Source organism: Streptosporangium sp. NPDC087985, assembly GCF_044741965.1.
GTDB lineage: Bacteria > Actinomycetota > Actinomycetes > Streptosporangiales > Streptosporangiaceae > Streptosporangium.
Genome location: NZ_JBIUTQ010000002.1, coordinates 661280 through 772589 on the forward strand (window position 1 = coordinate 661280; position 111310 = coordinate 772589).

Annotated in this window: 100 protein-coding genes, 7 tRNA genes and 1 pseudogene (1 of these 108 only partly in view); 72 read left to right on the forward strand and 36 right to left on the reverse strand. The window is 69.3% G+C overall.

Annotated elements, in window-relative coordinates; translation table 11 throughout:
- The 3 genes from ACIN94_RS08360 to ACIN94_RS08370 form a co-directional block, all read left to right on the forward strand.
- On the forward strand, nt 1-1170 hold the 3' portion of the coding sequence (locus ACIN94_RS08360) for an alpha/beta hydrolase (RefSeq protein WP_400701360.1). The gene continues 735 nt to the left of window position 1, outside the view; 1170 of the gene's 1905 nt are visible here — the last part of the coding sequence; its start codon lies off the left edge, out of view; its stop codon occupies nt 1168-1170.
- Nucleotides 1171-1677, forward strand: a complete 507-nt coding sequence (locus tag ACIN94_RS08365) for a hypothetical protein (protein WP_400701363.1) — start codon at nt 1171-1173, stop codon at nt 1675-1677.
- 289 nt (nt 1678-1966) lie between these two features.
- Complete coding sequence (locus tag ACIN94_RS08370; RefSeq protein WP_400701366.1) at nt 1967-2104, forward strand: hypothetical protein; 138 nt, start codon at nt 1967-1969, stop codon at nt 2102-2104.
- Nucleotides 2105-2182: 78 nt separating this feature from the next.
- Here ACIN94_RS08370 and ACIN94_RS08375 read toward each other — a convergent pair whose 3' ends face one another.
- From ACIN94_RS08375 to ACIN94_RS08400, 6 genes are all read right to left on the reverse strand, one after another.
- Nucleotides 2183-3427, reverse strand: a complete 1245-nt coding sequence (locus ACIN94_RS08375; RefSeq protein ID WP_400701369.1) for a four-carbon acid sugar kinase family protein — start codon at nt 3425-3427, stop codon at nt 2183-2185.
- Nucleotides 3428-3440: 13 nt separating this feature from the next.
- Nucleotides 3441-4436 carry a transketolase family protein gene (locus ACIN94_RS08380; RefSeq protein WP_400701372.1) on the reverse strand — a complete coding sequence of 332 codons (996 nt, stop codon included), beginning with the start codon at nt 4434-4436 and terminating at the stop codon, nt 3441-3443.
- A complete protein-coding gene (locus tag ACIN94_RS08385; protein WP_400701375.1) occupies nt 4433-5323 on the reverse strand; it encodes a transketolase in 891 nt (296 codons plus the stop codon). Before ACIN94_RS08385 ends, ACIN94_RS08380 begins: the two co-directional genes overlap by 4 nt.
- A 19-nt stretch (nt 5324-5342) precedes the next feature.
- Nucleotides 5343-6662: an MFS transporter gene (locus ACIN94_RS08390; protein ID WP_400701378.1), complete on the reverse strand. Its 1320-nt coding sequence runs from the start codon at nt 6660-6662 to the stop codon at nt 5343-5345.
- 40 nt (nt 6663-6702) lie between these two features.
- Nucleotides 6703-7569, reverse strand: coding sequence for an NAD(P)-dependent oxidoreductase (locus ACIN94_RS08395; protein WP_400701381.1), 867 nt, complete (start codon nt 7567-7569; stop codon nt 6703-6705).
- A 98-nt stretch (nt 7570-7667) separates the two neighbouring features.
- Nucleotides 7668-8360: a FadR/GntR family transcriptional regulator gene (locus tag ACIN94_RS08400; RefSeq protein WP_400701384.1), complete on the reverse strand. Its 693-nt coding sequence runs from the start codon at nt 8358-8360 to the stop codon at nt 7668-7670.
- A gap of 327 nt (nt 8361-8687) precedes the next feature.
- On the opposite strand from ACIN94_RS08400, the gene ACIN94_RS08405 reads away from it, so the two are divergent.
- From ACIN94_RS08405 to araA, 8 genes are all read left to right on the forward strand, one after another.
- Nucleotides 8688-9677 carry a LacI family DNA-binding transcriptional regulator gene (locus ACIN94_RS08405; protein ID WP_400701699.1) on the forward strand — a complete coding sequence of 330 codons (990 nt, stop codon included), beginning with the start codon at nt 8688-8690 and terminating at the stop codon, nt 9675-9677.
- 208 nt (nt 9678-9885) lie between these two features.
- Nucleotides 9886-10863: an ABC transporter substrate-binding protein gene (locus ACIN94_RS08410; protein WP_400701387.1), complete on the forward strand. Its 978-nt coding sequence runs from the start codon at nt 9886-9888 to the stop codon at nt 10861-10863.
- A gap of 57 nt (nt 10864-10920) precedes the next feature.
- The gene (locus ACIN94_RS08415; RefSeq protein ID WP_400701390.1) at nt 10921-12432 is read left to right on the forward strand and encodes a sugar ABC transporter ATP-binding protein; all 1512 of its coding nucleotides are present in this window, start codon (nt 10921-10923) and stop codon (nt 12430-12432) included.
- A complete protein-coding gene (locus ACIN94_RS08420; protein WP_400701393.1) occupies nt 12429-13475 on the forward strand; it encodes an ABC transporter permease in 1047 nt (348 codons plus the stop codon). Before ACIN94_RS08415 ends, ACIN94_RS08420 begins: the two co-directional genes overlap by 4 nt.
- Complete coding sequence (gene yjfF / locus ACIN94_RS08425) at nt 13472-14587, forward strand: galactofuranose ABC transporter, permease protein YjfF (RefSeq protein WP_400701396.1); 1116 nt, start codon at nt 13472-13474, stop codon at nt 14585-14587. The genes ACIN94_RS08420 and yjfF overlap by 4 nt, the downstream gene beginning before the upstream one ends.
- 13 nt (nt 14588-14600) lie before the next feature.
- On the forward strand, nt 14601-16232 hold the full coding sequence (gene araB, locus ACIN94_RS08430; protein WP_400701702.1) for a ribulokinase: 1632 nt from the start codon (nt 14601-14603) through the stop codon (nt 16230-16232).
- A 44-nt stretch (nt 16233-16276) separates the two neighbouring features.
- A complete protein-coding gene (locus ACIN94_RS08435) occupies nt 16277-16924 on the forward strand; it encodes an L-ribulose-5-phosphate 4-epimerase (protein WP_400701399.1) in 648 nt (215 codons plus the stop codon).
- On the forward strand, nt 16921-18402 hold the full coding sequence (gene araA, locus ACIN94_RS08440; protein WP_400701402.1) for an L-arabinose isomerase: 1482 nt from the start codon (nt 16921-16923) through the stop codon (nt 18400-18402). The genes ACIN94_RS08435 and araA overlap by 4 nt, the downstream gene beginning before the upstream one ends.
- 91 nt (nt 18403-18493) lie before the next feature.
- On the opposite strand, the gene ACIN94_RS08445 is transcribed toward araA, so the two are convergent.
- From ACIN94_RS08445 to ACIN94_RS08455, 3 genes are all read right to left on the reverse strand, one after another.
- A tRNA-Val gene (locus ACIN94_RS08445) sits at nt 18494-18568 on the reverse strand.
- Nucleotides 18569-18582: 14 nt separating this feature from the next.
- A tRNA-Cys gene (locus ACIN94_RS08450) sits at nt 18583-18653 on the reverse strand.
- Nucleotides 18654-18678: 25 nt separating this feature from the next.
- Nucleotides 18679-18750 (reverse strand) — tRNA-Gly (locus ACIN94_RS08455).
- Between the two features lie 144 nt (nt 18751-18894).
- Here ACIN94_RS08455 and dusB point away from each other — a divergent pair.
- Nucleotides 18895-20016, forward strand: coding sequence for a tRNA dihydrouridine synthase DusB (gene dusB, locus ACIN94_RS08460; RefSeq protein WP_400701405.1), 1122 nt, complete (start codon nt 18895-18897; stop codon nt 20014-20016).
- Between the two features lie 51 nt (nt 20017-20067).
- Here dusB and ACIN94_RS08465 read toward each other — a convergent pair whose 3' ends face one another.
- Nucleotides 20068-20583 carry a DUF2087 domain-containing protein gene (locus tag ACIN94_RS08465; protein ID WP_400701408.1) on the reverse strand — a complete coding sequence of 172 codons (516 nt, stop codon included), beginning with the start codon at nt 20581-20583 and terminating at the stop codon, nt 20068-20070.
- Between the two features lie 38 nt (nt 20584-20621).
- Between ACIN94_RS08465 and ACIN94_RS08470 the strand changes: the two genes are divergently transcribed.
- Together ACIN94_RS08470 and ACIN94_RS08475 are read left to right on the forward strand one after the other, a co-directional pair.
- Nucleotides 20622-20984, forward strand: coding sequence for an MmcQ/YjbR family DNA-binding protein (locus ACIN94_RS08470; protein WP_400701411.1), 363 nt, complete (start codon nt 20622-20624; stop codon nt 20982-20984).
- Nucleotides 20985-21015: 31 nt separating this feature from the next.
- Entirely contained in the window at nt 21016-21711 is a 696-nt protein-coding gene (locus ACIN94_RS08475; protein WP_400701414.1) for a hypothetical protein, read from the forward strand.
- Between the two features lie 125 nt (nt 21712-21836).
- Here ACIN94_RS08475 and ACIN94_RS08480 read toward each other — a convergent pair whose 3' ends face one another.
- The gene (locus tag ACIN94_RS08480; protein WP_400701417.1) at nt 21837-24329 is read right to left on the reverse strand and encodes a DEAD/DEAH box helicase; all 2493 of its coding nucleotides are present in this window, start codon (nt 24327-24329) and stop codon (nt 21837-21839) included.
- Nucleotides 24330-24574: 245 nt separating this feature from the next.
- Here ACIN94_RS08480 and ACIN94_RS08485 point away from each other — a divergent pair, with 245 nt between their 5' ends.
- Both ACIN94_RS08485 and ACIN94_RS08490 read left to right on the forward strand, forming a co-directional pair.
- Entirely contained in the window at nt 24575-25822 is a 1248-nt protein-coding gene (locus tag ACIN94_RS08485) for a sensor histidine kinase (protein ID WP_400701420.1), read from the forward strand.
- Nucleotides 25813-26460, forward strand: coding sequence for a response regulator (locus ACIN94_RS08490; protein WP_400701423.1), 648 nt, complete (start codon nt 25813-25815; stop codon nt 26458-26460). The genes ACIN94_RS08485 and ACIN94_RS08490 overlap by 10 nt, the downstream gene beginning before the upstream one ends.
- 43 nt (nt 26461-26503) lie before the next feature.
- Here the strand turns inward: ACIN94_RS08490 and ACIN94_RS08495 are convergent, their stop codons facing one another.
- On the reverse strand, nt 26504-27268 hold the full coding sequence (locus ACIN94_RS08495) for a glycohydrolase toxin TNT-related protein (protein WP_400701426.1): 765 nt from the start codon (nt 27266-27268) through the stop codon (nt 26504-26506).
- 360 nt (nt 27269-27628) lie between these two features.
- A complete protein-coding gene (locus tag ACIN94_RS08500; RefSeq protein ID WP_400701429.1) occupies nt 27629-28030 on the reverse strand; it encodes a heme-binding protein in 402 nt (133 codons plus the stop codon).
- Between the two features lie 119 nt (nt 28031-28149).
- Here ACIN94_RS08500 and ACIN94_RS08505 point away from each other — a divergent pair, with 119 nt between their 5' ends.
- Nucleotides 28150-29151 (forward strand): phosphotransferase enzyme family protein, encoded by a 1002-nt coding sequence (locus ACIN94_RS08505; protein WP_400701432.1) that lies wholly within the window; start codon nt 28150-28152, stop codon nt 29149-29151.
- A 57-nt stretch (nt 29152-29208) separates the two neighbouring features.
- Here ACIN94_RS08505 and ACIN94_RS08510 read toward each other — a convergent pair whose 3' ends face one another.
- The 9 genes from ACIN94_RS08510 to ACIN94_RS08550 form a co-directional block, all read right to left on the reverse strand.
- On the reverse strand, nt 29209-30990 hold the full coding sequence (locus ACIN94_RS08510; RefSeq protein WP_400701435.1) for a tetratricopeptide repeat protein: 1782 nt from the start codon (nt 30988-30990) through the stop codon (nt 29209-29211).
- 375 nt (nt 30991-31365) lie between these two features.
- A complete protein-coding gene (locus ACIN94_RS08515) occupies nt 31366-32352 on the reverse strand; it encodes an agmatine/peptidylarginine deiminase (protein ID WP_400701705.1) in 987 nt (328 codons plus the stop codon).
- Between the two features lie 42 nt (nt 32353-32394).
- On the reverse strand, nt 32395-34044 hold the full coding sequence (locus ACIN94_RS08520) for an urease subunit alpha (RefSeq protein ID WP_400701438.1): 1650 nt from the start codon (nt 34042-34044) through the stop codon (nt 32395-32397).
- Nucleotides 34041-34841 (reverse strand): urease subunit gamma, encoded by an 801-nt coding sequence (gene ureA, locus ACIN94_RS08525; RefSeq protein ID WP_400701441.1) that lies wholly within the window; start codon nt 34839-34841, stop codon nt 34041-34043. The genes ACIN94_RS08520 and ureA overlap by 4 nt, the downstream gene beginning before the upstream one ends.
- A 102-nt stretch (nt 34842-34943) precedes the next feature.
- Complete coding sequence (locus ACIN94_RS08530) at nt 34944-35621, reverse strand: pyridoxamine 5'-phosphate oxidase family protein (protein WP_400701444.1); 678 nt, start codon at nt 35619-35621, stop codon at nt 34944-34946.
- A 287-nt stretch (nt 35622-35908) separates the two neighbouring features.
- Nucleotides 35909-35980 (reverse strand) — tRNA-Val (locus ACIN94_RS08535).
- Between the two features lie 14 nt (nt 35981-35994).
- Nucleotides 35995-36065: transfer RNA gene (locus ACIN94_RS08540), tRNA-Cys, on the reverse strand.
- A gap of 25 nt (nt 36066-36090) precedes the next feature.
- Nucleotides 36091-36162, reverse strand: a tRNA-Gly gene (locus ACIN94_RS08545).
- Nucleotides 36163-36201: 39 nt separating this feature from the next.
- Nucleotides 36202-36324, reverse strand: coding sequence for a hypothetical protein (locus ACIN94_RS08550; RefSeq protein WP_400701447.1), 123 nt, complete (start codon nt 36322-36324; stop codon nt 36202-36204).
- 42 nt (nt 36325-36366) lie between these two features.
- On the opposite strand from ACIN94_RS08550, the gene ACIN94_RS08555 reads away from it, so the two are divergent.
- Complete coding sequence (locus ACIN94_RS08555) at nt 36367-37089, forward strand: ArsR/SmtB family transcription factor (RefSeq protein WP_400701450.1); 723 nt, start codon at nt 36367-36369, stop codon at nt 37087-37089.
- A gap of 17 nt (nt 37090-37106) precedes the next feature.
- Nucleotides 37107-38654 (forward strand): histidine ammonia-lyase, encoded by a 1548-nt coding sequence (gene hutH / locus ACIN94_RS08560; RefSeq protein ID WP_400701453.1) that lies wholly within the window; start codon nt 37107-37109, stop codon nt 38652-38654.
- Here the strand turns inward: hutH and ACIN94_RS08565 are convergent.
- Complete coding sequence (locus ACIN94_RS08565) at nt 38635-39570, reverse strand: NAD(P)-binding domain-containing protein (RefSeq protein ID WP_400701456.1); 936 nt, start codon at nt 39568-39570, stop codon at nt 38635-38637. The genes hutH and ACIN94_RS08565 overlap by 20 nt on opposite strands.
- A gap of 73 nt (nt 39571-39643) precedes the next feature.
- Here ACIN94_RS08565 and ACIN94_RS08570 point away from each other — a divergent pair, with 73 nt between their 5' ends.
- Genes ACIN94_RS08570 through ACIN94_RS08580 form a run of 3 tightly spaced genes read left to right on the forward strand, consistent with a single transcriptional unit; the run spans nt 39644 to nt 42385 of the window.
- On the forward strand, nt 39644-40531 hold the full coding sequence (locus ACIN94_RS08570) for a LysR family transcriptional regulator (RefSeq protein ID WP_400701459.1): 888 nt from the start codon (nt 39644-39646) through the stop codon (nt 40529-40531).
- 4 nt (nt 40532-40535) lie between these two features.
- On the forward strand, nt 40536-41558 hold the full coding sequence (locus ACIN94_RS08575; RefSeq protein WP_400701462.1) for a chorismate-binding protein: 1023 nt from the start codon (nt 40536-40538) through the stop codon (nt 41556-41558).
- Nucleotides 41555-42385 carry an aminotransferase class IV gene (locus ACIN94_RS08580; protein WP_400701465.1) on the forward strand — a complete coding sequence of 277 codons (831 nt, stop codon included), beginning with the start codon at nt 41555-41557 and terminating at the stop codon, nt 42383-42385. Before ACIN94_RS08575 ends, ACIN94_RS08580 begins: the two co-directional genes overlap by 4 nt.
- A gap of 22 nt (nt 42386-42407) precedes the next feature.
- On the opposite strand, the pseudogene ACIN94_RS08585 reads toward ACIN94_RS08580, so the two are convergent.
- Together ACIN94_RS08585 and ACIN94_RS08590 are read right to left on the reverse strand one after the other, a co-directional pair.
- Nucleotides 42408-42695 (reverse strand): annotated as a pseudogene (locus ACIN94_RS08585) (hypothetical protein); the annotation flags it as partial.
- 96 nt (nt 42696-42791) lie between these two features.
- Nucleotides 42792-43208, reverse strand: coding sequence for an SsgA family sporulation/cell division regulator (locus ACIN94_RS08590; protein ID WP_089210725.1), 417 nt, complete (start codon nt 43206-43208; stop codon nt 42792-42794).
- 457 nt (nt 43209-43665) lie between these two features.
- Here ACIN94_RS08590 and ACIN94_RS08595 point away from each other — a divergent pair.
- Both ACIN94_RS08595 and ACIN94_RS08600 read left to right on the forward strand, forming a co-directional pair.
- Nucleotides 43666-43737 (forward strand) — tRNA-Val (locus ACIN94_RS08595).
- Between the two features lie 1060 nt (nt 43738-44797).
- Nucleotides 44798-45460: a potassium channel family protein gene (locus ACIN94_RS08600; RefSeq protein ID WP_400701469.1), complete on the forward strand. Its 663-nt coding sequence runs from the start codon at nt 44798-44800 to the stop codon at nt 45458-45460.
- Nucleotides 45461-45483: 23 nt separating this feature from the next.
- Here ACIN94_RS08600 and ACIN94_RS08605 read toward each other — a convergent pair whose 3' ends face one another.
- The gene (locus tag ACIN94_RS08605; RefSeq protein ID WP_400701471.1) at nt 45484-46098 is read right to left on the reverse strand and encodes a hypothetical protein; all 615 of its coding nucleotides are present in this window, start codon (nt 46096-46098) and stop codon (nt 45484-45486) included.
- Nucleotides 46099-46227: 129 nt separating this feature from the next.
- A complete protein-coding gene (dapD, locus tag ACIN94_RS08610; RefSeq protein WP_400701473.1) occupies nt 46228-47205 on the reverse strand; it encodes a 2,3,4,5-tetrahydropyridine-2,6-dicarboxylate N-succinyltransferase in 978 nt (325 codons plus the stop codon).
- A 94-nt stretch (nt 47206-47299) separates the two neighbouring features.
- On the opposite strand from dapD, the gene ACIN94_RS08615 reads away from it, so the two are divergent.
- A complete protein-coding gene (locus ACIN94_RS08615) occupies nt 47300-47905 on the forward strand; it encodes a glycoside hydrolase family 25 protein (RefSeq protein ID WP_400701475.1) in 606 nt (201 codons plus the stop codon).
- 16 nt (nt 47906-47921) lie between these two features.
- Here the strand turns inward: ACIN94_RS08615 and ACIN94_RS08620 are convergent, their stop codons facing one another.
- Nucleotides 47922-48071 carry a hypothetical protein gene (locus ACIN94_RS08620; protein WP_400701477.1) on the reverse strand — a complete coding sequence of 50 codons (150 nt, stop codon included), beginning with the start codon at nt 48069-48071 and terminating at the stop codon, nt 47922-47924.
- A gap of 215 nt (nt 48072-48286) precedes the next feature.
- On the opposite strand from ACIN94_RS08620, the gene thrS reads away from it, so the two are divergent.
- Nucleotides 48287-50254 carry a threonine--tRNA ligase gene (gene thrS / locus ACIN94_RS08625; RefSeq protein WP_400701479.1) on the forward strand — a complete coding sequence of 656 codons (1968 nt, stop codon included), beginning with the start codon at nt 48287-48289 and terminating at the stop codon, nt 50252-50254.
- Between the two features lie 97 nt (nt 50255-50351).
- Here the strand turns inward: thrS and ACIN94_RS08630 are convergent, their stop codons facing one another.
- On the reverse strand, nt 50352-50885 hold the full coding sequence (locus ACIN94_RS08630) for an Asp23/Gls24 family envelope stress response protein (protein WP_400701482.1): 534 nt from the start codon (nt 50883-50885) through the stop codon (nt 50352-50354).
- A gap of 226 nt (nt 50886-51111) precedes the next feature.
- On the opposite strand from ACIN94_RS08630, the gene ACIN94_RS08635 reads away from it, so the two are divergent.
- The gene (locus ACIN94_RS08635; RefSeq protein ID WP_400701485.1) at nt 51112-51663 is read left to right on the forward strand and encodes an HIT family protein; all 552 of its coding nucleotides are present in this window, start codon (nt 51112-51114) and stop codon (nt 51661-51663) included.
- Here the strand turns inward: ACIN94_RS08635 and ACIN94_RS08640 are convergent.
- The 3 genes from ACIN94_RS08640 to ACIN94_RS08650 form a co-directional block, all read right to left on the reverse strand.
- On the reverse strand, nt 51606-53726 hold the full coding sequence (locus ACIN94_RS08640) for a hypothetical protein (RefSeq protein ID WP_400701488.1): 2121 nt from the start codon (nt 53724-53726) through the stop codon (nt 51606-51608). The genes ACIN94_RS08635 and ACIN94_RS08640 overlap by 58 nt on opposite strands.
- Before the next feature lie 198 nt (nt 53727-53924).
- Nucleotides 53925-55505, reverse strand: coding sequence for a glycoside hydrolase family 10 protein (locus ACIN94_RS08645; protein WP_400701491.1), 1581 nt, complete (start codon nt 55503-55505; stop codon nt 53925-53927).
- A 162-nt stretch (nt 55506-55667) separates the two neighbouring features.
- On the reverse strand, nt 55668-57800 hold the full coding sequence (locus ACIN94_RS08650) for an elongation factor G-like protein EF-G2 (RefSeq protein WP_400701494.1): 2133 nt from the start codon (nt 57798-57800) through the stop codon (nt 55668-55670).
- A 201-nt stretch (nt 57801-58001) separates the two neighbouring features.
- Here ACIN94_RS08650 and pgsA point away from each other — a divergent pair, with 201 nt between their 5' ends.
- The 16 genes from pgsA (at nt 58002) to ACIN94_RS08730 (ending at nt 74195) form a co-directional block, all read left to right on the forward strand.
- Entirely contained in the window at nt 58002-58619 is a 618-nt protein-coding gene (gene pgsA / locus ACIN94_RS08655) for a phosphatidylinositol phosphate synthase (protein ID WP_400701497.1), read from the forward strand.
- An 11-nt stretch (nt 58620-58630) separates the two neighbouring features.
- Entirely contained in the window at nt 58631-59545 is a 915-nt protein-coding gene (locus ACIN94_RS08660) for a phosphatidylinositol mannoside acyltransferase (RefSeq protein WP_400701500.1), read from the forward strand.
- A gap of 88 nt (nt 59546-59633) precedes the next feature.
- Nucleotides 59634-60761, forward strand: coding sequence for a glycosyltransferase family 4 protein (locus ACIN94_RS08665; protein ID WP_400701503.1), 1128 nt, complete (start codon nt 59634-59636; stop codon nt 60759-60761).
- Nucleotides 60758-61297 (forward strand): hypothetical protein, encoded by a 540-nt coding sequence (locus tag ACIN94_RS08670; RefSeq protein WP_400701506.1) that lies wholly within the window; start codon nt 60758-60760, stop codon nt 61295-61297. The genes ACIN94_RS08665 and ACIN94_RS08670 overlap by 4 nt, the downstream gene beginning before the upstream one ends.
- Before the next feature lie 117 nt (nt 61298-61414).
- On the forward strand, nt 61415-62425 hold the full coding sequence (locus ACIN94_RS08675) for a DUF3048 domain-containing protein (RefSeq protein WP_400701509.1): 1011 nt from the start codon (nt 61415-61417) through the stop codon (nt 62423-62425).
- A gap of 151 nt (nt 62426-62576) precedes the next feature.
- A complete protein-coding gene (gene pdxS / locus ACIN94_RS08680; RefSeq protein WP_400701512.1) occupies nt 62577-63491 on the forward strand; it encodes a pyridoxal 5'-phosphate synthase lyase subunit PdxS in 915 nt (304 codons plus the stop codon).
- 223 nt (nt 63492-63714) lie between these two features.
- Nucleotides 63715-64305 carry a pyridoxal 5'-phosphate synthase glutaminase subunit PdxT gene (gene pdxT / locus ACIN94_RS08685; protein ID WP_400701515.1) on the forward strand — a complete coding sequence of 197 codons (591 nt, stop codon included), beginning with the start codon at nt 63715-63717 and terminating at the stop codon, nt 64303-64305.
- Nucleotides 64306-64308: 3 nt separating this feature from the next.
- Nucleotides 64309-65061: a YebC/PmpR family DNA-binding transcriptional regulator gene (locus tag ACIN94_RS08690; protein WP_400701518.1), complete on the forward strand. Its 753-nt coding sequence runs from the start codon at nt 64309-64311 to the stop codon at nt 65059-65061.
- 236 nt (nt 65062-65297) lie between these two features.
- On the forward strand, nt 65298-65876 hold the full coding sequence (ruvC, locus tag ACIN94_RS08695; protein WP_400701708.1) for a crossover junction endodeoxyribonuclease RuvC: 579 nt from the start codon (nt 65298-65300) through the stop codon (nt 65874-65876).
- Nucleotides 65873-66493, forward strand: a complete 621-nt coding sequence (gene ruvA, locus ACIN94_RS08700) for a Holliday junction branch migration protein RuvA (protein WP_400701521.1) — start codon at nt 65873-65875, stop codon at nt 66491-66493. Before ruvC ends, ruvA begins: the two co-directional genes overlap by 4 nt.
- A gap of 123 nt (nt 66494-66616) precedes the next feature.
- Nucleotides 66617-67675: a Holliday junction branch migration DNA helicase RuvB gene (gene ruvB, locus ACIN94_RS08705; protein WP_400701524.1), complete on the forward strand. Its 1059-nt coding sequence runs from the start codon at nt 66617-66619 to the stop codon at nt 67673-67675.
- Between the two features lie 226 nt (nt 67676-67901).
- Entirely contained in the window at nt 67902-68279 is a 378-nt protein-coding gene (yajC, locus tag ACIN94_RS08710) for a preprotein translocase subunit YajC (protein ID WP_400701527.1), read from the forward strand.
- An 87-nt stretch (nt 68280-68366) separates the two neighbouring features.
- Nucleotides 68367-70133, forward strand: a complete 1767-nt coding sequence (secD, locus tag ACIN94_RS08715) for a protein translocase subunit SecD (protein WP_400701530.1) — start codon at nt 68367-68369, stop codon at nt 70131-70133.
- Nucleotides 70133-71176 carry a protein translocase subunit SecF gene (secF, locus tag ACIN94_RS08720; RefSeq protein ID WP_400701533.1) on the forward strand — a complete coding sequence of 348 codons (1044 nt, stop codon included), beginning with the start codon at nt 70133-70135 and terminating at the stop codon, nt 71174-71176. Before secD ends, secF begins: the two co-directional genes overlap by 1 nt.
- A gap of 65 nt (nt 71177-71241) precedes the next feature.
- The gene (locus tag ACIN94_RS08725; protein ID WP_400701536.1) at nt 71242-71760 is read left to right on the forward strand and encodes an adenine phosphoribosyltransferase; all 519 of its coding nucleotides are present in this window, start codon (nt 71242-71244) and stop codon (nt 71758-71760) included.
- 239 nt (nt 71761-71999) lie between these two features.
- Nucleotides 72000-74195 carry a RelA/SpoT family protein gene (locus tag ACIN94_RS08730; RefSeq protein WP_400701711.1) on the forward strand — a complete coding sequence of 732 codons (2196 nt, stop codon included), beginning with the start codon at nt 72000-72002 and terminating at the stop codon, nt 74193-74195.
- A 57-nt stretch (nt 74196-74252) separates the two neighbouring features.
- Here ACIN94_RS08730 and ACIN94_RS08735 read toward each other — a convergent pair whose 3' ends face one another.
- On the reverse strand, nt 74253-75503 hold the full coding sequence (locus ACIN94_RS08735; RefSeq protein ID WP_400701539.1) for a DUF349 domain-containing protein: 1251 nt from the start codon (nt 75501-75503) through the stop codon (nt 74253-74255).
- A gap of 38 nt (nt 75504-75541) precedes the next feature.
- Nucleotides 75542-76405 (reverse strand): peptidylprolyl isomerase, encoded by an 864-nt coding sequence (locus tag ACIN94_RS08740; RefSeq protein WP_400701542.1) that lies wholly within the window; start codon nt 76403-76405, stop codon nt 75542-75544.
- Nucleotides 76406-76553: 148 nt separating this feature from the next.
- Between ACIN94_RS08740 and ACIN94_RS08745 the strand changes: the two genes are divergently transcribed.
- The 3 genes from ACIN94_RS08745 to aspS are packed head-to-tail and all read left to right on the forward strand — an operon-like array spanning nt 76554 to nt 80251.
- Nucleotides 76554-77249: an MBL fold metallo-hydrolase gene (locus ACIN94_RS08745; protein WP_400701545.1), complete on the forward strand. Its 696-nt coding sequence runs from the start codon at nt 76554-76556 to the stop codon at nt 77247-77249.
- Nucleotides 77250-77252: 3 nt separating this feature from the next.
- Entirely contained in the window at nt 77253-78518 is a 1266-nt protein-coding gene (hisS, locus tag ACIN94_RS08750) for a histidine--tRNA ligase (RefSeq protein ID WP_400701548.1), read from the forward strand.
- Nucleotides 78515-80251: an aspartate--tRNA ligase gene (gene aspS, locus ACIN94_RS08755; protein WP_400701551.1), complete on the forward strand. Its 1737-nt coding sequence runs from the start codon at nt 78515-78517 to the stop codon at nt 80249-80251. The genes hisS and aspS overlap by 4 nt, the downstream gene beginning before the upstream one ends.
- 203 nt (nt 80252-80454) lie before the next feature.
- Here the strand turns inward: aspS and ACIN94_RS08760 are convergent, their stop codons facing one another.
- On the reverse strand, nt 80455-81351 hold the full coding sequence (locus ACIN94_RS08760) for a peptidylprolyl isomerase (RefSeq protein ID WP_400701554.1): 897 nt from the start codon (nt 81349-81351) through the stop codon (nt 80455-80457).
- Nucleotides 81352-81553: 202 nt separating this feature from the next.
- Between ACIN94_RS08760 and ACIN94_RS08765 the strand changes: the two genes are divergently transcribed.
- The 16 genes from ACIN94_RS08765 to pheT all read left to right on the forward strand — a co-directional run bounded on the left by ACIN94_RS08765 (nt 81554) and on the right by pheT (nt 98100).
- Nucleotides 81554-82015, forward strand: coding sequence for a hypothetical protein (locus tag ACIN94_RS08765; protein ID WP_400701557.1), 462 nt, complete (start codon nt 81554-81556; stop codon nt 82013-82015).
- A 120-nt stretch (nt 82016-82135) separates the two neighbouring features.
- Nucleotides 82136-83446, forward strand: coding sequence for a replication-associated recombination protein A (locus tag ACIN94_RS08770; protein WP_400701560.1), 1311 nt, complete (start codon nt 82136-82138; stop codon nt 83444-83446).
- 136 nt (nt 83447-83582) lie between these two features.
- On the forward strand, nt 83583-83969 hold the full coding sequence (locus tag ACIN94_RS08775; protein WP_400701563.1) for a DUF948 domain-containing protein: 387 nt from the start codon (nt 83583-83585) through the stop codon (nt 83967-83969).
- Nucleotides 83966-84220: a hypothetical protein gene (locus ACIN94_RS08780; protein ID WP_400701566.1), complete on the forward strand. Its 255-nt coding sequence runs from the start codon at nt 83966-83968 to the stop codon at nt 84218-84220. Before ACIN94_RS08775 ends, ACIN94_RS08780 begins: the two co-directional genes overlap by 4 nt.
- 1 nt (nt 84221) lies before the next feature.
- Entirely contained in the window at nt 84222-86894 is a 2673-nt protein-coding gene (gene alaS / locus ACIN94_RS08785; RefSeq protein WP_400701714.1) for an alanine--tRNA ligase, read from the forward strand.
- Between the two features lie 51 nt (nt 86895-86945).
- Nucleotides 86946-87443: a Holliday junction resolvase RuvX gene (ruvX, locus tag ACIN94_RS08790; protein WP_400701569.1), complete on the forward strand. Its 498-nt coding sequence runs from the start codon at nt 86946-86948 to the stop codon at nt 87441-87443.
- Nucleotides 87440-88477, forward strand: coding sequence for an endolytic transglycosylase MltG (gene mltG, locus ACIN94_RS08795; protein WP_400701572.1), 1038 nt, complete (start codon nt 87440-87442; stop codon nt 88475-88477). The genes ruvX and mltG (ACIN94_RS08795) overlap by 4 nt, the downstream gene beginning before the upstream one ends.
- Before the next feature lie 163 nt (nt 88478-88640).
- Nucleotides 88641-89807, forward strand: a complete 1167-nt coding sequence (gene mltG / locus ACIN94_RS08800) for an endolytic transglycosylase MltG (protein WP_400701575.1) — start codon at nt 88641-88643, stop codon at nt 89805-89807.
- Complete coding sequence (locus ACIN94_RS08805; RefSeq protein ID WP_400701578.1) at nt 89807-90631, forward strand: shikimate dehydrogenase; 825 nt, start codon at nt 89807-89809, stop codon at nt 90629-90631. The genes mltG (ACIN94_RS08800) and ACIN94_RS08805 overlap by 1 nt, the downstream gene beginning before the upstream one ends.
- Before the next feature lie 344 nt (nt 90632-90975).
- Complete coding sequence (gene infC / locus ACIN94_RS08810; RefSeq protein ID WP_400701581.1) at nt 90976-91644, forward strand: translation initiation factor IF-3; 669 nt, start codon at nt 90976-90978, stop codon at nt 91642-91644.
- A gap of 130 nt (nt 91645-91774) precedes the next feature.
- Nucleotides 91775-91969 carry a 50S ribosomal protein L35 gene (gene rpmI / locus ACIN94_RS08815; RefSeq protein WP_012892553.1) on the forward strand — a complete coding sequence of 65 codons (195 nt, stop codon included), beginning with the start codon at nt 91775-91777 and terminating at the stop codon, nt 91967-91969.
- A 24-nt stretch (nt 91970-91993) separates the two neighbouring features.
- Nucleotides 91994-92377 (forward strand): 50S ribosomal protein L20, encoded by a 384-nt coding sequence (gene rplT / locus ACIN94_RS08820; protein WP_012892552.1) that lies wholly within the window; start codon nt 91994-91996, stop codon nt 92375-92377.
- A 73-nt stretch (nt 92378-92450) separates the two neighbouring features.
- Nucleotides 92451-93281, forward strand: coding sequence for a TrmH family RNA methyltransferase (locus ACIN94_RS08825; RefSeq protein ID WP_400701587.1), 831 nt, complete (start codon nt 92451-92453; stop codon nt 93279-93281).
- A gap of 51 nt (nt 93282-93332) precedes the next feature.
- Nucleotides 93333-94415 carry an ATP-binding protein gene (locus ACIN94_RS08830; protein WP_400701590.1) on the forward strand — a complete coding sequence of 361 codons (1083 nt, stop codon included), beginning with the start codon at nt 93333-93335 and terminating at the stop codon, nt 94413-94415.
- 119 nt (nt 94416-94534) lie between these two features.
- Nucleotides 94535-95584, forward strand: coding sequence for a phenylalanine--tRNA ligase subunit alpha (pheS, locus tag ACIN94_RS08835; RefSeq protein WP_400701717.1), 1050 nt, complete (start codon nt 94535-94537; stop codon nt 95582-95584).
- Entirely contained in the window at nt 95584-98100 is a 2517-nt protein-coding gene (gene pheT, locus ACIN94_RS08840) for a phenylalanine--tRNA ligase subunit beta (protein ID WP_400701593.1), read from the forward strand. Before pheS ends, pheT begins: the two co-directional genes overlap by 1 nt.
- A gap of 73 nt (nt 98101-98173) precedes the next feature.
- Here pheT and ACIN94_RS08845 read toward each other — a convergent pair whose 3' ends face one another.
- Entirely contained in the window at nt 98174-99835 is a 1662-nt protein-coding gene (locus ACIN94_RS08845) for a class I adenylate-forming enzyme family protein (RefSeq protein WP_400701596.1), read from the reverse strand.
- A 267-nt stretch (nt 99836-100102) separates the two neighbouring features.
- Between ACIN94_RS08845 and argC the strand changes: the two genes are divergently transcribed.
- The 10 genes from argC (at nt 100103) to tyrS (ending at nt 110724) form a co-directional block, all read left to right on the forward strand.
- Nucleotides 100103-101125: an N-acetyl-gamma-glutamyl-phosphate reductase gene (argC, locus tag ACIN94_RS08850; RefSeq protein ID WP_400701599.1), complete on the forward strand. Its 1023-nt coding sequence runs from the start codon at nt 100103-100105 to the stop codon at nt 101123-101125.
- Nucleotides 101122-102276, forward strand: coding sequence for a bifunctional glutamate N-acetyltransferase/amino-acid acetyltransferase ArgJ (gene argJ / locus ACIN94_RS08855; RefSeq protein ID WP_400701602.1), 1155 nt, complete (start codon nt 101122-101124; stop codon nt 102274-102276). Before argC ends, argJ begins: the two co-directional genes overlap by 4 nt.
- Nucleotides 102273-103241, forward strand: coding sequence for an acetylglutamate kinase (gene argB, locus ACIN94_RS08860; protein ID WP_400701605.1), 969 nt, complete (start codon nt 102273-102275; stop codon nt 103239-103241). The genes argJ and argB overlap by 4 nt, the downstream gene beginning before the upstream one ends.
- Before the next feature lie 56 nt (nt 103242-103297).
- Nucleotides 103298-104446: an acetylornithine transaminase gene (locus ACIN94_RS08865; protein ID WP_400701720.1), complete on the forward strand. Its 1149-nt coding sequence runs from the start codon at nt 103298-103300 to the stop codon at nt 104444-104446.
- On the forward strand, nt 104439-105449 hold the full coding sequence (gene argF, locus ACIN94_RS08870; protein WP_400701608.1) for an ornithine carbamoyltransferase: 1011 nt from the start codon (nt 104439-104441) through the stop codon (nt 105447-105449). Before ACIN94_RS08865 ends, argF begins: the two co-directional genes overlap by 8 nt.
- A complete protein-coding gene (locus tag ACIN94_RS08875; protein WP_400701610.1) occupies nt 105446-105949 on the forward strand; it encodes an arginine repressor in 504 nt (167 codons plus the stop codon). Before argF ends, ACIN94_RS08875 begins: the two co-directional genes overlap by 4 nt.
- A 64-nt stretch (nt 105950-106013) precedes the next feature.
- Nucleotides 106014-107213, forward strand: a complete 1200-nt coding sequence (locus tag ACIN94_RS08880) for an argininosuccinate synthase (RefSeq protein WP_400701613.1) — start codon at nt 106014-106016, stop codon at nt 107211-107213.
- Between the two features lie 40 nt (nt 107214-107253).
- Nucleotides 107254-108672 (forward strand): argininosuccinate lyase, encoded by a 1419-nt coding sequence (argH, locus tag ACIN94_RS08885; RefSeq protein ID WP_400701616.1) that lies wholly within the window; start codon nt 107254-107256, stop codon nt 108670-108672.
- Nucleotides 108672-109322 carry a DNA-3-methyladenine glycosylase gene (locus tag ACIN94_RS08890; RefSeq protein WP_400701619.1) on the forward strand — a complete coding sequence of 217 codons (651 nt, stop codon included), beginning with the start codon at nt 108672-108674 and terminating at the stop codon, nt 109320-109322. The genes argH and ACIN94_RS08890 overlap by 1 nt, the downstream gene beginning before the upstream one ends.
- 133 nt (nt 109323-109455) lie before the next feature.
- Complete coding sequence (gene tyrS, locus ACIN94_RS08895; RefSeq protein ID WP_400701623.1) at nt 109456-110724, forward strand: tyrosine--tRNA ligase; 1269 nt, start codon at nt 109456-109458, stop codon at nt 110722-110724.
- Nucleotides 110725-111310: the final 586 nt, after the last annotated feature.

Below are 111310 nucleotides of genomic sequence, written 5' to 3' on the forward strand. Positions count from 1 at the left end.
CTTCCGGAGCTGGAACGGCTGCGTAAGTCCTGGGCGGAGACGCAGGAGAAGCTCAAGCAGATGCGGCAGAACCTGATTGTCAACCCGAATGTCCGGAGAGCTGTGGTTCCTGGAGACCCGACAGAGCTGTACAGGTCCTTGGGGAAGATGAATGAGAAGATCAAGGAACTGGAGTTGAAGGCGCGGCAGATCGCGGCCGTGGAAAAGGGGTTGGCTCTCGCCGGGCAGAACGGCCGTCCACCGGCGTTCCTGCTCCAACTGGAGCTGGGCGGTCCGGGCAAGACCGCCATCTCGTTTGGAAACCCCGATGAGGCCGACAACCTGGTCGCCTACGTTCCCGGCACCGGCACCACGCTGGAAGGCTTCGTCGGTGATGCCAAGCGCGCTGCCGTCACGTGGGACCAGGCAAACAAGTTCCAAGCAGACAAGAAGATCGCTTCCATCGCCTGGCTCGGCTACGAGGCCCCGCTGTGGGGTTCGACCCTGAGCCTGACCCGGACGGTTGTCAACATGAACGCCGCTCTGGAGGGAGCTCCGTTGCTGGCCAGCTTCGCCGACGGCCTGCGTGCCGCGCACAAGGCGGCCTCCGACGTCCGGTTCACCGTGCTGGGACACAGCTATGGGTCGACGGTGGTCGGCGTGGCCGCTCAGCAGCGCCCGCACGCCTTCGCCGATCAGTTGATCGCCGTGGGAAGTCCTGGCATGGGCGCGGTGAAGGCGAAGGACCTGGGAGTCGGCTCGGTGTGGGTGGGGGAGGCGCCCAACGATCCGGTGGGCGATGTGGGCTCCATCCCGCTCCAGTTCACCGGGACCCTCAACGACGACGCGCTGCACCTTCCGGCAGTGAGCGGCCCGCTCGGCATCGACCCCAGCGCAACCGAGTTCGGCGCCCAGCAGTTCTACGTCAAGGACTCCGGAGACCCCGCCTACACCTTCGAGGCCCACTCGAAGTACTGGGACGACGACTCTTCGTCACTCAAGAACATCGGATATCTGGTCAACGGCCAGTATGACTATCTCGTCCCGTTTCCCGAACCGTCTGCGACTCCCACGGTGACCCCGCCGCCTCCCCTTGCCCCGCCTCCTCCGCCGCCACGGTTGCCACGTGCGATGCCGACGGAGAGGCCGTCACCCCACCCACAGCCCTCGCCCACACCGGCCGGAGAATAGATGTCACGCCTCACCGCGATGATCGTTGCCATTGTCATCCTCACCGCTGGCTGCACTGGAGGAGAAGCAGTGAACCGACCCACCATGACCGAGGCCCAGGCGCTGGCGCGGGTCGAGCAGCTCATCAAGGAGACGGCCGCCGTGATCAGGCCAAAGCCCCGCCTGGATCTCTACCGTCCCAGTCTCAACCCCAACAGCTGCCTTGACCCGACCGACGGAGGTTCCGAGGATCGGGTCGTGATGAACCGCTCCTACTACCTGCGGGATATTCCCCAGGACCAGGTTGCGGAAGTAGCCAGGCAGGTCAAGCAGTACTGGGAGCAGCAGGGCCACTACATCGAGGGCATCTCCACGAACGGCCTCAACATCTCGGGGCGCTCCCGGCCCGACGACTTCCTGCTCTCTCTTGCGCCCACCGATGCCGGTGATGATGTTGTGCTGAATCTGGCGTCTACCTCGCCCTGCGTTTGGCCGAATGGGACGCCGGAGCCTTCCTCCAGTGGTTGACGCGCCGGCGGTGGGACGCTCTCCCCGTGGCCGGGGTACCAAGCACCTAACCGGTCATTTTGCCTTAGCTTGACATCTCTCCCGTCTATGTCTTTCCGTGCGGGTGATGTCTTGACCTCGGGTAAAACATCGCGAGAACCGTGTCGCCTGGTCCTTACTTCAGGTAGACAGTAAGGAGAGTTTCTCGTCCGGCCCAGGTCGTCGGCCGGTTTCCGCCCGATAGGCGCCGGAGTGTTGATGCCTGAAGTCTGGCCGGGGCATCGAATGATCAATCGGAAGTCGATCCGCCATGAGTACACACGTTCACGTCCGTATCGCCCACGGCCTGGCCATGACCGAAGAGGGCGACCTGGTCGAGCTGAAGCGCTGCCGGTGCGGCGCCGAATGGACCACGACCTACTGGACCGAGGACGGCGACCTGGAGTGACCGCCAGACGGCGGTGACCGGGAGACCGTCTCCTCTCCCCCTTTCTCCCGGATCGCGGTTCTACCTCAAGCCGGGCGTCTAGATCGCCTCGACGATGTCCGCCAGGGTGTCCGGGCCGCCGACGTTGCCCGGCACGATGACGCAGGTCGCCGCGGCCGCGTCGGTGTCCAGATCCCAGACGGACACACCGGGGAGAACCTGGCCCCGTACGGTGGCGGAGGCGGCCCGTAGCCCGGTGGCCGCCACCTCGGCCGAGGTGATGCCTCCCTTGGAGACCACCACGCGGGCCGTGTCCGACAGCTCTCGGACCGCCGTCATGAGGGCGGCCATCACCGCTTCGCCGTGCGCGAGGGTGTTGTGGCTGTCGTGGCGTACCCGCTCCGAGCTGATCACCACGATGCCCTCCCGGGCCAGTGCCTTCTCCGCGTCCGCGACGACGGCGTGGCCGGCCGCCGCGCTGTCCCGCAGCGCCGCTCCGGTGCTGACGGCCAGCGAGGTGACGCCACGGCGCCTCTCGAGTTCCGCGAGCTGCGCGGTCGCCCCTGACGTGTGCGAACCGCACACGACCAGGACGGGGCCGCGGCCGCCGTTCAGCGGTCGCGGCAGCAGCTCCCGGCTGACCGCACCGGCGCACCGGGCGGCCAGCGGCGCCGCGGAACGGACGACCACGGGCCTGCCCCGCTCCCGGGCCGCCAGCAGGCCCCGGTGGACCAGGCCGACGTCCTCGTCGGTCTCGGCGTCCGGCGCCACCACGGTACGGCCCGGCGCGGTGAGCAGGGCGGTGGCCACGGCCTCGCCCCGTGAGGAGCGGACGTCCTCGATCGGCACCGGGAACGCCTCCCTGCCGCCGATCTCCCGCACGTACCCGACCATGTCGCTGTGGTGGAAGGGGAAGACGGGGTCGTCGGCGTACTCCGTCAGGTGGGCGGGTGTCGGCACCCCTCCCACCTGGACATAGTGCACCCCGCCGACGGTGGTGCGCCCCCCGTCGGGGAAGGCCGGCAGGAAGAGGATCGGGCTGGTGTCCGTGGTGAACACGTCCGTCTCGGCGAAGACGTGTCCGCGCAGCGTCGAGTCCCCGCGCAGCACGACCTGGATCTCTGTCCCCAGTTCGGCCGAGGCCGCGTCGACCTCACCGCGGATCCGCCGGCACAGCGCCACCGCCGCGGCCTCGTCGATTGCCCGCGAGTTGGTCTGCAGGTAGACCGAGTCCACCGTGCGCAGCGTCTCGGTGAGCAGGGCGGCGTCCCAGCGCAGGAGCACCCTGACCCCACTGGCCGACTGGGTGCCGGTCGGGTCGTCGTCGAGTACGACGGTCTTCATCACGGCCGGCCGCTCATGCCAGCTCGCCGAGCACCTTGGCGACGACGGTGCTGGTGGCCAGGCCGTACCGCTCGTGCAGGGTGGGCAGGGCGCCGGCGTCCAGGAACTCGTCCGGGAGGGCGATGGGGACGACCCGCTTGCCGATTCCGGCCCGCACGACCGCCGAGGCGACCGTCTCGAAGAGGCCGCCCACCACGGTGTGGTTCTCGAGCGTGACCACGAGCCGGTCGCTGTCGACCTCGGCGAGGACGGTCTCGGCGTCGAAGGGCTTGATCGTCGGGGTGTGGACCACCGCGACGTCGACGTTGTGCCTGGCCAGCTCCTCCGCCGCCTGCAGCGCGCGCATCGTCATCAGGCCGCTCGACACGAACACGACGTCGTTGCCGCCGCGGAGCACCGCCGCCTTACCCAGCCGGAAGGTGTAGTCGTACTCGTCGAGGACCGTGGGCACCTTGCCGCGGAGCAGGCGCAGGTAGGTCGGGCCGTCGGATGCGGCCAGCTGGGGCACCGCCTGCTCGATGTCGACGGAGTCGCACGGGTCGACGATCGTCAGGTTCGGCATGCCGCGGAAGATGGCGATGTCCTCTGTGGCCTGGTGGCTCGGGCCGTACCCCGTGGTCAGGCCCGGCAGGCCGCCCACGACGTTCACGTTCAGGTTCGGCTCGGCGATGTCCAGGCACAGGAAGTCGTACGCGCGGCGTGCCGCGAACACCGAGTACGTCGACGCGAACGGCACGAGGCCGACCTCGGCCATGCCCGCCGCCGCTCCGAGCAGCAGCTGCTCCGCCATGCCCATCTGGAAGAACCGCTCCGGGTGGGCCTTGGCGAAGATGTGCATGTCCGTGTACTTGCCCAGGTCCGCGGTGAGTCCCACGATGCGCTGGTCCTGCTCCGCCAGGGCGGCCAGGGCGTGGCCGAAGGGCGCGTCCGCGGTCTTCTGCCCGGGGTCGGCGAATGAGGCGATCATCGCCGAGGTCGTCAGGCGTCTGGTGCCCGTCGCGGTGCTCATCGTGCTTCCACTCCTTCGTACCCAGCCGTCAGCTGCTGACGGCACAGCTCCCACTCGTCCTCGTCGATCCGCATGAAGTGGGCCTTCTCGCGGGCCTCCAGCAACGGGACGCCCCGGCCGATCAGGGTGTCGCACAGGATCACCGAGGGCCGGCCCTCCGGGCGGGCCTGCTCCGCGGCGGCGTCGAAGGCCGCCAGCAGCGCCTCCACGTCGTTGCCGTCGACGCGCTGGGTGAACCACCCCGCGGCGGCCCACTTCTCCTCCGCCGGCTCGATGTGCATGACCGTCTCGGTCTTCCCGTCGGCCTGCAGGGCGTTCATGTCGACCATCGCGGTCAGGTGACCGAGCTTGTGGTGGGAGGCGCCCATGGCGGCCTCCCAGGTCGAGCCCTCGTCCAGCTCTCCGTCGGACAGGAAGTTGAAGATCCGCGCGCTCGACCCCTGGTGCCGCAGCCCCAGGGCCATGCCGACCGCGACGGTCAGCCCGTGCCCGAGGGAGCCTCCCGAGATCTCCATGCCGGGGGTGTAGGACGCCATGCCGGACATCGGGAGCCTCGACCCGTCGGAGCCGTAGGTCTCCAGCTCGTCGAGGGGCACAATGCCCGCTTCGGCCAGTGCCGCGTAGAGGGCGATGGCGTAGTGGCCGGTGGACAGCAGGAACCTGTCGCGCTCCGCCCAGTGTTCGTCGTCGGCCCGGTAGCGGAGCTGGTCGACGTAGGTGACCGCCAGCATGTCGGCGACACCGAGTGCCTGGCCGACGTAGCCCTGGCCCTGCACCTCGCCCATGTTCAGGGTGTGGTGGCGCATGCGGTAGGCCGCACCGCGCACCTTCTCCGCCCGTGATGCCAGGTCGAGACGGTCGGCCTGCGGCTCACTGAGTGTGGTCATGAATCTTCTCGCTCTCTCTTCAGACAGTCGCCGGCTTGGTCTCGGACGGTGCCGTGGTGCCGACCTTGACCGGGGCGGTCTCCGGGGTGAAGACGGCGGCGATCGTCGAGACCACGCCGAGCAGCATGAACAGCACTGCGGGACCGATCCACCCGATGGATCCGTACAGGGCTGTCGCCAGGAAGGGCAGCAGGCCGGCGATCAGCGAGGCACCGTTGTAGCCAAGGGAGATGCCCGAGGAGCGGACGTCGCGGGGGAACTGCTCGGAGAACCAGGAGGACTCCACGGCGAAGATCGGGTCGTGGCTCAGCAGCAGCCCCAGGGCGACCGCGACGACGACCATGATGACCGCGCCGGTGTTGACCATGAGGAACATCGGGATGCCGAACGCGATCGTGAACAGCGAGCCGATCAGGAACACGGGCTTGCGGCCGATCCGGTCGGACAGCGCGCCGTACAGCAGGTGGCTGCCCAGGCCGAGCGCGGATCCGACCATGGTGCCGATCAGCACGTTCTCCTTGGTGGTCAGTTCGGCGAGGACCACGTAGGAGAGGACGAAGCTGGTGGTCACGTAGTATCCGCCGGTCTCCGCGAGCCGCAGGGTGATGATCTTGAGGATCACCCGCCAGTCACGCTTGAGGACGTCCAGCGCCGGGGCCTTGCGGATCTCGTTGTTCTTCTTCATCTCGGTGAAGTCGGGGGACTCGGTGATCTTCATCCGGATGAAGAGGCCGACGCCGACCATCACGACGGACAGGAGGAAGGGCATCCGCCACACCCAGGAGCCCTCGAACAGTGCCGCGCTGAGCAGGAACGCGCCGTTGGCGAGCAGGAGTCCGGCGGGGATGCCGATCTGCGGGACCGCGCCGAAGAAGCCGCGGCGGCGTGGGGGAGCGTGTTCGACGGCCATCAGGACGGCTCCGCCCCACTCGGCGCCGAAGCCGATGCCCTGGACGATCCGCAGCAGGATCAGCAGGATCGGGGCGAGAGGGCCCGCCTGTTCGTAGGTCGGCAGCACGCCCACCAGGACGGTCGCGACGCCCATGACCACCAGCGACCACATGAGGATCGTCTTGCGGCCGAGCCGGTCGCCGTAGTGTCCGGCGAGGTAACCGCCGAGCGGGCGGAACAGGAAGCCGACGGCGAGCGTGGCGAACGACGCCAGGACGCCGACGAGCTTGTCCTCGGCTTGGAAGAACACCGTGCCGAAGTAGGCGGCCGAGGCGGTGCCGTAGATGAAGAAGTCGTAGCTCTCCACCGCGGTGCCGATCATCGAGGCGAAGGACACCTTTGCGGGGCTGTCCTGGCGGGCGCCGGCGACGTTGGATGCAGCGGTCATCTGCCGCTCCTTGCTATCTTAATGATCTTAATGATCTGGATCACTGGGGGAGTCCGTACGTTTCGATGACACGCGAGTCGTCGCGTGTCGAAAGGCCCGCATCGGCGGCCTGCAGGTAGCGGGCCTGGGCGACGTCGAGGAGGGGGGTCTGAGCCCCGGCCGCCCGCGCGGCCTCGGACACGAGGCCGCTGTCCTTGACGAAGATGTTGATCGTGCTGGTGACGTCGACGTCGGTGCCCTGCAACATGCGCGGCCCGCGGTCGGAGAGCATCCATGACCCGGCGGCCCCCCGCTCCACGAGGGAGAGGACCTTCTCCCGGTCCAGTCCGAGCGCGGAGGCGAGGGCGAGGGCCTCGGCCGCGGCCACGATGTGGACCGAGCACAGGTGCTGGTTGACCACCTTGATGGCCTGGCCGTCGCCGAGCGCGGCTCCGACCTTGTGGACCGTTCCAAACCGTTCGAGGATGGGACGGGCGGCCTCGATGTCGGCCGCCGGGCCCGAGGCGAACAGGGTGAGCTCGCCGGTCCGGGCCCGGGCCACTCCGCCGGTGACCGGTACGTCGATGACGGCCGCACCGGCCGACTCCAGCCGGGCGGCCTGCTCGCGCACCGACTCCGGGCCCACCGTGCTCATCACGATCCAGCGCTGACCGGTCACATCGGCCGCCAGCGCCTCCGTCACGAGGTCGTCGAGCTGCGCCGGAGTGGCGACCATGACGACCACGGACTCGGCCTTGGGGGCTTCGGAGAACCGGGTGACCGCCCGTACACCGGCGGCGCCGGCCCGTCCGTGCGCGGCCGGCAGCGGGTCCACTCCCGTGACCGTGTAGCCGGCGGACACCAGCTGGGTCGCCATCGGCAGGCCGATGGCGCCGATACCGACGAAGACGACGCTTGGGTCGCTCATGGATGTCCTTCTGTTCTGGGCGCTCTGGCCCTGTTTCCGGGTGAGGCGTGGCCGGCCCCGGCCGGGGCCGGCCATGTCGCTGTTGCGGGAGCCGGGACCTACGGCGAGTGCGTGAGGGAGGACCACGCCTCGAAGTGCCTGCGCATCGCGATCCGGGCGCCTTCACCGTCACGTTCGCTGATGGCCTCGACGATCCCGTAGTGGACGGTGTCGATGACCCGGGTCTTCCCCGGGGCCAGCGGTTCGCGCTCCACCGCCAACCGGCGGCGCTCGACGACTTCGCTGCGGAGCACGTGGCTGAGGCCGTCGTGGACCATGTTGAAGACGGGGTTGTCGACGACCAGGGAGAGGCGGCGATGGAACTCCAGGTCCGCCTCGAGGGCGCGCTCGTCGTCGCCCTCGCCGCTGGCCTTGACCATCTCGTCGACGAGAGCACGTAGGTCGTCGACGTCGTCGGCGGTGGCCAGCCTCGCCGCCGCCTCGGCGATGGACACCTCGAGCATCTTCCGTGCCGACGTGAACTGCTCCTGGCTCAGGTGGCCGAGCTGGATGCACAGGTCGAAGTAGAGCTGGATGAAGCCGGCGTCCGGGGTGCTCAGGTACGAACCCCGGCCCTGCGTGCGGTCCAGGAAGCCCAGCATCTCCAGCATCGACAACTGCTCACGCAGGGATCCCCGGCTGACTTCCATGGAGGTCACCAGCTCGCGCTCCGTGGGCAGGCGCAGGCGGCCGGTGGCGGGCTCGGGGCTCGCCTTCTCGGCAAGGCTCCGAACCAGGAACGCCAGATCCATGCCCGCCTCCTCTCGCAATCCTTTGGTCAAACCAATTGCAACGAGGTTAAGGCTGTACTGCTCCCAGGTCAACAGATTGGTTAGACCTATTTCCGGTCAAGGTGGGCACCGCGGACGGAGATGCGGGATCGTCGCGGTGGTGCCCGTCGGCCAGACCGGGGGCCGGGGCCGGGTGTCGCACATCGGCAGCATGGTGACGGGGCGGTGCCGCGTGACCGGACCGTGATCCGGCGGGTCCTTGACGGGGGCGTTGTTAGCGTTCACAGTCGTGCCCAGGTTGAGAGGAGCAAGGCTGTGGGACCGACCTCGGAGCACCGTCCACCCGTGATGGCCGACGTGGCCAGAGTGGCCGGCGTGTCGCACCAGACGGTCTCCCGGGTGCTCAACGACCATCCCAACGTCCGCGCCGAGACCCGGACGAGGGTCCTGGAAGCGATCGACCGGCTGGGCTACCGCCGGAACTTGGCCGCTCGCGCACTGGTCACCAAGCACTCGCGGAGGCTGGGCGTGGTCAGCTTCGACACCACCCTCTACGGCCCGGCCAGCACGGTCTACAGCATCGAGCGGGCGGCCAGGGCGGCGGACTACTTCGTGAGCGTCGTCAGCCTGCGCACCATCGACAGGGCGGGGGTGCGTGACGCGCTCGACTACCTCGCCGACCAGGGCGTCGACGGCGTCGTCGTGGTCGCGCCGCAGCGGTCGGCGGCCCTCGCGCTCGGCGACCTACCCCCGGGCATGCCCGCCGTGGCCGTCGAGGGTGACCACGTGGGGGACGTGTCCGTGGTCAGCGTCGACCAGATCGCGGGCGCCAGGATGGTCACCGAACACCTTCTGGCCCTGGGCCACGAGACGGTCTGGCACGTCAGTGGCCCTTCGGACTGGCTGGAGGCGGAGGGGCGGATCGAGGGCTGGCGCGGCGTGCTGGCCGCCGCCGGGCGTCCGGTCCCCGAACCGCTGGGCGGTGACTGGAGCCCGCGCTCCGGCTACGCGGCCGGCCGGCACCTGGTCGCGAGGGCGGCCGACGTCACCGCGGTCTTCGTGGCCAACGACCAGATGGCCCTCGGCGTCCTGCGGGCGTTCACCGAGGAAGGGGTGAGGGTTCCCGAGCAGATCAGCATCGTGGGCTTCGACGACATCCCGGAGTCGGAGTTCTTCTCCCCTCCGCTCACCACCGTCAGGCAGGACTTCGAAGCCGTGGGCAGGCACAGCATCGAGGTGCTCCTGCGGCAGGTCGAGGCGCGTGAGCCGGGGACGCGTGAACGTCTCGTCGTGCCACCCGAGTTCGTCATCAGGGCCAGTACCGCGGCCCCGGGCTGAGCAGCCGTACGGGGAAAACCTCCGCCGACCGTACCGAGAACCGACCGTACCGAGAACCGACCGTACCGAGAACCGACCGTACAGAGGCCGCAGGCCTTACAGCGAGCCGGGCCGTACGGAGACCGTACAGAGAGAGGCCGTACAGAGAGAAGGAGGGCGCTGGGTCGCCGTGCGATGTTAGCGCTCACATCAGAGAGGACCCCCCACCATGTTGAAGAGGATCTCGGCGCTGTTCCTGGCCGGCGCCGTGGCGATGACGATGGCCGGCTGCGGGAGTGGCGGGCCGGGCGGCTCCGCCCCCGGCGACGGCAAGATCACGATGGGCTTCTCCCAGGTCGGAGCGGAGAGCGGCTGGCGCACCGCCAACACCAAATCCGTACAGGAGGCGGCGGAGAACGCCGGGGTCACGCTGAAGTTCTCCGACGCCCAGCAGAAGCAGGAGAACCAGATCAAGGCCATCCGCTCCTACATCCAGCAGAAGGTGGACGTCATCGCCTTCTCGCCGGTCGTCGAGTCCGGCTGGGACACCGTGCTCAAGGAGGCCGGGACCGCCGGCATCCCGGTGATCCTCACCGACCGGGCCGTGGACTCCGCCGACACCACCCTCTACAGGACCTTCCTCGGCTCAGACTTCATCGAGGAGGGCCGCAAGGCCGGTAAATGGCTGGTTGAGGAGTTCAAGGACTCCAAGGACTCGGTGAACATCGTCGAACTGCAGGGCACCACCGGCTCGGCGCCGGCCAACGACCGCAAGGCGGGCTTCGCCGAGGTCATCGGGGCCGACCCCAGGTTCAAGGTGATCGCCTCGCAGACCGGCGACTTCACGCGGGCCAAGGGCAAGGAGGTCATGGAGGCCTTCCTGAAGTCCAACCCGGACATCGACGTGCTCTACGCGCACAACGACGACATGGGTCTCGGCGCCATCGAGGCGATCGAGGGCGCCGGCAAGGTGCCCGGCAAGGACATCAAGATCATTACGATCGACGCGGTCAAGGACGGCATGCAGGCCCTCGCCGACGGAAAGATCAACTACATCGTCGAGTGCAGCCCGCTGCTCGGCCCGCAGCTGATGGACCTGGCCGCGAAGGTCGTCAAGGGCGAGAGCGTTCCGGCCCGTGTCGTGACGGAGGAGACCACGTTCACGCAGGAGCAGGCCAAGGAAGCCCTGCCGAGCCGCCAGTACTGATCGACGACGGGCCGCTTCCCGGAGCGGCCCCTCCCCATCGAGGAAGGTGGACGCCGCATGGCCGCACCCGCCCCGATCCTGCGCATGAACGGGATCAGTAAGGAGTTCCCCGGCGTCAGAGCGCTCTCCGGCGTCGACTTCCGGCTGCTGCCGGGAGAGGTGCACGCGCTCATGGGGGAGAACGGCGCCGGGAAGTCGACCCTCATCAAGGTTCTCACCGGGGTCTACGACATCGACGCCGGCGAGATCGAGCTGGACGGGCGGAAGGTCGCCTTCGCCGGCCCGACGGCCGCCCAGCAGGCCGGGATCAGCACCGTCTACCAGGAGGTCAACCTCTGCGCGAACCTCTCGGTCGCGGAGAACATCTTCATCGGCCGCGAGCCGCGCCGCCTGGGCCGGATCCAGTGGAGCCGGACGCGCAGCCGGGCCGCCGAGCTGCTCGCCCGGCTGGAGCTCGGCATCGATGTGTCGGCGCCGCTGTCGTCCTGCTCGCCGGCCGTGCAGCAGATGGTTGCGATCGCCAGGGCCGTGGACGTCTCGGCCCGGGTGCTGATCCTGGACGAGCCCACCTCCAGCCTGGACGCCGGGGAGGTCGCCCAGCTCTTCCGGGTGATGCGCCGGCTCAAGGAGGAGGGCATCGCGATCCTGTTCGTCTCGCACTTCCTCGACCAGGTCTACGAGATCGCCGACCGCATGACGATCCTGCGCAACGGCCGGCTCGTGGGTGAGCACCTCACCGGCGAGCTCGGCCAGGTCGAGCTGGTCGGCAAGATGATCGGTCGCGAGCTCGCCGACCTGGAGAAGCTGGAGGGCAGGCCTCTCGCGCGGGAGACGGTGTCGCTGGTGGAGGCGGAGGGCCTGGGCCGGGCCGGGGCCATCGAGCCGTTCACTCTGACCATCCACGAGGGCGAGGTCGTCGGGTTGGCGGGGCTGCTCGGTTCCGGGCGCACCGAGATCGCCCGGCTGCTGTTCGGCGCCGACCACGCGGGCACCGGCTCCGTCAAGATCGGCGGCAGGCCGGTCGGCCTGCGCACCCCGCGGACGGCCATGAACCACGGGATCGCGTTCTGCTCGGAGAACCGCCGGGCCGAGGGCCTCATCCCCGACCTCACCGTGCGGGAGAACCTCATCCTCGCCCTGCAGGCGGTACGCGGCTGGACCAGGCCGATCCCGCGCCGCAGGCAGGACGAGCTGGCCGGAAGATACATCTCCGCACTGAAGATCAACCCCGCCAACCCCGAGCAGCTGGTCAAGAACCTCAGCGGAGGCAACCAGCAGAAGGTGCTCCTGGCCCGCTGGCTCATCCTCGAACCCCGCCTGCTCATCCTCGACGAGCCCACCCGGGGCATCGACGTCGGCGCCAAGGCGGAGATCCAGCGGCTGGTCGTCTCCCTCTCCGACGGCGGCATGGCCGTGCTGTTCATCTCCGCCGAGCTGGAGGAGGTGCTGCGGCTCAGCCACAGGGTCGGCGTGCTGCGCGACCGCCGGCTGGTCGCACAGCTGGACAACGACGACACCCTCACGACCGAGGTCCTCACGGAGACGATCGCGAGCGGGGCCCGCACATGAACACCGTCCTGAGACACCGGCACTTCTGGCCCGCCGTCGTCCTGGCCGCCCTGCTGCTGGCCAACCTGCTGTTCACCGACCACTTCTTCGCCGTCCAGATGCGCGACGGCCACCTCTACGGCAGCCTGATCGACATCGTCAGGTTCGGCGCGCCGCTGATCCTCGTCGCGCTCGGCATGACCCTGGTCATCGCCACCGGCGGCATCGACCTGTCGGTCGGCTCGGTCGTGGCGATCTCCGGAGCCCTGGCCTGCCTGCGGATCAGCGGCCTGGACGACCAGAGCTCCGTTCCGGGCGTGGTCGCCGCCGCCGCCCTCGCCCTCGGGCTCTCCCTGTGCCTGGGGATGTGGAACGGCCTCCTGGTCGCGATGATCGGCATCCAGCCGATCATCGCGACGCTGATCCTCATGGTCGCGGGGCGTGGCCTGGCCCAGCTCATCACCGACGGCCAGATCATCACCGTCAACAGCGGCCCGTACAAGCTCATCGGCGGCGGCTACTGGCTCACGCTGCCGTTCGGCATCATCGTCGTGCTGGCGGTCTCCGCGCTGACCGCGGTGCTCACCAGGCGTCTCGCCCTCGGGCTGCTCATCGAGTCGGTCGGCGGCAACGCCGAGGCGAGCCGCCTGGCGGGCATCCGCTCGCGCGGCGTGATCATCACGGTCTACACCTTCGCCGCGCTGTGCGCGGGCATCGCCGGACTCATGATCAGCTCGAACGTCTCCAGCGCCGACGGCAACAACGCCGGCCTCTGGATCGAGCTGGATGCCATCCTCGCCGTCGTCATCGGCGGCACCTCGCTCGCCGGTGGCCGGTTCTCGCTCGGCGGCACCGTGATGGGCGCGCTCATCATCCAGACGCTGACCACCACGATCTACTCGATCGGGGTGCCGCCGGAGACGACGCTGCTGTTCAAGGCGCTCGTGGTCACCGCGGTCTGCCTGCTGCAGTCCCCGGCCTTCCGGCAGAAGGTGTTCCACCGCCGCAGGCGCCGGCAGCAGGCACCCTCGACGGCCGAAGAGAAGGCGCAGGTCCCGGCATGAACGCGGAGCGGACCCGGACGGGGGAGCGGGCGGCGGGCAAGGAGCGGCCCGGGAGCGGTGGGCGGCCGGTGGGCGCCGCTCTCCTCGCCGGCCGCCGCGCGATCCCGCGGAAATACGTCCCGGTCCTCGCGACCGCCGGTCTGTCCGTCGCGATGTTCGTCGCCGGAGGCATCCGCTATGAGAGCTTCGCCACCGGCCAGGTCGTGCTCAACGTCTTCATCGACAACGCCTTCCTACTCGTCGTCGCCGTCGGCATGACGTTCGTGATCCTCACCGGCGGTATCGACCTGTCGGTCGGCGCGGTGGTCGCGCTGTCCACGATGATCTCGGCGAGCCTCGTCACGGACCAGGGCTGGCCACCGCAGGTGGTGATCCCCCTGGTGCTGGCCATCGGTGCGGCGCTCGGCCTCGCGATGGGCTGCATCGTCCACTACTTCGAGATCCAGCCGTTCATCGTGACGCTGGCCGGGATGTTCCTGGCCCGTGGCCTCTGCTACACCATCGGCACCGACTCCATCTCGATCACCGACGGGACCTACACGGCCCTCGCCCAGACCCGCGTCGAGCTGCCCGGCGGCACGTCCGTCTCACCGAGCGTGGTCATCGCCCTCGCGGTGGTCCTCGTCGCGGCCTACGTGCTGCATTACACCCGCCTGGGCCGCAACGTCTACGCGACCGGCGGAAGTGAGCAGTCGGCACTGCTCATGGGCCTGCCGGTGGCCAGGACGAAGATCACGGTCTACGCGGTCAGCGGCTTCTGCTCGGCGCTCGGCGGCGTGCTGCTCTCCTTCTACATGCTGTCGGGGTACGGCCTGCACGCGGTCGGCATGGAGCTGGACGCGATCGCGGCCGTCGTCATCGGCGGCACGCTGCTGACCGGCGGCTCGGGCTACCTGCTCGGCACCGTGCTCGGCGTGCTCGTTCTCGGCCTGATCCAGACGATCATCAGCTTCGAGGGCACGCTCAGCTCCTGGTGGACCAAGATCTTCATCGGCCTGCTCCTGCTGGCCTTCATCCTGCTGCAGCGCCTCATCTCGGTGCGCCGCCCTACCTGGATCGTTCAGCGGTACGGCGGAGCCGTACCCGAGCACGGGAGATTGCGTGAGCATTAGCAAGGACCGTTACGTGGTCGGCGTCGACTTCGGCACGCTGTCGGGCCGCGCCGTCGTGGTACGGGTCAGCGACGGCGCCGAGGTGGGCGGCGCCGTACACGAGTACGCCCACCGCGTGATCGAGGAACGGCTGCCCGGCACCGATGTCCGCCTCGGGGCCGACTGGGCACTGCAGTCGCCCGAGGACTGGCGCGAGGTGCTGCGTCACGCGGTGCCGGAGGCGCTGGCCGCCTCGGGGGTCCCCGCTTCACAGGTCATCGGCATCGGCACCGACTTCACCGCCTGCACCGTGCTGCCGGCCACCGCCGACGGCCTGCCGCTGTGCGAGCTGCCCGAGCTGAGGGACCGGCCGCACGCCTGGCCGAAGCTGTGGAAGCACCACGCGGCGCAGCCGCACGCCGACCGGATCAACGCCCTGGCCGAGCGGCGGAAGGAGACCTGGCTGCCCCGCTACGGCGGCAGGATCTCCGCCGAGTGGGAGTTCGCCAAGGGCCTGCAGCTCCTGGAGGAGGATCCGGAGGTGTACGGCCACGCCGACCGCTGGATCGAGGCCGCCGACTGGATCGTCTGGGAACTGACCGGCGTGGAGACCCGCAACGTCTGCACCGCCGGCTACAAGGGCGTCTACCAGGACGGCGGCTACCCCGGCGAGGACTTCCTGGCCGAGCTCAACCCCGCCTTCGCCGGCTTCACCGGCAAGCTCGGCCGGGAACCGGTACCCCTCGGCGGCCTGGCCGGTCGCCTGACCGCTCGGGCCGCCCGGTGGACCGGGCTGCCCGAGGGTATCGCGGTCGCGGTCGGCAACGTCGACGCGCACGTCACGGCCGCCGCCGCGGACGCGGTGCGGCCCGGCCAGATGGTCGCCATCATGGGCACCTCGACCTGCCACGTCATGCCATCCGACCGGCTCGCCGAGGTTCCGGGCATGTGCGGTGTGGTGCGCGACGGGATCGTGCCGGGGCTGTGGGGCTACGAGGCGGGCCAGTCGGGGGTCGGGGACATCTTCGCCTGGTTCGTCGAGACGTCGGTGCCCGAGCCCTACGCCCGGGAGGCCGCGAGCCGCGGCCTCACCGTGCACGAGCACCTGACCGAGCTGGCCGCCGCCCAGAAGGTCGGCCGGCACGGGATGGTCGCGCTCGACTGGCACAACGGCAACCGCTCCGTGCTGGTCGACCACAACCTCTCCGCGGTGATCGTCGGCCAGACGCTCGCGACCAGGCCCGAGGACACCTACCGGGCGCTCGTCGAGGCCACCGCCTTCGGCGCCCGTGTGATCGTCGAGGCGTTCGAGGCCGCGGGGGTGGCGGTGGAGGAGTTCGTCGTCGCCGGCGGGCTGCTGAAGAACCGCTTCCTCATGCAGGTCTACGCCGATGTGCTGCGCCGTCCGCTCTCGGTGATCGGATCCGGACAGGGCCCGGCGCTCGGCTCGGCGATCCACGCGGCGGTCGCCGCGGGCGCCTACGCCGACATCACCTCGGCCGCCGCGGTCATGGGCAGACGGGAGCGGGCGGCCTACCTGCCCGACGCCGGGCGGGCCGACGCCTACGACCGGCTGTACGCCGAATACCGCGTCCTTCACGACCACTTCGCGGACGGTGAGCTGCTGCACCGGCTCCGCGCCATCCGAAACGAGGTGACCGATTGACCTCCCCCCAGAGCTGGCACCAGGTCTTCTCCGGAAGGATCTCAATGAGAGAGAACGTCTGCGCCCTCCACCGGGAACTCGTCCGCAACAACCTGGTCGCCTGGACCGCAGGGAACGTCTCGGGGCGGGTGCCGGGGGAGGACCTGTTCGTCATCAAGCCGAGCGGCGTCTCCTACGACGACCTGACCCCCGAGTCGATGGTCGTGTGCGACCTCGACGGCGACCTCGTCGAGGGGTCGCTGGCCCCGTCCAGCGACACGGCCGCGCACGCCTACATCTACCGGCACATGCCCGAGGTGAACGGCGTGGTGCACACCCACTCCACCTACGCCTCGGCCTGGGCGGCACGGGGCGAGCCGATCCCGTGCGTGCTGACCGCGATGGCCGACGAGTTCGGCGGCGAGATCCCGGTCGGGCCCTTCGCGCTGATCGGCGGCGACGACATCGGCAAGGGGGTCGTCGCCACGCTGCGGGGCGGGCGCTCCCCGGCGGTCCTGATGCGCAACCACGGGGTCTTCGCCATCGGCGACTCCCCGAAGGCGGCGGTGAAGGCCGCCGTCATGTGCGAGGACGTCGCCCGCACCGTGCACGTCTCGCGGCAGCTCGGTGAGCCGCTGCCGATCCCGCAGGACGACGTCGACCGCCTGTACGACCGTTACCAGAACGTCTACGGACAGAGGAGCAACCGTTGAAAGTCTGGTTTCTCACCGGCAGCCAGGGGCTCTACGGCGAGGACACGCTGCGTCAGGTGGCCGAGCAGTCCCGGCAGATCGCCACGGCCCTGGGAGGGGCGCTCCCCTTCGAGGTGGAGTGGGAGCCGGTGCTCACCGACGCCGCGGCGATCCGCAGGATCTGCCTGGAGGCCAACGCCTCGGACGAGTGCGTCGGGCTGGTCGCGTGGATGCACACGTTCTCCCCGGCCAAGATGTGGATCGCCGGGCTGGACGCGCTGCGCAAGCCGCTGCTGCACCTGCACACCCAGGCCAACCTGGACCTGCCGTGGAGCTCCATCGACATGGACTTCATGAACCTGAACCAGGCGGCGCACGGCGACCGCGAGTTCGGCTATATCCAGGCCAGGCTCGGCGTGCCCAGGAAGACCGTGGCCGGGCACGTGAGCGACCCGTCCGTGGTGGCGCGGATCGGGGCATGGGCCAGGGCGGCGGCCGGCCGCGCCGAGGTGGGGTCGCTGAAGCTGGCCAGGTTCGGCGACAACATGCGCGACGTGGCCGTCACCGAGGGAGACAAGGTCGGAGCCCAGCTCCGTTTCGGGGTGTCGGTCAACACCTACGGCGTCAACGACCTGGTGGCCGTGGTGGACGCGGCCTCCGACGCCGAGGTCACCGCACTGGTCAAGGAGTACGAGGACCTGTTCGCGGTCGCACCCGAGCTGCGCGCCGGCGGCGGGCGGCACGACTCCCTGCGCTACGCGGCCCGGATCGAGCTGGGCCTGCGCTACTTCCTCGAAGACGGCGGCTTCCGGGCGTTCACCACCAACTTCGAGGACCTCGGCGGGCTGCGGCAGCTGCCCGGCCTGGCCGTACAGCGCCTGATGGCCGACGGCTACGGCTTCGGCGGCGAGGGCGACTGGAAGACCTCGGTGCTGCTGCGCACGCTGAAGGTGATGTCGGCCGGGCTGCCGGGCGGCACCTCGTTCATGGAGGACTACACCTACCACCTGCGCCCGGGACAGGAGGCCATCCTCGGCGCGCACATGCTGGAGGTCTGCCCGACGATCGCCTCCGGCGTGCCGTCGTGCGAGATCCACCCCCTCGGCATCGGCGGCCGCGAGGACCCGGTCCGGCTGGTGTTCGACGCCGAACCCGGCCCCGCCGTCGTGGTGGGCCTCGCCGACATGGGAGAGCGGTTCCGGCTGGTCGCCAACGAGATCGACGTGGTCGCCCCGGCCGAGCCGCTGCCGAACCTGCCCGTGGCCAGGGCGGTCTGGAAGCCCCGGCCCGATCTGCGCACCTCGGCCGAGGCCTGGCTCACCGCCGGAGCCCCCCACCACACCGTTCTTTCGGCCGCGATCGGCACCGAGGAGCTCACCGACTTCGCCGACATGCTCGGCGTCGAACTGCTCGTCATCGACGCCGGCACCACGCCCCGGCAGTTCGCCAAGGAGCTCCGCTGGAATCAGGCGTACTACCGCCTCGCCCAGGGATTCTGACGGAACGGCGAGGGGGAGAGCCGGCTTTCCCGCTCGCGTGATCGGAAAACGAGAAGCGGGTCAGAGACATGCTCTGACCCGCGAAGTGATCTGGTGGACGATACAGGGATTGAACCTGTGACCTCTTCCGTGTCAGGGAAGCGCTCTCCCGCTGAGCTAATCGTCCTTGCCGAACATGAGAGGTGGAGACGGGATTTGAACCCGTGTACACGGCTTTGCAGGCCGTTGCCTCGCCTCTCGGCCACTCCACCGGAGTGAGGACCCGGAGGTCCTTCGAGCGGAAGACGGGATTCGAACCCGCGACCCTCACCTTGGCAAGGTGATGCTCTACCACTGAGCCACTTCCGCGTGTTTTCGCCGGGTGTTTCCCCTGCGGCAACGAGAGAACTGTAGCGGGTTTTCCGGGTGGTTGCGTAACCGTCGGTCAACAGGGCTGGCGGGGCCGGGCTGAGACGATTCGTCCCGCCGGGCCCGGTGAGGTAGAAACACGAGGTGGAGTCGTTGAAACTGGGATCGCTCGAAGTCTGGCCGCCCGTCGTGCTGGCGCCGATGGCCGGGATCACCAACGCGCCCTTCCGGACGCTCTGCCGCGAGCAGGGCGGCGGGCTGTTCGTCTGCGAGATGATCACGACGCGGGCGCTGGTGGAACGGAACCCCAAGACATTCAGGATGATCCGGTTCGAGCCGGCTGAGAAGCCCCGCAGCATCCAGCTCTACGGCGTCGACCCGGTGACCGTCGGCAGGGCCGTCCGCATGATCGCCGACGAGGACCTGGCCGATCACGTCGACCTCAACTTCGGCTGCCCGGTCCCCAAGGTGACCCGGCGCGGCGGCGGTTCCGCCCTGCCGTACAAGCGGAACCTCCTGCGGGCCATCCTGCGCGAGGCCGTACGCAACGCCGGGACGCTGCCGGTGACCATGAAGATGCGCAAGGGCATCGACGACGACCACCTGACCTACCTGGACGCGGGGCGGATCGCCGTGGAGGAGGGCGTCTCGGCGATCGCGCTGCACGGCCGTACCGCCCTCCAGCACTACGGCGGGACCGCCGACTGGGAGGCGATCGCGCGGCTCAAGGAGGCGGTGACCGAGATCCCGGTCCTCGGCAACGGCGACATCTGGAGCGCGGACGACGCGATGCGGATGATGGCCGAGACCGGATGCGACGGCGTCGTCGTGGGCCGGGGCTGCCTGGGGCGCCCGTGGCTGTTCCGGGACCTGGCGGCCGTGTGCGAGGGGAGTGGAGAGCGTGTCCGGCCCCGGCTGGGGGAGGTCGCCGCGACCATGGACCGGCACGCCACGCTGCTGACCGAGTGCTTCGACAGCGAGCACCACGCCGTCGCCGACTTCCGCAAGCACGTCGGCTGGTACCTCAAGGGCTTCACCGTCGGAGCCGACCTCCGCCGCCGTCTGGCCACCGCGGGCACCCTCGCGGGACTGCGGGAGGGGCTCGCCGAGCTCGATCCCGACCAGCCCTGGCCCGCGGGCGTGGACGCGCCCCGAGGCAAGACCAACCCGCGCGACCGGGTCCACCTGCCCGCCGGCTGGCTGGACGACCCCTACGACCTCGCCGTACCCGGTGCGGACGCCGAACTCGACACCTCCGGCGGTTGAGGCGCCGAGGTCGTCGCGCTCCGCCTGCCGAAGGCGGCCGGCGGGTCGCCCTCAGGAGTCGACCGGGCCGCCGCTGCGCCAGTAGACGTTGTTCTCCCGGCTCAGCAGGCCGTCGTCGACCAGGTAGCGGCGGAGCGCCGCGTAGTCGTCATGGAAGGCGCGCAGCGCGATGTCGACCTCCTTCTCCGGATAGCGGATCCCCGGCTCGAAGACCTGGGCGATGTAGTTCAGCACGACGAGCTGCTTCTCCCGCTTGCTGGGGATCGCCCGGAGCCGTCCCTCGACGAGGAAGGACTGCAGCACCTTCTCCTCGGGGGAGACCGGGACGGCGGGTCTGGCCGTGGCGTGCAGCAGTTCGCGGAAACGCTCGCGCCGCGCCTGCCAGCGGCCGTCGTCGTCCCGTACGGCCAGCCCGCCGCGTTCCAGCCGGTCCAGCGCCCGTCTCGTCGCGTCTCCGCCCAGTCCGGCCTCCTCGGGCGTGCCGCTCGACACCAGCGCCGCCAGCACCCGTAACGTGTCCTCCTGATAGAGCAGGCCCAGCACCTGCCTGATCGCGTCGTCGCTCATATCCCTATTCTGTCGGTCCGCTCTGATACCTCTGCGCCATGACGAATTACGGTGTGAGTCCCGAGGAGTTCCTGAGGATCGCGTCGGCCCTGCCCGAGGTCGAGCTGCACCAGCACAGCGAGGAGTGGGTCGGGATCAGGGTCCGGGGCAAGGGTTTCGGATACCTGTCGGAGGCCAAGGGCACCGCGCAGATCAAGGCCACCATGCAGGAGCAGGAGGCCATGGTGGCGGAGAACCCGGAGGTCTACGCCCCCTCCTGGGGCGGCGGCAGGTTCGCGTGGGTGGAGGTCCGGCTGGCGAAGGTCGACCCCGCCGAGCTGACCGAGCTGATCACCGAGGCGTGGTGCCTGACGGCTCCCCGCGCTCTGGTCACCTCCTACGAAACGGCTGATCGGTCCTGATCGTCCTGGCATGACTGGCATCATGTAGATCATGTTGAGAAAGATCATTTTTACTGCGACCCTCCTCACCGGTACGGCTCTAGCCGGTCTGTCCCCCGGCTCCGCCTCCGCGGCCCCCGCTCCCACCCCCGCGATCCCCAAGGGGTTCCTGCTGCATGACAGGGAGGTGGCGAGGGAGCAGGCCGCCAAGCACACGCCCGCGGACGGCGAGAACGTCTGGCGGGCCAGCGCCAAGGTGGGGGAGAGGTTCGTGGCCGACCCCTGCGCCAACAGCGCGGTGGCCGCCTCCCAGAGGAAGGATCCGAAGATCGGCCAGGCGGACCGGGCGGTGGCCCGGACGATCTACTTCAGCACCAGGGAGGAGGTCGAGACCGCCGAGCAGGTGATCCTCTACCGCTCGGAGCGGGCGGCGCAGTCGGCCCTGCGTCAGTTCCAGGCGGCCGTCCAGAAGTGCAGGCAGTCCGAAGGCTGGAAGAACGGCTCCTTCAGCCGGAGCCTGGCCAGGGTCGCCCTCGGTGACGAGGCGTGGAAGAGCAGCGCGCGGGACTATGAGGACGGCAGGCCCGTCGCCGGGGACGACACCGTGATTGTGCGCCGGGCCAACGCGGTCATCGTCTATCTCGCCTCCGGTACCTCCCAGCCGGCCGCGCAGAGCCACACCCGCCAGCTCGCGCACGCCAGGCAGATGCTGGCGAAGGTCTGCCAGATCGCCGCCTGCGCCCCGTAGCGAGGGCCGGCGACGCCGGCGTCGGCCTGGGCCGCCCCGGGCCGACCGTGGTGCCGCGGATCGGCGACAGTCCGGGGCGGCGCGGGGGCGGCCGGCGGGGGGACGCCAGGCCCGTGGTGCCGGGGTCAGAGACGGTTGAGGCCGATGACGTGGACCACGGCGCGGCCCTCCTCATCGGAGGCGGCCAGGTCGACCTGGGCGTCGATGCCCCAGTCGCCGTCGCCCGCGGGGTCGGCGATGACCTGGCGGACCCGCCAGAACTCCTTCTCCTCCTCGATCCGGAGCAGGCCGGGGCCGCGGGCGTCCGGGCCGGTACCGATCTCCTCGTGGTCGTCGTAGTAGGCGTCCAGGGCGGCACCCCAGTCCACGTCCGGCGCCAGCTCGGCCAGCTCCTGTTCCCTCTCCAGGGAGGCCAGCTCGACCAGGCGGAACATCGCGTTGCGGACCAGCACGCGGAACGCGCGGGTGTTGGCGGTGACCGGCTTGGTCTTCTCCTCCAGGGAGGGTGCCTCCAGCTCACCGCTCGGGTTCTGCAGCTGCTCCCACTCGTCGAGGAGGCTGGAGTCGACCTGGCGGACCAGCTCGCCGAGCCACTCGATGAGATCGATGAGATCCTCGGTCTTGAGATGCTCGGGGATGGTCCGCGACAGGGTGCGGTAGGCGTCGGCGAGGTAGCGCAGGACGGTGCCCTCGGACCGGGCCAGCTCGTAGAACTGGACGTAGTCGGCGAAGGTCATCGCCCGTTCGTACATGTCCCGGACGACGGTCTTGGGACTGACGGTGTAGTCGCCGACCCAGGGGTGGCCCCGCCGGTAGGTCTCGTAGGCCCCCAGCAGCAGGTCGGCCAGCGGCATCGGATAGGTGACCTCGTTGAGGAGCTCCATCCGCTCCTCGTATTCGATGCCGTCGGCCTTCATCTGCGCCACGGCCTCGCCGCGCGCCTTGTTGAGCTGCGCGGACAGGATCTGGCGGGGGTCGTCGAGGATGGACTCGATGATCGAGACCATGTCCAGGGCGTAGTTCGGCGACTCCATGTCCAGCAGTTCGAGGGAGGCCAGTGCGAAGGTGGACAGCGCCTGGTTGAGCGCGAAGTCCTCCTGGAGATCGACGGTCAGGCGGGCCATCCGGCCCTGCTCGTCGGGCTCGGAGAGCTTCTCCACCACGCCGCCGGCCAGCAGCGAGCGATAGATCGCGATGGCCTGGCTGATGTGCCGTCGCTGTCCCTTGCGGTCCTCGTGGTTGTCGGTGAGCAGGTGCTTCATCGCCGCGTAGCAGTCGCCGGGCCGGTTGATCACCGCGAGCAGCATCGCGTTGCTGACCTTGAACCGGGAGTTGAGCGGCTCGGGCTCGGCGGTCTGCAGCTTCTCGAAGGTCTCCTCGCTCCAGCCGACGAAGCCCTCCGGCGGCTTCTTGCGCGCGTAGCCGCGCCGCCGCTTGGGGTCATCGCCGATCTTGGCCAGCGCCTTCTCGTTCTCGACGACGTGGTCGGGGGCCTGGCAGACGACGTAGCCGATGGTGTCGAAACCCGCCCGGCCGGCCCGCCCGGCGATCTGGTGGAACTCGCGGGCGCGCAGCCGCCGGACCTTGTTGCCGTCGTACTTCGACAGCGCGGTGAACAGCACGGTCCTGATCGGTACGTTGACGCCGACGCCGAGCGTGTCGGTGCCGCAGATGACCTTCAGCAGGCCGGCCTGGGCGAGCCGTTCCACCAGGCGGCGGTATTTCGGGAGCATCCCGGCGTGGTGCACGCCGATGCCGTGCCGTACGAGACGTGACAGCGCCCGGCCGAACCGGGTGGTGAACCGGAAGTTGCCGATGAGGGCGGCGATGGCCTCCTTCTCGGCCTTGGTGGACATGTTGATGCTCATCAGTGCCTGCGCCCGCTCCATGGCCGCGGCCTGGGTGAAGTGGACGACGTAGACGGGTGACTGGTTGGTGGTGAGCATCTCCTCCAGGGTCTCGTGGAGGGGGGTGAGCCGGTAGGAGTAGACCAGCGGGACCGGGCGTTCGGCGTTCTTGACCACGGCGGTGGGCCGGCCGGTGCGCCGGGTCAGGTCCTCTTCGAACCGGCTCACGTCGCCGAGCGTCGCCGACATCAGGATGAACTGCACGTTCGGCAGCTCCAGCAGCGGCACCTGCCAGGCCCAGCCCCGGTCGGGTTCGGCGTAGAAGTGGAACTCGTCCATCACGACCTGGCCGATGTCGGCCTTGGCGCCGTCGCGCAGCGCGACGTTGGCGAGGATCTCGGCGGTGCAGCAGATGATCGGCGCACCGGGGTTCACGCTCGCGTCGCCGGTCATCATGCCGACGTTCTCGGTGCCGAACAGGGCGCACAGGTCGAAGAACTTCTCCGACACCAGCGCCTTGATCGGCGCGGTGTAGAAGGTGCGCACGTCCCGGGTCAGTGCGGTGAAGTGCGCTCCGGCCGCGACCAGGCTCTTGCCCGACCCGGTCGGGGTGGCCAGGATCAGGTTGTTCCCGGAGACGACCTCGATGAGCGCCTCCTCCTGCGCCGGGTAGAGGGTGAGCCCCCGCTCGGCGTTCCATTCGACGAACGCGTCGAAGATGGTGTCGGGATCGGCGTCGATCTCTTCTGGCAGGCGATCTACAAGGCTCACAGTTCAATACTGCCGAAGAACTGACGGTGGTCGGACCGGGTCGGGTAACAGATGCGATCGCATCGTGCGCGGGTTTGGTGACATAGCGTGAGCTCATCTCCTCAAATTATGATTAAAGGGACTTAATGGACGGCCCTGTCGCCGGCCGCGGCTGACCAGGTGCCCGTGGAGGTAGTGCTGGCCTCACCCCCTGAGACCGGTGTGCAGGATCGATCCTCGGTCCCGGTACTCGTAGCGTTGACGCCATGAGAACCCTCCTGCGCCGCATCGGCGTCGACAGCGGCTACCTGATCGTCGGCTTCCCTCTCTCCATCGTCTTCTTCGTCCTGATGGTGACGGGCTTCTCCGCCGGGATCGGCACGGTGGTCGTGTGGGTGGGCGTGCCCATCCTGGCGGTGACGCTGCTGGTGGCGCGGGGACTGGCCGACGTGGAACGGCGGATGCTGCCCGAGGTGCTCGGCCGCGCGCTGCCCCGGCCCCGTTACCGGTCCGCGCCGGAGGGAGCCGGATGGTTCCGCCGCATGGTCAACCCGCTGACCAACGGGCAGTCGTGGCTCGACCTGCTCTACGGGATCGTGGTCTTCCCGGTCTCCATCGTGACCTTCGTGCTGACGGTGACGTGGTGGGCGGGGACCGTCCTGGGCCTGACCTACCCGATCTACGGGTGGATCATCGCCGGCATCCCCGGCAACCGCGGGCTCCCCGAGCTGCTCGGCTTCGGCGACAGCGTCGGTGTCGAGATCGTGTTCAACACCGTCATCGGCGTGCTGTTCGCGCTCACCCTGCCGGTGGTCGTGCGTGGCGCCGCGCTGATCCAGGCGGGTATCGGCCGGGCCATGCTGACCGGTGTCGCCGAACTGCAGGAGCGCATCGACGACCTGTCCGAAGGCCGGGCCGCCGCGGTGTCGGCCGAGGCCAACGCGCTGCGGCGGCTGGAGCGCGACATCCACGACGGGCCGCAGCAGCGCCTGGTCTCCCTGGCCATGGACCTGTCACGCGCCCAGCGTCAGCTCAAGCGTGATCCGCAGGCCGTAGAGGAGATGCTCAGCCGGGCCATCAGCTCGACCAGGGAGACCCTGGACGAGCTGCGCGCCCTCTCGCGTGGCATCGCGCCGCCGATCCTGACCGACCGCGGCCTGGCCCCGGCGCTCGCGGCGCTGGCCAGCCGCTGCACCGTCCCCGTCGAGCTGGATGTGCAGGTCACCGGCCGTTTCGCGGCGGCGGTGGAGAACACCGTCTACTTCGTGGTCGCCGAGAGCCTGACCAATGTCGCCAAGCACAGCCACGCCACCGTCTGCACGGTGTCGCTGAGCAAGACCGGCGGCGTCCTGATGCTGACGATCGGGGATGATGGGGTTGGCGGCGCACACGCCGCCAAGGGACATGGCCTGTCCGGTCTCGCCGACCGCCTCCGGGCGGTGGACGGGGAGCTGGCGGTGGACTCACCGACGGGCGGGCCGACGGTGATCGTGGCGGAGGTGCCATGCGGGTAGTCGTGGCCGATGACGCAGTGCTGATCAGAGAGGGCCTGATCCGGCTGCTCGAGGAGTTCGGCTGCGAGGTGGTCGCGGCGGTGGGGGACGGCGACGGCCTGGTGGAGGCCGTCGCCGAGCACCGGCCGGACGTCTCGGTGGTCGACGTCCGGATGCCGCCGAGCTTCACCGACGAGGGGCTGCGGGCGGCGGTGGAGGCGCGCCGGCGGGTGCCGGGGGCGCCGGTGCTGATCCTGTCGCAGTACGTGGAGGTGTCCTACGCCGACGACCTGCTCGCCGACGCCAGGGGCGCGGTGGGATACCTGCTCAAGGACCGGGTCGTGGACGTGGAAGACTTCATGGGGGGCCTGCGCACCGTCGCGGCCGGCGGAACGGTCTTCGATCCGCAGGTGGTGGCCCAGCTGATGGTACGGCGCCGCCGCGACGATCCGCTCGCCCTGCTCACGCCGCGGGAGCGCGAGGTGCTCGGCCTGATGGCGGAGGGCAGGTCCAACCCGGCCATCGGCCGCCAGCTCGTGATCAGCGACGGCGCGGTGGAGAAGCACATCCGCAGTATCTTCGCCAAGCTCGGCCTGTACGCCGAGGACGGCGACCAGCACCGCCGCGTCCTGGCCGTCCTCGCCTACCTGCGTTCCTGACCCGGTACGGCATGCCGTACCGGGCAGATGCCGGGGACGGACGTCAGTTCGACCGTGCCAGATACCCGTTGGCGATCAGCCATTCCACCGACACTTCCGGGGACGTCTGAGGCGCGTCGGGAATGTACTTGCTGACCAGGTGGTACTGCGGTGCCTTTCCTGCGAGCTGGAACGCCGCGACGGCCGGACCGCCATCGACTTTAAACTCTTTTATCACCCTATATGTGTGGTAATTGCATATATATTGTGGAGCACCTTGGAAGGTGTTGAGATTGTTCGGGGGAAGGGCGCGCCCGATGTAGGAGCCGCCGAGTGGCGCGACGAATGATCCTCTCTCACCGCCGAAGCGGTCGAGAGACGTGCCGACCGGCAGTGTCACGGTCTTTATCAGTGGCTTACCGTTGGAATAGCCGCCGGAGTGGGCGAATCCATAATCCGGCGGGTAACGCCACCCATTGACGCTCTCATCCCAGTAGCGGTCGAGGAACGCCTGCGGCGAGAGCCCGTTCAGCGGCCGGTAACCACGCAGGATCTCGCCGATCGGCCCGGTGCGCGGGAGGTATTCCGGCCCGAGGTTCGGGTTGTTGTCGAGGTACGGCGGGCCGCAGACCTGCACCGGGGGGTGCTGGCCCCCCTCGGGGGCGGTCAGGCCGGCGGCCGCCGGCCGGGCGGCCGGATTCTCGGCCGTGGCCGACGGCTCGGGGACGGGAGGGGGGCCGGTGTCGGCCTGAGCCGCGGCGCCGGTAAGAACGGCGGTGACGATGCCGATGGCGGCGGCCAGCGGTGCGCGCCGTCGAAAATGCCGCACGGAACCTCCTGATGAGCTCACGTGGAGCTGAATCGGATATATGTGCTCAATGGGTGAACTAATGGATAAAAATGAGAGTGAATGTCGTCGTTTTCACCCTCGGCCATACTTTTTTGAGCGGTTCACCCAGAATCGGAGAGCTTGATATCCGTCGTCGCCCGTTCTGAATGAAGCAGCCGGTCCGTGCCTACCCGGCCGTTCATTAAAAGCACCGTCGGCGCGTTAATCGAATGACAAAAACAAAAGAATAAAAAGCGCATTGATGTACATTGCTAACTGCGCGGAGAAGGGGATCGGAAAAGTCGCCGGGACCCTCGGCGGAGCGGCGTCCCCGGGCGGTCCCGGGCCGGGTGATCTCGCCTACGCCCCGTCCCAGAGTGCGGCGGCCGCCTCGGCGCAGGCCACATCCTGGGCGATGGTGCCGCCGCTGACGCCGACCGCGCCCGCCACCCGCCGGCCCTCGCCGGAGTCCCAGAGCGGGATGCCGCCGCCGAAGCACACGTACCGGTCCCCGGCGAGGCCGTAGAGGTCTCCGCCCGGAAGGATCAGGGGTGCGAGGTCGGCGGTGGACATCCGATGGGCCACGGCGGTGTAGGCCTTGCCGGGGGCCAGCGCCGGACCGGCGATCTCCGAACCGTCCATCCGCTGGAACGCGACCAGGTGGCCGCCCGCGTCGACCACCGCCACCGAGACGAGGGCGCCTTCACGCCAGGCCTGTTTCACCGAGGCCTCACACATGCGCAGCGCGAGTTCGAGGTTCACCCGGACTCCTTCACCCTCTAAAGCCTTAGCAGTGGACAATTCGGTTTGTATCCGTCGCTGACCGGCGGTGCAAGATCTCATATGAGATCAGCGGTTCTGCTTTCACGAACGGAGAATCCATGCAGGCTCACGACCTGTCCGCAGGGGGCGACGTGCTGGCCCGTGTGCATGCCGCCGCCCGGCAGGCGGTCCGGATCCACGGCCTGCCGGACGCCGAGGTCACGTTGATCAACGTGTCGGAGAACGCCACCTATCGGGTGGACGACCCGGCCACCGGGGCGCGGTCCATCCTGCGGGTGCACCGCCTCGGCTACCACGCCACTCCGGCGATCCTGTCCGAACTCGCCTGGTTGGAGGCGCTCCGTGAGGAGGCCGGGGTCCGCACCCCCCGGGTGCTCCCGGCACCGGACGGCTCCCCGGTGCTGACCGTCCCCGGCGCGCGGCCCCGCGACTGCGTGATGTTCGAGTTCCTGCCCGGTGCCGAGCCGCCCCAGGAGCGGCTGGTGCGTGACTTCGAGCGGCTTGGCGCGATCACCGCGCGGATGCACCGGCACGCGCGCGGCTGGCGACGTCCGGCGGGGTTCACCCGGTTCCACTGGGACTACGACGCCGCGCTGGGCGCCGAGGCGCGGTGGGGCCGCTGGCAGGACGGCCTGGGGGTGGATTCCGGGGCGCGGGCCGTACTGGGCCGGCTCGACGGGGAACTGCGTGACCGGCTGAGCCGGTTCGGCCGGGGCGCCGGCCGCTATGGCCTGATCCACGCCGATCTACGCCTGGCCAACCTGCTGGCGGTGGGCGACGAGCCGCTCAGTGTGATCGACTTCGACGACTGCGGCTTCGGGTGGTACCTCTACGACCTGGCCGCCGCGCTCAGCTTCATCGAGGACCATCCCCAGGTCCCCGAGATGGTCGACTCCTGGGTGCGCGGTTACCGTAGCGTCCTCGACCTGCCGGCCGAGGACGAGGCGGAGATCTGGACCTTCATCATGTTCCGCCGCCTGCTGCTGGTCGCCTGGATCGGTACGCACACCGGTGTGGACATCGCCGCCGAGCTCGGAGCCGGCTACACCGAGGGCACCTGCGCGCTGGCCGAACGCTATCTCGGTGTCACGTCCGGCTGACCGTGGCTCGCCCGCTCGCGGCCCGAGGTCCACGGCGACGCCGTAGGCCTCGGGCCGTCAGTTCCCGGTCAGTTCCCGGCGGATGTCGTCGTCGTCCGGCGCCAGTTCCAGTGCCCGGGTGAGATCGGCCGTAGCCTCCCGGTCCCGCCCGGCGGCGCGCAGCGCCATCGCCCGGTTGAACAGCAGCGCGGGGTCGGCGCCGGGTTCGAGGGCGCGGGTGAAGTCGGCGACCGCGCCTTCGGGGTCACCGGTCTCGAACGCCAGCATTCCCCGGCTGGCCCATGCCGCCGTCAGCGAGGGCGCACCTTCCAGGGCCTGGTCGAAGGCGATCCGCGCCTCCTTGTGACGGCCCTCGGCCATCTCGACCTGGCCCAGCGCGCACAGCAGGTAGGGATTGACCGGATCCAGGACGAGCCCCGCCTCGGCGTCGGCTCTCGCTCTGTCGTACTCGCCTAGCGCGGCCAGCAGCCCGGCCCGGTTGGCCAGCCCGTCCACGAACCCAGGGTCCAGCTCCAGCGCGTGGTCCAGGTCGACGAGCGCGCCCTGGTGGTCGCCGGCGGAGAAGAGGATCTCGGCCCGGTTGTAGTAGGGCTCCGGGAAGGGCGGACCGACCCGCATCGCCGTCTCGTAGTCGGCGATCGCCGCATCCCGCCTGCCCAGGCGGTGCAGCAGGTTGCCCCGGTCGATGTAGTAGTCGGGGTAGCCGGGATCGGCCGCGATCACCGCGTCCAGGTCCTCCAGGGCGTCCTCGGGGCGGCCCAGCATGATGGCGAGCTGTGCCCGGTTGGCCCGCAGCACCAGCCGGTGGATCGGGTGCTCGTCCGGCCGTAGGTCGCGTTCTGCCAGCTCCACCGCCTCCTGGACGAGCCGCAGTGCCTTCGCGGGATTGCCGAGCCGTACCTCCACCAGCGCGCGCCCGTTGAGGTCGAAACCCAGTTTGAACGCGCGCTCGTGTGGGTCGGGGAGCAGCGTGGAGATGGCGATCGCCTGGTTCACCCAGGCCAGCGCGGCGTTCAGGTCGCGCTGTGCCGGGTCGTGGTGGCGGACCTTGAGCATGCCGGTCGAGTAGGCGGCGGACGCGTGCGTGACCGGCGAGATGCTTTCGCGCCTGGCCAGGTCGAACAGGGCCTCGGCCTCGTCCTCGCGGTCGAGCGAGCCGAGAGCGGTCGCGGCGCTGTGCAGCAACCGCCACCAGGTCTCCGGTTCGGTGTCCGGGTCGGTCAGCGGCAGCGCGCGTAGTCCCAGCTCCGCCACCGCGTCGTGGAAGCCCGCGTCCAGGCACCACTCGACCGCGGTCCGGAACGCCTCCACCGCCTTGCGCGGATCGGTACCGTGCTCACGGTGGTAGGGGATCGCGCCGAGCCGCGCGCCGATCGTCCCCTCCAGCTCCAGTTCGTCGGCCCGGGCGTCGTGCTCCTCCGGGGTCAGGGGGCTGTCCGGTACGGCCTGCTCACCGGTTACGACGGTCAGCAGTTCCGGGGCGATCCGCCGCCGCAGCACCGCCAGAAGCTCGCGGTCGGTGGGGTCGGCCTCGTGGAGGTTCTCCACGACGAGCGTCCGCGGGCCGGCCTCGGCCAGGTGCTCTCGGAGGAACTCGGCGAACCCGTTGGACAGACGGAGCGTACGGCGGGGCGCGTGGACCAGGATCCGTTCCGCCCGGGGTAGGTGGTCGGCCACCGATCCACGCTTGACCGGGACCAGCCCGTGCAGGTCGGGCGCCATGGCGCGCAGCTCTATGTCATAGCGGGCGACCAGCTCCGGCCGGGCGACGGGCACCAGGGCGGAGGCGATCGTGCCTCCGGCGGTGTACGGTCCGCGCAGGCGCCGGTCCGCGTCCACCGGGGGCAGGAGCAGAGGGGGAAGGGGTGGGTTTTCTGATGGGAACGGTCCCCGACTCACCAGTCTCCTTTGTGTCATTTTATAGCGTTTTATGTCGCCCTAGGCCCGGCGTCCATTACTGGACGCCGGTTCTATGGCTTCCGTGTCAGCCGACGTGCTTGGGGCTAGCGGATCCACGGAGCGGGACAGTGCCAGGTTTGTGAACAATGACGTGCTTCATTGCGATGCCTCTCTTGATAATAAGAACAAATCGCAAGTATTCGCACTAATTGCCCAGATTGACAAGATCTACTTCTTAGAGTGGCCGGATGCGGACAACCCACTGGACAAGTTGACGAAAGTCGCGTCGGTGTAAACCGTACTCCTGTTGCCCTATTAAGGGCGAGGCTGTTGCTGAGTGATGCAGTGGATTCCGCCGCCGAGGGCGAAGATGGGGCGGGCGTCCACCACCTCGATGGCCCGTTCAGGGAAGAGCTTGACGAAGATCTCGGCCGCCGCGGCGTCGCGCGGGTCGTCGAAGGAGCAGAGCAGGGCCAGGCCGTTGGCCAGGTAGTGGTTGACGTAGGAGTAGTCGACCAGCTCCCCGCCGGCTTCGCGGGTCTCCGGGGCGATCAGCTCGACGACCTCCAGTCGGCGGCCCCTGGCGTCGGTCGAGGACCGGAGAATCGCCAGGTTCTCCCGGGTGATCTCGTGGTCCGGATGGTCGGGGTCCGGCTGGACGTGACAGAGCACCAGGCCCGGCCGGGCGAAGGAGGCGAGCAGGTCCACATGGCCGCTGGTGCCGTATGCGCCGTAGTCGGCGGTGAGGCCGCGCGGCAGCCAGATCACCTTCTCCGCGCCGATCCGGGCGCGGAGCTCCGCCTCGACCCGCTCCCTGGTCCAGCCCGGGTTGCGCCTCTCGCCGAGTTGCACGGTCTCGGTGACGATGACCGTGCCCTCACCGTCCACGTGGATGCCGCCGCCCTCGTTGACCATCTCCGAGCGGAACCTCCTGGCCCCCGTCCGCTCCAGCACGGCCCCGGCGACCAGATCGTCCTTGGCGTGGGCGTTCCAGCCCCACCCGTTGAACGTCCAGTCCACCCCGGCCAGCGCGCCTCTGCCGTCCACCAGGAAGGTCGGGCCGTTGTCGCGCATCCAGGAGTCGTCCAGCGGCTGCTCCATCACCTCGATCTCGGGGGCCAGCCACCGGGCGGCCGACTCCCGGCCGCCCGGGTCGACCACCATGGTGACCGGCTCGTAGCGGACGATCGTGTTGGCCACGCTCGACCACGCGCGGTAGGAGGCCTCGGAGTCGGCGAGAGCGTAGTCGGCTACCGGCCAGGACATCCAGGTCCGGGTGTGCGGGTGCCACTCCGGCGGCATGAAGAACACGTCGGTGCTCCTTCGAGGGCGGGGACGGAAAGGTCAGAGGAAGTAGAGGCGGCTGAGCGAGACCGAGTCGGCCGGCTCCGACCGGATCGGATCGCCGTTGAGGGTGACCTGGCCGGCCGCGTTCACCTGGACGGAGCCTAGCCGGGAGTTGCGCACCAGATCCCCGGGGCCGATGCCGCGGGTGCCGCGAACGCCGACGCGACGGCGGCGGGTCGTCATGCGATCGTCGGCCGCGTCCGCGGCCGCCCCGCTGACGAAGGCCACCGACAGGTCCGCGGCGGTCGCGCCGTACGCGCCGAACTGCGGGCCCAGCACCAGCGGCTCGCAGGTGTCGGTGGAGGCGTTCGGATCCCCGGTCACGCCGTAGGCGGGGAATCCGGCCTTCAGCACGAGCTGTGGTTTCGCGCCGAAGTGGTCGGGCCGCCACAGCACGATGTCGGCCAGCTTGCCCGGCTCCAGCGAGCCGACCTCGTGGGACAGGCCGTGCGCGATGGCCGGGTTGATCGTCAGCTTGGCCAGGTAGCGCAGCACCCGCGCGTTGTCGTTGCGCTCCGGCGCACCCAGCTCGCCCTTCATCTTCCCGGCCATGGCAAACGTCCGGCGGACCGTCTCGCCCGCCCGGCCCATGCCCTGCGCGTCGGAGGAGGTGATGCCGATCACCCCGAGGTCGTGCAGCACGTCCTCGGCGCCCATGGTGCCCGCCCGGACCCGGTCTCCGGCCAGCGCGGCGTCACCCGGCAGTTCGGGCCGGAGTCCGTGCACCGAGACGATCATCCCGTGGTGCTCGGCGACCGCGTCCCGGCCGAAGGGCAGCGTCGGGTTGGTCGAGGAGCCGATGACGTTGGCCACCCCGGCCAGTCTGAGCACGTCGGGCACGTGGCCGCCGCCGCAGCCCTCGATGTGGAAGGCGTGGATCGTCCTCCCGGCCAGGACCGCGAGGGTGTCCTCCACCGACAGGCACTCGTTGAGGCCGTCGGTGTGCAGGGCCACCTGCACGTCATGTTCCTCGGCGACCCGCAGCGCGGTGTCCAGCGCGCGGGTGTGCGCCCCCATGTCCTCGTGCACCTTGAAGCCGCTCGCGCCCCCCTCCACCAGTGCCTCGACCAGCGGGGCCTCATGAGAGGACGAGCCGCGGGCCAGGAACCCGATGTTCACCGGCCAGGCGTCGAAGGCGTTGAACGCGTGCCGCAGCGCCCACGGCGAGTTGACCCCGACGCCCCAGACCGGCCCGAACTCCTGGCCGATGATCGTGGTGACGCCGGAGGCGAGGGAGGCCTCCATGATGCGCGGGCTGAGCAGGTGGACATGGGTGTCGACCGCTCCCGCGGTGGCGATCAGCCCCTCGCCGGACACGATCGTGGTCCCGGTGCCGACCACCACGTCCACGCCGTCCAGGGTGTCGGGGTTCCCGGCCCGGCCGACGGCGTGGATCCGCCCCTCCCGGACGCCGATGGACGCGGTCCGCACGCCCAGGATCGGGTCCAGGATCAGTACATTGCTGATCACCAGGTCGCAGGTGTCGCCGACCGAGGCGGCCTTCAGGTGCAGACCGTCACGCGCGGTCTTGCCGAATCCGGCGAGGAACTCCTCCCCGGGCTTCTGCGAGTCGTGCTCGACCTCGACCACCAGGCCGGAGTCGCCGAGCCTGACCCGGTCCCCCTCGCGCGGGCCGTACACGCTCATCGGTCACCCGCCTGCGCCGGTCGTGCGTGGCCCCCGGCGGAACCGGCCGGGACACCGTCCGCGGCGGGTCCCGCCACGTCACCGCCCGGAGTGGAGCCCGCCGGTCCGCTGCCCAGATAGCCGCAGGCCCGCGCCTTCTCCATGGCCCGTTCGAACGCGCCCGGCGCGTCCAGCGGACCGTCGACCAGCCCGGCGAACCCGATCGCCACCCGTGCGCCGCCGATCGGTACCAAGCAGGCGGTACGGCTCTCGCCCGGATCGAACCGGACGGTGGAGCCCGCGGGAACGGCCAGCCGGCGCCCGTAGCCCGTGGCCCGGTCGAACCGGAGCCGCGGGTTCACCTCGAAGAAGTGGAAGTGCGAGGTGACGCTGATCGGCACGGTCGCGGTGTTGAACACCTCCACCTCGACGGCGTCCGCACCGGGGATGTCCCGGCCGCCGGAGCGCGGCGTCGCCGCGGTCACCGCGCCGGGGGCCTCGTCGCCGAGCGAACCGCCGCCGAACGGGTCGGTCACCACGGCCAGCCGGGTGCCGTCGTCGAAGACCGCCTCGACCATCACCTCGGTGACGACGTCGGCCACCCCGGGCAGTACGTCGCCGGGGCCCAGCGCCCCGCGACCGGCCTCGACCGCCTCGGCCAGCCGTGCCCCGTCGCGTGCGGCCTCGCAGACGGTGTCCGCGATCAGCGCGGTGGCCTCCGGCACGTTCAGCCGCAGACCTCTCGCCTTCCTGGCGCGTGCCAGCCCGGCAGCCGTGAACAGCAGCAGCCGGTCGCGTTCCGCAGGTGTCAGCCGCACAGCCGCCCCCCTTTTTTCAGAACCGTTCTCGAAGTCGGATCTGAATTTTAGTGGGGACCCAGGTCGTCGCCCGCCGCGGGACGAGGAGACGCTCGCCGTGGACTATGCCTGGCCGTGACGGATAAGACGGCCGGTGATCTCGGCAGGGGTGATGCGGATGTAGAGCTCCCGCTCGCCACCCGCCCACGGCTCGACGCCCGCACTCGCCACGGCCGCCTTCTCCTCTTCGGAGGAGACGTGGTGGGCGGCGCCCCGGACGAGCACGCTCCAGCCCTGCCTGTTGGGGTCGTCGACGCGGTCGACCTCAAAGGCGATCTTGAATTCGACCCCCTTGACGCCGGTACGAAGATCCTCGTCCAGCGGGCCTCCGAAGGCCGTGCGGAGCAGTACGGCCCCGCTGTGGATCACGTAGTTGACCGGTATCACCACCGGCCCGGTGGGGTTGGTGAAGGCCACCCGCCCCACGCCGCCCGGAGAGATCAGCCGCATGCACTCGTCGGGGTCCAGCCTCTCCAGCCGCGACCGCGTATCTCCGGGACCGCGTCCCGGGGGCAGGTCCACGGTGCCGCCGAGCAGCTCCTCGCTGCTGGTGCCCAGAGCATCGGCCAGCTGGTTGACGGTGCTCGCGCCCGGCGAGGCGGCGCTCTCCTCCAGGTAGCCGAGGTAACCGGGGTCGATCCTGGCCCGTTCGGCCAGCTGCTCCCTGGTCATACCGAGAGACTTACGGCGATGCGCGATCCGGCGGCCCAGATCCCCCGGGGCCGAGATGCGTTCGGTCATGGAATCCCCTTGCTCGCGGAAGCCGAGGCGGCGCCCTCCCGGACGCCTCGTGGTGGTCGGAGCCGCGGCCCTTGGCCTCAGGGCACGGCCAGGACGGCGCACGCCACGACGGCGAGTGCGGTCTCCTCTCGCATACCTTCCGTACCCGTGAACCTGTTGATCACTCCGTGCCGGAGGTGTGCGCCCCGGCTACCGCCGGTACGGCGGCGGAGCCCGGTGATCGGCCCGGAAAGAACAGAAGGCCGCCAAGGCCCCGAAGGGGGCTTGGCGGCCGTTGACGCAAGGGGTGGACGATACAGGGATTGAACCTGTGACCTCTTCCGTGTCAGGGAAGCGCTCTCCCGCTGAGCTAATCGTCCTCGCCGAACACGAGAGGTGGAGACGGGATTTGAACCCGTGTACACGGCTTTGCAGGCCGTTGCCTCGCCTCTCGGCCACTCCACCGGAGTGAGGACCCGGAGGTCCTTCGAGCGGAAGACGGGATTCGAACCCGCGACCCTCACCTTGGCAAGGTGATGCTCTACCACTGAGCCACTTCCGCGTGTGTTTCCGGGCTTGGCCCGGCCTCACGCCTAGAACTCTAGCGAATACTCGCCGACTCCCCAAACCGGAGCGTCCCGGCCTGCTCGGCGCACCAGGCGATCCCGGCCACCCCCGGCGAGGGTAAGGCGTCGGCGGCGGGCTGTTCGGGGCCGTCGGGCATGCTTCGATCCCGGACGAAAGAAGGGTGGGCTAACGTCGAAGTATGGCCGCCGAACACATCGCCACCGACGCCGACATCGCCCCCGTCGCGGGCCTCATCGCCGATCCGACCCGGGCCGCCATGCTGAACGTGCTGCTGGACGGCCGAGCCCTGGCCGCAGGGGAGCTGGCCAGGCTGGCCGGAGTGAGCCCGGCCACCGCCAGTGCCCATCTGGCCAGGCTTCTGGACGGCGGGATGGTGACCGTGGCGGCTGCGGGCCGATACCGCTACTACCGGCTCGCGGGGCCGGAGGTGGCCGGGGTGCTGGAGGCCCTGGCCGGGCTCAGCCGGCGCCCCGCGGTACGGTCCCTGCGTCAGTCCCGTCAGGCGCGGCAACTGCGAGAGGCCCGCACCTGTTACGACCATCTCGCGGGACGCGCGGGCGTGGAACTGCTCGCCGCGCTCCTCGCGACCGGATATCTGACCGGGCAGGACGCCTTCGAGGTCACCTCCGCGGGGGAGGCCGGGTTCGGGGAGCTCGGGGTGGACGTGGACACCGTCAGGGGAGGGCGGCGCAAGTTCGCCCCCGCGTGCCTGGACTGGACCGAGCGCCGTTCACATCTCGGCGGAGCCCTCGGCGCCGCGCTGACCGGCGCACTTCTCGACCGAGGCTGGTATCGGCGCGGCACGGTGCGGCGGTTGGTGGAGATTACCGAACCGGGCAGGGCGGGCATAGCGGCGATCTTTGCCGGTAAGGGGCTAACATCACATACGCCAGTTACCTAGTGCGAGAGAGTGACGCCATGCGCGACAACGAGGTCGTGAACATCGGGCCGGAGCCGCTGAGCTTCGAGGAAGTTGTCAGGGTGGCCCGGTACGGCGCCGCGGTTCACCTCACCGACGATGCGGTGGCGGCCATGGCCGCGGCCCGCACCCGCGTGGACGAGCTCGCCGAGAGCCCCACACCCGCCTACGGGGTGTCGACCGGGTTCGGGGCCCTGGCCACCCGGCACATCGCCCCCTCGCTCCGCGCCCAGCTGCAGCGCTCCCTGGTCCGATCGCACGCCGCCGGCTCCGGTCCCGAGGTGGAGATCGAGGTCACCCGGGCGCTGATGCTGCTGCGTCTGCACACCCTGGCGACCGGTCACACCGGCGTGCGCCCGAAGACCGCCAAGGTGCTCCAGGACATGCTCAACGCGTCGATCACCCCCGTGGTGCACGAGTACGGCAGCCTCGGCTGCTCCGGCGACCTCGCGCCGCTCTCACACGTCGCACTCACGATCATGGGAGAGGGCGTCGTCCGTGACGCCTCCGGAGAGCGCGTGGACGCCGCCGAGGCGCTGAAGCAGGCCGGTATCGAGCCCGTCGAGCTCGCCGCCAAGGAGGGCCTCGCGCTCATCAACGGCACCGACGGCATGCTCGGCATGCTGATCCTGGCCATGGACGATCTCGGACGCCTGTTCAAGACCGCCGACATCAGCGCGGCGATGAGCGTGGAGGCGCTGCTCGGCACCGACCGCGTCTTCGCCGCCGACCTGCAGGCTCTGCGCCCGCATCCGGGCCAGGCCGCCAGCGCCGCCAACCTTCGCGCGCTCCTGGCGGATTCGCAGATCATGGATTCTCACCGGGACGGCACCTGCACCCGCGTCCAGGACGCCTACTCGCTGCGCTGTGCCCCGCAGGTCGCCGGGGCCGCCCGTGACACCCTCGCGCACGCCGCCGCGGTCGCCGGCCGGGAGCTCGCCTCCGCGATCGACAACCCGGTGGTCCTCGCCGACGGCCGGGTGGAGTCCAACGGTAACTTCCACGGCGCTCCCGTGGGCTATGTGCTCGACTTCCTGGCCATCGCGGTCGCGGACGTGGCGAGCATCTCCGAGCGCCGTACCGACCGCATGCTCGACGTGGCCCGTAGCCACGGCCTGCCCGCCTTCCTCGCCGACGACCCCGGTGTGGACTCCGGGCACATGATCGCCCAGTACACCCAGGCCGCGATCGTCTCCGAGCTCAAGCGCCTGGCCGTGCCCGCGAGCGTGGACTCCATCCCGAGCTCCGCCATGCAGGAGGACCACGTCTCGATGGGCTGGTCGGCCGCCCGCAAGCTACGCCGTTCGGTGGACGGGCTCACCCGGGTGCTCGCGGTGGAGATCCTCACCGCGGCGCGGGCGCTCGACCTGCGGGCGCCGCACCGGCCCGCCCCCGCGACCGCGGCCGTGGTCGCCTCTCTGCGCCAGGCGGTCTCCGGTCCCGGCCCGGACCGCTTCCTCGCCCCGGAGATCGAGGCGGTGGTCCGGCTCGTCGCCGACGACGTGATCGTCGCCGCCGCCGAGTCGGTCACCGGCCCGCTGGGATAGCGGCGATCACCTCCACCTCGATCAGCAGCCCCGGCCGGAACAGCCGTGACACCTCCACGGTCGTGCTGGCCGGGGGCTCGCCGGTGATGTGACGCCCCCGGACGGCCCCGTACTCCGACTGGCGCGTCATGTCCCCCTCGCCGACCACCTGCCCGTCGGCGTCCAGCGCCACCTGCCCGGAGATGAACAGCAGGTCCCCGGCCCTGGTCGCATGGGAGTAGTAGCCGTTGGTCGCCGGGACCGAGGCCGGGTTCAGCTTCTCCACGCCCGTACGGCGGGCCGCGCCCACGTGTCCGAAGACGGCCGTCAGATCCTCGCCGCCCAGCCCGGCGGACGCCGCGTCCAGCAGCGCAGCCCTGTCCACCCCGGTCGCCTCGCCGTACGCCAGGGTCTCGGCGAGCAGCACCTGGGCGGGCACCAGGGCGCTCATCACCGCCAGCTTCATCGCGGCTCCCGCCCTCGGCCCCCCTACCTCCTGGACCTGGCCGAACACCCCGAGCACCTCCCGGCAGCGCGCCATGTCCTCCGGCAGACCACCGACCAGGACGGTCAGCGTGCCGTCCCGCGCGGGCTGGACGCTGCCCAGCACCGGCGCGTCCACCAGTCCCACCTGCAAGGGGAGTCGGCCGCGTAGCTCGGCCACCGCATCGGGCCCGATCGTGGACATCTCTACGACCAGCGCCCCCGGCCGAAGGCCGGGCGCCGCGTCGGCGAGCACCCGCTTCACCGCGGCGGGGTCGCTGAGCATGGTGATGACCAGTTCCGCCTCCGCCACGGCCTCGGCGGGGGACGCCGCGCTGAAGGCGCCCTCGACCGTGCGCGGGGTGCGGTTCCACACCGTCACCTTGTGCCCGGCCTCCACGAGTCGCCGGGCCATGAGGACACCCATGTGTCCCAGACCAAGAAAGGAAATCATGTGATCCACGCTAGGAGGGAGCACGACATTCCACCAGCGACTAGATTGCATATAAGCCATGTATGGGAGGAATGTGTTTGACACCGACGCGCTCCGCCTGCTGGATGCGGTGGCCCGCACCGGCTCCTTCACCGGGGCCGCGACCCAGCTCAACTACACCCAGTCCGCTGTCTCCCGGCGCATCGCCTCCCTCGAACTGCAGGCGGGCGGCCCGCTGTTCGACCGGCTTCCGAGAGGAGTACGGCTGACGCCGGCAGGTGAGACGCTCCATCAGCACGCACGGGCCGTGCTGAACCGGCTGGCCAGAGCGGAGGAGGACCTGGCCGGCATCCACGGCGGCTATCTCGGGCGCCTGCGCGTCGGGGCGTTCGCCACCGCCAACGTCTCACTGGTCCCCGGCGCTCTGCGGGCCTTCCGGCGGGAGTTCCCCGAGGTCGAGCTCACCCCGGTCGAGGCGCCCAGCGGCGGCCTGCTGCGCCGGATGCGCGAGGGCGTCCTGGACGTCGCCGTTGTCAGCGACTACCCGTCCGGCCTGCCGTACGACGAGGGAGTGGAGATCATCCCGCTGCTGGAGGACGAGTTACTGGTCGCGCTGCCCCGCGACCACCGGCTGGCCGGACAGGAGATCGTCGACCTGTGCGAGCTGCAGGAGGAGGCCTGGATCGAGGCGCCGTCGCCCGGACCGGCGACCATGCTCCAGGTGGCCTGCGCCCGTGCCGGGTTCACGCCGCGGACCACGGTCAGGATCGCCGAGTGGACGGGCAAGTTCGGGTTCGTCGCGGCCGGACTCGGCATCACGCTGGTGCCCACCCTCGCCGCGCGCGCCGTGCCGCCCGATCTGGTGCTCCGCTCCCTCGGCGACCTGGCCCCGCGCCGGGCCGTCTCGGCTGCGCTGCCCTGCTCTCCGTTGCCTGCTGCCCGTACGCTGGTGCGCCTGCTGTCCGAGGCGGCGGGACAATAGCGGAGTGGACGACTCATTTGCGTATGTAGGGGGCCACCTGGCCACCCGGCTCCGCGACGTCACCACCGACCTGGCCGCCCTCGACGGCGAGGGATGGTGGGCCGTCGTGCTCGACTACGAGGGCAAGGTCACGTGCGCCAGATTCGAGGACGTCCGGCGCGCACCGCTACCCGTGCCTCGCGGCCCCTGGCGCGGGCCGCACATGTCGTCGTGGCGCAGCTCCCTGGACCGGGCCGCCTATGAGGAGGGCGTGCGCCGTATCCGCGCGTACATCGAGCGGGGCGAGGTCTACCAGGCCAACCTGTGCCGCGTCCTGACCGCGCCACTGCCCGGGGAGGCGGACCCGCTGGCGCTGGCCGTACGGCTGGCGGAGGGCAACCCGGCCCCCTACGCCGCCACGGTGAGCCTGCCCGGCCTGAGCGTGGTGTCGGCCTCCCCGGAGCTCTACCTGTCCAGGGACGGTGACGTGGTCGAGTCCAAGCCGATCAAAGGGACCGGGGTCACCGCCGAGGACCTGCTGGAGAAGGACCACGCGGAGAACGTGATGATCGTCGATCTGGTCCGCAACGACCTGGGCCGGGTCGCCACGGTCGGCTCGGTGAGCGTGCCCGCGCTGTGCGAGGTGGAGGAGCATCCCGGCCTGGTGCACCTGGTCTCCACGGTCCGGGCCCGGCTCGCGCCGGAATTCGGCTGGCCGGATCTTCTCTCGGCGACCTTTCCTCCAGGCTCGGTGACCGGTGCCCCGAAATCTTCTGCTCTGCGCATCATCAATGAGCTCGAACCCGAGCCGCGCGGGCCGTACTGTGGAGCTGTGGGCTGGGTTGACGCAGACCGGCACCGGGCGTCGCTGGCTGTGGGCATCCGCACGTTCTGGCTCTCATCCGACGAGATCCACTTCGGCACGGGTGCGGGCATAACCTGGGGCAGCGATCCGGAGCGCGAATGGCGCGAGACCGAGTTGAAGGCCTCCCGGCTCATCGCGCTCGCTTCCACGCCAGGTTCAGCAGGTTCAGGAGGAATTAGATGAACGTGCCCGTATGGGTCAACGGAGAACTTATTGGCCCGGAACAGGCCACCGTCTCGGTGTTCGACCACGGTCTGATGGTCGGGGACGGCGTCTTCGAGACCATCAAGTGCGTGAACGGCGCCTCGTTCGCGCTCACCCGCCACCTCGACCGGCTCCGGCTCTCGGCCCAGCGCATGGACCTGCCCGAGCCCGACGTCGACGCGATCACCGCCGGCGTACACGCCTGCCTGGCCGAGGCGCCCCCCTGGCAGCTCGGCCGGATCCGCGTCACCTACACCAGCGGTCCCGGCCCGCTCGGCTCCGACCGCGGGAACCAGGGCTGTACCGCCGTGGTGATCGTCGACGAGCAGAAGCCTTTCCCCGCCACCGCCGACGTGACCGTGGTGCCCTGGCCGCGCAACGAGCGCGGCGCGCTCGCCGGGGTGAAGAGCACCTCCTACGGCGACAACGCCAAGGCCCTCTTCTACGCCAAGGCCAGGGGCGGTGGCGAGGCGATCTTCGAAAACCTCGCGGGGAACCTCTGTGAGGGCACCGGCAGCAACATCTTCATCGTGCGCGACGGCCGCCTGCTCACCCCCACGCTGTCCTCCGGCTGCCTGGCCGGGGTCACCCGGGCACTCACCCTGGAGTGGTGCGGCGGCTCCGAGGAGGACGTCCCGCTGTCGGCCCTCTACGAGGCCGAGGAGGCGTTCCTGACCTCCACCACCCGCGACATCCAGCCGATCCGCGCGGTCGACCAGACCACGCTGCCGGCCGCGCCCGGCCCGATCACCGCCAAGGCGATGCGGGTCTTCGCCGAGCGCTCCGCCGCCGACCTCGACCCGTGACGGGTCACTCCGGTCACTCCGGTCACTCCGGGTAGGACATCTGGGTCTGGGCGTTCAGCTCCTTGAGCGTGACCTTCTTGGCCGGATCGGTCAGCGGGTCGTCGATCCGGAGCACGTCCAGGCCCTTGGTGATGTCGCTGGAGTAGATGTGGCCGTTGTAGTAGTAGGCCGACCACGAACCGCCGATCCCGTCGACGGGACCGCGTTCGAAGAAGCCGATCTCCCAAGGGTGGGCCGTGTCGGTGAAGTCCCGGATCGACACCCCGCCCTGGTACCAGGCCTGGACCATGATGTCCCTGCCGGGAACCGGTGGATAACGGACCCCCGTCGCCCAGGACGGCACGGCGGGCGAGGGCGACACGGAGATGCCCGGTGGGCGGCTCTTCCCCGGCCGCCCACCCGGGGATCAGGAACTCCAGAGCATGTTGCTGAGCTCGGCGTCGAGGTCCATGAAGTCGGTCTCACGACCGGCCGGGACCAGTTCGTACGTGCGGTGCAAGAACTCCGTGAGCGGAGCAAGAGGCACCTCGAACAGGGCCTGTCCGAACGGTGACGTGAGACTGATGTGCAGAGTGCGCTCGCCGTCGGCGCGCGCCGGCCACACCTGGACGTCTCCGTCGCCAACTCGCCGCACGATGCCGACTGTCAGCAGTTCGCGGGCGAAGATCCACTCGACCGGTTCGTCGTTCCCCACATGGAAGGCCATTCTGATCGCGTAAGGATCATCGGCCGTGTAGCTGAGTCCGGCGAGCAGGGGGACGGTGGTACGGTCGGGGACCACAAGCCGAAGGCCAAGCTCGGCAGAGACGGTGGAGCTGTTCATCGTCAGCCAAACCTTTTTCGTCGTCGGTCCCCTCTTCGGGGCTTTCACTGCTCTGAGGACTCTGCCCCGAGCTATGACGCGGAACAAAGAAACCTGTAGGAAAGATTCCGCCTCCAGGCCCTTCTGTAACGCACATCACAGCGCGACATTTGGGCATCTACCTGGCCAAGCATCACCAACAGGGCCTTATTTGCAAGGGTTTTGCGTATCGTTTTGGTCACCGTCGACTCCCCTGTAGGAGCGTCTCGGGCGATAGAGGTCTAGCTCGGGTCGTACGGTGCTTCTACGGACCAGGACGATGCTATGACACCGTAGCCCCCCGGTGGACGCATCCCTCGACCTTTGGCTCCCCACCGTGTCGCACCTCAAGATCATCCCCCCGTGGGCGCCGCTTCGCCAGTGGGCCCGGATTGCTGTATGGTTTTCCACGTCGGCACCGAGAGGGGCCGGACAGAGCGGGCGATTAGCTCAGCGGGAGAGCGCTTCGTTCACACCGAAGAGGTCACTGGTTCGATCCCAGTATCGCCCACGCAGGATAGACGTAGATCAGAGCCCGGCGGTTGACATCAACCGTCGGGCTCTTTCGCTTTCGTAGATCTTTTGGGTCGTCGGTCGGCCGGGTCTCCAGATCGCTCCGCCAGGGTCCGGCCCTCGCTTCCGCGCCTTCGGGGCTCCCTAGCGGCCCTCGCGGTGGACGCCCGGGCCGATGTGAGGATCGCCGATCCATGGGCTCCTTCCGGGCCGCGGGCCGGTGGTTTCCGGACCGGCCATCCTCGGCCGGCCGGAGGCGCTCCGCTCCCCAGGTTTTCCAGGCAGGATGAGAAACTTTCGTCGACCCCTGAGATGAACCGGTGAAACCGCCGGACCTTGCTCCAGTAAAAATAGTAGGTGAACAGGTGTAATTCTGGCCCGGAAGCTCTGTGGCGCCATTTCCCCTAATTATGTTCGTGCTGTTACTCGTTGACATGAGACGCGGCAGACTCGAGTCTTCGGTGAGTGTCATCCGATCCACCCCGGCAAGGTGACCACCCCGGATGCGGCCCTCTGGCCGCGGGCCGGGATCCGCTGCAATTTCGCTGGAAACGCCGTCCTGAATGTTCTTCACCAAATTTCAGGAACGTTTTGCTCCGCTCCGGACCTCGACCATCACGTGCTGTCGCCGGCAGACATCCATCATCAACCCGGCGCCGTCTTTCGCATATCCGCAAGGCCAACGCCGTCCGTGCGAATGCCAGGAGTATCGGCCGCCACCGTAGACCAAGGGGTGATCTCATGCAGTTCGACCGTTTCGACGGACCGGTGCTCTCGCTCTTCCGCGCCGTCGCGGGGACAACGAGCGATTTTGAGGATATGTGCCGGGGTCGGCCGGGACTGGCTAGGATTCATTCGGACTTATCCGCTGACAAGGGGATCCGGCGATCGTCCTGGCTGGTGGGGCGCGCAGGCCGCGTTCACGTCAGGAGATCACCAGTCTGATCTCGGCGTCGTCCGCCCGCAAGGCGCAGGTGGAGGCCGAGGGGCACCGTCCTCCCGGACTGCTCACGCCGGCGTGCTCCCGTGACTGCGGCCCCCCGAGGAGAAGACGATCGTTGGTTGACAGACGGAACGACCCCGTGGTGGTGGTCGGACTTGGCCGCTTCGGCAGCTCGCTCGCTGTGGAACTCGTCCACAGGGGGACCGAGGTGCTGGCCATCGACAGCCGCCCCAAGGTGGTGCAGAGCATGGCGGCCAGGCTCCCCCACGTTGTCGTCGCCGACTCCACCGACATGGAGGTCCTGCGCCAGCTCGGCGTGCCCGACTTCTACCGGGCGGTGGTCGCCATCGGCACCGACCTCGAGTCCAGCATTCTCACGACGTCCCTGCTCGTCGAGCTGGAGATCGAGGATGTCTGGGCCAAGGCGGTGAGCCGTGATCACGGCCGCATCCTGGAGCGCGTCGGCGCTCACCATGTGATCCTTCCCGAACACGACATGGGAGAGCGCCTGGCGCGTCTGCTGAACGGGCGGATGCTCGACTACATGGGGGTGGACGGCGACTACGCGCTGGCCAAGACCCGGCCGCCCCGGGAGTTCGTCGGAGTCCCCCTCGGCCAGTCGGGGTTGCGCCGCAAGTACGGGGTGACCGTGGTCTGTGTGAAGGGCCAGTACGACGAGTTCACCCACGCCGCGTCCGACACCGTCCTGAGCTATGGGGACGTGATCATCATCGCGGGCAAGGCCGAGCAGGTGGAGCGGTTCACCGAGCTTCCGTGACCCGCTCCGGTACTGACCGCCGGTCAGACGCCGAAAGCCGCCAGGATCGGCCAGGCCGAACCGACGCCGGCGAGGGCCCCGGCGGCGACCTGGGCGGGGGTGTGGTGCCGGAGCCGTATCCGAGCCCAGCAGACCGTCGCGGTGATCAGCGCACCGATCACGAGGGTCGGCACGGTGGGCAGCACGTGGGTGAGCACCACCACGGTGCCCGCCGACACGGCCGCGTGGAAGGAGATCTTCCATTTCAGGGTGATCGGGACGGTCACCGCCAGCGCGGCCAGCATCGCGGTCACCGTGGCCACGAGAAGCCTGGGCGCGCCCAGGCCGGCCAGCAGCACCAGCGCGGCCAGTACGGCCGCGACCGCCACCAGCAGCGGCTTCGTCCGGCTCGTCCGGTCGACCAGATGGTGGGAGTCCAGCCGCCCGGAGCGGACCCCAGCCAGGATCACTCCGGCGGGGACCCCGCCGCACAGTGCCGAGGCGACCAGCCCCCACCCGGCACCCGTCCAGCCGTCCGTCAGCAGTCCGATGACCGGCGGAAGCACGATGACCAGGACCTGGGGTGCGAACAGCCCGGTGACCCACCGTGCGGCCATCGTCGTGCTCTTCCCACCGTGCGGCGCCTCCCGACCGGTCATGCGCTCCCCATCGCTGTGAGATCCAAGGTCCGTGGCCGACCTTGTCAGGTGAGAAAGCCGGAATGAACTTCCGGAAGCCGTCGATCCGCGCGGGCCGGGGCGGTCCGGTGGGTTGCTCCGCCCCGGAGGTCAGTCGTTGGCGTGCAGGGCGCTGTTGAGCTCAACGCCGGTGCCCTGGCGGGGCACGACCTCGACGGCACCGGAGACGGAGTTGCGGCGGAACAGCAGGCCGGAGGCGCCGGAGAACTCGGCGGCCTTGACGGTCCGGCCGTCGGGGAGGGTGACCTTGGTCCCGGCGGTGACGTACAGGCCGGCCTCCACCACGCAGTCGTCGCCGAGAGAGATGCCGACGCCGCTGTTGGCGCCCAGCAGACAGCGGTTGCCGATGGAGATGACCTGCTTGCCGCCGCCGGACAGGGTGCCCATGATCGAGGCGCCGCCGCCGACGTCGGAGCCGTCGCCCACGACCACGCCCGCCGAGATGCGGCCCTCGACCATCGAGGTGCCGAGCGTCCCGGCGTTGAAGTTGACGAAGCCCTCGTGCATCACGGTCGTGCCGGCGGCCAGATGCGCACCGAGACGGACCCGGTCGGCCTCGGCGATCCGGACGCCGGTGGGCACCACGTAGTCGACCATCCGGGGGAACTTGTCCACGCCGTGGACGGTCACCTGGCCGCGGGCGCGCAGGCGCAGCCGTACCGCCTCGAAGCCCTCGACCGGGCACGGGCCGTGGTTGGTCCACACCACGTTGTTCAGCACACCGAACAGGCCGTCCAGGTTCTGCCCGTGGGGCTGGACGAGGCGGGCCGACAGCAGGTGCAGGCGGAGGTAGGCGTCATAGGTGTCGGCGGGTGCCTCCGACAGCTTGGTGATCCCGGTGTACACCGCGATCACCTCCACACCGCGGTCCTCGTCGGGGCCGAGCAGCGCGGTGACTCCGGAACCGAGCGCCTCGGCGGCCTCCTGCGGGGTCAGCCGCCTGGTGCCCGGGGAGGAGGGCTCGCCCAGTTGCGGGGAGGGGAACCAGGTGTCGAGCACGGTCCCGTCCGGGGTGATGGTCGCGATGCCGGCACCGTGGGCGCCTGAGGTCTGTGCAGCTGCGTTCACAGCGACCAAGCCTAGTCAAAGCCGGTGCAATGGCAGTACGCCGAGAGAGCGTTGGACATGTGCCCGTGTCGTCCGGGTCGTTAGCGTTGCCGCCATGTTGCGTGGCATTGATGTGTCGAACTGGCAGGGCGCCGTCGACTGGGACCACTATGCCAACAACGGGATCTCCTTCGCCTTCGCCAAGGCTACCGAGGGAGGCACCTTCACCGACGGATGGTTCGGCAGGAACTGGACCGGCATGCGGGAGAACTGGATCGTCTGCGGGGCTTATCACTTCGCCCATCCCGCGGGTGACCCGGAAGTCCAGGCGGCCCACTTCCTGGAGGCCGTGCAGGGGGCGGGCGGTCTGCGCCGCGGCGACCTGCTCGCGCTCGACCTGGAGACCAACGACCATCTGTCCGCACGCAAGGTGGCCGACTTCGCCCGCCGCTGGTGCCAGGCGGTCACCGCCCAGGCCGGGGTGCGGCCGGTGGTCTACACGTTCCTCGCGTTCGCGCTGAACGGCAACTGCGCCGGGCTGGAGGACTACCCCCTCTGGATCGCCGCCCCCAACAATCCCGTCGGCAGGCCCAACGTCCCGATGCCGTGGCACAGATGGACCATCCACCAGCACTCCCACACCCCACTGGACCGCAACGTCTTCCGGGGCACCCGGGCCGAACTCACGTCACTGGGCTACCGCCGGCGCCGCGACGCCTGAGGAGTCCGATGACCTGTCAGATCAGGGTGAACGTGCCGGTGAGATCTGCTCCGCGCCACCATATGAGCAGACCACCGGTCAGGCAGATGGCGAGCGTCAGGCCGTCGACGGCTCTCGTGGCACCGAACGTCTCCGTCACGTCCGTCAGGGATACTGCGTTTTCCATGGTCAGAACGGTACGGAGATGCGGGTCCCTTCCGTAGATCAAACGATCTGGGTTTCACCGGGACAGATGTCACCGCCGGGAGCCGGTGGAACCGGCTGAAGCAGGCGGTCGGACCGCCCGCATGAGGTTGGTGAGCCGGGTTTGGGATATCGCGTTGCGGACACCGGTAGCATCGATGGCCAGACCAGAATGTCGTCGTCTCCCAGGGAGCAACCGTGTCTGCCGTGCCAGAACTTCGTATCACCCTCGCCGGAGCCGAGCGTGTGGTGGCGGGGGGCACGACGTACGGCGATGTGCTCGAAGCCGACGGCCGCTCCGTGGTCGCTGCCCGGGCCAACGGCGAGCTGAAGGACCTCGCGGCCTCCGTCGCCGAGGGCGACGTGGTCGAGCCGGTCGAGGTCGGCAGCCCCGACGGCCGGGCGATCGTGCGCCACTCCACCGCGCACGTCATGGCCCAGGCGGTCCAGGAGCTGTTCCCCGACGCCAGGCTGGGCATCGGCCCGCCGGTCGAGAACGGCTTCTACTACGACTTCGACGTCAAGCACCCCTTCACCCCCGAGGATCTCAAGCGCGTCGAAAAGCGCATGCGCGAGATCGTCAAGCAGGGGCAGCTCTTCTCCCGCCGGCCCGTCTCGGACGAGGACGCGCGCGAGGAGCTGGCCGCCGAGCCGTACAAGCTGGAGCTGATCGGACTCAAGGGCGGGGCCGCCGACGAGGAGAGCGTCGAGGTGGGCGGCGCCGAGCTGACCATCTACGACAACCTCGACCCGAAGACCGGCGACCTGTGCTGGAAGGACCTGTGCCGCGGCCCCCACGTGCCGACCACCCGGTCCATCCCGGCGTTCAAGCTGATGCGCGCCGGTGGCGCCTACTGGCGGGGCAGCGAGAAGAACCCGCAGCTCCAGCGGATCTACGGCACCGCCTGGGAGTCGCGCGAGAAGCAGGACGAATACCTCCAGCTGCTGGAGGAGGCCGAGAAGCGCGACCACCGCAAGCTGGGCGCCGAGCTCGACCTGTTCTCCTTCCCGGACGAGCTGGGCTCGGGCCTGCCGGTCTTCCATCCCAAGGGCGGCGTGATCCGCCGCGTCATGGAGGACTACTCCCGCAAGCGGCACGAGGAGGCGGGCTACTCCTTCGTCAACACCCCGCACATCACCAAGGGCCACCTCTACGAGGTCTCCGGCCACCTCGACTGGTACCGGGACGGGATGTTCCCGCCCATGGAGCTGGAGGGCGCCGAGTACTACCTCAAGCCGATGAACTGCCCGATGCACAACCTGATCTTCGGGGCCCGCGGGCGGTCCTACCGTGAGCTGCCGCTGCGGCTGTTCGAGTTCGGCACGGTCTACCGCTACGAGAAGTCCGGCGTCATCCACGGCCTGACCCGGGTGCGCGGCATGACGCAGGACGACGCGCACATCTACTGCACCCGCGACCAGATGCGCGACGAGCTGAAGTCGCTGCTGCGTTTCGTGCTCGACCTGCTCCGCGACTACGGCCTGGAAGACTTCTACCTGGAGCTGTCGACCAAGGACCCGGTCAAGTTCGTCGGCAGCGACGAGGTGTGGGCGGAGGCGACCGAGACGCTGCGCGAGGTCGCCGAGTCCGAGAAGCTCGATCTCGTCCTCGACCCCGGCGGCGCCGCCTTCTACGGTCCCAAGATCTCCGTGCAGGCGCGCGACGCGATCGGCCGCACCTGGCAGATGTCGACGATCCAGCTCGACTTCAACCTGCCCGAGCGCTTCCAGCTTGAGTACCAGGCCGCCGACGGCACCCGCCAGCGGCCCGTCATGATCCACCGGGCGCTGTTCGGCTCGATTGAGCGCTTCTTCGGCGTCCTGGTCGAGCACTACGCGGGCGCGTTCCCCCCCTGGCTCGCCCCGGTGCAGGTCGTCGGCATCCCGATCGCCGAGGCGCACGCGCCCTACCTGCAGGACCTGGCCAAGAAGGCCCGCGAGCGGGGCATCCGGATCGAGGTGGACGCCTCCGACGACCGGATGCAGAAGAAGATCCGCAACGCGCAGAAGTCCAAGGTGCCGTTCATGCTCCTGGCAGGCGATGAGGACATCGCCAACGGCGCGGTCTCCTTCCGCTTCCGCAACGGTGAGCAGAAGAACGGCGTGCCGGTCGACGAGGCGATCAACGAGATCGTCGAGGCGATCGAGCGCCGCGTCCAGGTCTGATCGGTCACGGAGAAGTACGGCGGGCGGCTGCGGCGGCCCGCCGTACGGCTTTTCAGGGCTCTTCTGAGCCCGCCGTCAGACCCGGCGGCGGACCGTCTCAGGACTCGGCGGCGACCTCCGGCTGGCCCTCACCGGGCAGGCGGACGTCGTCCACGTTGACATTGACCTCGACGACCCGCATCCCCAGCATCCGGCTGACCGTGCGGGCCACGTTGGTCTTCACCTCGTTGGCCACGTCCATCACCACGTGGCCGTACTCCGCCACGATCGCCACGTCCACCGCGGCCGTACGCTCCTGCACGTGGGCGCTCACGCCGCGGGGGGCGCGTCCGGCCTTGGCCCCGGCACCGGCGCGCTCGCGGATCGGCTCCACCGTGCCGGCGGGGTCCGCGCCCAGGTCGGCGACGCCGGTCACCTCGAGCGTGGCAAGAGCGGCGACCTTCTCCACCACCTCGTCGGCCACCTTGATCCGTCCCTTCACCACGGCCGCGGCGACCGGTTCGGCGGCCGGTTCCCGCACGGGGGTGAGGGAGGGAGTGGCCAGGGGCAGGGAGAACGGGCGGGCGGCGGTGGTCGTTTCGGCGGGAGAGTCGGTCTCCTCGGCGATTTCCTCGACGGAGACGTCGGTCATGGGGTGCTCCTTGCTTTGGTGGTCACGCTCGCAGGGATTCTGCCGGAAATCTGCACCATTTGTCGGCCGTGGCCGGGCGAGCGCCTTCCGGCCCCCTCCCGGCGGCCGGTGAGGACCGGGACCGGCGACCGGGAGCCCCCGCACGTGCCGGCTGCCCTGACGGTTCCGCGCGGCTTGACGGGAGGTGCCGGACCGGGCAAATCCGCGTGGCAATATGCTGATCGCCATGAGCGAAGAGCCGGAGACGCAGCACGGAGCAGGAACGCCGGACGCGTTCGAAAGACTCTGGACTCCCCACCGGATGGCCTACATCAAGGGATCGAACAAGCCGACGGGGCCGGGTCCCCATGACGGCTGCCCGTTCTGCGAGATCCCCGGGATGAGCGACGAGGACGGGCTGATCGTCGCCCGGGGCCGTGCGGTCTTCGCGGTGCTCAACCTCTATCCGTACAACTCCGGCCACCTGATGGTCTGTCCCTACCGGCACGTAGCCGACTACGCGGATCTGGACGACGATGAGACCGCCGAACTCGCCGACTTCACCAAACGGTCGCTGGCGGCCCTGCGCAAGGCCAGCGGCGCGCAGGGCTTCAACGTGGGCATGAACCTCGGCGGTGTGGCGGGCGCGGGCATCGCCGCCCACCTGCACCAGCACGTGGTGCCCCGCTGGGGCGGGGACACCAACTTCATGCCGGTGGTCGGCCACACCAGGGTGCTGCCTCAACTGCTCCGCGACACCAGGGAACTGCTCGCCGGATCCTGGCCCGCGTCCTCGTAGCCCGATGCGCCGTCGTGGAGGGTCTTGATGCCCACCGACAGCACCAGCGGCACGCCGAGGGCGAGTGCCATGGACAGCACGGCCGCACCCGAGTCGTTGACCAGCATGCCGATCACCCCGCTGACCAGGGTGCCGACCAGCCCCGCCTTCAGGGCGGGGGAGTGACCGAACGCGGCGGGGAGCACTCCGGCGCTCGCCGCGCCCGGCCGCAGCAGCGCGTAGACCAGGAACGCCACGGCCGTGATCACGATCGGCATCAGGTTGGGGCTGAGCAGGGTGCCCAGCATCGCGCCGAGCTTGCGGCTGACCACCTCCGTCGCCTCGCCGGTGAACACCTGGCCTACGAAGCGGCCCAGATGGCTCTGGGAGCCGGGCGGGCGCAGGTAGTCGAGGTAGGCGATGGCCATCACGGTGACGCCGCCCGCCACGCAGAACGCGCCCAGCCTGACGATCGAGACCCGCTTACCCGCGACCAGCAGGGCGGTGACCGCGATGCCCGGGACGAACGCGATCACACCTCCGAAGTCACTGCCCATCCCCGGCCATCCCCCCAGGAGCATCGCCGAGCATCCCAGCACCACCACCGCGGCGACCGCCGCGGTCCTGCGGTCCCGCCCGGCCAGGTGGTGGGCGATCGCGGTGGCCAGCAGCAGTACCGAGGTGGCGAAGAGGGCGAACGGGATGTTGCCCAGACCGTAGTAGCGGGCACCGACCACGGCGGTGTAGCCCATCACGCTGTTGAGCTGCAGGGGCGTCCCGGTCAGCAGGTCACCGGCGAGCACCGCCGCGGTGACTCCCGCCACGACGGTCAGCGGGCCGAGCGGGCTGTGCCGCCAGGGACCGGCCAGCGCCGCGGCGGCCAGCAGAAGCGTGCCCCCGGCGAGCCCCCCGACCAGGACGGGCAACGGGATCGCGGTGTGGTGCCAGGGGAGGAGGTTGACCAGGTAGGTGGACACGGGCACGGAGGCGAGCGCCAGGGCCGCCACGCGGATCCCGCCGAGACCGCGCCTGCGACGCATCAGCAGGAACGCGGTGACGTAGAAGACGACCTGGAGCACGGCGACGGTGGTGAAGAAGACCCCACCCGCGTTCCTGACCGTCTGACCGGCCACGTCGGCCTTGACCAGCTCGGCCTGTGCCGCCTCCGTGCCGCCGGTACGGCTCTCGCCCGCCTGCCAGGGCACCCCGATCACGGTCGCCGGCGTGGGGATGCCCGCCGCCGCCAGCATCGTGGCGGTGATGTCAGGCAGGATGGTGACGTCCTCACGGTGGGTGGAAGCCGACCCCAGGAGCCGGCCTGAGGCGTCTGCCGTGCGCATCATGGCCGCGCGCAGGTGCGGCACGGCGCCGTGGTCGGACAGGCCGGCCAGCAGCACGGTGGCGTCCCCGGGCAGCGCGTCCAGTACCGCTCCGACATGGGCGTCGGCCAGCAGCAGCGCCGCCGCCCGCTGCTGAGGGGTGAGCGTCTCCTCCGCCTCCGGGAGCCGCCCACCGGCCAGGTAGGGCTTGATCAGGTCGTCCACGTCCACGGCGGCCACCCGGCATCTGGTGAGCGCCCCCGGTGGCAGTCCCACGGGTGAGGGGGCGTAGAAGTCCACCCTCCCCTTCCGGTCGGCCAGCGCCAGCGCCGCGCCGGGGCCGACCGCCAGCGTGCACTCCCCGGCCGCGTGCACGGCCTCGCCGAGCGTCCCCGCGTTCTTCTGCCGGGCGACCCGGTACAGGTAGTCGTAACCGGGGATGACCGCGCCGAGGCCGCCTGCCGGTCCGGGCACCGGCGGGAGCCCGCAGCCGTAGCCGACCGCGGACCTGGTTCCGGCGGATACCGTCAGCCACCCGTCGTAGGGGCATGTCACTCTGCCGACCGTGCGGACGGACAGCGATCCGACCGCGCTCTGGCCGGCCAGCCGCCACAGGTTCGGGGTGGTCTCGGGGCCCAGGTCGCTCCACTGCAGGCCGGGGACGCCGATCAGCGCCACCCGCCCGTCCGCCGGTGCGGCGGCCTGGGCCGCCGCCGGCCACAGAACGCTCAGGACCAGTGCAAGCGCGGCAAGCGTCCGCCTCACGAGTGACCTCCCCAGACCTCGCCCGAATGCTGGCACCGTAGGGGAACATTGTGCACCCGGTCCAGAGGGTCTCGTGATCATTGCGGGGCGCGTCGCGGGACTCTTACATCTCCCAGGTCAGCCGGGTCCGGTGATCGGTCGCGGAGCACCCGGTGCCCTTCTGCTCCGGCGGCCCGGATGATGGCCGGTGGCGTGGGATCAGGGGCCGGCCTTGGTGGGCACGCTCTCGTTGTCCAGGCGGTCCAGGGCGGTGACGAGGTAGGCGCCGCCGCCCGCGGAGGCGAAGGTCTGGCGGTCGCCGCCCGCGGCGGGCACGACCGCGACCAGGTTGCGGGCGTCGACGGTGGCGCACTCATCGATCTTGCCGGAGGGAATCTGGTAGATCGCATAGGAACGGGCGCCGGGAGAGGACTTCCAGCTGAGCGTGGTGCCCTGGGCCTTCACCTCGGTGGGCTGGGCTGGGGCCTGGCCGCCGAGACCCTTTATCAGGGGCAGCAGGGCCGGATGGGAGTAGTAGTTCTTGACGATCCGGTCCATCACGCCCAGCGGGTTGGTCAGGAGCTGCTTCGCGCTGAAGTAGACGTCGCCCTCGACCTGCTTGTACTTGCGGTTCTGTGCGAGGTGCGAGGGCAGCTCTCCGGGCCTGGTCCAGGCGGGAGTGTCGGTGCTGCCGACCCGGTAGAGGGCCTGGCCGATGTAGAGCTGCACGTCGGTGCCCCTGACCTCGTTCGCCCACCACGGCATCAGCACGTCGTAGTCGGCGGCCCTGAACCCGCGCGGCCAGTAGAGCTGCGGCATGATGTAGTCGACTGTGCCCGCGCGGATCCAGTGACGGGCGTCGGCGTAGATGGCGTCGTAGGCGGACATGCCGGTGGTGGCCGAACCCGTGGGGTCGTCGGATCTGTTGCGCCAGATCCCGAACGGGCTGATGCCGAACTTCACGTACGGTTCCGTCTCGTGCACGGCCCTGTCGACCTGCGCGATCAGCTTGTTGACGTTGGCGCGGCGCCAGTCGGCCAGCTTTTCGCCCCTGCCGTACCTCTTGAAGGCGGCGGCGTCGGCGAACTGTGCGCCGCCGGCCGGATACGGGTAGAAGTAGTCGTCGAAGTGGACCCCGTCCACGTCGTAGCGCTTCACCACGTCCTTGACGACCGCGGTGACATGGTCACGGACCTGGGGCAGGCCCGGGTTGTAGTAGATCTGGCCCTGGTACCTGACGATCCAGTCGGGGTGGAGCCGGGCCGGGTGGTCCGCCGGAAGTTTGCTCATGTCGCCGTCGGCTGCGGCGCGGTAGGGGTTGAACCAGGCGTGGAACTCCAGCCCTCGCCTGTGCGCCTCTGCGACCAGGAAGGTCAGCGGATCCCAGCCGGGATCCTTGCCGGCGGTACCGGTCAGATACTGCGACCAGGGCTCCAGCTCCGACCTGTAGAAGGCGTCGGAGGCCGGGCGGACCTGGACGAACACCGCGTTGAGCCGGCGCTTGACCGCGTTGTCGAGAATCCTGACATATTCGGCCTGCTGCCTGGCGACCGACAGCCCGGTCCGTGAGGGCCAGTCGATGTTCTTCACCGTGGCGATCCAGACGCCGCGCAGCTGCCGCTTGGGATATCTCGCATCGGCCGTGCACGACGCCGTCCCGGAGGCCGTGGCGGTCGTGCCGGGCGCGTGCTCGGAGGCCGTGGGCCTGGCCGCCGGAGCACCCGGGCCGAAGGTGTAGGCCGCGCCTGTGGCGAGGACGGCGAGGGCGGCGGCGGCGAGCAAAGGACGTCCGGTTCGCATGGTTCATCAGTCTGACACCGGGGCCGAGGTGGTTCGCCCGGAAAAAAAGAAATCGTTTCGTGACGCCGCTGTTACGTGGGTAAATTTTTAGGGAGGCGTGAGCATGGTGGTCCGCGCCTCCCGGTGAGGATCACGCCGGGGTGGACCGCCCCCGGCAGGGCGTCAACCGGCGACCTTGTCCACCAGGTGGGCCGGGAGCGGCTCGTAGCGCAGGAAGGTGCGCTGGAACGTCCCCGTGCCGTGTGACATCGACCGCAGATCGATGGCGTAGCGGGTGATCTCCAGTTCGGGCACCTCGGCCCTGACCAGGGTGCGTCCGGTGCCGACCGGTTCGCTGCCCAGGACACGGCCCCGGCGTGACGACAGGTCGGACATCACCGCGCCGACGTAGTCGTCGGCGATCAGCACGGCCACCTCGTCGACCGGTTCCAGCAGCAGCGTCGGCACCTTCGCCGCGGCCTCCTTCAGCGCGAGCGCCCCGGCGATCTGGAAGGCCATGTCGGAGGAGTCGACCGAATGGGCCTTGCCGTCGTACAGCGTCACCCGCACGTCCACCACGGGATAGCCGGCCATCACCCCGCGCTGCATCTGGGTGCGCACGCCCTTCTCCACCGAGGGGATGAACTGGCGCGGCACCACACCGCCGACGATCTTGTCCACGAACTCGAAGCCTCCGCCGGAGGGCAGCGGCTCGACCTCCAGGTGGCAGATGGCGAACTGCCCGTGCCCACCGCTCTGCTTGACGTTACGTCCCAGAGCCTGGCAGCTGCCGCCGAAGGTCTCCCGGAGCGGGACTCTCAGCTCGATCTTCTCCACCTCGACGCCGTGCCGCTTGCTCAGCCGGTCCAGCAGGACGTCGGCGTGGGCCTCGCCCATGCACCACAGCACGAGCTGCCGGGTCTCGGCGTTGTTCTCCAGCCGGAGCGTGGGATCCTCAGCGACCAGCCGCTGCAGCGCCTGGCCCAGCTTGTCGTCGTCGGCCTTGGATCTGGCCTGGACGGCCACGGGCAGCAGCGGTTCGGGCATCGCCCAGGAGGCCATCAGCAGAGGCCGGTCCTTGCTGGAGAGGGTGTCGCCGGTCTCCGCGCGAGACAGCTTGGCCACCGCGACGATGTCGCCGGCCACGCATTGGGCGGCCGTCCGCTGGAGCTTGCCCAGGGGCGACGACAGCGCGCCGATGCGCTCGTCCACGTCGTGGTCCTCATGGCCGCGGTCGGCCAGGCCGTGTCCCGAGACGTGCACGGTCATGTCCGGGCGCAGGGTCCCGGAGAACACCCGTACCAGGCTGATCCGGCCCACGTAGGGGTCGCTGGTGGTCTTGACGACCTCGGCCACGAGCGGTCCACGGGGATCGCAGGTGATGCCGGAGACGGGCTTGCCGTCGATCTCGGTGATCTCCGGTAGCGGATGCTCCAGCGGGGAGGGGAACCCCTGGGTGATGAGCTGGAGAACCTCCAAGGCGCCCACGCCGGTCCCGGTGGCGAGCACCGGGTGGAAGCCGCCACGTGCGACCGCCTTCTCCAGATCGCCGATGAGTGCCTTGGTGTCGATCTCCTCCCCGGAGAGGTAGCGGTCCATCAGGGACTCGTCCTCGCTCTCCTGGATGATCCCCTCGATCAGCGCGCCGCGGTACTCCTCGATCTGCTCCTGGTAGGATGGGCCCGGGGCGTTCTCGGTCCGGGTGCCGGTCGCGTAGTTGTAGAACTTCTGGGTCAGCAGCCCGATCAGGCCGTTCACCCGGCCGTTGGTGACCACCGGCAGATACAGCGGGGCCACGCTGTCGCCGAAGGCGTTCCGGCAGGCGGCGAGAGCCTCGTGAAAGTCGGCCCTCTGATGGTCGATCTTCGTGATCACGACCGCCCGCGGCATCCCGACCGCCGCGCACTCCTCCCACAGCATCCGGGTCAGGCCGTTCACACCCTCTGCCGCCGAGACCACGAACAGCGCCGCGTCGGCCGCGCGCAGCCCGGCGCGCAGGTCGCCGACGAAGTCGGCGTAGCCGGGGGTGTCCAGCAGGTTGATCTTGATGTTGTTGTGGGACATCGGGGCCACGGTCAGGTTCACCGAGCGCTGCTGGCGCACCTCGACCTCGTCGAAGTCGCTGACCGTGGTGCCGTCCTCGACCCGGCCAGGCCGCTGGACGGTCCCCGTGGCGGCCAGGAGCGCCTCCACGAGCGTTGTCTTTCCCGAACCGGAATGGCCGACCAGCACGACATTCCTCACCATGTCCGGCCGGTCGGCTGCCGGAGCCCTCCCCGCGGCTCCCGCTGCCCCGCCGGTTGCCTTCTCTGCCACGTCGCCTCCCGCATCGTTGCCGAAAAGGAGCGCGACCGGATGCGGCCACACCCCCGGGCCCGCCGCCGCGTCCATACACCACAAGGACGCGGTCTGTTCACCAAATACCCATGTGGCGAATATCACAAGAGGTTCGGGCCAATCCACTTGCGGAGCGTTGAATGCGCGCTGACAAGCCGTTTGGCCTACGATCGGAGCGCGATGCTGAAACTTCTGCGCCCCGCCGTCACCCGAGTCTTGACCCCCCTGGGCAGGGCACTTGCCCGCCGGGGGATCAGCCCCAACGTGGTCACCACGGTTGGCACGCTCGGCACCGTCGCCGCGGCCCTCTTCTTCTACCCCCGAGGAGACTTGTTCCCCGGCACGGTAGTGATCACGTTTTTCGTTCTCGCGGATCTTCTTGACGGAGTCATGGCCAGGATGACCGGTCCGGGGAGTGTCTGGGGGGCCTTCCTTGACTCCGCCCTTGATCGGGTGGGTGACGCCGGGATCTTCTCGGGACTGGTGATCTGGCTCACGCTGAGCGGCCAGCGGGTGCTGGCGGGGGTCGCGCTGTTCTGCCTCGTCGCCGGGGCGTTGGTGTCCTACGTCAAGGCCAGGGCCGAAGGACTGGGCATGACCTGCGACGCCGGTCTCGCCGAACGGCCTGAACGCCTGGTCGTCGGCCTGGTCGCGGCAGGCCTGGCGGGACTCGGCGTGCCGTACGTTCTGGCCGTGGGGCTCTGGCTGCTTGCCGTGGCCAGCGCGGTCACCGTCGTCCAGCGCCTGCTGCACGTCCACCGCCAGGCTGTCTCCGTCCCGCCCCAGACCCTCCGCTGATCGGGAGAGCGATGACCGACAAGCCGTCCCCGCAGGATCGTCTCGTCGCGGCCGGGTTCGGCGCCGGCTGGGCGGTCGTGCCCCGGCTCCCCGAACGCCTCACCGCCTGGGCCTTCCGCAGGGCCGCGGACCGGCTGTGGAGGCGCCGGGGCAGGTCGGTGCGCCAGCTGGAGGCCAACCTCGCGCGGGTCAAGGACACCTCGCCGGACGATCCGATGATCCGGGAGCTGAGCCGCGAGGGCATGCGCTCCTACTTCCGCTACTTCCACGAGGTGTTCCGGCTGCCCTCCATACCCGCCGAGCAGATCCTCTCGCGGATGAAGGTCGTCGGCGACGGACCGGTCTACGACAACCTCGCCAAGGGCCGTGGTGTGATCCTTGCCCTGCCGCACATGGGCAACTGGGACCAGGCCGGCGCCTGGTTCGTCGCCAAGGGGCACCCGTTCACCACCGTCGCCGAGCGGCTCAGACCCGAATCGCTGTTCCACCGCTACACCGCCTTCCGCGAGGGGCTGGGCATGGAGGTGCTCCCACTCACCGGCGGAGAAAGCCACATCATCGGGACCCTGTCGCAGCGACTGCGGGCCGGTCGCCCGGTCGCCCTGCCCGCCGAGCGCGATCTGACCGCCAAGGGCATCGAGGTGCGGTTCTTCGGCTCGGCCACGCGCATGCCGGCCGGGCCCGGCCTGCTGGCGGTGCACACCGGAGCGGCGCTGATCCCGGTGATCCTCTATTTCGAGGGGCACGACTGGGGGCTCCACTTCCATGAGGAGATCGTGGTCCCCTCCGAGGGCACCCGGAAGGAGAAGGTGGCCGCCGTCACGCAGAGCCTGGCCACCGTCTTCGAGAAGGGCATCGCCGAGCACCCCCAGGACTGGCACATGCTCCAGCGGCTCTGGCTTGAGGACCTGGAGCCACACGGGTGAGTCGCGACCGAGCCCGACGCGGTGAGCGGAGTGGAGAGCGTGGCGAGGCGAACTTTCCGCGAAGTGAGCGAGGAGCGGTGAGGGTGCAATGAGGATCGGCATCGTCTGTCCCTACATGTGGGATGTGCCGGGCGGTGTGCAGGTGCACATCCGTGACCTCGCCGAGGCCCTGATGGAGGACGGCCACCAGGTTCAGGTGATCGCACCGGCGGGCGACGACGCGACGTTGCCCCCGTACGTGACCTCTGCCGGCCGCGCCGTTCCCGTCCCCTTCAACGGGTCGGTGGCCAGGATGTCGTTCGGGTTCCTGTCGGCCAACCGGGTGCGCCGCTGGGTGCGTGAGGGCCGTTTCGACGTGCTGCACGTGCACGAGCCCTTCATCCCGTCGCTGGGCCTGCTCGCCTGCTGGGTGGCCAGAGGCCCGATCGTGGCCACCTTCCACGCCTCCTACGGACGCTCCCGCGCGTTCTCGGTCGCGTCCCCCGTGATCACGAGCGCGCTGGAGAAGATCACCGCCCGGATCGCGGTGTCGGACGCGGCCAGGAAGACCCTGGTCGAGTTCATCGGCGGGGACGCCGTGCTCATCCCCAACGGGGTGACGGTCAGCCGCTACGCCGAGGCCGAGCCGCTGCCCGGCTGGGACCACGGGGAGACGATCGGCTTTCTCGGCCGGATGGACGAGCCCCGCAAGGGCCTGCCGGTGCTGCTGGACGCGTTCACCCGGCTGGCGGCCGAGCGGCCCGGACTCCGCCTTCTCGTCGCCGGACCCGGCGACGAGAAGGAGGTGCTGGAGAGGGTGCCGGCCCGCTTTCATGACCGGATCGTCCTGCTCGGCATGGTCAGCGAGGAAGACAAGGTCCGCGCCTACCACTCGGTGGACGTGTTCTGCGCGCCCAACCTGGGCGGGGAGAGCTTCGGCATCGTGCTCACCGAGGCGATGTCGGCGGGCGCGACGATCCTGGCCAGCGACATCCCGGCCTTCCGCAAGGTTCTCGACGACGGCCAGGCGGGGGCGCTGTTCGAGACCGGCGACGCCGCTTCGCTCGCCCGCGAGGCCGCCGCGCTGCTCGACGATCCCGACCGCCGGGCCAAGTTGTCACAGGAGGCCCGCCAGGCCGTCCGGAAATACGACTGGTCCACGGTCGCCCGCGATGTCCTGCGCGTCTACGAGACCGTGGCGAGCACCGCCGGGGTGGAGGAGGACGACACACCGTGACCACCACGCAGATCCTGGTGGTGGGCGCGATCGTGCTGCTCACCGCCGTTTACATCTCCTGGCGGGCCGGTCGGCTGGACCGGCTCCACATCCGGCTGGAGCTGGCCCGGGAGTCTCTGGACGCCGCTCTGGTACGGCGGACCGCCGTCTGCCTGGAGCTGGCCGCCTCCCGGAGCCTTGATCCGGCGACGAGCCTGGTGCTGGCCGCGGCGGCCCACGAGGCCCGTACGGCGGGGCCCGACGAGCGCGAGCACGCCGAGAGCGACCTGTCGCGCACGCTGCGGGCCGTGATCGACCAGGAGCGCCTCCACGACCGGCCGGCCGCCCCCCCACCGGCCGCGGAACTGCTGGAGGAGCTCGGCACCGCGGTGGCCAAGGTGCTCTACTCGCGCCGCTTCTACAACAGCGCGGTCGGCGTGACCAGGGCCGCCCAGCGTCGCTGGCTGGCACGCACGTTACGGCTGGCCGGGCACACGGAGTATCCGGGCTTCTTCGAGATCGACGACGCGCCCCCGAAAGCCCTCGCCATCGAATAGGACCACACGGAGCCGACCGTCCGAAAGACGGACGAGGCGTACCCGAAGCGTGGAATTCGGCAAGGCGGACACAGGTAAGCTCTTGGGCGTTTCAAGGTCGATTTGAGGAGATGAGCCGTGCGAGTGCCCCGGATGATCACCGTTACGCTGGCGGGATTGGTCGTTCTCGCGCCGGTTGCGGCCTGTTCCTCCAACGAGCCCGCGGCGGGGAGCAACCCGCAGGCGGAAGCCCCGGAGCCGGATCCGACCCCGACGGAGGAACCGACCCATCCCTTCACCGGGCTCCCCGGCTCCGCCCGCAGGGCCGTGCTCGCAGCGAAGATCGAGAACACCTCGGCGGGCAAGCCTCAGCTCGGTCTCAAGAGCGCCGACATCGTCTACGTCGAGCAGGTCGAGGCGGGCCTGACGCGCCTCATGGCGATCTTCTCTTCGAAGTTCCCGCCCCAGATCGGCCCGGTCCGCAGCGCCCGTATCTCCGATATGCACATCGTTCCGCAGTTCGGCAAGCCCGCCTTCGCCTACTCGGGCGCGCAGACCAAGATGCTTCCCATCATCGCGCAGTCGTCGCTGTTCGACGTCTCCGACAGCCGGGCTCCGGGCGCCTACTTCCGCCAGCCCGGCCGCTACGCGCCCTACAACCTGTTCGCCAACACCAAGCAGCTGCTGGCCCAGGCACCCAAGGCGAGCAAGGCCAAGGACATAGGTTTCACCTTCGGTGACGCTCCCGAGGGCGGTGTACCCCGGAAGACGTTCAGCGTGAAGTACCCGTCGGCCCGGTTCACCTTCGCCTGGTCGGAGGCCGCCGGGAAGTGGCTGATCTGGCAGGACGGGAAGAAGGACATGGCCGCCGAGGGCGGTCAGCTCGGTGCGCCCACGATCGTCGTGCAGTACACCAAGACCGAGCGCTCGGAGTTCCACGACAAGAACCAGAGCTACACGCCCCTGGTGCACAGCACCGGCAAGGGCAGTGCCATCGTGCTCCGCGACGGCCAGGCCTTCAAGGCCAGATGGTCGCGCGAGACGGAGGAGGACGGCACTGTCTTCACCACCGCGGCGGGGGAGCCGATGAACTTCGCCCCCGGGCAGGTTTGGGTCGTCCTGACGTCCCGTAAGCCCATCATCCCTTGATCCCCGTCTCACCATGCTGTCCAAGAAGGACGACGGATGACGACAGGATGGCATGTAGGGGGACAGGTGGATCAGCGCCTACCATGGAGACGTGGTGCCCGTCCTCACGGACGGCCCGTGATCCGCAATCAGCCGTCGTGAGGTAGAGACCGTGTCCAGCAGCACGCCCGAAGTCACCGAGACCACCGTCACCGGAACCGCCCGGGTAAAGCGGGGTATGGCCGAGATGCTCAAGGGCGGCGTCATCATGGACGTCGTCAACGCCGAGCAGGCCAAGATCGCCGAGGATGCCGGTGCTGTCGCCGTCATGGCCCTTGAGCGGGTTCCCGCCGACATCCGTGCCCAGGGGGGCGTCTCCCGGATGAGCGACCCCGACATGATCGACGGCATCATCGACGCCGTCTCCATCCCCGTCATGGCCAAGGCCCGCATCGGCCACTTCGTCGAGGCCCAGGTTCTCCAGTCGCTCGGCGTCGACTATGTCGACGAGTCCGAGGTGCTGACCCCCGCGGACTTCGCCAACCACATCGACAAGTGGCGGTTCACGGTGCCCTTCGTCTGTGGTGCGACCAACCTTGGTGAGGCGCTGCGCCGGATCACCGAGGGCGCGGCGATGATCCGCTCCAAGGGTGAGGCCGGCACCGGTGACGTCTCCAACGCCACCACCCACATGCGCAAGATCCGGGGCGAGCTCAAGCGTCTGTCCTCGCTGCCCGAGGACGAGCTGTTCGTCGCGGCCAAGGAGCTGCAGGCGCCGTACGAGCTGGTCGCCGAGGTCGCCAAGACAGGAAAGCTGCCCGTCGTGCTCTTCACCGCCGGTGGCATCGCCACCCCGGCTGACGCCGCGATGATGATGCAGCTCGGTGCCGAGGGCGTGTTCGTCGGCTCGGGCATCTTCAAGTCCGGCAACCCGGCCCAGCGTGCCGCTGCGATCGTCAAGGCCACCACTTTCTACGACGACCCTGACGTCATCGCCAAGGTCTCCCGTGGTCTGGGTGAGGCCATGGTCGGCATCAACGTGGACGACATCCCGGTCCCGCACCGCCTGGCCGAGCGCGGCTGGTAGAAATTTGTGTAAAAGGCGGCATTCGTGAAGGGTGCCGCCTTTTCCGTTCCGTCGCGGGCCCGTCCCGTGGGGTGACGACATGCGGCGCCCAGCGGGGCCGGTGGGACGGGCTCGCCACCTTCCCCTCGCACGGCGTCCCTGCCGCCGCCCGGCCCGGTTTTGGGCGACGCGCGCCGTGGCCATACGCTGAGAAGGCATTTCAGGCACCTTGAAAGGACCACTGGTGAGCATCGCCCCGACGATCGGTGTGTTCGCCCTGCAGGGAGACGTGCGTGAGCATCTGCACGCGCTGGAGGCGGCGGGAGCCAAGGCGGTAACCGTGCGGCGGCCCGGCGAACTGGAGGCGGTCGACGGCCTGGTCATCCCCGGCGGGGAGTCCACCACGATGTGGAAGCTCGCCGACACCTTCGACCTGCTTGAGCCGCTCCGGCTGAGGATCAAGAACGGTATGCCCGCCTACGGTTCGTGCGCCGGAATGATCATGCTGGCCGACCGGATCGTAGCCGGTGCCGACGGTCAGCAGACGATCGGAGGCATCGACATGGTGGTCCGCCGCAACGCCTTCGGCCGCCAGATCGACTCTTTTGAGGCCGACATCGACTTCGCCGGCCGCGGTGCGCTGCGCGCGGTGTTCATCCGTGCCCCGTGGGTGGAATCCGTCGGCTCCGACGTAGAAGTGCTGGCTCGGGCCGAAGCTGGGGATAGGATCGTCGCGGTCCGTCAGGGACCGCTGCTCGCCACGTCCTTCCATCCGGAACTTACCGGGGATGCCGGCGTGCATTCATATTTTGTTGAGATGGTGAGGGAGCTCTAGCCGATGTCCGGCCACTCCAAATGGGCGACGACGAAGCACAAGAAGGCCGCGCTCGACTCCAAACGCGGCAAGCTGTTCGCCAAGCTCATCAAGAACATCGAGGTCGCGGCCCGGACCGGCGGCCCTGACGCGGACGGTAACCCGACGCTGTACGACGCCATCACCAAGGCGCGCAAGAACTCGGTCCCGATCGACAACATCGAGCGCGCCCGCAAGCGTGGCGGCGGCCTGGAGGCCGGCGGCGCCGACTGGCAGACCATCATGTACGAGGGCTATGCCCCCGGCGGCGTCGCGGTGCTCATCGAGTGCCTGACCGACAACCGCAACCGCGCGGCCTCCGAGGTCCGTGTCGCCCTGACCCGCAACGGTGGCTCGCTGGCCGACCCCGGCTCGGTGTCCTACATGTTCAACCGCAAGGGCGTCGTTCTCGTCCCCCGGGGCGAGCTGTCGGAGGACGACGTGCTGACCGCGGTCCTCGACGCGGGTGCCGAGGAGGTCAACGACCTGGGTGAGCAGTTCGAGGTCGTCTCCGAGGCCACCGACCTCGTCCCGGTCCGCAAGGCCCTGCAGGACGCCGGGATCGACTACGACTCGGCGGAGTCCAGCTTCCTGCCGACAATGAACGTCCCCCTCGACGAGGATGGCGCGCGCAAGGTCTTCAGGTTGATCGACGCCTTGGAGGACAGCGACGACGTCCAGAACGTCTGGGCCAACTTCGACGTCTCCGACGAGGTTCTGGAGAGGCTCGACGCGTAGGTCCCTCGAAGCGCCCGACCCGCCGCCGGGGGGCGGAGGTTCCGTCGCCTGAGGGGCTTCGAGCCGACCGTTGAGGCCCCTGACGCCGCCTTCCAGGCCAGGCCGTACCTACCTGGCTGCTTCTGACCGACGGTGCGGGCAGCCGTGCGCGGCGTGCTCCCAAGCGGTAGAGTCGGGCACCGAACAGGTGTTCGGCGAGTGGAGGCGTGCCGGTGCGATTGCCCGAGCTACGGGTGATGGGGGTCGATCCGGGGCTGACCCGATGTGGGCTCGGGGCGGTCGAAGGGCGGCCTGGAGCGCCGCTGAAGCTCGTCAAGGTCGGCGTCGTCCGGACCCCGGCCGATGACGAGATCGGGGCCAGGCTGGTGGCGATCGAGACGGGTATCGAACAGTGGCTCGACGAGGTCGAGCCCGACGCGGTCGCTGTGGAGCGGGTCTTCGCCCAGCACAACCTCAGGACCGTGATGGGCACCGCGCAGGCGTCCGCTGTGGCGATTCTGTGTGCGTCCCGGCGGGGACTGCCGGTGGCGCTGCACACGCCGTCCGAAGTCAAGGCGGCGATCACCGGCAGTGGCACGGCCGACAAGCAGCAGGTGGGAACCATGGTGACCCGGCTGCTGCGGCTGGACGCGATGCCCAAGCCCGCCGACGCCGCCGACGCGCTGGCGCTGGCGATCTGCCACGTGTGGCGGGGCGGGGCGCAGAACCGGCTGGCCGAGGCACTGGCCAGAACCAAGACCGGGCCGGGGACGACCGCCGCCGCCTACTTCCGGGGTCGGGGCCGGGCCGGATACTCGAGAGGAACCACACAGTGATCGCCTCGGTGCGGGGACGGGTGGCCGCGATCGCGCCTGACGGCGCGGTGGTCGAGGTCGGCGGGGTGGGCGTGCTGGTCCACTGCACGCCGGGCACGCTGGCGACGCTCAGAGTCGGCGAGGAGGCCCGGCTGGCCACCTCGCTCGTGGTCCGGGAAGAGTCGCTGACACTGTTCGGCTTCGGGAACGACGACGAGCGTGGCATCTTCGAGATGCTGCAGACGGCCAACGGGGTCGGTCCCAAAGTCGCTCTGGCGATGCTGGCCGTCCACACTCCCAACGCGCTCCGGATGGCCGTGGCGAGCGCCGACGTGAAGGCGTTGACCAGGGTTCCCGGGGTCGGCCCCAAGGGTGCCCAGCGGATCATCGTCGACCTCAAGGACAAGCTCGGCACGCCTGATCAGGCCGTCAACGCCGCCCTCAACGGCGGAGCGCCCGCGCCCGCCTGGCGCGACCAGGTCCATTCCGGCCTGGTGGGTCTCGGCTACTCGTCGAAGGACGCCGACGAGGCCGTCGCCGCCGTCACCTCCCAGGCCGACGCCGAGGTGGCACAGGGCCGTTCTCCACAGGTGGCGACGTTGCTCAAGGCCGCGCTCCGCGCGCTGAGCGTCAGGTGAGGGGCACTCCACGATGCGGGTCCCGGACGGGCACGGCGAGACAGGATCCGCCCGCGCGGGCGCGGAGAGCCGAGACGGGCATGGCGACATGGGAGCCGCCCGCATGAGTGAAGGTGGACCGGCGTGAGTTTCGATCGGGATCTGGTGGCGCCGGACGCCGAGGGCGACGAGCGGCTGATCGAGGCGGCGTTGCGCCCCAAGCGGCTGGAGGAGTTCATCGGCCAGGCCCGAGTGCGCGAGCAGCTGTCCCTGGTGCTGCAGAGCGCGTTGCGGCGTAACAGGCCACCGGACCACGTGCTGATGAGCGGCGGTCCCGGCCTCGGTAAGACGACCCTTTCCATGATCATCGCGACAGAGCTGGCCGTGCCGCTCCGGATCACCTCCGGACCCGCGCTGGAGCGGGCGGGCGACCTCGCGGCGATCCTGTCGACCCTCTCGGAGGGAGAGGTCCTCTTCATCGACGAGATCCACCGGATGGCCCGCCCCGCGGAGGAGATGCTCTATCTCGCGATGGAGGACTTCCGCGTCGACATCGTGGTGGGCAAGGGGCCGGGGGCGACCGCGATCCCGCTGGAGGTCGCGCCGTTCACCCTGGTCGGGGCCACCACCCGGGCCGGGCTGCTGCCCGCGCCGCTGCGCGATCGGTTCGGCTTCGTCGCCCACATGGAGTTCTACGAGGTGGCCGAGTTGGAACAGGTGCTGGACCGCTCCGCACGGCTCCTCGGCCTGGAACTTCCCCGCGACGCGGCGTACGAGATCGCGGGCCGGTCACGGGGCACGCCCCGCATCGCCAACCGGTTGCTGCGCCGGGTCCGCGACTTCGCCGAGGTGCGGGCCGACGGGGTGGTCACCAGGGACGTCGCCTCGGCGGCGCTGAACCTCTACGAGGTCGACGCCGAAGGGCTGGACCGGCTGGACCGGGCGGTGCTCGGGGCGCTGCTGCGCAAGTTCGGGGGCGGCCCGGTGGGGCTGTCCACGCTGGCGGTGGCGGTGGGGGAGGAGCCGGAGACGGTCGAGGTGGTCGCGGAGCCGTTCCTGGTCCGCCAGGGCCTGCTGGCGCGCACTCCCCGGGGCCGGGTCGCGACCGCCGCCGCCTGGGTCCATCTGGGTCTGACGCCGCCTCCGGACGCGTTCGGCGCCTCGATGATCGTCGACCTTGGGGATGATTCGGGTCATGCCTGACGTTGGGCATGGTGGAGAAACCGTACGAAGTTGATCACAGATCGATGACAACGGTATCGAAATGGGAACTTCCCCGCGCGCCAGTTCGTGACCTCGTTGCCGCACTCCTAACAGCTCGCCTAAACTCCGTGGCTTGGCTGGCTGTGTAGGCTGACGTGCTGAGCGGCGTGCCGTATATGACGTCCGGCGACAGGCCGGTCATTCTTAAAGCGTAAGGAGCGGCCCCATGGGCGGCAACTACTCGAGCCTTATCATGATCGCTCTGATGGTCGTGGTGTTCTACTTCCTGCTCATCCGGCCGCAGCGTAAGCGGCAGCAGGAGCAGGTTCAGATGCAGAACTCTCTGATTCCGGGGAGCCGCATCATGACCACGACCGGTCTCTTCGCGACCGTGGTGGCGATCGATGCCGATGATGTGATCCTGGAGATCGCCCCCGGTGTCGAGACCCGCTGGGTCAAGGCCGCGATTGGCCGTGTGCTGACCCCGGTCGACGACGTCGAGGGTGACGATGCCAAGAGCATCGATGTCGCCGACGTCGTCGACGACAATGTGATGGAGACCGTGAAGCCGCAGGCCGAAGGTCAGGACTCGCAGAAGAAGTGATAAGCAGGCTCACCCACCATCCCCTATAGCCGAAAGAACTGACGACCAGTGGCCCGACCGACCAGCGGCCAGAGCAGACCGGGGCGCGTGCTCCTGGTGCTTCTGGCGATCATTCTCGCCATGGGCGGGGTGATGTTCCTGAATAAAGCATTCGCCCCGGAATATGGCCTCGACCTCGCCGGCGGCACGACAGTGACGTTGCAGCCCGTCACGCCGAACGGCAGCGCTCCCACCGATGAGAGCCTCAACCTGGCAGTGGGCATCATCCGAAACCGGGTGAACGGCAGCGGAATCTCCGACGCCGAGGTTGCCAAGTCCGGTGACAACATCGTCATCTCCGTCCCCGGAGCCGGCCAGGAGGAAGTCGTCAAGCTGGTTGGCACCACCGCGGAGCTGCGGTTCCGCCAGGTGATGGCAGTCGCGGCCGGGTCGCCTCCGCCTCCCGGTGAGATGCCCACCGAGGCGCCGACGCCGTCGGTCTCTCCGACCGCGGGCAAGTCGTCGCGGGCGGTCACGCCGAGCCCGAGCGCCACGCCCGCCGGACGTGCCCTCTCCTCTGCGCTCACCAACCCGAGCCCGGGTGCCACACCCGACCCCTCGGCCAGGTCGGGGAGGAATAACAGAGAAAAGAGCAGCGGAAACAGAGGCGGTGGAGACAAAGGCAGCGGGGACAAGGACAGCGCGGACGCGGACGGTGCGGGCAAGAACGCCGCCCCCTCCGCCACGCCGAGTCCGACGGCCCCGACCGACGACTCGATGGCGGGGGTGGACACCACCGGCATCGACCCGGCGGTGCTCAAGCAGTTCCAGACGCTTGACTGCGCCAAGGACAGAGGCCAGGGCGCCCAGGACGATCCCGGCAAGCAGTTCGTCGGCTGCAGCCAGGACGGCAGCGCCAAATACGTGCTCGACAAGGCGGCCGTGACCGGCTCCTCGATCGACACCGCGACCTCCGGCGTGGACCGGACCACCGGAGAGTGGCTCGTCCAGCTCTCCTTCAAGGGGCCGGGCCCGGACCAGTGGTCGAAGGTCACCACCACCGCCTTCAACTCGCAGGCACCGCGTAACCAGGTCGCCATGGTCCTGGACGGCGTGGTGATCTCCGCGCCGGTCATCCAGGAACCGATCACCGGCGGCCGGGCACAGATCTCCGGCAACTTCACTCAGGTGACGGCCGACGAACTGGCCGGTCAGCTCAAGTTCGGCGCGCTGCCGCTGAAGTTCAAGAAGAGCTCCATCGAGGAGGTCTCCTCCATCCTGGGTGCCGACCAGCTCCGCGGCGGTCTGATCGCCGGCGCGATCGGCCTGGGCCTGGTGCTCATCTACTCGATGCTCTACTACCGGGGCCTGGGCATCGTCTCGGTGCTGAGCCTCATGGTCGCCTCGATCCTGACCTACGAGGCCGTGGCGCTCCTCGGCATGTTCGCGGGATTCCGCCTGTCGCTGCCGCACATCATCGGTCTGATCGTCTCGATCGGTATCACCGCGGACTCGTTCATCGTCTACTTCGAACGCATCCGTGACGAGATGAAGGAGGGCCGCCGCTCGCTGCGGACGGCCGTCGAGGTCGCCTGGGTCCGTGCCCGGCGGACGATCCTGATCGCGGACGCCGTCATGTTCATCGCCGCCGTGGTGCTCTACTTCCTGGCGGTCGGCGGTGTGGCCGGATTCGCGTTCGCGATGGGCCTGACCACTCTCATCGACATCGTCGTGGTGTTCATGTTCACCAAGCCGTTCGTGACCCTGCTCGCCAAGAGGAAGTTCTTCGCCAAGGGTCACAAGCTTTCCGGTCTCGACGCCGAGCGTATGAGCCAGAGCCCCGGGGGCTCCACGACCGTCCCGCAGGAGGCCTGATGTCCGGCATCGCGCGTCGGTTGTACCGAGGCGAGGTCAATGTCGACTTCGTCGGGCGCCAGAAGCTCTGGTACGGCCTCTCCGTCGTCCTTCTGGCGATCTCCATCGCCGGTATGGTCATCCACGGCCTGAACCTGGGCGTGGAGTTCAAGGGCGGCTCGGTTTTCTCCTTCAAGGCCCCGGTGGCCACCGACATCCAGCAGGTGCGCACCACCTTCGGTGACGCCGGTGCGCACCAGATCATCGCGCAGACGACGAGAAGCGGCTGGCGGGTCACCACCGAGAGCCTCCCGGCCGAGGAGGTGACCACGGTCCAGAAGGCGGTCGCCCAGAAGTTCGGCGTGCCGCAGAACCAGGTCACCCTCCAGGTCATCGGCGCCTCGTGGGGTGGTCAGGTAGCCAACAAGGCCATCATCGGCCTGATCGTCTTCATGCTGGCGATCGTCCTGTACCTGACGCTGGCCTTCGAGTGGAAGATGGCGCTGTCCGCCATCGTGGCGCTGCTCCACGACCTGGTGATCACCGCCGGTGTCTATGCGTGGTCCGGCTTCGAGGTCACCCCGGCGACCCTGCTGGGCTTCCTGACGATTCTCGGATACTCGCTGTACGACGCGGTCGTCGTGTTCGACATGATCAAGGAGGTCACCGCCAAGCTCGGCACGACCTCCAAGATGACCTACACCCAGGCCGCCAACAACGCGCTGAACCACACGCTGATCCGGTCGCTGAACACCACCCTGGTGGCGATCCTGCCGGTCGCGGCGATCCTGTTCATCGGCACCACGCTGTTCGGTGCCGGCACGTTGAAGGACCTGTCGCTGGCGCTGTTCGTCGGCATGGTCGTCGGCACGTACTCCTCGCTGTGTGTGGCGACGCCGATGCTGGTCACGCTGAAGGAGCGCGAGCCGCGCTACCAGGCGCTCACTCGCAGGCTCGCCGCCCACGGCGGGGCCGCGACCGCGGTCAAGAACGGCCGTCAGCCGGTTGCGGCGGGAGCCGCCAACGGCTCCGTCTCCGACGCCGACAAACGCAAGAAGAAGTAGACAGCACCAGATCACGCCTCCGCCCCCGCCGGGGGGCGGAGGCGTTTTCCTTAAGGGATGTGACGATGAGTGAGCTGCGCCGGCTGATCCTGGACCGGATCCGCGACGTACCCGACTACCCCCAGCAGGGAGTGCTGTTCAAGGACATCACCCCGCTGCTCGCCGACCCGCTCGCGTTCGCCGCGGTGGTGGACGAGTTTGCCGGGCTCCACCAGGTCGACAAGATCGTTGGGATCGAGGCCCGGGGCTTCATCCTGGCCGCCCCGGCCGCCTGCAGGTCCGGTGCCGGGTTCGTTCCGGTACGGAAGAAAGGCAAACTGCCCTCCGAGACGCTTGAGGCGTCCTACGATCTGGAGTACGGCTCCGCCACCATCGAGGTCCACAGGGACGCCTTCGCCCCAGGAGATCGCGTCCTGATCGTCGATGACGTGCTCGCCACCGGAGGTACGGCGTGCGCGGCGGTGGAGCTGGTCCGCAGGGCGGGCGCCGACGTCGTCGCCATCGCCGTGCTCATGGAATTGGCCTCCCTCAAGGGGCGGGAACGGCTGGACGGCGTCGAGTTGCACTCCCTCGTGATCGTCTGATTTCACCCCGCCGGGGTAAGCATTGAAGCCGGTCTGGATACACTTGGGGGATCTGGACTCGAATGTGAGGAGTCTGAGTGCCCCGTGATGTGGTCGTCCCCGACGTGACCGCCGACGGGGGCGGTCCCGTGACGGCCGTCCCGGCCGGCGATGCCGGTCCCGCCATGTCCGGAGCCGCCGAAGAGAAGCCTGCGGTAAGGCGCAGAATCGCACGCTTTGGGGGGCAATGGGGTGGGGCCATGAACCCGGTGCTGGAGCCACTGTTCCGGACGGTCCGCGCGACCCATCCGAAGGCGGACCTGCGGTTGATCGAGCGCGCCTATGACGTGGCCGCCTACCATCACCGTGATCAGAAGCGCAAAAGCGGCGACCCCTACATCACCCACCCCCTGGCGGTGGCGACGATCCTGGCCGAGCTCGGCACCGACGACGAGACGCTGTGCGCCGCGCTGCTGCACGACACGGTCGAGGACACCGCCTACGGCCTTGACGAGCTGCGCTCGGACTTCGGCGACAACATCGCGCTGCTGGTCGACGGCGTCACCAAGCTCGACAAGGTCAAGTTCGGTGACGCCGCGCAGGCCGAGACCGTGCGCAAGATGGTCGTGGCGATGTCCCGCGACATCCGGGTGCTGGTGATCAAGCTCGCTGACCGGCTGCACAACATGCGCACCATGCGCTACCTCCCCGAGCACAAACGGCAGCAGAAGTCCCGTGAGACGCTGGAGATCTTCGCGCCGCTCGCCCACCGGCTGGGCATGAACACCATCAAGTGGGAGCTGGAGGACCTCGCGTTCGCCATGCTCTACCCCAAACGCTATGACGAGATCGCCAGGATGGTCTCGGAGCGGGCCCCCCGCAGGGACCTGTTCCTGCAGGAGGTCATCGAGAAGGTCTCCGTCGACCTGCGCGAGGCCAAGATCCGCGCGGTGGTCAAGGGGCGTCCCAAGCACTACTACTCGGTCTACCAGAAGATGATCGCCAGAGATGTCGCCTTCGACGACATCTACGACCTGGTCGGCATCCGGGTGCTGGTCGACACGGTCCGCGACTGCTATGCCGCCCTCGGAACGATCCACGCGCGATGGAATCCGGTGCCCGGCCGGTTCAAGGACTACATCGCGATGCCCAAGTTCAACATGTACCAGTCGCTGCACACGACGGTCATCGGTCCCGAGGGCAAACCGGTGGAGCTGCAGATCCGCACCCACGGCATGCACCACAGGGCCGAGTACGGCGTGGCCTCGCACTGGAAGTACAAGGAGGAGATGACCGCCTCCGGCTCTCCCGGGGTGAAGCTGAAGCCGGCCAGCGACATGGCGTGGCTCCGCCAGCTCCTGGACTGGCAGAAGGAGACCGCCGACCCGGGAGAGTTCCTGGAGTCGCTCCGGTTCGACCTGTCGGTCTCGGAGGTCTACGTCTTCACGCCGCGGGGCCAGGTGATCGCCCTCCCCGAGGGGGCGACACCGGTCGACTTCGCCTACGCCGTGCACACCGAGGTCGGCCACCGCTGCATCGGCGCCCGGGTCAACAGCCGACTGGTGCCGCTGGAGTCACGGCTGGGCAACGGTGACACCGTTGAGATCTTCACCTCCAAGTCGCCTGACGCGGGCCCGTCGCGCGACTGGCTCAAGTTCGTCAAGTCCGGCCGGGCCCGCAACAAGATCCGTCAGTGGTTCTCCAAGGAGCGCCGCGAGACCGCGATCGAGGCGGGCAAGGAGGCCATCGGCCGGGCCATGCGCAAGCAGGGCCTGCCCCTGCAGCGCATGATGTCCGGAGAGTCCCTCCTGACCCTCGCCAGGGACCTGCGCTACTCCGACGTCTCCGCGCTCTACGCGGCCGTTGGGGAGGGGCACATCGCCGCCCAGGCGGTCGTGCAGAAGCTGGTGCACTCTCTCGGCGGAGTGGACGGCGCGGAGGAGGACATCGCCGAGGCAGCGGTGCCGACGAAGGTGCGTGGCCGCTCCCGTGGCAGTGGCGGCGCGGGAGTGGTGGTGGCGGGCGACTCGGATGTGTGGGTGAGGCTGTCGCGCTGCTGCACCCCCGTGCCCGGCGACGAGATCATCGGCTTCGTCACCCGCGGGCACGGCGTGTCGGTGCACCGCACCAACTGTCCCAACGTGGAGCAGCTGAAGTCCGAGCCGGACCGCCTGGTCGAGGTGGCCTGGTCCGCGGGGGACGACTCGGTGTTCCTGGTCGCCCTGCAGGTCGAGGCGCTCGACCGGCCGCGCCTGCTGTCGGATGTGACCCGGACCCTGTCGGATCAGCATGTGAACATCCTGTCGGCGTCGGTGACAACCTCCAGGGACCGGGTGGCGATCAGCAAGTTCACCTTCGAGATGGGCGACCCCAAGCATCTGGGGCACGTCCTGAAGGCCGTGCGCAACATTCCGGGCGTCTACGACGTCTACCGGGTGAGCGGCGCCGGCGCCTGATCCACCATGAAGGCGTGCCCCCGAGACGGGGACACGCCTTCATGGACTCTCAGCGCGTCAGGAGAACTCGGCGAGCGTGCGCTCGGCCTCCTCCAGCCAGGAACGGCGGGCGGCCAGGGCCTCCTGGGCGTCCTTCACGTCCTTGTCCCTGCCGGCCGCCTGAGCCTTGGCCAGCCGGGCCTCCAGCTGCTCGATCGACTTGTGGAGCTGGTCGACCGTGTTCTGGGCGCGGGCGCGGGCTTCGGGGTTGGAGCGCTTCCACTCCGTCTCCTCCGCCTTGCGGACCGCGTCGTCGATCTTGCGCAGGCCGCCCTCAAGGCGGTCGCGCTGCTCGCGCGGGACCGGACCGGCGGCCTCCCAACGCTCCAGGATGCCGCGCAGGGCGGTCCTGGCGGCGCGGGCGTCGGAGACCGGGACGATCTTCTCGGCCTCGACCAGGAGCTGCTCCTTGATCTCGGCGTTGGCCGCGAGCGAGGCGTCCCGCTCGGCGAAGACCGCCGAGCGGGCCTGGAAGAACTGGTCCTGGGCGCCCTTGAAACGGCCCCAGAGCTCGTCTTCGACCTCCCGGGAGGCCCGGCCCGCCACCTTCCACTGCTGCATCAGCTCGCGGTAGGCGGAGGCCGTAGCGCCCCAGTCGGTGGAGGAGGCCAGCGCCTCGGCCTCGGCGACGAGACGCTCCTTGGTGGAGCGTACGCTCTCACGCTGCTCGTCCAGCCCGGCGAAGTAGGCCTTGCGGCGCTTCGCGAAGGCCGTGCGGGCGGCGGACAGCCTCTTCCAGAGGGCCGCCTCCGTGACGCGGTCGATGCGCTCGGCCGCCTTCCACTCGTCGACGAGCTGGCGCAGCCGCTCGCCGCCGGTCTTCCAGTGAGTGGTGTCGTCAGCGATGCGCTCGGCCTCGGCGACGATCCGTTCCTTGACGCCCTTGGCCTCCAGGCGGGCCACGTCACGAGCGGCCCTGACCTCCTCACGGCGCTGGGCGACCAGCTCCGTGAGAGCAGTCAGCCGGTTCAGCAGCGCGTCGAGATCGCCGACCGCGTGCGCGTCGGTGATCGCTTCGCGGAGCTTGACGATGGTCGCCTCGGCCTGGGCGGGTGGCAGGTCGGTGCCGCGCACCCGCTGTTCCAGTAGCGTCACCTGCCCGGCCAGCTCGTCGAACTTGCGATGGAAGTAGGCAAGTGCCTCCTCCGGTTCGCCGGCCTGCCAGGACCCGACGGCCCGTTCTCCCTCAGCCGTACGCACGTAGACGGTGCCGTCGTCGTCTACCCGGCCCCACGGGTCGGTGCTCACCGTGTCCTCCCGCACTATCATCAGCCTTTCGAGGCTAACCGCCCCATGGTTGTATTACGTCAGCTCTTGCTGGACATTGTCACGTTTTTGATCTCGACGGTTTCCTTCGGGGCTCCCGTCCCGTCCGGTCCGGGGGTGATAACCCCGCCCTTGTTCACCTTGTCGAGGATTTCCATCCCCTTGGTGACCGTACCGAACGGTGTGTAGTCCGGGGACAGCTGGGCGTCGCCGTACACGATGAAGAACTGGCTGCCGTTGGTGTCGGGACCGCTGTTGGCCATGGCCACGACACCCCGGGTGTACTTCGCGCCTTCGAGGTTCTCGTTGACGAAACGGTAGCCGGGGCCGCCCCGGCCGTCGGTCTGGCTCTTGCCGTCGGCCTTGGCCAGCGGGTCGCCGCACTGCAGCACCGGGAACTGGTCGGAGCCGAGCCGGTGGCACTTGGAGCCGTCGAAGTACTTCTTCTCCGCCAGGAAGGCGAAGGAGTTGACCGTGCACGGCGTCTTCTCGGCGGACACCGCGATCACGATGTCGCCCTGGTTCGTCTTCAGGGTCATCGTCGTGGGCGTGGTGTCCACCTTGGCCGGAGGAGTGCCCACATTCTTGGCGGGACTGCCGTCGGTGTCGGCGACATAGCCGCAGGTACCGGTGGCGGGGTCGAAAGCCGCCGGTTTTGCGACGGTGCTCGTCTCCGACGGGCTCTCCGACGGGCTCGCCGAGGCTGCCGGAGTGGCCGTGGCGGACGAGTCGCTGCCTCCGAGCAGCGTCGTCGCGGCGATCACACCGCCTATCACCACCACGACAGCCACGCTGGTGCCAACGAATGCATTGCGCTTGGCCTTGGCCTCGCGCTCGATGCGCCGCTGGGTCTGCCGCTCGTAGTGCTCGCGCGCCAGCTGCTTCTGGCGGTCCTTGCCGCTCACCGCTTCGCCCTCCCGAGTGCCGGAGTATTACTTACTGAGGTGGGCGAATCGTATCGGCCAAAGGGTAATGGTTCGCAGCCCGCCGACCCGCACCGGTACCCTTCGGTTACATTCCCATCCATATTCTTGACGAGATCAGCTGAGGCAGATGCTCATCGCCGGCTTTCCCGCAGGGTCGTTCCAGACCAACTGCTACGTCGCCGCTCCCGCCGCGGGCGAGGAGTGTGTCATCGTCGACCCCGGGCAGAACGCGGTCGCCGACCTGGATGACGTGCTGCGCGAGCATCGGCTGAAGCCGGTCGCGGTGCTGGTCACCCACGGGCACCTTGACCACATGTGGTCGGTCGCCCCGGTCTGTGGCGCGCGTGACGTTCCCGCGTGGATCCACCCCGAGGACCGTGAGCTGCTCTCCGACCCGGGCAAGGGACTGTCGTTGGCGGCCACCCAGCAGCTGTTCGGCGGCCTGACCTTCACCGAGCCCGACGACGTGCGCGAACTCGCCGACGGCGAGGTGCTGCGCCTGGCGGGCATGGAGCTCACCGTCGATCACACCCCCGGCCATACCAGGGGGTCGGTGACGTTCAGGCTGCCCAGCACCGAGGAGATCCCGGACGTGCTGTTCTCGGGCGACCTGCTGTTCGCCGGCTCCATCGGCCGCACCGATCTCCCGGGCGGCGACTACCCGACCATCCTGCGCAGCCTGGCGACGAAATGCCTGCCGCTGCCGGAGGACACGGTGGTGCTGCCCGGTCACGGACCCCAGACCACGATCGGCCACGAGCGCGCCACCAACCCGTATCTCGCGGAAGCGGCCCCGTACGCCGGTCCCACCAGAGGACTTTAGAAGATGACTTTGCAGGCGCCCAAGGGCACCTTTGACTGGCTCCCACCGCGTTCGGAGCAGGCGCTCGCCGTACGGGAGGCGCTGACCGCCCCGGCCCGTCGCGCCGGCTACGGCTACATCGAGACGCCGGTCTTCGAGGACACCGCGCTGTTCGTCCGCGGTGTCGGTGAATCGACCGACATCGTCTCCAAGGAGATGTACACCTTCGAGGACAAGGGCGGGCGATCCCTCACACTGCGCCCCGAGGGCACCGCATCGGTCGTGCGCTCGGTCCTCCAGCACGGGCTGCACAACGGTCAGCTCCCCGTGAAGCTCTGGTACTCGGGGAGCCAGTTCCGCTATGAGCGCGCCCAGAAGGGGCGCTACCGCCACTTCTGGCAGGTCGGCGCGGAGGCCCTGGGGTCGGAGGACCCCGCGCTGGACGCCGAGCTGATCGTGCTGGCCGCCGACGGCTATGCCGGGCTGGGACTCACCGGGGTCCGGCTGCTGCTCAACACGCTGGGCGACAAGGAGTGCCGTCCCGCCTACCGGGCCGCGCTGCAGGAATTCCTGCGCGGACTCGACCTCGACGAGCCCACCCGGGCCCGGATCGAGATCAATCCGTTGCGCGTGCTCGACGACAAGCGTCCCGAGGTGCAGGCCCAGCTCGCCGACGCCCCGCTGGTCGTCGACCACCTGTGCGAGGCGTGCAAGGCCTACCACGAGGAGGTCCGCTCGCTGCTGACCGCCTCCGGCGTGGCCTACACCGACGACCCCAGACTGGTCCGCGGGCTGGACTACTACACGCGCACCACGTTCGAGTTCGTCCACGACGGGCTGGGCTCGCAGTCGGCGGTCGGCGGTGGCGGCCGCTACGACGGGCTGAGCGAGATGATCGGTGGTCCGGCCCTGCCGAGCGTCGGCTGGGCACTCGGCGTCGACCGGACGGTCCTGGCCATGGAGGCCGAGGGCCTGTTCGGAGCCGAGACGACCGGGCCGCGTGCCCAGGTGTACGGTGTGCCGCTGGGCGAGGAGGCGCGCCGCCGGATGTTCCTGCTCATCACCGAACTGCGCCGGGCCGGCCTCGACGCCGACATGTCGTTCGGAGGCAAGGGCGTCAAGGGTGCCATGAAGGGTGCCGACCGGTCGGGGGCGAGCTATGCCGTGATTCTCGGCGAGCGAGATATCGCCGCCGGGTCCGCACAGGTCAAAGACCTGGTCAGCGGCGACCAGGCCGCCGTACCGCTCGCTGAGATCGTCACGACGTTGAAGGAGAGACTGAAGAAATGATCCGCACGCACGAAGCGGGATCACTGCGCAAGGAGCACGCCGGGCAGCAGGTGACGCTGGCCGGTTGGGTGGCGCGCCGCCGTGACCACGGCGGTGTGGTCTTCATCGACCTGCGCGATGCCTCCGGCTCCTCCCAGGTGGTCTTCCGCGAGGAGGACGACGCGCACGGCCTGCGCGCGGAATACTGCGTCAAGGTCGTCGGGCAGGTGCGGGTCCGTCCCGAGGGCAACGAGAACCCCGATCTGCCCACCGGCGCGATCGAGGTCGTCGCCTCCGAGGTCGAGGTGCTCAGCGAGTCCGCGCCGCTGCCGTTCCCGATCGAGGGCCACACCGGGGTGTCGGAGGAGGCCCGGCTCAAGTATCGCTACCTCGACATCCGCCGCCAGCAGGTCGCCCACGCCATGCGGATCCGCTCCAAGGCCACCTACCTGGCCCACGAGGTGATGAACGAGCACGGGTTCAACTACATCGAGACCCCGACGCTGACCCGCTCCACCCCCGAGGGGGCCCGCGACTTCCTGGTCCCGGTCCGTCTGCAGCCCGGCAGCTGGTACGCGCTGCCGCAGTCGCCGCAGCTGTTCAAGCAGCTCCTCATGGTCGCCGGCATGGAGCGCTACTACCAGCTCGCCCGCTGTTTCCGGGACGAGGACCTGCGTGCCGACCGGCAGCCGGAGTTCACCCAGATCGACGTCGAGATGTCCTTCGTGGACCAGGACGACGTCATCGCGCTGGGCGAGGCCCTGATCGGCCGCATCTGGAAGGGGACGCTCGGTTACGAGCTGCCGACGCCGCTGCCCCGGATGACCTACTGGGAGGTCATGTCCCGCTACGGCTCCGACAAGCCGGACCTGCGCTTCGGCCAGGAGCTCGTCGAGATGACCGAGTTCTTCGCCGACACCACCTTCCGGGTGTTCCAGGCTTCGTACGTCGGCGCCGTGGTCATGCCTGGCGGCGCGTCCCAGAGCCGCAAGGAGCTGGACGGCTGGCAGGAGTGGGCCAGGTCGCGCGGCGCCAGGGGCCTGGCGTACGTGCTCGTCGGCGAGGACGGCACGCTCGGTGGTCCGGTCGCCAAGAACCTGTCGGAGACCGAGAGCGCCGGTCTGGCGGAAAAGGTCGGCGCCAAGCCCGGTGACGCGATCTTCTTCGCGGCCGGCAGGGCCTCCGCCTCTCGTGAGTTGCTCGGCGCGGCCCGCCTGGAGATCGGCCGCCGCTGCGGTCTGATCGACGAGTCGCAGTGGAGCTTCCTCTGGGTCGTCGACGCCCCGATGTTCGAGGAGGACGGCGAGGGCGGCTGGACCCCGGTCCACCACCCGTTCACCGGGCCGAAGCCCGAGTGGGCCGACAACTTCCAGGATCACCCCGGCGAGGCTCTGGCCTACGCCTACGACATGGTCTGCAACGGCATGGAGATCGGCGGCGGCTCGATCCGTATCCACCGGGCCGAGATGCAGCAGCGCGTCTTCGACGTGCTGGGCATCTCCAAGGAGGAGGCGGAGAACAAGTTCGGCTTCCTGCTGGAGGCGTTCAAGTACGGCCCGCCGCCGCACGGCGGCATCGCCTACGGCTGGGACCGGATCTGCATGCTGCTCGCGGGCGGCGACTCGATCCGCGACGTCATCGCCTTCCCGAAGACGGCATCCGGCTACGACCCGCTGACCGGTGCGCCCACCCCGATCACGGGTGAGCAGCGCAAGGAGGCCGGCGTCGACGCCAAGCCGAAGGCCGAGGCGTAGTCCCCGCAGTCCCAGACACGGCGGAGGCCCCCGGAACGGTTCTTCCGGGGGCCTCCGCCGTACCGTGGTGACGGGCTGGACCGGCGGCTACCGCGGTGCCGGCCGGACAAGCCGGCCGACCGGCAGGTCGCCGTCGCCCCTGGCCCGTCGGTGGTCTCCTGAACCCTGGGCGCGGGCTTCCGGCCGGCAGCCGGGGCGCCTCACTAGGAGACCGTCAGATCCTTGATGATCACCGGGATCTTGGGGGCGTTGGAGCCACCGTCGCCGGTGATGTCGTCGGGGTTGGTGATCCACCCGCCCTTGTAGACCTTGTCGAGGATGTCCATGCCCTTGGAGACGACACCGATGGGCGTGTAGTCCGTCGGATCCAGCTGGGTGGTCTCGTCGCCGAGTGAGATCCAGAACTGGCTGCCGTTCTGGTTGGCCGCCTCCACCGGCTGTGCCAGCGCGACCGTGCCCTTGGTGTAGGGGATACCGCCGAGGTTCTCGTCGTTGAAGACGTAACCCGAGCTGCCCTGCCCGTCTGTGGGGTTCTTGCCGTCCGCCTTGGCCTGCGGGTCGCCGCACTGGAGCAGTGCCAGGCCCGAGTTCTCCGGCGTGGCCAGACGGTGGCACTTGGTGTTGTCGAAGAAGTTCTTCTCGGCCAGGAAGGCGAAGGAGTTCACCGCGCAGGGGGCCTCAGCCGTCGCCAGGTCGATCACGATGTCACCGTGATTGGTGGAGATCGTCATGGTCTTCAGCTTCAGATTGGGCTTGCTCGGCGGCATGCCCACATCCTTGGCCGGGCTGCCGCTGGTGTCCTTGCGGTAGGAGCAGCTCACCTTGGTCGCGTCGGCCGGAGCGGTGGGCGCCATGGACTCCAGCGGCGACGTCGGCTCGGCGGTGTCCGAGGGGACCGGCGAGCTCTGGGCCGTGAGCGCGTCGCCGCTGTTCCCCCCGAGCAGGGTCATGGCGGCGATCACGCCGCCGGCGACGACCACCACCGCGGCGCCGGCGCCGATGAAGGTGTTCCGCTTCGCCTTGGTCGCCTGCTCAGCACGCTGGGCCTGGCGCTCCTTGTGCTCCTGCGCCAGCTGGCTCTGGCGGTCCTCGCCACTCACCGCTATATCCTCCGGGATTACTGTTACTTGACTGTCAACTGGCGGAAAGCGTACCGGCCTCAGCGTGTGCTGGATGTAAGTGACGGAATACACCGAATGAGGCTGAAGAGAAAATCACTGGGCAATCCGGTGTGTTTCCGAACCGTCTGTGGTGAGATTCCGTACCTGGTGATGACGAGCCACGTACGACCGGAGCCCCCGCATGTTCGATGAGATTCTGGGCCTGCCCGCCCATCCCCTGATCATCCACGCCGCCGTCGTCCTGACGCCTCTCCTGGTGATACTGGCCGCTGTCCACGCGCTGGCACCACGCACGCGTGCCGTACTGCACTGGGCGGTGGCGGCGCTGGCGGTGATCGTCCCGGTTGCCGTCTTCGCGGCGCGGGAGAGCGGCGAGGCGCTGAAGGTGAGCCGGTTCGCGTCGGCAGACGGCCCGCTCGGCGCGCGCATCGCCGAACACGAGGAGTTCGCCACGCCGCTGCTGCTGGCCGCCTTCGCCCTGGGTGCGGTCTCGCTGATACTCGTCTACGTCTCGCGCGGTGACCGGTTCGGCCGCCCGGTGAGGGTGGCCGTCTCGGCGCTCACCGTGGTCGTGGCCGCCGTGACGGGTTACTACGTGCTGCGGGCCGGGCACACCGGCGCCGGCGCGGTCTGGGGGAGCTGAGGCCGCCTGCCGCCCCCGGGACGACGCGGAGCGGATCCGGGAACGGGACCGTGGCGGCAGGGGGGAGCGCGCCGCGACACCGTGGATCTGAAGCACGTGTCCTGAAGGTACTGTCGGAGCGTGGACAGCCTGTTCGATTCGGCGGCGGAGGAGGCCCATCGCGGCCATGAGCCCCTGGCGGTGCGGATGCGCCCGCGCGGCCTGGACGAGGTGATCGGCCAGCGTCACCTGCTGGGGCCGGGCACGCCGCTGCGCAGGCTGGTCGAGGCCGAGGCGCCGATGTCGCTGTTCCTGTGGGGTCCGCCCGGCACCGGTAAGACGACCCTGGCCTATGTGGTCGCGGGCGTCACCAAACGCCGCTTCGTCGAGGTCTCCGCCGTGTCGGCGGGCGTCAAGGAGGTCCGCGCGGCCATCGAGCAGGCCCGGCGCGAGCTGGGCATGTCCGGCCGCCAGACGGTGCTGTTCGTCGACGAGGTGCACCGCTTCAACAAGGCCCAGCAGGACGCCCTGCTGCCCGCGGTGGAGAACCGCTGGGTCACCTTCATCGGTGCCACCACCGAGAACCCGTTCTTCTCCGTCATCTCCCCACTGCTGTCACGCTCGCTGCTGCTGACCCTGGAGTCGCTGTCGGAGGACGACATCCGGGTGGTGCTGGAGCGCGCCGTCGCCGACCCGCGCGGGCTGGACGGCAGGGCACGGCTGGCGCCCGAGGCCGCCGAGCATCTGGTCCGCCTGGCCGGGGGAGACGCCCGCAGGTCGCTCACCTACCTGGAGGCCGCCGCGCTCATCGCCGACGGTGAGATCACCGTCGAGGTCGTCGAGCGCGCGGTGGACAAGGCGGCCGTCCGCTACGACCGCCAGGGCGACCAGCACTACGACGTGATCAGCGGCTTCATCAAGAGCATGCGCGGCTCCGACGCCGACGCCGCGCTGCACTACCTCGCCCGGATGATCGAGGCGGGGGAGGATCCCCGGTTCATCGCGCGAAGGATCGTCATCTTCGCCTCCGAGGACGTCGGCATGGCCGACCCGACGTGCCTGCAGGTCGCGGTGGCCGCGGCTCAGGCGGTGGAGTTCATCGGCCTGCCCGAGGGGCGGCTCAACCTGGCCCAGGCGGTCATCCACTGCTCCCTGGCACCCAAGTCCAACGCGGTGATCAACGCCATCGGCGCCGCCTCGGAGGACGTACGGCGCGGCGCCATCGGCCACGTCCCCGACCACCTGCGCGACGCCCACTACGCCGGGGCCAAGAAGCTCGGCCACGGCAAGGGCTACAAATATCCCCACGACTTCGAGCACGGTCTGGTCCGTCAGGACTATGCCCCGGAGGAGCTCCGGGACCGCCGCTACTACCAGCCCACCCGTCACGGCGCCGAGGCGGGCTTCGCCGACCGGTGGTCCAGGATCCGCACCTTTCTCCGCGGCCGGTAGTCACCCGCCCGCATCCGGACCCCGGAAGGTCCCGAACGTATGGGGATGGCCCATCACGAGACGGCGTGCCGGGAGGGTGGGGCAAGACACGATAGGGTCTTGCCGTTCCAGCCGGGTCGAGTAGGGAGATCGGCACATGCTTAGCGCAGGAGAGGTCGCCGGACTGATCGTGGCCATGGCATGGGCGATCCTGGTCTGCTTTCTGGCCGTGGTCCTGGTCAGGCTGGCACGGCTACTCACCGAGACGACCAAGATGGTCTCGGAGCTGAGCGAGCGCGTGGTGCCGCTGCTGGAGGACGTCACGGTCGCCGTCGGCGAGGCCAATCGCCAGCTCGTCGCCGTCGAGGCCATCGCTGCGGACGTCAAGCAGGTCAGCGGGCACGTCGCCAAGGTCAGCGGCGTCACCCAGATCCTGGTCACGGGACCGCTCATCAAGCTCGCGGCGCTGAGTCACGGCATCCGGCAGGCCCTGCGGGTCCGGGGCAGATCGAACCTTCGGGTGCTGGAGAGGCGGCGGCGATGATCCGGCGGCTGTTCTACATGTCCCTGGGCGCGTTCGGCGCGGTCTGGGCGATGCGTAAGCTGCAAGCACTGCATCCGAATCACCTGGCCCGCCGCGCCGTGCACAGCGCCACCGGCGTCCTGGAGCAGATGAGGGAGTTCGCCGGCGACACCCTTGAGGGTGCGGCCAAGCGGGAAACCGAGTTGCGATCCAGGTTCGGGCTCGACACTGTTGAGAACATCTATCACTACGACGTAAAGGATGGCCGCTGACATGGAGTCGGCAGAGATCGCCCGCCGCTTCCTGCGCTTCTTCGAGGAGCGTGGGCACTCAGCCGTGCCCTCGGCCAGCCTGATTGCCGAGGACCCGACGCTGCTTCTGGTCCCCGCGGGCATGGTGCCGTTCAAGCCCTACTTCCTGGGCCAGCAGAAGCCGCCCTTCGACCGGGCCGTCAGCGTCCAAAAGTGCGTCCGCACCCCCGACATCGACGAGGTCGGCAAGACCACCAGGCACGCCACGTTCTTCCAGATGCTCGGCAACTTCTCCTTCGGTGACTACTTCAAGGAGCAGGCGATCCCGCTGGCCTGGGAACTGCTGACCAAGCCCGAGTCCGAGGGCGGCTTCGGCTTCCCCGAGGACAGGCTCTGGGTCACCGTCTACCAGGACGACGACGAGGCCTACGACATCTGGCACGACAAGGTCGGCGTACCCGCGGAGCACATCCAGCGGCGCGGTCTCGAGGACAACTACTGGCACATGGGCGTGCCGGGTCCCGGCGGGCCGTGCAGCGAGATCTACTACGACCGCGGCCCCGAGTACGGGCGTGAGGGTGGCCCGATCGCCGACGAGAACCGCTATCTCGAGGTGTGGAACAACGTCTTCATGCAGTTCCAGCTCGGCGCGGTCCGCAGCAAGGTGGACTTCGACGTCGTGGGCGAGCTGCCCGCCAAGAGCGTCGACACCGGCATGGGCCTGGAGCGCATGGCGGCGATCCTGCAGGGCGTCGACAACATCTACGAGATCGACACCACCTACAAGATCCTCGACAGGGCCGCCGAGCTCACCAAGACGCGCTACGGCCGCGACGAGCGCGCCGACGTCTCGCTGCGGGTCATCGCCGACCACGTCCGGACCGGCGTGATGCTCGTCGCCGACGGTGTGCTGCCCTCCAACGAGGGGCGGGGCTACGTGCTGCGCCGCATCCTGCGCCGCGCCATCCGTAACCTGCGCCTGCTCGGCGCGGGCGAGGAGCGCTACATGCACGAGCTCACCGCGGTGACCATCGAGGTGATGGGCGAGCAGTACCCCGAGCTCAAGGCCGACGCCCCGCAGATCCACGGCGTCATCGACGCCGAGGAGGCCTCCTTCCTGGGCACCCTCCGTACCGGCACCGCGATCTTCGATGTGGCGGCGGAGGAGACCAAGCGCAAGGGGCGGGGCACGCTCGCCGGTGAGCAGGCCTTCCAACTGCACGACACCTACGGCTTCCCGATCGACCTGACCCTGGAGATGGCCTCCGAGCAGGGGCTCAAGGTCGACGAAGAGGGCTTCCGCCGGTTGATGAAGGAGCAGCGCGACCGGGCCAAGGCCGACGCCGCCGCCAAGAAGACCGGCAACGCCGACATCTCGGTGTTCGGCCGGATCCTGGAGAAGACCGGCAAGGTCGAATTCCTGGGCTACGACCAGGTGACCGCCGAGTCCGGAGTCATCGGTCTCCTCGTCGACGGGGCCTCGGTCCCGGCGGCGGGCGCCGGCACCACGGTCGAGGTTGTGCTGAGCCGTACCCCGTTCTACGCCGAGGGCGGCGGCCAGCTCGCCGACCAGGGCGTCATCCGCACCGACGGGGCCGAGGTCGAGATCGTGGACGTGCAGTCCCCGGTCGCCGGCGTCGTCGTGCACCGGGGCAAGGTCCGCGCCGGTGAGATCCGGGTGGGCGACCAGGCCCAGGCCGAGATCGACGTCGAGCGGCGCCGGGCCATCTCCCGCAGCCACACCGCCACGCACCTGGTGCACCGCGGCTTCCGCAACGCGCTGGGCGAGACAGCGGCGCAGGCCGGCTCGGAGAACTCGCCCGGCCGCTTCCGCTTCGACTTCACCGCCGCCGGCGCCGTGTCGCCCAGTGTGCTGCGTGACGTCGAGGACGAGGTCAACGCCGTTCTGATCAACGACCTCAGGGTCAACGCCTTCCACACCTCCCAGGCCGAGGCCCGGGCGATGGGCGCGCTGGCCCTGTTCGGTGAGAAGTACGGCGAGACCGTCCGCATCGTCGAGGTCGGCGAATACTCCCGCGAACTCTGCGGTGGCACCCATGTCTCCAGCTCCGGACAGCTCGGCCTGGTCAAGGTGCTGGGCGAGGCTTCGATCGGTGCGGGCGTGCGCCGGGTGGAGGCCCTGGTCGGCCTGGACGCCTTCCGTTTCCTGGCCCGCGAGAGCGTGCTCGTCGCCCAGCTGTCGGAACAGCTCAAGGCCCGCCGCGAGGAGCTGCCCGAGCGGATCGAGGGCATCGTCACCCGGCTGCGCACCGCGGAGAAGGAGCTGGACAGGCTCCGTTCTGCTCAGGTGCTCGCATTGGCCGGGGAAATGGCGGCGGGCGCCCGCGACCTGGGCGGGGTCTCCGTAGTGACGCACCGCGCGCCTGATGGAACCTCCCCCGACGACCTGCGTAAGCTCGCTCTTGACGTGCGCGGTCGGTTCCCGGGTGAGCGGGCCGCGGTGGTCGTCGTCGCCGGTGTGCCCAACGACCGGCCCGTCGTCGTCGCCGTGGTCAACGAGGCGGGGCGCGGACGGGGCCTGAAGGCAGGCCGGCTCGTCGGTGTCGCCGCCAAGGCACTCGGGGGCGGCGGCGGCGGTAAGGATGACGTCGCCCAGGGTGGTGGAACCCGTCCTGAGGCGATTGGCGACGCGCTTGGCGCCGTCGAGCAGGCGATCGCGCAGACGCTCGCCTGACGATGGACGCCTGTGAGTCGGACACGGCTCGGAGGCGGGGATGATGACCACATGAGAAACGGCATTCGGCTAGGCGTCGACGTCGGTTCGGTCCGTATCGGCGTGGCCCGCAGCGACCCTTCGGGGCTGCTGGCCACGCCGGTGGAGACCGTACGGCGCGGCAAGGGCGATCTGGACCGGCTCGCGGAGATCGCAGACGAGTACGAGGTCGTCGAGATCGTGGTCGGCCTGCCGACCTCGCTGTCCGGTCGTGAGGGGCAGGCGGCCGAGGCCGCCCGCGACTTCGCGACCCGGATCTCGCTCCGGCTGTCATCCGTTCCGGTCCGGCTGTTCGACGAGCGGCTGACCACGGTCACCGCCCAGCAGAGTCTGCGGGCCAGCGGGGTGAAAGCCAGAAAGCAACGTGGCGTGGTGGACCAGGCAGCGGCCATCGTGCTGCTCCAGGCCGCCCTGGACGCTGAGCGCGCCACCGGCATGCCGCCGGGCAGGGTGCTCGGCCCACCGGGCGAGCAGTCCGGAGGAGAACCGAGTGGTGGGACCGCTCGGTGAACCGTCTGCGGCCGGTATGGCTGCTGGCGGGCGGCACAGCCGTTGTCGCCGTCACGCTGGGCCTTGGCGGATACGTTCTGGTCAAGCCGTATCTGATGCCTGCCGACTTCGACGGGCCCGGTTCGGGCACGGTCACCGTCAGGATCGACGAAGGCGCGACCGCGCGTGAGATCGCCTCGGTCCTGGCCGACGCCGGGGTGGTGGCGAGTGCCGGATCGTTCATCCAGGTGACCGAGGAACAGTCCAAGGGGAAGAGCCTGCGGCCCGGCTACTTCAAGCTCCGCAAGGGCATGTCGGCCGCCGCCGCCCTCAAGCTGCTGGTCGCTCCGGAGTCCCGGCTGGTGCGCCGGGTGACCATCCCGGAGGGGCTGCGCCTGACAGAGGTGCTCGACAAGCTCGCCAAGGGCACCGGAATGCGCCGGGAAGAGCTCGCCAGGGCCGCGGCGGACCGTCAGGAGCTCGATCTGCCCGCCTACGCCGCGGGAGCCGAAGGTTTCCTCTTCCCCGCCACCTACGAGGTGGAGCCCAACATGACGCCGGGGGACGTGCTGGCCGCCATGGTGGAACGTTACAAACACGCGGCCACCAAGCTCGATCTTGAGAAGAAGGCGGCCGAAGTGCGACTGACGCCCTTGGAAGTCGTCACGGTGGCGAGCATGCTCCAGGCCGAGGGCGGGCGGGACTCCGACTACCCGAAGATCGCTAGAGTGATCTACAACCGGATCAGGGCGCGGATGCCTCTCCAGATCGACAGCACGGTGCTCTACGCCCAGAACCGCAGGACCCTCAAGGTGTCGGAGAAGGACATCAAGGTACAGTCGCCGTACAACACCTATCTACGACCTGGCCTACCCCCCGGCCCTATCGCGCACCCGGGGGAGAAGGCGCTGAGAGCGGCTCTCCATCCAGATCAGGGTGATTGGCTCTGGTTTGTCACAACCGATCCGGAGCATAGAATCACGAAATTCACTGACAAAGAGAGTGAGTTTGTGAGATACCGGGAAGAGCTGAACAGATACCTCAGGACGCGGTGATGCGTGGCGGAACACCCCCGGTTCCGCCGCACGCGGCGATCCGCACCGAGAGGCCAGGAGAAGGTGCCCGGCTGACCGGGACATCTGGCCCGGTGTCCCCCTCCGGTTTGGCATACCCCCTTGACGCCAGGCCGTCCCTACCGGGAGATTGGCCGGCGAAGCTATGAGTGATCTCGATATGGACTTCCTGGTCGGCGCCGATGACGACGGTCGGTCACGGCGCAGATCACGTACATCCCAGGGCTCCGGCAACAGGCGCGGACGGCGCCGCCGGCGCCGCCGCAACCGGGGTGGCTTCCTCGCCCCGATGCTCGCCGCGATCGTCCTGCTGGGCGGCATCGGCGCCGGCGGCTTCTACGGCTACACCTGGCTGCGCGACGTGATGACCGTCGAGGACTACACCGGCCAGGGCGTCGGTGAGGTCGTTGTGGAGATCAAGGACGGGCAGAGCGCTTCGGAGATCGCACAGACCCTGCATGAGCAGGGTGTGGTCAAGAGCGCCAAGGCGTTCGTCAACGCCGTGGCCGACGCCGGCATGAGCGCCTCCCTGCAGCCGGGTGAATACACCATGCGCAAGCAGATGTCCGCGGCCACCGCCGTCACCCTGCTCGATCCGGACAAGCGGCTGCGGGAGAAGGTGATCCTCAAGGAGGGCCTGCGCCTGTCCGACACCCTGGTACAGCTCGCCGAACAGACCGGCAAGCCGCTCAGGGAGTTCCAGCGGGCCTCCAGGAACGCCAAGGCGCTCGGGCTGCCCTCCTACGCCAAGGGCAGGCTGGAGGGCTACGCCTTCCCCGCGACCTACGAGGTCTCGCCCAAGATGACGCCCGCCGACATCCTGACGGCGATGGTCGACCGCTTCCACCAGACCGCCTCCAAGGACGGACTGGAGAGGGAGGCGAAGGCTCTCGGTTACACCCCGCATGAGATCATGACGATCGCCAGCATCGTCCAGGCCGAGTCCGGAAGCGTCGAGGACATGGGGAAGGTGGCCCGGGTCATCTACAACCGTCTTGGCAGCAGTCCCGAGCGCAAACTGGAGATGGACAGCACGTTGATGTACGCGCTGAACAAGTACGGCATCGCGGCGACCAATGCGGACCTCGAGAGCGACTCGCCCTACAACACCTACGCGCGGCCCGGCCTGCCTCCGGGGCCCATCACCAACCCCGGCGATCATGCCATCCAGGCGGCACTCAACCCGGACGAGGGCAACTGGATCTGGTTCGTGACCACCGACCCCAAGCGGGGCGTCACCAAGTTCACCTCGTCCGAAGCCGAGTTCTTACAGCTCAAGGCGGAGTTCGAGAAGAACCGGAGGGGTGGATGATGAAAGCGGCAGTGCTCGGGTCGCCGATCACCCACTCGCTCTCGCCGTACCTGCACCGGGCCGCCTACGAGAGCATGGGCCTGTCCGACTGGCGATACGAGGCGATCGAGTGCGACGAGGCCGGGCTGCCCGGCCTGATCGGCGGGCTCGGCCCCGAGTGGGCGGGTCTGTCGCTGACCATGCCGCTCAAGCGTGCCGTGCTCCCGCTGCTCGACACGGTCTCCGAACTCGCGCTGCAGGTGGGCGGGGCCAACACGGTGGTCTTCCGTGACGGTGCTCGCCACGGCGACAACACCGACGTCTACGGCATCGTGCGAGCGCTCGCCGAGGCGGGCGTGGCGCCGCCACGGTCGGCGACGGTCCTCGGCGGAGGAGCGACGGCGGCCTCCACCCTGGCCGCCCTGCGCGAGCTGGGCCTGGGCGAGGTCACCCTGGTGGTCCGCGACCTGGCCAGGGCCGGGGAGACCGCGACGGTGGCGGAGCGGCTGGGCACGGGCCTGACGGTGCGGACCTTCGACAGGCTCGGCACCGCTCTGGACGTGGACTTGGTCGTCTCCACCCTGCCCGCCGGAGCCGCCGACGGGTTCGCCGGCCTGGTGGCCGGGGTGCCCGCGCTCTTCGACGTGGTTTACGCGCCGTGGCCCACCCGCCTGGCCGCGGCGGTGGCGGAGCGGGGTGGGATAGTGATCGGCGGCTTCCCCATGCTCCTGCACCAGGCGGTCCGGCAGGTCGAGATGATGACCGGCCGGACCGACGTTCCGGTGGAGGCGATGCGCGCTGCGGGCAAGGCCGAGATCGTCAGGCGAGTCGCTCCGGAGAGCTGACTGCCCCCGGGCCGCAGGCTGGAGGCCCCGGCCGGACATGATTCCGCACCGGGAAGTGAGGCGGCGTCGGGGCGCCGCGGGGATGATTCGGTGGGCGTTCTCGGTTGTGGTAGAGTAACTAATCGATCGGTCCGGCGTGCCTGCTGGACGCGCAAGCGGAGGTTCACCTCCCACCTGGCTGACCGCGAGGTCGGCAGGTCAAGGATCACGCCGGATAATTCCGGAGAGCTCACGGCGTCAAGGCTGATGAGTTCATGTGGCCCCGCATGCGCGACGTGCGGGGCATTTCGCTTATCCAGGCCCGGAAACGGCCTGTGTTCCGCGACCTCCCGGCACGATCGAGCATGTGGCAACCGCCCGTCACGACGGCGGCGGATCGCAACCTAGGAGGCCCCATCAGCGCCGAGCCCCGCATCAACGACCGTATTCGCGTGCCCGAGGTCCGCCTCGTCGGCCCGAACGGCGAACAGGTTGGCATCGTCTCCATTGGTGATGCTCTGAAGCTGGCTCAGGAGTCCGACCTCGACCTCGTTGAGGTCGCGGCTACGGCTCGCCCGCCCGTGTGCAAACTCATGGACTACGGCAAGTTCAAGTACGAGTCCGCGATGAAGGCACGTGAGGCGCGGCGCAACCAGGCGTACACGATCATCAAGGAGATCAAGCTCCGACCGAAGATCGACCCGCACGACTACGAGACCAAGAAGGGTCACGTGGTGCGGTTCCTCAAGGCCGGGGACAAGGTCAAGGTTACGATCATGTTCCGCGGGCGGGAGCAGTCCCGGCCCGAGCTGGGTTTCCGGCTCCTGCAGCGCCTGGCGGAGGACGTCACGGAGCTTGGCTTCGTGGAGTCCCAGCCGAAGCAGGACGGTCGAAACATGATCATGGTGATCGGACCGCACAAGAAGAAGGCCGAGGCCAAGGCCGAGAAGGCAGCGGCCAAGGCGCGGCGTGACGAGGACCCCGTGGAGGGGGAGGCACCCGTCGTCGACGAGGTGGCCACTCCGCAGGAGTGACTCGCATAGCCTGAAGCGTCAGGTAGTCGCGAGGTTAAGCCGAGACCGGGTCCGGTCTCGCAGTCAGGCATGCCCTTGACTTGGGTTACCGGCCCGGGACATCGGCACGATCGAGGGAGAGACGGCTGAGATGCCGAAGATGAAGACGCACAGCGGTGCGAAGAAGCGATTCCGGCTGACCGGCACCGGCAAGATCAAGCGCCGTCGCGCCAACCGCGCACATTACAACGAGTGGAAGTCGTCCACCTTGACGCGTCGTCTCAAGTCCGAGGTCGTGCTCTCCGATGCCGACGCCAAGAAGATCAAGAAGCTGCTCGCTAAGTAACGGTCCCCGGGGAGATAGATACACATGGCACGCGTGAAGCGGGCGATCAACGCCAAGAAGAAGCGCAAGGTCGTTCTTGAGCGGGCGAAGGGTTACCGGGGCCAGCGGTCCAGGCTGTACCGCAAGGCCAAGGAGCAGATGCTCCACTCGATGACCTACGCCTACCGCGACCGTAAGGACCGCAAGGGCACCTTCCGCCGTCTCTGGATCCAGCGGATCAACGCCGCTGCCCGCCAGAACGGCATCACCTACAACCGGCTCATCCAGGGTCTGCGGCTCGCCTCCATCGAGGTCGACCGTAAGATCCTCGCTGACCTCGCGGTCAACGACGCCGCCACGTTCGCGACGCTGGTGGAGGCCGCCAAGAAGGCGCTCCCGGCCGACGTGAACGCGCCGGTCGCCGGCTGAATCCGGCACTGACGAGTGTGCGGCCCACAGCGATCACGCTGTGGGCCGCATTCGTATTCTTGGGGAGACATGCATGGCGGGATCCGAGCTGACCAACATCAAGTCGCCGAGGGTCAAGGCCGCCCGGCGGCTGACCAAGCGGGCCTTCAGGGACCGTGACCGGTCCTTCCTCGCCGAGGGGCCGCAGGCGGTCCGCGAGGCGCTGGCGTTGGACGGCGTGGTGGTGGAGCTGTTCGCCACGGCCGAGGCCGAGCTGCGGCACGCCGACATCGTCACCGCCGCCACCGCCGCGGGAGTGCCCCTCCACCGGGCCAGCGGCGAGGTCATGGCCGAGCTCGCCCAGACCGTCACCCCCCAGGGGTTGCTCGCCGTGTGCCGGTTCGTTCACGTGCCCCTGGACAGGGCCCTCACCGCCGATGCCAGGCTGGTGGCCGTGCTCGCCCACGTCCGCGACCCCGGCAACGCCGGGACCGTACTGCGTACGGCCGACGCGGCCGGCGCCGACGCGGTCGTCTTCACCGACGCCTCGGTGGACCCCTACAACGGCAAGTGCGTCCGGGCCAGCGCGGGCAGCCTGTTCCACCTTCCGGTCACCACGGGGGCTCCGGTGGCGCAGGCCGTACAGAGGCTCAAGGAGGCGGGGCTGCGGGTGCTCGCCGCCGACGGCGCGGGGACGCAGACACTGGACGACGTGGATCTGTCTGGCCCGACCGCCTGGATCTTCGGCAACGAGGCGTGGGGACTGCCGGAGGAGATCCTGCGGCTGGCCGACGGAGTGGTCCGGGTGCCGATCTACGGACGGGCCGAAAGCCTCAACCTCGCGACCGCCGCCGCGGTGTGTCTGTACGCATCTGCCCGATCTCAGCGGGCCGGTTCCCGCCCCCCCGCTCCGGGGCTGCCGTAGAATGCGGGAAACCCGCTATTGTCGGCGTTGTAGCGTCGAGGAGGCGGGGTCGTGCACGGCGAACACATCGACGAGCGGAGCGCTGATTCCGCCTGTGTGATCGAGGTGGACGATCTTCCTGACGGTCTTGTCGTGACCGATCGCGACGGCCATGTGCTGACCGTCAACCGGGCCGCGACCCGGCTCACGGGAGTCGCCCACGATCAGGCCGTCGGGCGTCACCTGCGCGACGCGTTCTCCTTCCACGACCATGACGGACGCGACTGGTGGAAGTGGTTCGACACCTACGGAGGGCTGCCCACCCGCACCCGTCAGCCCGAGCTCCCGCTCCGTACCCCCGGAGGCCAGGAGATGCTCGTGGCCGCCCGCCTGGTGCGCAGGCCCGAGCGGGGCGGGAAGGTGGTCCGAGTGGTGATCACGCTGCGTGACGCCGGCGCCCGCGCCCGCCTGGAGCGCAGCCGCGCCGACCTGGTCTCCACCGTCGCCCACGAGCTCCGCTCCCCGCTGACCAGCGTCAAGGGGTTCACCGCCACCCTGCTGGCCAAATGGACCCGTTTCACCGACAACCAGAAACTCGTCATGCTGGAGACGGTCAACGCCGACGCCGACCGGGTGACCCGGCTGATCACCGAGCTGCTCGACGTGTCCCGCATCGAGTCCGGGCGGCTGGAGATCCACCGTCAGGTGGTCGACATCCCGGCCAGAGCCCGCAAGATCATCGCTGGACGCGTCGCGGCGGGGGAACCGGAGGACCGTTTCCGACTGGAGGTCCGGGGGGAGCTGCCCGAGACCTGGCTCGACCAGGACAAGATCGACCAGGTGCTGGCCAACCTGGTGGAAAACGCGGTGCGTCATGGGCGCGGTACGGTGACAGTAGCCATAGAGCCGAACGAGTGGGGAGTGACCGTGTCCGTCCGTGACCAGGGAGACGGCATCCCGCCTGAGCTGGCCACGCGCGTGTTCCGGCAGTTCTGGCGGGGTAATGCCCGCCGCCGGGGCGGCACCGGGCTCGGCCTGTTCATCGTCAAGGGCCTGATCGAGGCCCACGGCGGCACCATCACCGTGCAGCGGGGGTCCGAGGGCGGGGCCGAGTTCCGATTTATGGTGCCCACCGGCACCCCTGACTTCGCCTGAGCGCGGATGCAAGCCCGGTGGGCTTCCCCGACTAGACTCGTTGCCGCTTAAGCCCTGGATTCGGAGCTCTCTTGTCTAACTACGACCCGGTTGAGGTGACCCCGCTGCACGCCGATGAGATGGCGCGCATGCAGGCTGACGCGCTCGACGCCGTCAAGGCGGCGCGCGACCTCGACGAACTCAAGCAGGTACGGCTCGCACACGCCGGAGACCGTTCGCCGATCGCCCTGGCCAACCGCGAGATCGGCGCGCTGCCCCCGGCGGCCCGCGCCGAGGCGGGCAAGCGCATCGGCGGCGCCCGCAAGGCCGTCGCCGACGCTCTCGCCGAGCGCCAGGCCCAGCTGGAGGCCGAGCGGGACGAGCGGGTCCTCGTGGAGGAGACCGTCGACGTCACGCTGCCCGCCGACCGTGCCCCGCGCGGCGCCCGGCACCCCCTGACCACTTTGCAGGAGCGTGTCGCCGACGCGTTCATCGCGATGGGTTACGAGGTGGCCGAGGGACCCGAGCTGGAAGGCGAGTGGTTCAACTTCGACGCGTTGAACATCTCGCCCGACCACCCGGCGCGTTCGGAGCATGACACCTTCTTCGTGGAGTCCGTCGAGTCGGGCATGGTGCTGCGCACGCAGACCTCACCGGTGCAGATCCGGGCCCTGCTCAGCCGCAGGCCCCCGGTCTACGTGATCTCGCCTGGCAAGGTGTTCCGCACCGACGAGCTCGACGCCACCCACACTCCGGTCTTCCACCAGGTTGAGGGGCTCGCCATCGACGAGGGCCTGACCATGGCCCACCTCAAGGGCACCCTGGACCGTTTCGCCGAGGTCATGTTCGGGGAGGGGATCACCACCAGGTTCCGGCCCAACTACTTCCCGTTCACCGAGCCGTCCGCGGAGATGGACCTGAAGTGCTTCGTCTGCCGCGGTACCTCCGCGGTGCCCGGCAACCCGCCCTGTCGCACCTGCAAGTCAGAGGGCTGGATCGAGTGGGGCGGTTGCGGCATGGTCAACCCGCGGGTGCTCATCGCCTGTGGTGTCGACCCCGGTCGCTACAGCGGCTTCGCCTTCGGCATGGGCATTGAGCGGACGCTGATGTTCCGTCACAACGCCGAGGACATGCGCGACATGGTCGAGGGAGACGTCCGTTTCACGCTCCCGTTCGGAATGGAGGTCTGATGAAGGTCCCGCTTTCATGGCTGCGGGAGTACGTTGATCTCCCCGCCGTCACCGCGCACGAGATCGCCGACAAGCTCACCGCCGCCGGGCTCAAGCTGGAAGCCGTCACCTCCTACGGCCACGACGTCAAGAACGTGGTCGTCGGTGAGGTGCTCGCCATCGAGGAGCTGCAGGGCTTCAAGAAGCCCATCAGGCACTGCCAGGTCGAGGTGGGGGAGGCCACGCCGCGGGAGATCGTCTGCGGCGCCACCAACTTCGCCGTCGGCGACCGGGTGCCGGTCGTGCTGCCCGGGGGCGTGCTGCCCGGCGGGTTCGAGGTCGGCGCCCGCAAGACTTACGGGCGGATGTCCGAGGGCATGATCTGCTCGGAGCGCGAGCTCGGCCTGAGCGACCTGCACGACGGCATCATGGTGCTGTCCGAGGGCCCCCCGATCGGGGCCGACGTGGTCGAGCTGCTCGGTCTGCGCGACGACGTGATCGAGCTGGAGATCACCCCGGACATCGGCTACGCGCTGTCGATCCGTGGTGTGGCCCGCGAGGCCGCCATCGCCTTCGGCGCGGAGTTCCTCGACCCGGCCGACGTCTCCCCGCCCGATGAGACCGGCCCGTCCTACCCGGCCTCCATCGCTGATCCGGTGGCCTGCGACCGCTTCGTGCTGCGTGAGATCCACGGCTTCGACCCGGCGGCGCAGAGCCCCCGGTGGATGCGCGTACGGCTCACGCGCGCCGGCATGCGCCCGGTCTCGCTGGCCGTCGACGTCACCAACTACGTGATGCTGGAGCTGGGCCAGCCCCTGCACGCTTTCGACGCCACGAAACTGACCGGAGAGATCGTCGTGCGCCGGGCCGAGCCGGGCGAGACGCTGGAGACGCTCGACCACGTCGTCCGCACGCTCAACCCGGAAGACATCCTGATCACCGACGGGTCGGGCGTGATCTCGATGGCCGGGACCATGGGCGGTCTGCACACCGAGATCTCCGATGTCTCCACCGACATCGTGATCGAGGCCGCGCACTTCTCCGCCAGCGGCGTCGCCCGGATGTCCCGCCGTCACAACCTGGTTAGCGAGGCGTCCAAGCGCTTCGAGCGGAATGTGGACCGTGAGCTCCCGCTATACGCGTCCTGGCGGGCGGCCCAGCTGCTGGCCGAGCTTGGCGGCGGCACGGTCCAGCCGGGTGTGACACACGCCGAGGCCGAGGTCGAGCAGGTCCGCATCTCCATCCCGAGCGGCCACCCCGGCAGGGTCGCCGGGACCGGCTATGACCGCGGGACCGTGATCCGCCGCCTGGAACAGGTCGGCTGCACGGTCGTCGCCGGGGCGGTCGCCCCCACCGGCGAGATCGCCGCCAAGCTCGCGATCACCGGCGATGACATGCTGACGGTCACCCCGCCCTCGTGGCGGCCCGACCTGACCGACCCGAACGACCTCGCCGAGGAGGTCATCCGGCTCGAAGGCTACGAGAACCTGCCCTCGATCCTGCCGGTCGCCCCGGCGGGCGCGGGTCTCAGCGAGAGCCAGCGGCTGCGCCGCCGGGTGGGCAGGGCGCTGGCCGCCTCCGGCTACGTCGAGATCCTGGCCTACCCGTTCAATGGGGAGCGTGACTTCGACAACCTGCAGCTGTCCGCCGGCGACGCGCGCCGTCAGGCTGTACGGCTGGCCAACCCCCTCAGCGAGGATGAGCCGCTGATGCGGACCACGCTGCTGCCGGGGCTGCTCAAGACGCTGGTCCGCAATGTGGGCCGGGGGTTCGGCGACGTGGCGCTGTTCGAGACGGGCCTGGTCTACCGGTCGTCTCCGGATGGGCCCGCGACCGCGCCGGTGCTCGGTGTGGACCGCAGGCCCAGCGAGGAGGAACTCGCCTCGATCGAGTCCGCCCTGCCCGCGCAGCCGCTGCGGGTGGGTGCCGTGCTGGCAGGGGAGTTCGAGCGGTCCGGATGGTGGGGCAAGGGCCGCGCGGCCGGCTGGGCGGACGCCGTCGAGGCGGCCCGCACGGTGGCCCGCGAGGCCGGGGTCACCCTCGATGTCCGCGCCGACCGGCACGAGCCCTGGCACCCCGGCCGCTGCGCCGCGCTGTACGCCGGGGACGTGCTCGTCGGTCACGCCGGCGAGCTGCACCCGCGGGTCGTCGAGGCGTACGGGCTGCCCCCGCGTACCAGCGCGATGGAGCTGGAGCTGACCCGGCTGGAGTCACTGATGACCGGCCCGGTGGAGGCACCCTTGATCTCTGCCTACCCGGTCGCCACGCAGGATGTCGCGCTCGTCGTCGACGCCGTCACCCCGGTGGCCGAGGTGGAGACCGCGCTGCGCGAGGGGGCGGGCGACCTGCTGGAGTCGGTCCGGCTGTTCGACGTCTATGCCGGGACCCAGGTCGGCGAGGGCAGGAAGTCCCTGGCCTACACCCTGCGGTTCCGCGCGCCGGACCGGACCCTGACCGCCGAGGAGATCACCGCGGCCCGCGACGCGGCCGTGGCGCTCGCCGGCGAGCGCACCGGAGCACAGCTCCGCAGCGCCTGATCCACATCCGTGGAGGTCCCGACGGCCATGCCGTCGGGACCTTCGCATTCGGGCCGAGGAGCGCGACAGGGCGTCAGGAGCCCAGGACCTCCTCGCGCAGGCGGGTCTTGAGGAGCTTGCCGCCGGGGTTGCGGGGGAGCTCGGTCTCGCGGATCCAGAACCGGACCGGGACCTTGAACGCCGCGATCCGCTCGCGCAGGAATGCCTGCAGTTCCTCGGCGCTCGCCGGGGACGCCAGCCGTACCACCGCGCCGACCTCCTCGCCCAGCTCGTCGTGGGGGATGCCGATCACCGCCGCGTCGTCCACTGCCGGGTGTTCGAACAACGCGGCCTCGACCTCGGCGCAGTAGACGTTCTCTCCGCCGCGGATGACCATGTCCTTGGCCCGGTCGACGATGAACACGGACCCCTCCTCGTCCACCCGTGCCAGGTCACCGGTGTGCAGCCAGCCGTCGACGAAGGTCTCGGCGGTGGCCTCGGGACGGTTCCAGTAGCCGAGGATGACGTTCGGGCCGCGCAGGCAGAGTTCGCCCACCTCGCCGACCGGCAGTTCGCCGCCGAGCGGGTCGGTGATCTTCACCTCGACCACGGGCACCGGCCGGCCGATGCTGTCGGGCTTGGCCAGGTAGTCCGCCCCCGCGTTGCTGATGGCCAGCGCGGTGGTCTCGGTCAGGCCGTACCCGTTGGAGGGGGCGCGGCTGGGCAACTGCTCGGTGATGCGTTCCAGCAGTTTCGGCGGGGCCGGGGCGCCGCCGTACCCGAGGGAGCTGAGGCTGGAGATGTCGTACCTGTTCAGATCGGGGTGGGAGAGCAACTGCCAGACGTTGGTGGGTACGCCGGTGATCCCCGTGACCTTCTCGCGCTCGATCAGCTCGAGGGCGTGGCCCGCGTCCCATCTGTACATCAGCACCAGGCCGCCGCCGACGAACATGGTGGTGGTCATGACCGCGAAGCAGCCGGTGACGTGGAAGAGCGGCACGGTCAGCAGGGTGACGCGGCGCTGCCCCGCTGACGTCCCCGGATCCCTGCCCGCCAGGACCGCGCTGCGCAGCAGTCCGTAGGCCACGGTCATGGGGGACTGTCCGACGTTGCGGTGGCTGCCGAGCGCGCCCTTGGGGCGGCCGGTCGTGCCCGAGGTGTAGAAGATCGTGGCGGGATCCTCAGGCGAGAGTTCCACCGGTGGAAGCGTCACGTCGGCCTCGATCCGGCCCAGCACGTCCTCGAACGAGCGCGCCCCCTCGGGGACCTCACCCCGGGTCACGATCAGCGGCTGCGCCAGGCCGGTGAGCACGGCGGCCCGCTCGCCGTCGGCGATCAGCACCTTGGCCTCGGAGTCCGACAGGCCGAACTCCAGTTCCTGCGCGGTCCACCAGGCGTTGAGCGGCACGGCTACGGCCCCCGCCGCCAGCGTGGCGGAGAAGGAGATCACCCACTCCGGGTAGTTGCGCATGGCGATGGCCACCCGGTCGCCCTTGACCACCCCGTACTCCTCCACCAGGCGTCGCGCCAGCGTGGCCGCCCTGCGGAAGTGCTCCTCGTAGGTGAGGTGCTGGTCCTGGTACGTGAGGAAGACCTTGTCCCCATGGGACCTGCTCATCTCCAGCAGCGCACGGAAGTGGGTGGGTGCGTGTTTCCAGGTCCTGACGGTGCCGCCGTGGCCGGGCACCTCGTCCATCTCGAAAAGCTGTCCTGGAGCGGTCAGCTGGGCCTGGACCTGGTCGTGGGTGACGGTCATGCGTTCGTACTCCCAGGGGCGGAGGGACCGGAGACATCACGATACCGACCGGTAGGTACGGGCAACAGTACGGAACATTCCGGCCTGCTTAGCCCGTATGTCCATGCATAACCAAAAATCAATGTTTATGCGTTTTGTATCACTTAACTACCAGTGATCATCCGGGGTGACCCCACAGGCAACTTGCATGACCATCCTTGAGCATGCATACTCTCTCTAGTAAGCTCATAAGCATGACCGCATGAACATGCAACCCAAGGGGGACGGATGAGAGCGGCGATCGCCGGTGCCAGTGGCTATGCCGGGGGCGAGCTGCTGCGCCTGCTGCTGTCCCACCCCGAGATCGAGATCGGCGCGCTGACCGCGGGTTCCAATGCCGGTGCCCCCCTCGGCGCCCACCAGCCCCACCTGGCCCCGCTGGCCGACCGGATCCTGCAGGACACCACGGCCGGCACCCTCGCCGGCCATGACCTCGTCTTCCTCGCTCTCCCGCACGGTCAGTCCGCCGCCGTCGCCGGACAGCTCGGCGAGGACACCCTCGTCGTCGACTGCGGCGCAGACTTCCGGCTCACCGACCCCGCGGCCTGGGAGCACTTCTACGGCGGCGTCCATGCCGGCGCCTGGCCGTACGGGCTGCCCGAGCTGCCCGGCCTGCGGGAGAGGCTGCGTGCCGCCCGGAGGATCGCCGTCCCCGGGTGCTACCCGACGGCCGTCACCCTGGCGATGTTCCCCGTCTTCGCCGCCGGTCTCGCCGAGCCCGACGTGGTCGTGGTGGCCGCCAGCGGCACCAGCGGGGCGGGCCGGGCGCCCAAGCCGAACCTGCTGGGCAGCGAGGTGATGGGCTCAGTCAGCGCCTACGGCGTCGGCGGCGTCCACCGGCACATCCCCGAGATGGAGCAGAATCTCTCTCCGCTGGCGGGGGAGCCGGTGAAGGTCTCCTTCACCCCCATGCTGGCCCCGATGAGCCGCGGCATCCTCGCCACCTGCACGGCGCCGGCCAGACCCGGCGTCACCGCGCAGGTCCTGCGCGAGGCCTACGAGACCGCGATCAAGGACGAGCCGTTCCTCCGGCTGCTGCCGGAAGGGCAGTGGCCCGCGACCTCGATGACCCTCGGCGCGAACACGGCCGCGCTCCAGGTGGCCCTGGACGGGCGCACCGGACGCGTCGTCACCGTCATCGCCATCGACAACCTGACCAAGGGCACCGCGGGAGGCGCGATCCAGAGCGCCAACCTCGCCCTCGGCCTGCCAGAAGAGCTCGGCCTTCCAGTCAATGGAGTTGCCCCATGAGTGTGACCGCCCCTCTCGGCTTCCGGGCAACGGGAGTCGCCGCCGGAATCAAGCCCGGGGACGCCCGCGACCTGGCGCTCGTCGTCAACGACGGCCCGTCGCGCGCCGCCGCGGGTGTCTTCACCGCCAACCGTGTCAAGGCCGCGCCGGTGCTCTGGTCGGCGCAGGTGCTGGCCGGAGGCCGGGTCCACGCGGTCGTCCTGAACTCCGGCGGAGCCAACGCCTGCACCGGGCCGCTCGGTTTCCAGGACACCCACGCCACCGCCGAGAAGGTCGCCGAGGCGCTGAACGACTCGGCGGGCGAGATCGCGGTCTGCTCCACCGGTCTGATCGGCGAGCGACTGCCGATGGAGGCGTTGCTGGACGGGGTGGACCTCGCGGTCTCCCAGATCAGCAGGGACGGCGGCCTGGCCGCCGCCGACGCCATCCGCACCACCGACACCGTCTCCAAGATCTCCTTCAGGCGAGGCGAAGGCGGCTACATGGTCGGTGGTATGGCCAAGGGCGCGGGCATGCTCGCCCCAGGCCTGGCCACCATGCTCTGCGTGATCACCACCGACGCCGACGTGCCCGCCGAGCAGCTCGACGTGGTGCTGCGCAAGGCGACCGCCGTCACCTTCGACCGGCTCGACGCCGACGGCTGTATGTCCACCAACGACACCGTCCTGCTGCTGGCCAGCGGTGCGTCCGGCGTCACCCCCGACCTCGGCGAGTTCGAGCAGGTGGTCCGCGCCGTCTGCGCCGATCTCGCGCGCCAGCTTCTGGTGGACGCCGAGGGCGCCACCAAGGCGATCGCCATCGAGGTGGTCGGCGCCGCCTCGGAGGAGGACGCGGTCCTCGTCGGCCGTACCGTCTCCCGTTCCAATCTCCTCAAGTGCGCCATCCACGGTGAGGACCCCAACTGGGGCCGCGTGTTGTCGGCGGTCGGCACCACGGACGCGGCCTTCGAGGCCGACCGGCTCAACGTGGCCATCAACGGCGTCTGGATCTGCAGGGGCGGTGCCGCCGGGGACGACAGGTCCAAGGTGGACCTGCGCCCCCGCGACGTGACGATCACCATCGACCTGTCGGCGGGCCCGTACTCGGCGACGATCCACACCACGGACCTCAGCGCGGCCTACGTCCACGAGAATTCGGCGTACTCCTCATGAGGACCGATGAGGCACTGGCCAAGGCGCACACGCTGATCGAGGCGTTGCCCTGGCTCGCCCGATTCAACGGCGCGACCATCGTCATCAAGTACGGCGGCAACGCGATGACCGAGGAGCATCTGCGGGAGAAGTTCGCCGCCGACGTCGTCTTCCTGCGCTACGCGGGACTCAGGCCGGTGATCGTGCACGGAGGTGGTCCGCAGATCAACGCCCAGCTCGACAGGCTCGGCATCGAGTCCACTTTCACCGCAGGGCTCCGCGTCACCACCCCCGAGGCCATGCAGGTCGTCAGGATGGTTCTGGTCGGTCAGGTCAACCGGGACGTGGTCGGCCTGATCAACAGGCACGGCCCGTTCGCGATCGGCATGTCGGGCGAGGACGCCCACCTGTTCACCGCGGTCCGCAAGCACGCCGTCGTCGAGGGTGCCCGGGTGGACATCGGCCAGGTCGGCGACATCGTCGAGATCGAGGCCGGAGCCGTACGGGCGCTGCTGGACGACGGGCGGATCCCGGTGATCTCCTCGATCGCGCGCAGCGACGACGGCACCGTCTACAACGTCAACGCCGACACCGCCGCCGCCGCGCTCGCGGTGGCGCTCCAGGCGTCCAAACTGATCGTCCTCACCGACGTCGCGGGCCTCTACCGCGACTGGCGCCCCGGCGCCGAAGACGGAAGCAACGAGGTCATCAAGGAACTGTCCGCCACGGAACTCGGCAAGCTCCTGCCCGGCCTGTCCAGCGGCATGGTGCCCAAGATGGAGGCGTGCCTGACCGCCGTCCAGGGCGGCGTGCCCCAGGCGCACGTGCTCGACGGCAGGGTGCCCCATTCGGTACTGCTGGAGATCTTCACCGACGAGGGCATCGGAACCATGGTGTTGCCGGACACCGCGAAGGCGCCGGCCGTACCGAGTCTGGTCAACCGGCGGCTGACCGCCACCATCCAGCTGAACGGGAGTGACAAGTGAGCCTGCACGAGCGTCCCGCCTCCGACGCGCTCAGAGAGCGCTTCGAAGCCGCCTTCATGCCGAACTACGGCGTGCCCCCGGTGGCGCTGGCGCGCGGCGAGGGCTCGAAGGTCTGGGACGTCGACGGCCGCGAATACCTCGACCTGATCGGCGGTATCGCCGTCAGCGCCCTCGGCCACGCCCACCCGGCGCTGGTGGAGGCCGTCTCCCGGCAGGTCGCCACGCTCGCACACACCAGCAACCTGTTCCTGCACGAGCCGGAGGTCCTCCTCGCCGAACGCCTGCTCGGCCTGCTCAGCGCCCCGGCCAGGGTGTTCTTCACCAACTCGGGCACCGAGGCCAACGAGGCCGCCCTCAAGCTCGCCATCAAGTACGGCAGGACGGACGGCCGTGACTACTTCGTGGCCGCCGAGAACGCCTTCCACGGCCGGACCCTCGGCGCGCTCGCGCTGACCGGGAAGCCGTCGATCCGCGACCCGTTCGGCCCGTTCCCGGTTGATGTCCGGTTCGTCCCCTACGGTGACGCCGACGCGCTGAAGAACGCGGTCACCGAAGACTGTGCCGCGGTCTTCCTGGAGCCTACCCAGGGCGAGGCCGGAGTCGTGCCGCCGCCTGACGGCTATTTCAAGGCCGCCAGGGAGATCTGTGACGCGACTGGCGCGCTGCTGGTCGCCGACGAGATCCAGTCCGCGATCGGCCGTACCGGGCACTGGTTCGCCCACCAGAACGAAGGGGTCGTACCCGACGTGCTGACCCTGGCCAAGGGCCTCGGCGGCGGTATGCCGATCGGCGCCTGCGTCGGCTTCGGCCCGGCGGGCACGATCTTCGCCAAGGGCGACCACGGCTCCACCTTCGGGGGCAACCCCGTCTCGGCCGCCGCGGCGCTCGCCGTACTCGACACGATCGACGAGGACGGCCTGCTGGAGCACGTCCGGACGGTCGGTGCGCAGCTCGCCGAGGGCATCGCCGCGATCGACCACCCGCTGCTGGCGGGAGTCCGCGGCCGGGGACTGTGGCTGGCCGTCGTGCTGACCGGCGACCGTTCCGCACAGGTCCAGGCGGCGGCGGAGCAGGCCGGTTTCCTGGTCAACGCCCTCCAGCCCGACGCCGTACGGCTCGCCCCCCCGCTGGTGATCACATCCGAGCAGATCGCCACCTTCGTGGCCGCGCTCCCCGCCATCCTTGACGAGGCCGCTGATGACTGAGCACCGCGCGGACTCCGCGCTGATCAGACACTTCCTCCGGGACGACGACCTGTCGCCCGCCGAGCAGGCCGAGGTGCTCGACCTGGCCGAGGCGATGAAGGAGGACCGTTACGGCTACCGGCCGTTCGACGGTCCGCAGACCGTCGCCGTGCTCTTCGACAAGCCGTCCACCCGGACCCGGATCTCCTTCTCCGTCGGCATCGGAGAGCTCGGCGGCCTGCCCCTCGTCATCGATGCCGCGTCCTCGCAAATGGGCCGGGGCGAGTCCATCAAGGACACCGCCCGAGTTCTGGAGCGCCAGGTCGGTGCCATCGTGTGGCGGACCTCGGGACAGGAGAGGATCGAGGCCATGGCCTCCGCATCCTCGGTGCCCGTGGTGAACGCGCTCACTGACGAGTTTCACCCCTGCCAGATCCTCGCCGACCTGCAGACCGTCAGGGGGCACTTCGGCAGGATCGCCGGTCTCACCCTGACCTACCTCGGAGACGGCGCCAACAACATGGCCCACTCCTACCTGCTCGGCGGAGCCGTGGCCGGCATGCACGTGCGGATCGGTGCCCCGGCCGGATACCAGCCGGATCCGCAGGTCCTGCGGCGGGCCGGTGAGATCGCCGCGACGACCGGCGGATCGGTCGTCGTGCTACCCGACGTGGGCGTGGCCGCCGCCGGTGCGGACGTGATCGCCACCGACACCTGGGTCTCGATGGGCCAGGACGGCGAGGAACAGCGGATCGCCGACCTGATGTCCTTCCAGGTCAACGCGGAGGTGATGAGGCAGGCGGCTCCCGGCGCGATCGTGCTGCACTGCCTGCCCGCCTACCGGGATATGGAGATCTCCGCCGATGTTCTCGACGGCCCGCAGAGCCTGGTGTGGGACCAGGCGGAGAACCGGTTGCACGTCCAGAAGGCCCTGTTGCACTGGCTGGTTTCGGCGACCCGGAGGGCCGGGGGCGCCGGTGGCCGTGGCACGCTTGGCATAAGGCCCGAAAAGGTCACCCGATGATTCCCATGACCAAGGTTGCCCGCCAGGCGCGGATCGCCGAGCTCCTGCAGCGGCAGCCGGTCCGCTCCCAGCCCGAACTCGCCAAGCTCCTGCTGGAGAGCGGGGTGGAGGTCACCCAGGCCACCCTCTCCAGGGACCTGGACGAACTCGGCGCGCTCAAGCTGCGCGCCGAGGACGGCTCTCTGGTCTACGCACTGCCGGGCGAGGGCGGCGGCCGGATCCCGTTGACCCGGCTCGGCGGCGGCGAGTCACCGGCAGCCCGGTTGGGCAGGCTCGCCGAGGAGTTGCTCGTCTCCGCCGAGGCCTCCGCCAACCTGGTGATCGTCCGCACGCCGCCGGGTGCCGCCCAGTTCCTCGCCTCCGCCATTGACCACGCCGAGTGGAAGTCCATCCTCGGCACGGTGGCCGGAGACGACACGATCCTCGTCATCAGCAGGGATCCGATGGGCGGGGAAGCGGTCGCCGAGGCCCTGCTCCGGCACGCCGACCGACGTATCTAGCCCGCTCTGGCGGGCCGTCCCAGCTCCACCCACTCGTGATGAAAAGACTTTGGAGAAACTGATCATGACTGACCGGGTCGTACTCGCCTTCTCAGGCGGCCTTGACACCTCTGTTGCCATTCCCTTCCTCGCCGAGAAGACCGGCGCCGAGGTCATCGCCGTGGCCGTCGACGTCGGCCAGGGCGGCGAGGACATGGAGATCATCCGCAAGCGGGCCATCGACTGCGGCGCCGTCGAATCCGTCGTCGTGGACGCCCGCGAGGAGTTCGCCGCCGACTTCTGCGTGCCCGCACTGCAGGCCAACGCCCTCTACATGGACCGCTACCCGCTGGTCTCCGCACTGTCGAGGCCGCTGATCGTCAAGCACCTGGCCACCGCGGCCAAGGAGTTCGGCGGCACGCACGTCTCACACGGCTGCACCGGCAAGGGCAACGACCAGGTCCGGTTCGAGGCCGGCCTGGCCGCGCTCTTCCCCGAGCTCAAGGTCATCGCCCCCGCCCGCGACTACGCGTGGACCCGGGACAAGGCGATCGCCTATGCCGAGGAGAAGGGCCTTCCGATCGAGACCACCAAGAAGAACCCCTTCTCGATCGACCAGAACATCTGGGGCCGGGCCGTCGAGACCGGCTTCCTGGAGGACGTCTGGAACGGCCCCACCGAGGACGTCTACTCCTACACCGCCGACCCGGCCCAGCCGCGTGAGGCCGACGAGGTCATCATCAGCTTCGTCAAGGGCGTCCCGGTGGCGCTGGACGGGCGCCACCTGACCCCGTTCCAGATCATCTCCGAGCTGAACCAGCGCGCCGGCGCCCAGGGCGTGGGCCGCCTCGACATGGTCGAGGACCGGCTCGTCGGCATCAAGTCCCGCGAGGTCTACGAGGCACCCGGCGCCATCGCGCTGATCACCGCGCACATGGAGCTGGAGAACGTCACCGTCGAGCGTGACCTCGCCCGGTTCAAGCGGTCGGTGGACCAGCGCTGGGGCGAGCTCGTCTACGACGGCCTCTGGTTCTCCCCGCTGAAGAAGGCCCTGGACGTCTTCATCGCCGAGGCCCAGCAGCACGTCACCGGCGAGATCCGGATGACCCTGCACGGCGGCCGGGCCACGGTCACCGGCCGTCGCTCAGAGGCCTCGCTGTACGACTTCAACCTCGCCACCTACGACACCGGCGACACCTTCGACCAGTCGCTCGCCAAGGGCTTCGTCGAGCTGTGGAGCCTGCCCTCGAAGATCGCGGCCGCCCGGGACGCCCGGCTGGCCTGATTGGGCTAGGGTCGCGGATTGAACTGGGAGGGAGACAACGGTGACTGATGGTGGTAAGCCGATGCGGCTGTGGGGCGGCCGGTTCGAGGGAGGTCCGGCCGACGCGCTGACCAGGCTCTCGGTGAGCGTGCACTTCGACTGGCGGCTCGTGCCGTACGACCTGCTGGCCTCGCGCGCGCATGCCCGGGTGCTGCACCGCGCGGGGCTGCTCACCGAGGAGGAACTGGGGCGCATGATCGGCGCCCTGGACGACCTCGAGCGGGCCTGTAAGTCGGGCGAGTTCCGGCCGACTGTGGCAGACGAGGACGTCCACACCGCGCTGGAACGCGGTCTGCTGGAGCGTCTCGGCACGCTCGGCGGCAAACTCCGCGCCGGTCGCAGCCGCAACGACCAGGTGGCCACCGACCTCCGGCTCTACCTCCGCGACCACGTCAGGCATATCGTGTCCCGGCTGGTCGAACTGGAGACCGCGCTGATGAGCCAGGCCGAGGAGCACGCCGAGACGGCCGCTCCCGGTATGACCCACCTGCAGCACGCCCAGCCGGTCTCCTTCGGCCACCAGCTCCTGGCCCACGTGCACGCCTTCGCCCGCGACATCGAGCGGCTGCGTGACTGGGACAGGCGGGCGGCCGTCTCCCCGCTCGGTTCGGGCGCGCTGGCCGGATCGTCGCTGCCGCTGGACCCGCAGGCCGTGGCCAGGGAACTCGGCTTCGACTCCGCCGCGCCCAACTCGATGGACGCGGTCGCCGACCGCGACTTCGCCGCAGAGTTCCTGTTCGACGCGGCCATGATCGGTATGCACCTGTCGCGTCTGGGCGAGGAGATCGTCCTGTGGGCCTCGCAGGAGTTCCGCTGGATCGAGATGGACGACGCCTACTCCACCGGCTCGTCGATCATGCCGCAGAAGAAGAACCCGGACGTCGCCGAGCTCGCACGCGGCAAGAGCGGCCGTCTCGTCGGCAACCTCGTGTCGTTGCTGACGACGCTCAAGGGCCTGCCGTTGACCTACAACCGTGACCTGCAGGAGGACAAGGAGCCGGTGTTCGACTCCGTCGACACCCTGCTGCTGGTCCTCCCGGCAGTGGCCGGCCTGGTCGCCACCATGCGCGTCAACACCGCCAAGCTGGAGGCCTCGGCCCCCGACGGGTTCGCGCTGGCCACCGACCTGGCTGAGCTGCTGGTCCGCAAGGGGATCGCGTTCCGTGAGGCGCACGAGGCGGTCGGCCATCTGGTGGTCTGGTGCCAGGTCAACGACAAGGACTTCGGTGACCTCACCGATGAGGAGCTGGCCAAGGTCTCGCCGCACTTCACGCCCGACTCGCGCGAGGTGCTCTCCGTGCCGGGTGCGCTGGCGGCTCGCAAGGCGCACGGTGGAACGGCCCCCGACAGGGTCCGCGACCAGCTCACCGAGTTGCGCGAGATCGTCGACGCCCAGGCCGCCTGGGCGAGCGGGAACTGATGCAGGTCGGCGCCCCCGGCGAGCGCACGCTTGCCGGGTCCACGCCCTTGACGCGGGAGTTCTTCGAGCGGCCCGGTCACGAGGTCGCCCCGGACCTGCTGGGACGGGTGATCCACTACGGGCCGGTCTCGGTCCGTCTCACCGAGGTCGAGGCGTACGGCGAGCCCGGAGAGGATCCCGCCTCCCACACCTACCGGGGCCGGACATCGCGCAACGCGGTGATGTTCGGGCCACCGGGGCATCTTTACGTCTACTTCACCTACGGCATGCATTTCTGCGCGAACATCGTCTGTCTCCCCGAAGGAGTGGGTTCGGGGGTGCTGCTGCGGGCCGGTGAGGTGATCTCCGGCGCCGAGGTCGCCCTGGCCCGCCGGACGGTGGGCGCGAGCCGTACCGTCGCCGCACGTGATCTCGCACGCGGGCCCGCGCGCCTGGCGGTGGCACTCGGCTTCACCCGGGAGGACGACGGGCTCGATGTCTGTCCGCCCGGTCCGATCAACGTCCTGGAAGGCGACCCTCCCCAGGCCGGGATGGTCCGATCAGGTCCGCGCACCGGGGTCTCGTCGGCACGGGAGACCCCCTGGCGCTTCTGGATCGACGGAGACCCCACCGTCTCCCCGTACCGTCCACACGTCCCGCGCCGCCGGTAGATTCCCGTTATCCGCCTGTCCGTGCTGGTCGTCTGGGTCGCGAGAGGGCTTCATGAGTGGCGCGGTGGTGCTGTGATCGGGCAGGCTGTACAGGAGCGGTAAATGTCCCTTCGAACATTGGAAAGCAAGGATCGTGACCGACATTCTGGATGACCTCGCCTGGCGCGGCCTGATCGCGCAGTCCACCGACATTGACGCCCTGCGCGCGACGATGGCCGAGGGTCCGATCACGGTCTATTGCGGGTTCGATCCGACAGCACCCTCCCTCCACGTCGGCAACCTGGTCCCGCTGCTGACTCTCACCCGGCTGCAGCGGGCGGGTCACCGGGCCGTCGCCCTGGTCGGCGGTGCGACCGGCCTCATCGGTGACCCCAGTGGCCGTAGCACCGAGCGCTCGCTCAACTCCTCCGACGTCGTCGCCGAATGGGTCGCACGGATCCGTGTTCAGCTGGAGAAGTTCCTCGACTTCTCCGAGGAGACCGGAGGGATTCTGGTCAGCAATCTCGACTGGACCGAGGGCATGTCCGCGATCGACTTCCTGCGCGACGTCGGCAAGCACTTCCCCGTCAACCGCATGCTGGCCCGGGAATCGGTCTCGGCGCGGCTCGGTGGCGAGGGGCTCAGCTACACCGAGTTCAGCTACCAGATCCTGCAGGCCAACGACTACCTGGAGCTGAACAGGCGGCACGGCTGCGCGCTGCAGATCGGCGGCAGTGACCAATGGGGCAATATCACCGCGGGAACCGACCTGATCCGCAGGGTGACCGGCAACCACGTGCACGCGCTGACCGTGCCGTTGATCACCAAGGCCGACGGTACCAAGTTCGGCAAGACGGCCGGCGGTGCGGTGTGGATCAACCCGGAGATGACCTCGCCGTACGCGTTCTACCAGTTCTGGCTGAACGCGGACGACCGGGACGTGATCAAGTTCCTCAAGATCTACAGCTTCAAGTCCCGTGAGGAGATCGAGGAGCTGGAGAAGTCCGCCGCCGAAAGGCCTGCCGCACGTGAGGCGCAGCGCGCGCTCGCGACGGAGTTCACCACGCTGCTGCACGGTGCCGACGAATGCGCCGCGGTTATCGCGGCCTCGGCGGCTCTCTTCGGCCAGGGCTCGCTGGAAGACCTGCCGGCGCGGACGCTGGGGGAGGCTCTTGCCGAGGTCCCGCGTGCCGAGGTCTCCACGCTGGGAGCGTCGTTCGTCGATCTGCTTGCTGAGAGCGGGCTGGTGGAGTCGAAGTCCGCTGCCCGTCGAGCGGTCAAGGAGGGCGGTGCCTACCTCAACAACGTGAAGATCACCGATGAGGCCTATGTGCCCGCCGCCGAGGACCTGTTGCACGGACGCTTCCTGGTACTGCGCCGTGGCAAGCGTTCCGTCGGTGGCGTCGAGGTCATCGCCGCCTGATCTTTCCTCTGCACGGTGTGCGGCTGACGCCTCGACCTGTGAAACGGGCGCCCCGGCTTCGGCCGGGGCGCCCGTCGTTGGTTCTGTAACGTTCGGTGGCGGAGAGCCTGGGTCTCCCGGTGAACTCGTCGACGACCTGCGGCTCCTTCGGATGCGGCTGATTTGACGATGTTCTGGAGGCCGCCTAGCATTCTCAATGCCCCAGGAGCGAGCCGGACACCGGATCGGTGGACGAGCTTCGGGGGACGGATCCGCTGAGCGGACCTTAACTTTCGACTTCCGTGAAGATTGCCAGAAAATTGGCTGTTTTGACGCTGTCAAGATGTTTAGGTAAGTTTAGAGGGTTGCTCTTGAAAGAGAGTGGCTAAAATCTTAGCAAGACTTGACCGTCTTGTGGCAAGTAGCTCAAAACGAGCGGTTTGACACAGAGATGACGAGCGAGCTAAGATCGAAATATAGAGACAGAGAGAGCCCCGGAGCCGGGACCGCGAGGTCACGGGGATGGAGAACGCGTCCGTTTCTTGAGAACTCAACAGTGTGTTAAAAGCCAGTGCATGAAGCACAACCCCGTCCAACCCGCTTCGGT

Coding starts and splice junctions, on each gene's coding strand:
- ACIN94_RS08365 (WP_400701363.1), top strand. CDS start 1,171: ATGTCACGCCTCACCGCGATGATCGTTGCCATTGTCATCCTCACCGCT.
- ACIN94_RS08370 (WP_400701366.1), top strand. CDS start 1,967: ATGAGTACACACGTTCACGTCCGTATCGCCCACGGCCTGGCCATGACC.
- ACIN94_RS08375 (WP_400701369.1), bottom strand. CDS start 3,427: ATGAAGACCGTCGTACTCGACGACGACCCGACCGGCACCCAGTCGGCC.
- ACIN94_RS08380 (WP_400701372.1), bottom strand. CDS start 4,436: ATGAGCACCGCGACGGGCACCAGACGCCTGACGACCTCGGCGATGATC.
- ACIN94_RS08385 (WP_400701375.1), bottom strand. CDS start 5,323: ATGACCACACTCAGTGAGCCGCAGGCCGACCGTCTCGACCTGGCATCA.
- ACIN94_RS08390 (WP_400701378.1), bottom strand. CDS start 6,662: ATGACCGCTGCATCCAACGTCGCCGGCGCCCGCCAGGACAGCCCCGCA.
- ACIN94_RS08395 (WP_400701381.1), bottom strand. CDS start 7,569: ATGAGCGACCCAAGCGTCGTCTTCGTCGGTATCGGCGCCATCGGCCTG.
- ACIN94_RS08400 (WP_400701384.1), bottom strand. CDS start 8,360: ATGGATCTGGCGTTCCTGGTTCGGAGCCTTGCCGAGAAGGCGAGCCCC.
- ACIN94_RS08405 (WP_400701699.1), top strand. CDS start 8,688: ATGGCCGACGTGGCCAGAGTGGCCGGCGTGTCGCACCAGACGGTCTCC.
- ACIN94_RS08410 (WP_400701387.1), top strand. CDS start 9,886: ATGTTGAAGAGGATCTCGGCGCTGTTCCTGGCCGGCGCCGTGGCGATG.
- ACIN94_RS08415 (WP_400701390.1), top strand. CDS start 10,921: ATGGCCGCACCCGCCCCGATCCTGCGCATGAACGGGATCAGTAAGGAG.
- ACIN94_RS08420 (WP_400701393.1), top strand. CDS start 12,429: ATGAACACCGTCCTGAGACACCGGCACTTCTGGCCCGCCGTCGTCCTG.
- yjfF (WP_400701396.1), top strand. CDS start 13,472: ATGAACGCGGAGCGGACCCGGACGGGGGAGCGGGCGGCGGGCAAGGAG.
- ACIN94_RS08435 (WP_400701399.1), top strand. CDS start 16,277: ATGAGAGAGAACGTCTGCGCCCTCCACCGGGAACTCGTCCGCAACAAC.
- ACIN94_RS08465 (WP_400701408.1), bottom strand. CDS start 20,583: ATGAGCGACGACGCGATCAGGCAGGTGCTGGGCCTGCTCTATCAGGAG.
- ACIN94_RS08470 (WP_400701411.1), top strand. CDS start 20,622: ATGACGAATTACGGTGTGAGTCCCGAGGAGTTCCTGAGGATCGCGTCG.
- ACIN94_RS08475 (WP_400701414.1), top strand. CDS start 21,016: ATGTTGAGAAAGATCATTTTTACTGCGACCCTCCTCACCGGTACGGCT.
- ACIN94_RS08485 (WP_400701420.1), top strand. CDS start 24,575: ATGAGAACCCTCCTGCGCCGCATCGGCGTCGACAGCGGCTACCTGATC.
- ACIN94_RS08490 (WP_400701423.1), top strand. CDS start 25,813: ATGCGGGTAGTCGTGGCCGATGACGCAGTGCTGATCAGAGAGGGCCTG.
- ACIN94_RS08505 (WP_400701432.1), top strand. CDS start 28,150: ATGCAGGCTCACGACCTGTCCGCAGGGGGCGACGTGCTGGCCCGTGTG.
- ACIN94_RS08515 (WP_400701705.1), bottom strand. CDS start 32,352: ATGCCGCCGGAGTGGCACCCGCACACCCGGACCTGGATGTCCTGGCCG.
- ACIN94_RS08520 (WP_400701438.1), bottom strand. CDS start 34,044: ATGAGCGTGTACGGCCCGCGCGAGGGGGACCGGGTCAGGCTCGGCGAC.
- ACIN94_RS08530 (WP_400701444.1), bottom strand. CDS start 35,621: ATGACCGAACGCATCTCGGCCCCGGGGGATCTGGGCCGCCGGATCGCG.
- ACIN94_RS08550 (WP_400701447.1), bottom strand. CDS start 36,324: ATGCCCGACGGCCCCGAACAGCCCGCCGCCGACGCCTTACCCTCGCCG.
- ACIN94_RS08555 (WP_400701450.1), top strand. CDS start 36,367: ATGGCCGCCGAACACATCGCCACCGACGCCGACATCGCCCCCGTCGCG.
- hutH (WP_400701453.1), top strand. CDS start 37,107: ATGCGCGACAACGAGGTCGTGAACATCGGGCCGGAGCCGCTGAGCTTC.
- ACIN94_RS08565 (WP_400701456.1), bottom strand. CDS start 39,570: ATGATTTCCTTTCTTGGTCTGGGACACATGGGTGTCCTCATGGCCCGG.
- ACIN94_RS08580 (WP_400701465.1), top strand. CDS start 41,555: ATGAACGTGCCCGTATGGGTCAACGGAGAACTTATTGGCCCGGAACAG.
- ACIN94_RS08590 (WP_089210725.1), bottom strand. CDS start 43,208: ATGAACAGCTCCACCGTCTCTGCCGAGCTTGGCCTTCGGCTTGTGGTC.
- ACIN94_RS08605 (WP_400701471.1), bottom strand. CDS start 46,098: ATGACCGGTCGGGAGGCGCCGCACGGTGGGAAGAGCACGACGATGGCC.
- ACIN94_RS08615 (WP_400701475.1), top strand. CDS start 47,300: ATGTTGCGTGGCATTGATGTGTCGAACTGGCAGGGCGCCGTCGACTGG.
- ACIN94_RS08620 (WP_400701477.1), bottom strand. CDS start 48,071: ATGGAAAACGCAGTATCCCTGACGGACGTGACGGAGACGTTCGGTGCC.
- ACIN94_RS08630 (WP_400701482.1), bottom strand. CDS start 50,885: ATGACCGACGTCTCCGTCGAGGAAATCGCCGAGGAGACCGACTCTCCC.
- ACIN94_RS08635 (WP_400701485.1), top strand. CDS start 51,112: ATGAGCGAAGAGCCGGAGACGCAGCACGGAGCAGGAACGCCGGACGCG.
- ACIN94_RS08645 (WP_400701491.1), bottom strand. CDS start 55,505: ATGCGAACCGGACGTCCTTTGCTCGCCGCCGCCGCCCTCGCCGTCCTC.
- pgsA (WP_400701497.1), top strand. CDS start 58,002: ATGCTGAAACTTCTGCGCCCCGCCGTCACCCGAGTCTTGACCCCCCTG.
- ACIN94_RS08660 (WP_400701500.1), top strand. CDS start 58,631: ATGACCGACAAGCCGTCCCCGCAGGATCGTCTCGTCGCGGCCGGGTTC.
- ACIN94_RS08665 (WP_400701503.1), top strand. CDS start 59,634: ATGAGGATCGGCATCGTCTGTCCCTACATGTGGGATGTGCCGGGCGGT.
- ACIN94_RS08690 (WP_400701518.1), top strand. CDS start 64,309: ATGTCCGGCCACTCCAAATGGGCGACGACGAAGCACAAGAAGGCCGCG.
- ruvC (WP_400701708.1), top strand. CDS start 65,298: ATGGGGGTCGATCCGGGGCTGACCCGATGTGGGCTCGGGGCGGTCGAA.
- yajC (WP_400701527.1), top strand. CDS start 67,902: ATGGGCGGCAACTACTCGAGCCTTATCATGATCGCTCTGATGGTCGTG.
- secF (WP_400701533.1), top strand. CDS start 70,133: ATGTCCGGCATCGCGCGTCGGTTGTACCGAGGCGAGGTCAATGTCGAC.
- ACIN94_RS08725 (WP_400701536.1), top strand. CDS start 71,242: ATGAGTGAGCTGCGCCGGCTGATCCTGGACCGGATCCGCGACGTACCC.
- ACIN94_RS08730 (WP_400701711.1), top strand. CDS start 72,000: ATGAACCCGGTGCTGGAGCCACTGTTCCGGACGGTCCGCGCGACCCAT.
- ACIN94_RS08735 (WP_400701539.1), bottom strand. CDS start 75,503: ATGATAGTGCGGGAGGACACGGTGAGCACCGACCCGTGGGGCCGGGTA.
- ACIN94_RS08745 (WP_400701545.1), top strand. CDS start 76,554: ATGCTCATCGCCGGCTTTCCCGCAGGGTCGTTCCAGACCAACTGCTAC.
- hisS (WP_400701548.1), top strand. CDS start 77,253: ATGACTTTGCAGGCGCCCAAGGGCACCTTTGACTGGCTCCCACCGCGT.
- aspS (WP_400701551.1), top strand. CDS start 78,515: ATGATCCGCACGCACGAAGCGGGATCACTGCGCAAGGAGCACGCCGGG.
- ACIN94_RS08765 (WP_400701557.1), top strand. CDS start 81,554: ATGTTCGATGAGATTCTGGGCCTGCCCGCCCATCCCCTGATCATCCAC.
- ACIN94_RS08775 (WP_400701563.1), top strand. CDS start 83,583: ATGCTTAGCGCAGGAGAGGTCGCCGGACTGATCGTGGCCATGGCATGG.
- ACIN94_RS08780 (WP_400701566.1), top strand. CDS start 83,966: ATGATCCGGCGGCTGTTCTACATGTCCCTGGGCGCGTTCGGCGCGGTC.
- alaS (WP_400701714.1), top strand. CDS start 84,222: ATGGAGTCGGCAGAGATCGCCCGCCGCTTCCTGCGCTTCTTCGAGGAG.
- ruvX (WP_400701569.1), top strand. CDS start 86,946: ATGAGAAACGGCATTCGGCTAGGCGTCGACGTCGGTTCGGTCCGTATC.
- mltG (WP_400701575.1), top strand. CDS start 88,641: ATGAGTGATCTCGATATGGACTTCCTGGTCGGCGCCGATGACGACGGT.
- ACIN94_RS08805 (WP_400701578.1), top strand. CDS start 89,807: ATGAAAGCGGCAGTGCTCGGGTCGCCGATCACCCACTCGCTCTCGCCG.
- infC (WP_400701581.1), top strand. CDS start 90,976: ATGTGGCAACCGCCCGTCACGACGGCGGCGGATCGCAACCTAGGAGGC.
- rpmI (WP_012892553.1), top strand. CDS start 91,775: ATGCCGAAGATGAAGACGCACAGCGGTGCGAAGAAGCGATTCCGGCTG.
- rplT (WP_012892552.1), top strand. CDS start 91,994: ATGGCACGCGTGAAGCGGGCGATCAACGCCAAGAAGAAGCGCAAGGTC.
- ACIN94_RS08825 (WP_400701587.1), top strand. CDS start 92,451: ATGGCGGGATCCGAGCTGACCAACATCAAGTCGCCGAGGGTCAAGGCC.
- pheS (WP_400701717.1), top strand. CDS start 94,535: ATGGCGCGCATGCAGGCTGACGCGCTCGACGCCGTCAAGGCGGCGCGC.
- pheT (WP_400701593.1), top strand. CDS start 95,584: ATGAAGGTCCCGCTTTCATGGCTGCGGGAGTACGTTGATCTCCCCGCC.
- ACIN94_RS08845 (WP_400701596.1), bottom strand. CDS start 99,835: ATGACCGTCACCCACGACCAGGTCCAGGCCCAGCTGACCGCTCCAGGA.
- argC (WP_400701599.1), top strand. CDS start 100,103: ATGAGAGCGGCGATCGCCGGTGCCAGTGGCTATGCCGGGGGCGAGCTG.
- argJ (WP_400701602.1), top strand. CDS start 101,122: ATGAGTGTGACCGCCCCTCTCGGCTTCCGGGCAACGGGAGTCGCCGCC.
- argB (WP_400701605.1), top strand. CDS start 102,273: ATGAGGACCGATGAGGCACTGGCCAAGGCGCACACGCTGATCGAGGCG.
- ACIN94_RS08865 (WP_400701720.1), top strand. CDS start 103,298: ATGCCGAACTACGGCGTGCCCCCGGTGGCGCTGGCGCGCGGCGAGGGC.
- argF (WP_400701608.1), top strand. CDS start 104,439: ATGACTGAGCACCGCGCGGACTCCGCGCTGATCAGACACTTCCTCCGG.
- ACIN94_RS08875 (WP_400701610.1), top strand. CDS start 105,446: ATGATTCCCATGACCAAGGTTGCCCGCCAGGCGCGGATCGCCGAGCTC.
- ACIN94_RS08880 (WP_400701613.1), top strand. CDS start 106,014: ATGACTGACCGGGTCGTACTCGCCTTCTCAGGCGGCCTTGACACCTCT.
- ACIN94_RS08890 (WP_400701619.1), top strand. CDS start 108,672: ATGCAGGTCGGCGCCCCCGGCGAGCGCACGCTTGCCGGGTCCACGCCC.